Genomic DNA, 112421 nt, shown 5'->3' with positions numbered 1-112421 from the left:
CGAGGGACTCTTCGACGTGCCGCCGCAGGCCTTCGATCCGCCGCCGCGGGTCGATTCGGCGATCGTGCGGATGGTGCCGCTGTCGGCGCCGGCCGCGATCGACGAGGCGTTGCTGAGCGAGCTGGTGGCGTCCGCGTTCTCGCAGCGCCGCAAGCTGCTGCGGCACTCGCTGGGCAAGTGGCTCGAAGCTCGTGGCTTCCAGGGCGAGTTCGACCTGCAGCGCCGCGCGGAGGAGGTGCCCGTGGCCGAGTTCGTGGCGCTCGCGCAATCGCTCTGAATGCCGCTCTGAATTCCGCTCAGAGAAAAACCCAAAGCAAAAGGCCTTCCGTCGCCGGAAGGCCTTCTCTCGAGAACCCGGAGTTCAGCGGATCAACGATCGATCAAGCGGCGCTGAGCCACATCGACGTGTCGAACGCGCTGCACATCATCGGCATGTTCATGCCGAAGTTGGGGTTCGGATTGGTCTTGGTGCTCTTGAGCACCGGTTGCTTCGCTTCGGGGGCCACCTCAGTCGCCCGCTCCCATGACCCTGATTCTTGGGAGCGGGCTACTGAAAAGAATAGAAACACCGGAATGAGACCTTGCGCTCGGCCCAGAAGTCGGCCGCTTCGCGGAACACGTCGAGCAACTGCTCGCGCGCCTCGCGATCGAACTTCGCATGGTCCGGCAACTGGTCCAGCACCACGACGAAGCCCGGTTGCGCGCCCGACTTGTGGACCAGATTGGTCATGCAGTCGTACAGCGCATCCATGTTCTTGCCGAAGTGCGCCGGGAACAGGAAGCTGCTGGCGATCAATTCGAGCACGTCCTGTTTCGTGTCCGCAGACACCAGGTTGGCGTACAGGAAATGTTGGCCGGCGTCCTGCGCGGCCTGCATCAAGTCCTCGACCCGGTAGGCTCTGATCGCCTGCACGATGTTGGGACGGACTGTCTGCAAAAGCATTGTCGCGTTCCTCCTAGATGGGGTATCCGAGCTCAGGCTGGGTGAGGCCGCAGCACCGGACAGTGCCCGCTGCGGGGCCTGCGATCGTCGGTGGGGGAGGGCTGCCAGCGAGGGTTAACCCTGAACTCTGAAACCAAGATGGTACAGAAACGGCCCCGAATGCTCAAGCCGGGGTCTGCCACAATGCCTTAAAAAGCGGCATTGTTAGCATGTGCCTACATTCACTGGAGGACCAGCAGATTCGAGTAGTCATCCAGCCGAAATCGGCTGGTGAGCCGCTACAAACTTTTTATATAGGCCGTCTTCCGGGTCGGGATTTGCGGCGATGGAATGACCCCGAAAGGGGACTGGAGCGGCCCGGGAAGGGGCGGCCGCCCCTTCCGGATCAGCGTGCCGCGTTGGCGTCCGCGACCGTCAGCGCGGTCATGTTGACGATGCGGCGGACGGTGGCCGAGGGCGTCAGCACATGCACCGGCTTGGCCGCGCCGAGCAGCACCGGCCCGATCGCGATGCCGCCGCCCGCGGCGGTCTTCAGCAGGTTGTAGGCGATGTTCGCGGCGTCGATGTTGGGCATGACCAGCAGGTTGGCTTCGCCGGTCAGCGGGCTGTTGGACACCAGTTCGCCGCGGTACTTCGGGTCGAGCGCGGCATCGCCGTGCATCTCGCCGTCGACTTCCAGCCAGGGCGCGATCTCGCCGAGCAGGCGCAGCGCCTCGCGCATCTTGATGGCGGAGGGCTGGTTGCTCGAGCCGAAATTGCTGTGCGACAGCAGGGCCGCCTTCGGGCGCAGGCCGAAGCGCATCATCTCCTCGGCCGCCATCATCGTGATCTCGGCGATCTGTTCGGCGGTCGGGTCGTAGTTGACGTGGGTGTCGACCAGCATGACCTGGCGGCCCGGCAGGATCAGGCCGTTCATGCAGGCGAAGTTCTTGACGCCGGGGCGCTTGCCGATGACCTGGTCGATGTACTGCAAGTGCATCGCGGTGTTGCTCCAGGTGCCGCAGAGCATCCCGTCGACCTCGCCCTTGTGCAGCATCATCGCGCCGATCAGCGTGAGGCGGCGGCGCATCTCGATCTTGGCGAGCTGCTGCGTGACGCCCTTGCGCTCGGTCATCGCGAGGTAGGTCTGCCAGTAGTCGCGATAACGGTGGTCGAACTCGGTGTTCACCACGTCGTAGTCGCGGCCCTCCTGCAGGCGCAGGCCGAAGCGCTCGCAGCGCTGGGCGATGACTTGCGGGCGGCCGATCAGCGTCGGGCGGGCGATGCCCTCGTCGACGACCACCTGCACCGCGCGCAGCACGCGCTCCTCCTCGCCTTCGGCGTAGGCGACGCGCTTGTGCTGCGCCTTCTTCGCGATCTGGAAGATCGGCTTCATCGTCGTGCCGGAGGCGTAGACGAAGCTCTGCAGCTTCTCCAGGTAGGCCGGCATGTCCTGGATCGGACGCAGCGCCACGCCGGAGGCCTCGGCCGCCTTCGCGACGGCCGGGGCGATCTTCATCATCAGGCGCGGGTCGAAGGGCTTGGGGATCAGGTACTCGGGGCCGAAGCTGAGGTTGGCGCCGGCGTAGGCGGCGGCGACGACCTCGCTCTGCTCGGCCTGCGCCAGCTCGGCGATCGCGTGGACGGCGGCGATCTCCATCTCGTCATTGATCGTCGTCGCGCCGCAGTCCAGGGCCCCGCGGAAGATGTAGGGGAAGCACAGGACGTTGTTGACCTGGTTCGGATAGTCGGTGCGGCCGGTGGCCATCAGCGCGTCGTCGCGGATCGCGTGCACGTCCTCGGGCTGGATCTCCGGATTCGGATTGGCCAGCGCGAAGATGATGGGCTTGGCCGCCATCGACGCGACCATGTCCTGCTTGAGCACGCCGCCGGCCGACAGGCCGAGGAACACGTCCGCGCCGGCGATGACCTCGCGCAGGCTGCGCAGTTCGGTTTTCTGCGCGTAGACGGCCTTGTCGGGGTCCATCAGTTCGGCGCGGCCTTCGTAGACGACGCCGGCCAGGTCGGTCACCCAGATGTTCTCGCGCGGCAGGCCGAGCTTGACCAGCAGGTTCAGGCAGGCGAGGGCGGCGGCGCCGGCGCCCGAGGTGACCAGCTTGACCGAGCGGATGTCCTTGCCCGCGACCTTCAGGCCGTTGAGCAGGCCGGCGGCCACGACGATGGCGGTGCCGTGCTGGTCGTCGTGGAAGACGGGGATCTTCATCCGCTTGCGCAGTTCGCGCTCGACGTAGAAGCAGTCCGGCGCCTTGATGTCCTCGAGGTTGATGCCGCCGAAGGTCGGCTCGAGCGCGGCGATCACGTCGACCAGCTTGTCCAGGTCGTGCTTCTCGTCGATCTCGAGGTCGAAGACGTCGATGCCGGCGAATTTCTTGAACAGGACGCCCTTGCCTTCCATCACCGGCTTGGAGGCCAGCGGGCCGATGTCGCCCAGGCCGAGCACGGCGGTGCCGTTGGAGATCACGGCCACCAGGTTGCCGCGCGAGGTGTAGCGGAAGGCGTTGGCCGGGTCGGCGACGATTTCCTCGCACGCGGCGGCCACGCCCGGGGAGTAGGCCAGCGCCAGGTCGCGCTGGTTGATCAGCTGCTTGGTCGCGGCGATCGCGATCTTGCCCGGGGTCGGAAACTCGTGATATTCGAGAGCGGCCTGGCGCAGCTGGGCGCGTTTTTCTTCGGACGTCGGCATGAGGGGCTCTTCTGGTTGAAACCGGTCCGCCGTCGCGGGCCGGGTCGGCGATTGTAGGAGTCCGACCCGGCGGCGACAGTGCGGACTATGCGTATGCTGCATGTCGGCCGCGCCGCGGGGGCATACGCGAAACTGCGCATCGGCAGGGCCTGGCGCGGCGCCATACTGCCTGCCCCGCCCGCGCGGGCCCGCACGATCTCCGGACGAGCCTTTCAAGCGCCTTTCAAGCCTTCTTGAAGCCTCCTTCAAGCCTTCCTCAAGCGCCCTTCACGCCGCGTTCACGTCCGCTTTCCGCCGCCATGCCCATCGTCTCCACTCCTTCCCTGGCGCCGCGCGCGCGGCCGCGGCGCTGGCGGCGTGCGCTGCTGTGGGGCACGCTGGTCGGGCTGCTGCTGGTCGCGCAATCGCTGCTGCTGTCGCTGACGCTGAGCCATGAGGCCGCCCGCGCGCAGGAGGCTTCCGACCTGGCGGCCACCGAGGTCACCGCGCGCGCCAAGCAGCTGATCGGCCGCGATCTGCAGGGCCTGCAGGGCCTGATGTGGGCGCAGGACGACGACTGGCGCGGCAATGCCGCGGCGCTGCTGCGCCAGACGCGGGTGCTGCTGCGCATCGAGCTGCGCGACGCCGAGCGCCAGGTGCGCCGCGCGGTCGACACGCCCTACGCGCCGCCGCTGTTCTCGACGCTGTCGCGCGGGCAGCTGCAGATCGAGACCGAGCTCGCCTGCATCGCCGCGCTGCGCCAGGGCACGCCGCTGTTCTCGCGCTCGTACTTCGTGCCGGGGCCGGGCGGCGATGGCCTGGAGGTCGCCGACCTGTGCCTGCCGCGGGTGCGCGCCGGCGAGCCGCGTTCCTACGTCGTGGCGACGATGGGCCTGCGGCCGCTGCTCGAGGAATCGGTGTCGCAGGAGCAGGCGCGGCGCTTCGAGCTGTCCTTCGTCGAGGGCGACGGCACGCGCCTGGCGCGCACCGGGCTGACGCGCGGCAGCGGCTTCTACCTGACCGAGCGGCTGCTCGACCTGCCGGGCCTGAGCCTGCAGCTGCGCGTGGACAACGCGACCGGCCGGCCGCAGTTGATCCCGAACCTGGCGACCGCGCTGGTGATCGGCTTGTCGCTGGCGCTGTTCGCGCTGGTCATCGTGCTGGCGCGCGACACGCGCAAGCGCGCGCAGGCCGAGCATGCGCTGGCCGAGGCGCTCGCCTTCCGCCAGGCGATGGAGAACTCGCTGATCACCGGGCTGCGCGCGCGCGACCTGGACGGCAACATCAGCTACGTGAATCCGGCGTTCTGCGCGATGGTGGGCTTTCCGGCGGAGGAGGTGGTCGGCACGGGCCGTCCGCCGCATTCGCCGCCGTACTGGCCGCCCGAGTTCGTCGACGAATACTGGCGCCGCCACCATGACCGCGAAGCCCGATGGGAAGCGGGCCTGCCGCCGCGCGAGGGTTTCGAGACGGTCTTCGTGCGCAGCACCGGCGAGCGCTTCCCGGTGATGATCTACGAGGCGCCGCTGCTCAACGCCGAAGGCCAGCAGACCGGCTGGATGAGCGCGGTGCTGGACCTGAGCGCGCAGCGCAAGGTCGAGGAGCTGTCGCGCCAGCAGTCGGACCGGCTGCAGGCGACCGCGCGGCTGGCCACGGTGGGCGAGATGGCCTCGCTGCTGAGCCACGAGCTGAACCAGCCGCTGGCGGCGATCGCGAGCTACGCGACCGCGTCGATCAACCTGATGGTGCGCGAGGCCGACGACCCGCAGACGCCGGCGATGGTGCGCCAGGCCGTCACGCGCATCGCCGAGCAGGCCGAGCGCGCCGGCCGCGTGATCAAGAGCGTGCATGACTTCGTGCGCCGGCGCGAGGCGGCGCGCGAGTGGGTCAAGGTCGAGCAGTTGCTGGAAGCGGTGCTGCCGCTGGTGCGCCTGCAGGCGCGCAAGAGCGGCGCGCGCATCGAGATGGACCTGCCCGCGGGGCTGCCGCGGGTGCGCTGCGACCGCACGATGGTCGAGCAGGTGCTGCTGAACCTGACCCGCAACGCGATCCAGGCGATGGATGGCCCGACGCCGCTGGCCGATCGCGCGCTGGTGCTGCGCGTGCGGCGGCTGCAGCCCAAGTGGCTGAGCTTCGCGGTGGTCGACCATGGACCCGGCATCCCGCCCGAGGTCGCGCGCCAGCTCTTCACGCCCTTCTTCACGACGCGCACCGAGGGCATGGGCCTGGGCCTGAGCCTGTGCCGCACGGTGGTCGAGCAGCACGGCGGCGCGATGGATTTCGACAGCCGCGTCGCGCCCGCGTCGCCCACCGGCACCGAGTTCCGCTTCAGCCTGCCGTGCGAGGATGCGCCCGGCGCCTCGATGAAGCCCGAGGCCGACCGCTTCCCCATCACCGGATCTGGAGAGTCCTCCGCATGAAGCCGCAGTCCCTGCCGATGGTCTACCTTGTCGACGACGAGGACGTGGTGCGCGATGCGCTCGCCTGGCTGCTGCGCTCGCGGCGGCTGTTGTCGGAGGGCTTCGGCAGCGCCGAGTCCTTCGAGTCGATGCTGGACGCGCTGCCGCGCAGCGGGCGCGACTGGCCCTCGGCGCCGAGCTGCCTGCTGCTGGACGTGCGCATGCCCGGCATGAGCGGGCTGGCGCTGTTCGAGCGGCTGATCGAGCGCGGCCTGCTGCAGACGCTGCCGGTGATCTTCCTGACCGGCCATGGCGACGTGCCGACGGCGGTGGCGGCGGTGAAGCAGGGCGCCTACGACTTCGTCGAGAAGCCGTTTTCCGACAACGCGCTGGTGGACCGCGTCGAGCAGGCGCTGGCGCGCAGCGCCGAGGCCATCGAAGCGCGCGACTCGAAGGCGGCGCTTGGGCACCGCGTCGGCGAGCTCACCGAGCGCGAGCGCGAGGTGATGCAGCTGGTCGTGCAGGGGCTGCCCAACAAGCTGATCGCGGACCAGCTCAACATCAGCGTGCGCACGGTGGAGGTGCACCGGGCGCGGGTGTTCGAGAAGATGGACGTCAAGTCCGCGGTCGAGCTCTCCAACCTGCTGCGCGGCGACAATGCCGCCCATGGGTGAATCTTCTGAATCGCGCGGGAGCGGGGACGGACGGCCGCTGGGCGAGTTCGACCTGATCGACCGCTTCTTCGGCCGCGCGGCGCGCGCCGGCCGAACCGAGGGCGGCGCGGTGGCGCTGGGCATCGGTGACGACTGCGCGGTGCTGACGCCGTCGGCGGGCCATCAGTGGCTGGTGACGGCGGACATGCTGGTCGAGGGCCGGCACTTCCTGTCGACGGTCTCGCCGCGCCGGCTCGGCCACAAGGCGCTGGCGGTGAACCTCAGCGACCTGGCCGCCTGCGGCGCGGCGCCGCGCGCCTTCTTCCTGTCGCTGGCGCTGCCGCGCGTGGACGCGGACTTCCTGGCCGGCTTCGCGCAGGGGCTGTTCGAGCTCGCCGATGCGCATCGCATCGTGCTCGCCGGTGGCGACACGACGGCCGGGCCGCTCAACATCAACATCACCGCGATGGGCGAGGTCCCGCAGGGCCAGGCGCTGCTGCGCTCGGGCGCGCGCGTGGACGACGACATCTGGGTCAGCGGCACGCTGGGCGACGCGCGGCTGGCGCTGGAGGTGTTCCGCGGCACGCTGTCGCTGGGCGCGGCGCAGTTCGAGGAAGCGCGCCGGCGCATGGAGCTGCCCGAGCCGCGCGTGGCGCTGGGCCGCGCGCTGCGCGGCATCGCGAGCAGCGCGATCGATGTCTCCGACGGGCTGGCGGGCGACCTGGGGCATGTGCTCAAGCGCTCGAACGTCGGCGCGACGCTGCGGCTGGCGGAGCTGCCGCGCTCGGCGGTGCTGGGCGCGATGCCCGAGGACGTGCAGCAGCTGTGCCTGCTCACGGGCGGGGACGATTACGAGCTCGTGTTCACCGCGCCCGAAGCGGCGCGCGAGCGCGTGCTGCAGGCGGGCCGCGAGTCCGGCACGCCGGTCTACCGCGTCGGCCGCATCGAGGAGGCGCCCGGGCTGCGCGTCATCGATGGGGCGGGGCGTCCGCTGCAGGGCACGCTGCAGAGCTTCGACCACTTCAAATCATGAGCGCGGTGCGTCCGACCTTCGGCTTCATGGCGCGGCATCCGGCGCACTGGATCGCGATGGGCTTTGGCAGCGGACTGTCGCCGCGGGCGCCGGGCACGGTGGGCACGCTGTGGGGTTGGGCCGCGTTCGCGGTGCTCAATGTCTGGCTGACGCCGCTGCAATGGGCGCTGGTGATCGGGGCGAGCCTGCCGCTGGGATGGTGGGCCTCGACAGTGACGGCGCGGCATCTGCGGACCTGCGATCCGGGCGCGGTGGTGTGGGACGAGATCGTCGCGATCTGGATCGTGCTGTGGCTGCTGATGCCGGCGGGCTTCTGGTGGCAACTGGCGGCGTTCGGCGTGTTCCGCTATTTCGACGCGGCCAAGCCGGGGCCGGTGCGCTGGGCCGACGGGCTGTTCAAGATCGAGCCGGGCCAGCCGGTGACGGCGTGGCAAGGCCTGGGCATCCTGATCGACGACCTGGTCGCGGCCGGATGTACGCTCGTGGTGCTGGCTGGCGCGCGGGCCCTGCTGCACTGAGCGCCGGCCGGCGGCCGTTCCGGTCCACCGATCCATCGACGAGGAGATCCCCATGCTGTTTCCCGACGAGTCCGAACTGATCGAACGCATCGCCCTGGCGCTGATCCAGCGCAAGGAACGCATGGGCACCGCGGAGTCCTGCACCGGCGGGCTGATCGCGGCGGCGTGCACCAGCCTGGCCGGCTCGAGCCAATGGTTCGAGCGCGGCGTGGTGAGCTACAGCAACGAGGCCAAGACCGAGCTGCTGGGCGTGCCGGCGGCGCTGATCGGGCTGCATGGCGCGGTCAGCGGCGAGGTGGCCGAGCAGATGGCGCGCGGGCTGCTGGCGCATGCGCCGGTGGACTGGGCGATCGCGGTGACCGGCGTGGCCGGGCCGGGCGGCGGCACCGAATCCAAGCCGGTGGGCACCGTGTGGCTGGCGTTGCTGCACGGCCGGCAGCGGGTGCGGGTGTGGAAGGAGCTGTTCAGCGGCGACCGGCATTCGGTGCGCGCGCAGACGGTGCGCGCGGGGCTCGAGGCGCTGTGCGACGCGCTCGAGGATCGCGACTCCTGATCGTCAGCGCACGCGCAGGTCGGTGTCGGCGAGGCCGTCGAGACGGCGCCGGTGCGCGAGTTGGAGGCCGGCTTCGAGGTGGCGCGTGAAGGCCGGCGCGTCGAAGAGGCGTCCCGTCGCCACCGCTTCGGCGACGTCGCGCCGGATGCGATGGTGGAGTTCCGCATCCATCGCCATGGCGATGGCCTTCGCCGTGTAGTCGCCGGCATCGCGTGCGATCAAGGCATCGACGCCGAGCGCCGTGAGCACGCTCGCCGCGACACGCGCGGCGATGCTTCGTCCCGGGAGCGTGAGCACCGGCAGGCCCATCCAGAGCGCGTCGCTGGCGGTGGTGCCGGCGTTGTAGGGCAGCGTGTCCAGGAACAGATCGGCGAGCGAGAGACGCTCCAGGTACTGCTCGCGCGAGCACCTCGGCGAGAACACGATCCGCGACGCCGCGATGCCCTGGGACTCCGCGTGGGCGCGCAGGTTGGCGGCGGCCTTCGCGTCCTCCTCCAGCGCCCACAGCACCGAGTGCGGCGCGGCGCGCAGGATCTGCGCCCAGCGCGAGAACTGATCCGGGAGGATCTTGCAGGGGTTGTTGAAGCAGCAGAACACGAAGGCCTCGGCGGGCAGGCCGACGTCGGCGCGCGAGAGGCCGGTGGATGGGCGCGGACGCTGGCGGTCGTTGGCCTGATACCAAGGGAGGGAGAGCAGGTGCTCGTCGAGGAAGGGGCGCGATTCGGCGGTGACGAGCGTGTCGTCGACGACGAGGTAGTCGTAGACCGTCGAGCCGGAGGTGCCCAGCGTGCCGAGATAGAGCAGCTGGATCGGCGCCAGCCGCGCCGCGAAGAGCCCGCTGCGCGCGCCCTGCGTGAAGCCGGTGAGGTCGATGGCGACGTCGATCTCCAGGCTGCGGCACAGGGCGACGATCTGGTCGTCGCGCAGATGCTCCACGTCGAGGAAGGCGTCGAAGGCCGCGCGCAGGCGATGCTGCATTGGATCGTCCTTCGCCGCGCCGAGGTTGATCGCGATGACCTCGAAGCGCTCGCGATCGTGCAGTTCGATGACCTCGGCGATGAGGTACGAGACCGGATGCGACTTGAAGTCCTTCGAGACATACGCGAGCTTGAGCTTGGCGGTCTGCCGCGACGGGAGCGGCTCCAGCGCGTCGCGCGCGCCGAGGCTGTCCATCCAGACGCGCGCGGCGGCCTGCTGCGCGGCGGGGTCGTCGCGCAAGGTCTGCAGCACGAGCGGCTGCATCACGCGCCGGCCTCGCTCGACATCCGCCACGAGCGCGTCCATCTGCGTCTCGAAGCCGGACCAGTCGAAGAGATGCATCGCCGTGTACTGGCGCGTGCCGGGCAGCCAATCGAGGCCGGGCGCGATCGCGAGCACGCGATCGAAGTCGGACAGCGCTTCGGAGAAGCGATGGTTGAGCAGCAGCAGGTTGCCGCGGTTGTTCAGCGCGTCGACATGGCGCGGGTCGATCGCGATGGCCGCGTTGAAGGCGGCGAAGGCGTCATCGGCGCGGCCGATCTCCTTGAGCAGAAGGCCGCGCTGGGTGTGGAGATCGGGGCTGTCGGGGAATCGGACGGCGAGGTCCTGAAGGCTGAGCCAGGCGTCGTTTTTCCGTCCGGCATCGATGAGGGTCCGGATGCGTTCCAGCAAGGGGCGCGCATCGCCAGGCAGGGCATCGTCCGCGCAGCCGAAGGCGACGAGCGCGGCGTCCGTGGCGCCGAGCAGCCGGTAGGTGAGGCCGAGCCCGAGAAACGCCATGCCATGGGCGGCGTTCAACGCGAGCGCGCGTTCGAAGGCGCTGACGGCCTCGTCGAGCTGGCCGGACTCGCGCAGCGCGGTGGCGTGGTTGACGTGGAGGTCGGGCTGACCGGGATTCAACTGGGCGGCGATCGAGAAGCACGACGCCGCCGCCTGCCAATCGTGCCGAACCGCCATCAGCCCGCCGAGTCGCAGATAGGGGCGCCAATCATTGGGAAAGCGCTGCGTGGCCTCGTAGAGCGTCTCCATCGCGCCGGCGAAGTCGCCTTGCCGTTGCCGCGCGGCGCCTGCTTCAAGCAGGGCCTCCACGCCCTGGGCGGGCGGCTGTCCGGGTCTCGGAATCTGCGGCTTCATGAGAGGCGAGGCGATGTGACGGATTCGCGGGACGTTACCGCATTGGCGCGCTCGAGAGGACAGCCCCCTCTCCCCTGCCCTCTCCCCCCGAGGGGGCGAGGGAGTTCATGCGAGTGGCGCTCGCTGTTTCTGAAGAATGTCGTGGTCAGAATGCTCAGCGCCGGCAAGAACTCCCTCGCCCGCTTGCGGGAGAGGGCAGGGGAGAGGGCCAGCGAAGGCCGCAATTGGCCGAGAGTCATTTGCGCGGGTGCGGGCGAGCGGGCAGGATGGCATGGAGATCGAAGGCGGGCGTGGCCCGCCTCGCCTGTTGATGGAGGGTTGCCATGGCCCCTGCCTTGATTCCTGGGCCGCTCGGGATGGATACGCGCCAGACGCGCTCTGACGCGGGCACCTCGCTGCTGAGCCCGACGCCGCGCCCCGGCCCGGTCGGCATGGACGTGCCGTCGAGCGAGGACTGGACGCTCGACGCGCCTGACGTGCCGCAGGAGCGGCGCCCGTTCTCTCCGGCCAAGCCGTCGGTGCCTGCGGTGACCCCCAAGGGCGAAGCCCGTCCCCTGACGACGGGAGAGATCGCGATGGCGCGGCAGCTGTTCAAGGACTCGCTGGACTACAGCGAAGTCCGCGTCCACAACGGCGAGTACCTGCCTTTCGGCCTCCAACCGGACGACACGGCGATGACGCCCAATGGCGAGATCTACTTCAATCCGGCGTATTTCCTGGAGGACTTCTCCCAGGCGAAGCGGCTCGAGGACAGGCGCTGGTTCATGCACGAGATGGTGCACGTGTGGCAACACCAGCTCGGCTACTGGGTGCGGCTGCGCGGCGCCATCCGCATCGGTCTGAGCTACGAGTACGAGTTGAAATCTGGCAAGACGCTCTGCGACTACAACATGGAAGCGCAGGGTGACCTGCTCGCGGATTACTTCATGCTCAAGTTCATGAATGCGCCGGCGCAGATGGTCCAGACGCAATACATGAACAGCCTCCCACTTTTCGAAGAGGTCCTGGATGCCTTCCTCAAGAATCCTTCCGACACTGCGAACCTGCCTTAGATCCCTGCTCTCGGCAGGCTTGTGCGCGGGGCTCGGCGCGGCCTGCGCCAATTCCCGCATGGGAGCGGCGGAGGTGCGCTTGCAGGACGGTCAGCCGTGTTTCACGCTCACTGCCAAGGAAGGCGCGCGGAGTGATTCGATCCGTCTGAAGGCGGTGGTGGTCTCCGACGACGCGACGAATCCAGCGGCACCGGTCTGGTCGGTGGTCTTCGATCCCGCGAGGCCGCAGCCGATCTCTGCGGCGAGTTGCGTCGCGTATGGACGAGTCCCCGATGGGGCCACGATCATCCAGTCCGCCAAGCCGCTGACGCCCAACAAGGTCTATGACGTGTACCTGAATGGACGCTCGACGGACCCTTCTGATTCCACGCAAGGCTATGCGGCGAAGTTCTGCCTCGTTGCGGATGCTGCAGGGGTGCAGCGCGTGATGCCGGTGGAGCGAGGTTCACGCGCCTGGGATGAGGGAGTCTGCCGCTGATGGTGTTCCAGCCCTTGAGCAGGCTTCGCCTGAGCCAGCGCGCGTTCTCCGCTGTCGTGATGGCTGCGGCCGTGTGGGCCGCGCCGGGCCTTGCCGGAGCCATGTCGCGGATGGGCGAGGCCGAGGTGCTTCGCAAGGACGGCAGGCCGTGCTTCGCACTGAGCGCCAAGGAAGTGGCGCGAGCGCCGGGCGTGCGCGTGCATGCGGTGATGGTGTCCGACGAGTCGTTGAAGCCTGTCGCCAACGTGTGGGAGGCGAGCATCGATCCGGCGCGCACGCCGACGACGCTGGCGAACTGCATCGTGTATGGCATCGCGCCGGTCGGCGCCGACGCCACGCGTCCCGTCGAGTTGAAGACGGGCCATGTGTACGAGGTTTATCTCAATGGCCGGTCCTCGGAGCCGGACGATTCGACGCAGGGCTACGTCGCGAGGTTCTGCTTCCTGATCGACGCGCGAGGCGGCAAGAACCTGCTCGCGGTGAAGCCAGGCTCGCGCGCCTGGCGCGAGGGGGTCTGCAAGTGAACGCGCGTACGCCGCAGCGAAAAGGGCGTCTTTGCCGGGGCGATTCGCCTCAGTAGCGACCCCCGCCGAATCCGCCGGTCCCGTATCCGGTGTCGGAACGCTTGGCCGCGCGGAATTCTCCCCGCGAGGACGGCTCGGCACGCTTGTCCGCGTCGCGAGGGCGTGCCAGGCTGACCACGATCGAGCGTCCCTGCACCGACATGCCGTGCAACCCCGAGATCGCCGCCTCGGCACCTTCGGCGGACTCCATTTCCACGAACCCGAAGCCCTTCGAGATGCCGGTGTCACGGTCCATCATCACCCTGGCCGAGGAAACCTTGCCGAATTCAGAGAAGTTGCTGCGAAGGGCGGAATCGGTCACCGAATAGGGCAGGTTGCCCACGTAGATCTTGCTGCTCATGCAAAGAGCCTTTCCTTGTTTTTGATGGGCTCACCGCTGGGATCTGTTCCCATCGTGCCGGTGAGATGCGGGAAGCCGGCCCGGCGATCCAGCCGAGCGCACGGGCTCAGTGCGAAGCCGGGTGGCGTATGAAGAAGCACAGCATTTGCTCGGAGGCCGCGGGGCCCTGCCAGTCGGCTTGCAGACCTTGCGGATCCCCGCCCGACCAGGCGTGGCCGGCGCCTTCGATCAGCCACAGCTCGGCGTTGGTGCGGCCGTCGGGAGCGACGTGCGTGCGGCGCGTGTAGGCGCGTCCGCCCTCGCGGCCATTCTCGAAGCGATGCTCGCCTGGCTGTCCTGCAACGGCGTTCTCGTAGATGCGCACGCCGTTGCTCGGGTGGACGGTCATGTCTCTCATGCCGTGAAAGACGATGGTGGGCGGAGTGCCGTGCGTGGGCGAGCGTTCGACGCGTGGCTGCTGATCCGCGTGGCCATACCGCTGGAGCGAGGACGCGCCGCTGGCGTCGTCGACGGCGCCGTACGGAAGCCCCGAGTGAACGCCGACGGAGGCGAACAAATCCGGATACGTCTGGCCAAGGACCGCAGCCATGGCCCCGCCCGCCGACAGACCGGCGACGTGCACGCGCTGTTCGTCGATCCGATGCTGCGCGATGACGCTGCGCGTGAGGCTGGCGAGCTGGGCGGGCTCGCCGCGGCCCCGCTGCTGATGGCTGTACATGTACCAGCTCCAGCTTGCGGGATCGCCGTTGCGTGTCGGCTTCTCGGGGTACAGCACCATCCAGCCCAGCCGCCCGGCGGCTTCATTCATCTGGCTGCTGAGGACGAAGTCCTCGAGTCCCTGCTTGCCGCCATGCAGCATCACCAGCAGCGGCCGAGCCACGCGGACATCGCCTGGAGGGGTGTACAGCTTGTAATGCATGACGGTCTGTCCATGCACGTGCGTGCCGGAGACGAAGCGCTCCGAGCGCGCCCGCTGCGCGTACTCGCGGCTGACGTGCCGAGGGGCGGGATCGATGTCGGCGGGAAGCGCAGGATCGCGAAGCTCTGCAAGGTCAGCGGCGCGTATGAGTTCTGTGGTCATGAAGTGTCCTTGTGGACTCGCGCCGGCACCGGCGCTGGAGCGGCTCACGGGAGCCAGTCGTCCTGGAGTTGCCGGGGGTCGAGCTCATCACGGATGAATTCGACCAGACCATGCGATGGACAGAGGGGGAGTTCGATGAACAGGGCGCGCCGCGGTGGGGTGTGGCGCCTTCGGAAGATCAGCGTTCCGAGTTCCGAACGATGAGGGCAGATGTAGATCACGTCGAATGACGCGAGGTCGACACCGCGGATATTGGCCAGTTCAGCCTTGACGAACATGTCGCATCCTTCGATCAAGCTCCGCAGGGGAACGTGCGGGCGCCAAAGGCGGCCACAGGTGCTTGCTGACGCGAAGGTCGGACTACCGAGGGGCGCGATGTCAGTGCCCGCCATTGAAGCACGGATCCGAAGGCTGCGCGGTTTATCTTTTCGGCCCGCTGAAGCTAGGGGTTGGGGCGAGGGGAGCTACTGCATCACCGGCTTCTCGGCTGAGGAGGTGCTGGGTGGAGCAACGACATCACGACCGGACGACCGTGTTCATCGGGACGATCGGGCACGAGCGGCGCAATCCGCTGTTGCCGATCGGCATTGCCACAAGGCCGTTCGCTTCGTCGGCTGGCTGCGCGCCATGGACACAGGTCGCTGCGAGTGAACAATGCGGCGCACGCACGAAAGCGCTTCCCAACGCTTGCTGACAAGACCCGTCCCTTTGGGGGGAGGGCGTGCTCTTGGCTCCTACCGAGGAATGGACAGCCCGTTGTCCTTGATGCAGATCAGAAAACGAAGACGTGATCGGGTGGAGCATGGACGCCGATCCGGCGCGGCATGTGGCGAACGTGGTGAAGGAGTCGCTGCGCGAAGGGCTGGGGATGCACGGGGTGGTGGAGCGTGGGGTGGATGAAGGGATAGCACCAACCTTTGTTGACAAGGCAGCTTGACCGAGGTCGGTAAACTAGCTTCTCGGACGGTGGCTCAGCTCCTCCGCCGCAAATCATGTCAGGGTTTAATCCGCAAGTATTTCAGTGGGCGCGAGAAAGTGCCGGCCTAGGGCTGGAGGAAGCCGCGCGCGCAATTCACGTAGTCCCCGCGTCGCTGGAGGCCATCGAGAAGGGGGCCAAGGAGCCATCGCGGACAAATTTGTCCAACATGGCTCGGGCGTATCACCGCTCCCTGTTGAGTCTGTACCTCGCGAAACCGCCTCCAAAGGGCGATCGGGGCCAGGACTTCCGCACGGTCACGGCAGACCGCACCGTCGAAGCCGAGGCCGATATCGATGCCTTGCTGAGGGATATTCGCGTCCGTCAAAGCCTGGTGCGTGAAGTTCTAGCAGAGGAAGAAGATGCGCAGCGCGTGCGATTCATCGGTAGTGCGACGATGCAACAAGGCGCGGCAGCGGTTTGCCGATCTATCGAAGCGGCGCTCGGGGTAACTAGGCAAGAATTTCGCGAGCAGGCGAATACTGAGCAGGGATTTGCACTGCTGCGGAAGAGGGCTGAAGACATTGGCATTTTCGTCCTTTTGGCCGGGAACCTTGGTAGTCACCATTCTGCGATTCCGGTTGAGGCTTTTCGAGGTTTTGCGATTGCTGACGACTTGGCGCCGTTCATCGTGATCAATGACGGCGATGCCAGGCCTGCTTGGTCCTTCACCCTGGTCCATGAGCTAGCGCATCTGTGGCTTGGTTGTACTGGGGTAAGCGGAGGCGCTCCGGAGCGAGACATTGAGAAGTTCTGCAACGATGTTGCGGGCAAGTTTTTCTTGTCCGCTGCGGAACTGGCCGCGGTTGATATCGCTAATCTTGATGTGGACGCTCAGATCGCAGTTATTACTGAACATGCCAGTCGCTGGCGCGTGAGTCGGCCGATGGTGGCCTACGGCTTGCTCAAGGCCGGGAGGATCACTCATGGCAACTGGAATGCAATAAGTACGGAACTGCAAGATCGTTGGCTGGCAGAACGTGAGCGCACGCGCGAAATTGCCCGCGCAAGGAGCGAGGCCGGGCCTTCGTACTACGTTGTCCGGCGCCATAGGCTTGGACGAGCAATACTAGATTTTGCCCACCGGGCTATGGATGCGGGCGCGCTATCGCCAGCTAAGGCGGCCAAGGTGCTTGGCGTAAAGCCGCGCACTGTTTACACCTTGCTCGCCGACGTCAGCTGATTGGGCCAGAATGCTGTATCTGCTCGACGCAAGCGTTCTCATCACTGCCCACCATCATTACTACCCGGTGGATCGCGTGCCCGAGTATTGGGAATGGCTGACGTTCATGGGTCAGCAAGGGAAAGTGAAACTTCCCTTCGAGATCTTTGACGAGATCAAGGAAGGACCAGCGGACGCAGAGAAGGACCTGCTGTTTGCTTGGCTTCAGTTGAAGGCAACCAAAGATTCGCTACTGCTGTCAGATGAGGTTGACCCAACTCTAGTCCAGAAGGTCATTTCAGAAGGCTACGCGTCAGACCTGACCGACGACCAAGTCGAGTACATTGGCCGAGATCCATTTTTGATTGCTCATGCCATGGCGGCAAATGAGCGCTGCGTGGTGACCGTAGAGAACTCGGAGCCCAAGAAGCAGCGCCAGAATCGCAAGATCCCTGACGTCTGCAAGACCTTTAAACAACCTTGCTGCGGTCCTTTCGCATTCAACAAGGCTCTCGGCTTCCGCACGAGTTGGAAGAAGGACTATGGTCTTTAAACAAGGCCGGCGTCGCTATACGGTCCGTCATCGTCGGCTGAAGGACGGCCTTCATATTGCCAATCCTTGATTGGCGCAAGCGATTTACGCCGTAGAGATTGGCAGTCCACTTCAACACGCCGTCTATCTCTTCAGGCATTCACGGCTTCTTGCGATTTGCCAGATACGCATCCACCAACTGCTTGACGGTCGCATTGACTCGCTGAACCACCTCCTCTGGGGTATCGGGTGGCATCGCCGCCAATTGCAAGGCGGTCAGCATCATCTCGTCGATCTCGGCGATACCAACGCCTTCATTTCGTTGAATCCATGTGGCTGCTGCAGTGAAAGCCCATCGCGATTCCGGCGGCAGCTTGTAGCTTTCCCCTTCAATACCGAGCATGATGATGGCGTTTCCGTTGCCCGCACGTGCCTCGGCTTGAATATTTCTCACCGCAATCCCTTTCGCTTCAGGATCGGCGTCGACGATCTCCGCCGATTGGCCGAGATATCGAAGCGCTGCGCCTTGAATACCCCCAGCGTTCGCAATCTTCAGCAGATCGTTTCGGCGTGACTGATGCATCGCCGAGATGCTCTGGCAGCTTCTTTGCTGTCGCAGAAAATCCTCTACGAGGAATGCAAAGGCCGCCCGACGTTTCGGATTCGGCTCCCTGTCACGCTGTTGGAAGGTGCGTTCGGTCAACCCGTCGATGCCGTCGCAGCGTTCCAGGAGATATATCGCCTTCATCGCTGCATGGCCGTCGTTGCCCTCCAGTGCGGCCTCGATCTGTTGGCTATATGACGTCGGCGGCGGGTTTGATTGATGGGTGGGTCCGGTTGAAGGAATGCCCGGATCAACCACCGAAAGTGCGCTCGTCGATGACATGGATTCGGATGCGGGTTCCGCCGCCTTTTCAGAAGAATCCATGGCAGGCGCTCCCGCCAGCTTTATTGCATCGCCGCCATTCGGTGTCGAGAGCAGATATCCGGATACCAGCACTGAAGTTATGGAAAGCGTCAGACCCGCAATCCAGTTGAGCTTCATGCTGCCTTCCAGATATTCCGTGCCAACAGAATCAGCGGCCCGCCCTCACGACGCCAACGGCAACTCCAGCGCGAAGCTGAATTTGCTCCCCGCATCCGGCGAGGTCTCGACGGTGATTTCCCCGCCCATCAGGCGCACCAGCTGCTGGCTGATCGCCAGCCCCAACCCAGTCCCGCCCGCTCTGCGCGACCGGTCCGCCACCTGCTCGAACGGCTGGAACAGCCGTTCCATCTGCTCCGGCGCCATCCCGATCCCGGTATCCGACACCGTGAACCGCAGCATCAGGCTGCTCGGCCCTTGCGCGACCACGTCCACCACCAGCCCGATCCGGCCCCGATCGGTGAACTTCACCGCGTTGGACAGCAGGTTCAGCAGCACCTGCCTGAGCCGCTGACCGTCCGCCCGCACCCGCGTCGGCAGCTGCGGATCCAGCTGCACGCTGAACGCCAGCCCCTTTTCCGCCGCGCGCGGCCGCATCGACTCGCTGCAGATCTCCAGCAGCGCCCGCAGGTCCAGCGGGCTCAGCTGCAGCGTCAGCTTGCCCGCCTCGATGCTCGCCACGTCCAGCAGATCAGTGATCAGCACCAGCAGATGCTCGCCCGACTCCCGCATCAGCCGGATGCGGTGCTTCTGCGCGTCGTTCAGCGACGCATCCATCTGCAGCAACTGCGCGAAGCCCAGGATCGCGTTCAGCGGCGTCCGGAACTCGTGGCTCATCGTCGCCAGGAAACGGCTCTTGGCCTGGTTCGCCGCCTCCGCCCGCTGCTTGGCCTGCGACAACTCCACCGTGCGCTCGGTCACCAGCTCTTCCAGGTGGTCGCGGTGCTGCGTCAGCTCCTGCTCCGCCTGCCGCCTCAGCGTGATGTCACTGACCAGCCCCTCGATGCGCGGCGCGCCATCCAGCACCAGGTGCAGGCTCAGTTCCACCCACAGGTCGCGCCCGTCCCGCGTCGTCACCAGCAGCGGCACTTGCTGCAGCAGCCGGTGCCGCTCCAGCGCGCGCGCCAGCCGGCGGTACTCCGCCGGCTCGATCCGCACCACCCGCTGCAGCGTCACGCCCTGCGCATCCTCCGGCCGGCTCAGCCCCAGCATCTGCGCCAGCGCCTTGTTCACCCGCAGCAGCCGCCCGTGGCCGTCGGCCTGGAAGATGCCCTCCGCGGCGTTCTCGAACAGGCTGCGATAACGCTGCTCGCTGCTGCGCAAACCCTCGGCGAAATCGCGCAGCTTGCCGCTCATCGCATTGAGCTGATCGGTCAGATCCCCGATCTCATCGGCATGCTCGGGCTCGATGTGCGCGCCCAGCTCGCCGCTCGCCACCCGCTGCGCCAGCCCGCGCAGCCGCGACACCGGCCGCTCCACCAGCCGCCTCACCAGGAAGTAGCTCGTCAGCGCGATCGCGATCAGCACCGTCGCCAGCAGACTGGCCACCAGCCGGCGCGTCTCCCCCAGCGTCTGGTCGATGTAGCTGCGCGTGTAGACCAGCGTCGCCCGGCCCAGCGCCCCCGCCGGGCCCTGCGCGCCCGCGCGGTGGCTGAGCTCGAACTCCAGCGTCAGCGGCCGCACCGCCGGCTGCTCGCGCGCGCGCCGCAGCGTCTCCAGCCCCGGCGCCGACAGCGTGATCGACTGCACCTCGGGATCCGCCATCACCGCATCCAGCAGCTCCGACAGCGCCGCGCTGTCCAGGTTCCAGACCGGCTCGGCGAAACCCCGCGCCACCAGCTGCGCCATGCGCTGCTGACGCTCGACCAGCGCCGTGTTGAGTTCGTGCTCGTGACGATCGACCCAATACAGGCCGATCAAGCCGACCAGCACGGTCGCGCTCAGGCTCAGCGCGGCCACCAGCCGCGTCTGGATGCTCAGCGTCGATCCGCCCATGACCGCATGCCCTCTCCTGATTCGCAGAATTGTTTGCGGCCGAGTGTCGCGCAAATGCGGCGCGGCGCCAGAAAACCGCCGCGCCGTCGTGCCCCCAGGATTTCACGGGTTGCTGGGCCGCTCCGCCAGGCGCTCAAGGCGGTCACGCGCGGCATCGAGCGCATCCAGCGCATGCGACCAGGCCGGCGCGTTGTCGGCCTTGAGCACCCGCAGGTAGGTGTGCCAGATGTCGAGCGCCACCGCGAGCAGCGTGGGCGCGTCAGCGGGCGCCGCCCGGACCGCCGCCTCGATGCCGAACTCCAGGGCCTGCTCCCGGATGAGCAAGGGGTTCAACACGCTGGCCGGCAGTCGCTGCAGCAGCGGCACCGAATGCTCGACCGCCGCGGCGGCGAAGCACGCGCGGTTCCAGGCGCTGGCCGCGCGCCGCCGTGTGTCGTCGTCGGACTCGCCCGGCCACGGACGAACCTGCCGCACGCACTGGAACAGTTCATCGACGATCTTCTTGCGGCTGCGGTGCAGCACCCGCCCGGCAATGACATCGCCGGAGGCCGGCTGCAGCGGCGCCGCCGCGGCGCAGGCGTCACTCGCGCCCGCATCGGAGCCGTCCATCAGCGATTGGATCTGGTGGCAGGGACAGGAAGAGATCGGGAATGTCATGAGCCAGGCAGCGACCGGAAGCGAAGTCCCGCTTCAGTCCGCCGCCGCGGCATTGCGTCCCCGCTTCACGCTACGCCGCCGGCTCGAACTGCGGCGCCAGCCGCGCCTCGCTCCAGCGCCAGGGCAGCGCGCCCGGCCGGCGCAGGCCTGCCGTGACCCGCAGGCGCAACTCGCGTTGGGCCTCGGTCCACACGACCTCCGCTTGCGCGGCCACATGCAGCAGCTCGCCGTTCGCGTAATCCGGGATCAGCAGTCCCGCGCTCGGGTGGCTCAGCAGGTTGCCCAGCGTCATGAAGAAGCGATTGCCGGGGAAATCGGGGATGCGCAGTTCCACGCCGCCGTCGAGCCGCCGATGAATGCGCACGAAGCCCGGCGGCCCGCCGCGATGCGACACGTCCACGCCGTCCGCGCGGCCGTCGCCGGGCACCGGCGCCGAAGCGCTCGCGATGAAGACGGTGTCCGCCGCGGCGATGCGCGTCAGCGCGGCCGCGTCGAGCGAGGCCCCCAGCGCATGGGCGAGCGCCGGCGGCGTGTCATCCCAAGCCAGCGGATCGCGCGCCTGGATGTACTTCGGGCAGTTGCCGAAGCTCTGCACGACCTCGACCGTCAGCCCTTCGCCGGACAGCGCGCGCAGCCGCCCGTTCATCCGGTTGCGCCGGCGCGTGTGCGGCTCCAGGCCGAGCAGCCCGACCGGCGCGCCCACGCCGAGCGCGCGCAGCGCTGCAAGCGCAGGATCCTGCCCGTCGAGCGCGGTCGACACCGTCATCGTCCGTGCATCGGGCGTCGCGACGAAGCCCGGCGGCCCGGCCAGCATCGTGGCCCACGGCTGCCCGCTGGCATCGAGCGCGCCGAGCAGCATCGTCGGCAGCTTGTTGAAGAGCTCGCGATGCTGATCGGGCATGTAGTCGCGGATCACCTGCCGGCCGATCTCGGCCATGCGCTCCACCGAGCCGGTGCGCGCGTGCAGCGCCTGTTCGCCGGAATGCCAGGGCATGTCCATGGGGAGCCTCCGGAGTCGTTCAGAGCTTGTCGGGCAGCGGCAGGAAGCCGGGCAGCGCTTCGATGCGCGCGAGCCAGGCGCGCAGGCGCGGGTAGTCGCTCAGCGACACGCCGCCGATCGGCGCCTGCGAGGTGTAGCCGTAGAAGGCCAGGTCGGCCAGCATCGGCCGGTCCGCGACCAGGAAGGGCGTGCGCGAGAGCTGCTCCTCGACCCGCGCGAACAGCGTGTGGCCCAGCGCCTGCGCCGCCGGATCGATGGGCTGTCCCGTCAGCGCCCGGAAGCGCGGACCGGCGGCGCCAGGCCCCAGCAGCGCCACCGACAGGCTGAACCAGCGCTGCTGCGCCGCCGCCTCGATCGCGTCGCGCGGCAGCCAGCCGGCGTCGGGCGCGTAGCGGGTCGCCAGGTAGACCAGGATCGCGTTGCTCTCGGGCAGGACGAGCTCGCCGTCCTCGAGCACCGGCACCTGGCCGAGCGCGTTCAGCGCCAGGAAGGCCGGCTGCTTGTTCTCGCCGCGCGGCAGGTCGACGTCCACCAGCGTGTAGGGCAGGCCGAGCATCGACAGCAGCAGTTCGACGCGGTGGCAATGGCCGGAGGCCGCCAGACGGTGCAGGCGCAGCGGGGCGGTCGGACGGGGGGCGGGGGCGTTCATCGGGCGGCTCCATCGAGGAAGTGATCGAAGGCCTCTACCGTAGCTCTTGCGGCCCGCGCTTGGAATCAGAGCTCCGCATCATTCAGAATTGCAGCACTCGAAACAATCCGGGCGCCTTCCCCTGCGGAAGGCGTCTTCTCCCGCCCATGGACCATCTGGCACGCCTGCGCTGCTTCGTCGCGGTCGCCGACACGCAGAGCTTCGCCGCGGCGGCGCGGCGGCTGGGCTGCTCAGCCTCGGCGGCCACGCGCGCGATCGCGGCGCTGGAGCAGCGCCTGGGCGTGCAACTGTTCCAGCGCAGCACGCGCTCGGTGCGCCTGACCGAGGCCGGCGAGCGCTTCGTCCTCGACTGCCGGCGCATCCTCGGCGACCTCGATGAATCCGAAGCCGCCGCCGCCGGCGCGCAGGCCGAGCCCGCCGGGTTGCTGGCGCTGACCGCGCCGTCGATGTTCGGGCGGCTGTACGTCGCGCCGGCGGCGGCGGAGTTCCTCCATCGCCATCCGCGTGTGCGCATGAAGCTGCTGCTGGTGGACCGCGTGGTGTCGCTGCTGGACGAGGCGCAGGACCTGGCCGTGCGCATCGCCCAGTTGCCCGACTCGGGCTTGACCGCGGTCCCGGTGGGCGCGATGCGGCGCGTGATCGTGGCGTCGCCGGACTACCTGGCGCGGGCGGGCGAGCCGCGCTCGCCGCGCGAGCTCGCCGGGCATCGCGTCATCGCCGGCTACTTCGACGGACAGGGCATGACGCCGTGGCGCTTTCGCGATGGCGCGCAGGCGCTCACGCCCACGCTCATGGTGAACGACACCGCCTCCGCGATCGGCGCCGCCGAGGCGGGCGTGGGCCTGGTGCGCTGCCAGCTGTACCAGGCGGTCGATGCGGTGCTGGCGGGGCGCCTGCGCATCGTGCTGGCGGACCACGAGCTCCCGGCCGCGCCCGTGCACCTCGTGCACGCCGCCGGCCGCCGCGTGCCGCCGACGCTGCGCCTGCTGATCGACTTCATGGCCGAGCGGCTGCGCGCGCAGCCGGTGCTGAGCGGCGACGGCTACCTGCGCTGAGCCGCCAACACGCCAACACGCTGCCGCGCCGCGCCAGGACCGGCGCCGCAGCGCCGGCCTCGAGCGCTCGCGGCGATCGGGCTCAGGACTTGGCGGTGGCCTTCTTGGCCGCGACCTTCTTGGCCGCCGGCTTGGCGCCGGTCTTGGCGGCGCGCGGTTCGAACTCGAACACCACCTTGCCTTCCTTCCTGTCGTAGGTCAGGAAGGCCTTGAACTTGCGGCGCGTCTTGTTGGAGACGAAGTTCTCCAGCAGGTCCGTCTTGCCGGTCGCCAGCAGCTTGCCCATCTGCTCGGGCTCGATGGGCTGCTGCAGGATGATCTTGCCGCTCTTGAAGTCGCAGGTGACCTTGTCGCCGACCGCGTGCTCGCAGACGTAGTTGCTGCCGAAGTCGAAGACGCGGCCGCCGCACTTGGGGCAATGGCCCAGCGAGGTCTGCCCGCTGAAGTCCACCGGTTCGCCGTTCTCCTCGGCCTTCTTCGCGTCCTCGCCGAAGTCGAACTCCAGCTTCCAGTTGTCGATCTCGGCGTCGAAGACCAGCGCCAACTCGGCCGTGAAGGGCCAGCCCGCCTTGGAGCGGAAGCCCTCCAGCGGTCCGACCTTCTTGTCGCGCAGGAAGGCCTCGACCTCGTGCAGCTCGAAGCTGCGGCCGCCCGGGATCTTGGGAATCGAGAAGCCGCAGCCCTCGCCGTCACCGCTCCTGCCGGTGCAGGTGAAGCGGCGGTAGTTCTCCTTGACCACGCCGCCGCACTTCGGACAGGGGGTCTTCAGCGTCGCGTAGTCGCCGGGGATGGTGTCGCGGTCGTACTCCTTGGCCTTGCGCACGACCTTCTCGGTCATCGCGGCGATCTCGGCCATGAAGGCCTCGCGCTTCAGGCGCCCCTTCTCCATCTCGGAGAGCTGGAACTCCCAGTTGCCGGTCAGCTCCGGCTTGGTCAGCTCCTCCACGCCCAGCCCGCGCAGCAGCGTCATCAGCTGGAAGGCCTTGGCGGTGGGGATCAGCTCGCGGCCCTCGCGCAGCATGTACTTCTCGGCCAGCAGGCCTTCGATGATCGCGGCGCGCGTGGCCGGCGTGCCCAGGCCCTTCTCGGCCATGGCCTCGCGCAGCTCGTCGTCGTCGACCAGCTTGCCCGCGCCTTCCATCGCCGACAGCAGCGTCGCTTCGGTGTAGCGCGCCGGCGGCTTGGTCACCAGCGCCTTGACGTCGGTGTCCTCGGTGCGCACCACCTCGCCGGCCTTCACCGGCACCAGCATCGCGCCGCTGGTGCCCGGCTCGGCGTTCTCGTCGGTGGCCTCCTTGCCGTAGACCGCCTGCCAGCCCGGCTTGACCAGCACCTTGCCGTTGGTCTGGAACGCATAGGACTTGGCCGCCGTCTTCACCGTCGAGATCCGGGTCGTGACCTGGAACTCGGCCGGCGGGAAGAACACCGCCAGGAAGCGCTTGACGACCATGTCGTAGAGCTTGGCCTCGGCCTCGGTCAGGCTGCGCGGGGGCTGCAGCGTCGGGATGATGGCGAAGTGGTCCGACACCTTGGCGTTGTCGAAGACCTTCTTCGTCGGCTTGATGTAGCCCTTGTCCAGCGCCGTGCGCGCATGCGGCGCGAGCGCCTGCAGCGGGCCGGGCAGGTCCTCGCTGGCGAGCATCTCGGCGGTCTGCTTCGCCACGCCCAGGTAGTCCTCCGGCAGGTAGCGCGAGTCGGTCCGCGGATAGGTCAGCACCTTGTGCTTCTCATACAGCGCCTGCGCCAGGCCCAGCGTCGTCTTGGCCGAGAAGCCGAAGCGCGAGTTGGCCTCGCGCTGCAGCGTGGTCAGGTCGTACAGGCCCGGGCTGGCGGTGGTGCTGGGCTTGGACTCCTCGGTCACCGTGGCGGGCTGGCCCTTGGCGGCGGCCGCGATGGCCTCGGCCTCGGCCTGCGTCCAGACGCGGTCGGCGCGCTGCTCGGGGTCCTCGGCGTTCTTCTTGAACGCGGGGTCGAACCACTTGCCCTCGTACTGGCCGGCCTCGGCGTCGAAGGTGCCGCGGATCTCCCAGTAGTCGCGGTAGACGTGCTTGCGGATCTTCTCCTCGCGCTCCACGACGATGGACAGCGTCGGCGTCTGCACGCGGCCCACGGTGGTCAGGAAGAAGCCGCCATCGCGCGAGTTGAACGCCGTCATCGCGCGCGTGCCGTTGATGCCCACCAGCCAGTCGGCCTCGGAGCGGCAGCGCGCGGCGTCGGCCAGCGGCAGCATCTGCTGGTCGCTGCGCAGGCGTTCGAAGCCCTCGCGGATCGCCTGCGGCGTCATCGACTGCAGCCACAGCCGGCTCACCGGCTTGGCCACCGGCGCCTTGGCGGTGCCCGCGTACTGGACGATCAGGCGGAAGATCAGTTCCCCTTCACGCCCCGCGTCACAGGCGTTGATCAGCGAAGTCACGTCCTTGCGCTTGATCAGCTTGACCAGCGCGTTGAGCCGGCCCTTGCTCTTGTCGATCGGGTTCAGGTCGAAGTGGGGCGGGATCACCGGCAGATGGGCGAAGCTCCACTTGCCGCGCTTGACGTCGAATTCCTCGGGGGCCTTGATCTCGACCAGGTGGCCGACGGCCGAGCTGACGACGTACTCGTCGTTCTCGAAATACTCGTCGTGCTTCTCGAATTTTCCGGAGAGCGGGGTCAGTGCCTTGACGATGTCCTGCGCCACCGACGGCTTCTCCGCGATCACCAATGCCTTGCTCATTGCGCTTGTTTCTTTCGTCTTCGTTCAGGCGCCCGAAACGGGTCGCACGCCTGCCTACAATCCGGCCTCGCGCGCGCCCACGCACCTACGTACGTGTGTACGCGCGCGCGCACCCATGAATTCAATGTACCGGACTCGCTCCATGCCGCAACAGCGTCCCGCCCGTGACCCCGCGCCCGCCGACCACCCCGCCGCGGGCGGCAAGCCCGATGCCCGTCCCGCCGCGAAGCGGACCGCCCGCATCCAGGTGCGGGCCTCCGGCGTGCATGGCCGCGGCGTGTATGCGCTGATGCCGCTGAAGGCGGGCGAGAAGCTCATCGAGTACAAGGGCGAGCGCATCGACTGGGACGAGGCGCTGCGCCGCCATCCGCACGATCCGTCGCAGCCGGACCATACCTTCTACTTCCACCTCGAAGGCGGAGGGGTCATCGACGCGGCGCACGGCGGCAACAACGCGCGCTGGATCAACCATGCCTGCAGCCCGAACTGCGAGGCGCGCGAGGTCGACGGCCGGGTGTTCATCCACGCGCTGACGGACATCTCCCCGGGCGAGGAGCTGTTCTACGACTACGGCCTGGTGATCGACGAACGCTATACGCCCAAGCTGAAGAAGCGTTTCGAATGCCGCTGCGGCACGCCGGGATGCCGCGGCACCATGCTCGCGCCGAAGGGGCGCTGAGTCCGGGGGGGCCCACCCTGTCAGGGTCTACAGCCACCGATTCACGGTGGCGGCGGGCCGGGTGCCGTCATCTCCCTCTAGACTCCGGCCATTCACCAGCAGCGGGCCCCAGGGGTTCGTGAAGACGTAGATGGGATCGCAGGACACACTCGCGGCGATGCAAGAACATCAGAACTGGGGCGCTGAAGCCCTGTGGCAAGACCTGGAGCCGCTGCTCCCGGGGCTCAGCATCGAGGTGCTGGCGCGGGTCGAATCGACCAACGCGACCCTGGTCGAGCGGGTGCGGCGCGACGAGGGCACGCCGCCCGCCGGCGGCCGCGCGGGCGATCGTCCCTACGGGCGCCGCCAGCACGACCTGCATCCCTGCCTGCTGATCGCCGAGCATCAGACCCACGGCCGCGGCCGCCAGGGGCGCAGCTGGCACAGCACGGCGGGGGCGTCGCTGACCTTCTCGCTGTCGCTGCCGCTGGAGATGTCGGACTGGTCGGGGCTGTCGCTGGTGGTGGGCGCGGCGATCGCCGAGGCGCTCGACCCCGAGGGCCGGCGGCTGCGCCTGAAGTGGCCCAACGACCTGTGGCTGGATGAGCGCAAGCTCGGCGGCATCCTGATCGAGACGGTGCCGGCGGGATCGTCGCGGATGGCGGTGATCGGCGTGGGCCTGAACGTGTCGGACCGGGCGAAGGTCGCGGATTCGCAACTGAACACCGGCTTCGCCTGCCTGCAGGAACTGATCGAGGACATCACCCCGCCGATGGCGCTGGCGCGGCTGGCGCCGACGCTGGTGAAGGCGCTGGCGGCTTTCCCGGCCGAGGGCTTCGGGGCCTGGCGCGAGCGCTTCGCCAGGCGTGATCTGCTGCAGGGGCAGCCGATCACCGCCGGCCTGCTGGAAGGCACGGGCGCGGGGGTCAATGAACGCGGCGAGCTGCTGATCGACACCGCGCGCGGCCGTCAGACCGTCAGCGGCGGCGAGGTCAGCGTGCGTCTGGGCGGTTTGGGCGGTCCGGGCGGCGCGTCCGCTGGCGCCCTGGGGTAAGCGACGATGCTGCGCGCCGCGGTCGTCCTGCTCTTCGTCGTCAACGTGCTGGTGTTCGCGTGGAACAAGGGCTGGATCGCCGGCGGGGCGCCGAACGCGCCGCGGATGGAGCAGCAGCTGCATCCGGAGCGGCTGACGGTGCTCAACCAGAAGGCGGTGACGCAGCTGGCGACGCGCTCCTGCGTGGAGCTGGGGCCGCTGATCGGCGACGAGCTGCTCAAGCGCGCCAACGCGGCGCTGGCGGCGGCAGGGGTGCCGGCGTCGTCGATCGAGGCGCGGTCGCTGGACAGCGGCGGGGTGTGGGCGCTGGCGACGATCAAGATGCCGAGCAAGGACTTCCGCGAGCGCAAGGAAGACACCTATCGCAGCGCCCGGATCGCGTTCGAGCCGCTGCAGGGATTCCCGGAGGAGCAGCCGACGCTGGTGCTGAGCAAGCACGACAGCGAGGCCGCGGCGCAGGCGGCGCTCGAGGCGATGACCCGGCGCAACTACAAGGGGCTGCGCGTGCTGAGACTGCAGGAGCCGCTGCAGCAGACGACGCTGCGGCTGGCGCGGCTCGATGGGGATCAGGTCGCGAAGCTCAATGCGCTGGCCAATCCGCCGTGGGGCGAGAAGCGCAAGGATTGCGCCCTCGAGACACCGGGCGCCGCCAGCGACTCCGGTTCAGGCGCGAGCCGCTGAAATCGCTGAGCCACTGAGCCACTAAACTGCTCTCGCGCATGAACTCCCTCGCCCCGCGTGCGGGGAGAGGGCAGGGGAGAGGGGCGGTGCAAGTACGCCAGTGCTACTTCAACGCTCCCCCTCTCCCCCACCCTCTCCCCCGTAGGGGGCGAGGGAGTTCGTGGTGCTACAGCTCCGCGTAGGGGGCGAGGGAGTTCATGGTGCTACTGCTTCGGGACCGCGTTGGTTGAAGAGGGCCGCATCCGGGCCATCGGCCAGCGCAGCGCCACGATGGCCAGCGCCAGGGCGGCCAGCCACAGGCCGCTCATTGCGCCGCCGCCGCCCGACGAGGGCGCCGGCGTGGTGGGATCGGTGGGCGTGGTCGGCGTCGTGGGAGTCGTCGGCGTCGTCGGCGTCGTGACCACCGGCGTCACCGCCGCGACGGCCGCATTCGCATCGAGCATCCCCGCGCCGCAAGTGCTGGTCGTGCAATTGCATTCCAGCTGAGGCTGCGCGCTGTTGCCTGCGACGCATTGCGCGACGCCGCTCACCGTCGGGAAAGGGCGCGCCGACGACTGCAGCGCGGCCTTGATCTGCGCCGGCGTCAGCGACGAATTGATCGACAGCATCAGCGCCACCGTGCCGCTGACCAGCGGCGTCGAGAAGCTGGTCCCCGTGCCCGTGTAGTTGTACGCCGCGCTGCCCGCCACCGGCGCGGTCGAGCCGCTGTTGCTCGTCGACAGGATGGGATAGAGGCAAGGGCTGCCCGCCGTCGTGTTGACGCAGTTGCCGCCCGGCGCGCTGATCGTGATCTGCGGCCCGAGATTGGAGAAGCCCACCTTCGAACCCACGTGCCGCAGCCCCGCGACCGCGATGACGTTGCTGCAGTTCGCCGGGATGCCGACCTCGATGCCTCCCGACTTGGTCTCGTCGGTGTTGTCGACGCCATTGCCGGCGGCGGCCACCACGGTCGAGCCCGCCGCCACGGCGTCATTGATCGCCAGCTGGTAGACCGAATTCGACGCGCACGCGCCGTCCCCGCCCAGGCTCATGTTGATCACCTTGGCCACGTTGGGATTGGCCGGCAGTCCCGGCACCGGCACGCCCGCCGCCCAGCGGATGCCGGCCGCGATGTCGGACGCCCAGCCGCCGCACTTGCCGAGCACGCGCACCGGCAGGATCTTCGCGTTGAACGCCACGCCTGCCATGCCCTGGCCGTTGTTCGTGAGCGCCGCGATCAGCCCCGAGACCCGCGTGCCGTGCCAGGAGCTCGACCCGATGTCATCCGTCGTGCAACTGCTCCCCAGCCGGCCGCTGTCGATGTCGGACTGGCTGACCCAGTCGCCGGGATCGCTGGGGTCGTTGTCGGCGCCATCGCCGTCATTGGCGGTGGCGATCTGGTTGGCCGTCGGCGTCGCGCCATTGTTGAAGCCGACCAGGTCATAGCCCGCGACGAACTGATTGAGCAAGTCCGGATGGTCCATCCGCACCCCGGTGTCCAGCACCGCGACGACCACAGCCTTGCCCGTTGCCCGGTCCCACGCCGCCGGCGCGTCGATGGACGAGACCACCGTCGTGTCCGGCGTCTTGAGGTACCACTGCCCCGCCGTGACCCCCGCCTGCGAGGCGGTGGTGTAGAGCGGGTCATTGGGCGTCATGAAGTGCTTCCACCAGCGGTCGACCTCGACGGACTCGACCTCGCTGTCGCCAGCGAGCCGCCGGGCGAGTTCCGCCGAACTCATCCCGCTGGCCGTGTAGACATGGGTGCGGTCGTCCAGGCTGATGCGCGCATGCAGCGTCGCCGCGTGCCGCAGCCCGAGCGTGGTGCCGCGCACCTGCGCGATGTCGCGGGTCTCCCCCGCCGTGGCCCGCAGCGCCAGCGGCCTGGCCTTGACCGCGTCCGCCTGCGGCTTGAAGCGCACGATGACCCGCGCGAAGTCGGGTTGCTGATCCGGTCTGAGCGCCGTGGTCGCCGCGCCGGCACTGCCGGCTCCCAACACACCCATGACGGCGGCGGCAGCAGCCAGACGCGCCATGACCCTGGGCAGGAACCTGGGCTTGGACAGCTCAAACATGTGGGGGCTCTCCACAAAACTGGGCTAATCAGTTTAGGGGTGTGCTCACCAAGAAGTTGCTAATCCCCTGACACATTCACATCGGCGCGTCACCCAGAAGAGGGGATTCCTCACACAAGGGCGAACTGGTTGGCGATGACGGGGGGGGGCCGTTCGCCGCCGGCCGGCCGCCGGGGCAGGCGGAGAAAGATCGCGGGCAAGAAAAAACCCCGCCTGGGCGGGGTTTCGCATGAGGAGGGAAGGCCGCTTACTTGGCGACGACCTTGACCATCTCCAGCACCTTGTTCGAGTAGCCCCACTCGTTGTCGTACCAGGACACCAGCTTGACGAAGGTGCCGTCCAGGGCGATGCCGGCGTCGGCGTCGAAGATCGAGGTGCGCGGGTCGCCGCGGAAGTCGGTGGCGACGACCTTCTCCTCGGTGTAGCCCAGCACGCCCTTGAGCGCGCCTTCGCTCTGGGCCTTCATTTCGGCGCAGATCTCGGCGTAGGTGGCGTTGTTGTTCAGCTCGACGGTCAGGTCGACGACGGACACGTCGGAGGTCGGCACGCGGAAGGACATGCCGGTCAGCTTCTTGTTGAGCTCGGGGATCACCACGCCCACGGCCTTGGCGGCGCCGGTGGAGGACGGGATGATGTTCTCGAGGATGCCGCGGCCGCCGCGCCAGTCCTTGTTGGACGGGCCGTCGACGGTCTTCTGCGTGGCGGTGGTGGCGTGGACGGTGGTCATCAGGCCGCGCTTGATGCCCCACTTGTCGTTCAGCACCTTGGCCAGCGGGGCCAGGCAGTTGGTGGTGCAGCTGGCGTTGGAGATGATGGCCTGGCCGGCGTAGGTCGTGTGGTTGACGCCGTAGACGAACATCGGCGTGTCGTCCTTGGACGGGGCCGACATGATGACCTTCTTGGCGCCGGCGGCCAGGTGCTTCTCGCCGGTTTCCTTGGTCAGGAACAGGCCGGTGGCTTCGACGACGATGTCGGCGCCGACCTCGTTCCACTTCAGCTCGGCGGGATCCTTGACCTGGGTCAGGCGGATGCGCTGGCCGTTGACGATCAGGGTGTTGCCGTCGACCGCCACATCGCCGTCGAAGCGGCCGTGCACGCTGTCGTACTTCAGCATGTAGGCCAGGTAGTCCGGCTCCAGCAGATCGTTGATGCCGACGATCTGGATGTCCTTGAAGTTCGCCACGGCGGCGCGGAACACCATGCGGCCGATGCGACCGAAGCCGTTGATACCGATCTTGATGGTCATGAGGAAAGTCTCCTGCGAGTGAAATGAAATCGATGACGGGGCGTCGATCGCCCGATTATTTCAGCCGGGCCTTGCCCAGGACGACCTTGACGGTATCCACGACGTTCTCCGGCGTGAAGCCGAAGTGCTTGAACAGCACGCTGGCGGGGGCCGACTCGCCGTAGGTGTCCAGGCCGACCACGGCCTGGACGCCGTACTTCCACCACAGGTCGGTGACGCCGGCCTCGATGGCCACGCGCGGCAGGCCGTCGGGGAGCACGCTCTGCTTGTACTTGGCGTCCTGGCGGTCGAACAGGCTGGTGCAGGGCATGGAGACCACGCGCACCGCGATGCCGGCCACGGCCAGCTGCTGCTGCGCCGCGATGGCCAGTTGCACTTCCGAGCCGGTGGCGATCAGCACCGCCTGCGCCTTCTTCTTCAGACCGATGTCGGCCGGCTCGCTGAGCACGTAGCCGCCGCTGGTGATGGCGTCGACGGCCTCGCCCGACTTCTTCAGATAGGGCAGGTTCTGGCGGCTCAGGGCCAGCACGCTCGGGCGCTGGCCGTTGGCCAGGGCCATGGTCCAGGCGACGGCGGTTTCGGCCGTGTCGGCCGGACGCCAGACGTCCAGGCCGGGGATCAGGCGCAGGCTGGACACATGCTCGACGGACTGGTGCGTCGGGCCGTCCTCGCCCAGGCCGATGGAGTCGTGCGTGAAGACGTGGATCACGCGCTGCTTCATCAGCGCGGCCATGCGGATGGCGTTGCGGCTGTAGTCGCTGAAGGTCAGGAAGGTGCCGCCGTAGGGGATGAAGCCGCCATGCAGCGCGACGCCGTTCATGATCGCGGCCATGCCGAACTCGCGCACGCCGTAGTTGATGTGGCGGCCGCCGTTGGAGCTGCCATCGGCTTCCAGGCGGAAGGCGGGCGTGCTCTTGGTGTTGGTGAGGTTGGAGCCGGTCAGATCGGCCGAGCCGCCCAGCAGCTCGGGCATCGCGGCGGTGAAGGCTTCCAGCGCGAGCTGGCTGGCCTTGCGGGTGGCGACGGTCTCGGCCTTGTCATGCGCGCCGATGACGGTCTGCGCGGCGATGTCGGCGAAGTTGGCCGGCAGCACGCCGGCGATGCGGCGCGAGAACTCGGCGGCGAGCTCGGGGAAGGCGGTCGCGTAGGCGTCGAACTTCTCGTCCCAGGCCTGCTCGAAGCCTTCGCCGGCGGCCTTGCCGTCCCAGTCGGCATAGACCTCTGCGGGCAGCGCGAAGGGCTCGTGCGACCAGCCCAGCGCCTCGCGGGTCAGCTTGATTTCTTCAGCGCCGAGCGGCTCGCCGTGGGCCTTGGAGGTGTTGGCGCGGTTCGGGCTGCCCTTGCCGATGTGGGTCTTGGCGATGATCAGCGAGGGCTTGTCCTTGCTGGTCTTGGCCAGCGCGATGGCGGCGTCGACGGCGTCCACGTCATGGCCGTCGACCGGGCCGACGACGTTCCAGCCATAGGCCTCGAAGCGCTTGGCGGTGTCGTCGCCGAACCAGGGGCCGACCTGGCCGTCGATGGAGATGCCGTTGTCGTCGTAGATCGCGATCAGCTTGTTCAGCTTCCACGAGCCGGCCAGCGAGCAGGCCTCGTGGCTGATGCCCTCCATCAGGCAGCCGTCGCCCATGAAGACATAGGTGTGGTGGTCGACGATGGCGTGGCCATCGCGATTGAATTCCTTGGCGAGCTGCTTCTCCGCCAGCGCCAGGCCGACGGCGTTGGTGATGCCCTGGCCGAGCGGGCCGGTGGTGGTCTCGATGCCGGGGGTGATGCCGACCTCCGGGTGGCCCGGGGTCTTGGAGTGCATCTGGCGGAAGGCCTTGAGCTCGGAGATCGGCAGGTCGTAGCCGGTCAGGTGGAGCAGGGCGTAGATCAGCATGGAGCCGTGGCCGTTGGACAGCACGAAGCGGTCGCGGTCGGCCCATTGCGGGTTGGCCGGGTTATGGCGCAGGTGGCGCTTCCACAGCGCGACGGCAATCTCGGCCATGCCCATCGGGGCGCCCGGGTGGCCGGAGTTGGCCTGCTGGACGGCGTCCATCGCCAGGGCACGGATGGCATTGGCCATCTGGGTGGTGTTGGGAGCAGAAGCGGCAGCTGCGGCGGTGTCGGCCATGGTGATCTGGGCAGGAGTGAGCCAAACCCCACATTCTAGTGACCCGCCGCGAAGCCGCTTTGGGCGCTCCGCGTTGTTGCGAATCCTCGCCATAGCTGGGCTATGGCTCCGGTTCGCGCCTAGCGGAGCATCCCAAAGCGGCTTCGCGCCGGGTCACTAGAGGGCGCGCTTTAAACTCACCGGCTAATTTTTTCTGGTGAATCGATGCGAGCCATGATCCTCGCGGCCGGGCGCGGCGAGCGCATGCGGCCGTTGACCAACCACACACCCAAACCGCTGCTGAAAGTGCGCGGGAAGCCGCTGATCGCGTGGCACATCGAAGCCTTCGCGCGCGCAGGCATCCGGGACCTCGTGATCAACACCGCATGGCTCGCGGAGCAGTTCGAAGCGACCCTCGGCGACGGCGCGCGCTTCGGCGTGACGCTGCATTACAGCCATGAAGGCGAACGCTATGGGCGGGCGCTTGAGACAGGTGGCGGCATCGCGACCGCACTCGACCTGCTGTGCGCCGACGGCGACGAGGCGTTCTGGGCGGTGTCGGCAGATATCTTCATTCCGGAGTTCGTGTTCGACACGCAGAAGGCTGCGGCATTCGCGGCGAGTCCCCTGCTGGCGCATCTGTGGTTCGTGCCCAAGCAGGAACGGCATCCGAAAGGCGACTTCGGCATCGACGCGGACGGCCTCGCGACCATGGACGGAGACCTCGAGGTCTACAGCAACATCGGCCTGTACAAGCGCGCGTTCTTCGACGGCGTGAAGCCCGGGGAGCACCAGCGCATCCGCTTCAGCCTGGATCGCGCGATCCAGGCGAAGGCCGTGACGGCCGAGCTCTACACCGGCCCATGGGCCAATGTGGGATCGCCGGAGCAGCTCGACGAGCTCAACGCGCCAGCGTGAATCAACCCGCTTCACTTCCAGCTTCACTTTCGCCTGCTTCGTAGCAGCGGCCTCGCATTCGGGTCCTGACGGCGTCGTGCAAGCGAGCCGCCTACTGTCGCTCCGTCAAGGAGCAACCCATGCCTGAATGGCTCACCGCGCGCCCGCTGAGCGCCACCCTCGTCGTGCCGGGGACCGAGCGCACACGCGAGCATCCCGAGCAGCCCTCGGCCCCGAAACTGCTGGGCGATGCCAGCCATCCGCTGCGCCCGCGCACCCAGCGCGAACCCGATCAGGCCGAGGTGCTCAAGGTGTCAGGACGTGCGATGGCCAATGCGCCGTCCAACATGGACCGGCCGGGGACCTCCCAATTGCGCCGCCGCGCGGCCGCGCTGTCGCCGCCGGGCGTGATGCCTTCGGTGTTCCCGGCGCCGATGTCCAGCCTGCTCACCGGCGAGAAGAGCGGCGCCGTGGTGCCGCTGGGTGCGACCCAGCCGCGCGGCGGCATGCATCCGATCCATCACAGCCTGGCGGCCGAGGTGCTGCGCACGCCGGTCGACCCCGGTTTCAGCGAACGGCTCGACGCCGCCAAGGAGGCCTTCGATGCCGCGGCGCGCCAGCACCGCGCCACGCCGGGCGAGGACGCGCACGCGGCGCTGCGCGCGGCGGCGGCCGATTTCGATGCGGTGCTGTCATCGGCGCAACTGCGCAATCTCGCGGCCGCGGCCCGCATGCACACGGCGACGCGCGTGCGGCTGGATTTCTCGGCGGGTGAGCTCGACCGCATCGACCGGCGGCTCGGCGCGGCCGGGCCAGGACATCCCGCGCTCGGCGAGGTGAACCGCCAGCGGCCGGCGGTGCAGGCCGCCGCCGATGGCGCCCGGCAGATCCAGCAGCGTCACGACGAGGCGCTCAACGCGGCCGAACATCGCCTGGTGGCGCTGATGCTGGCCCATCCGCCTGGCTTCAAGGCCACCGAGCCGGCCCCCGCGCTCACCGACCAGCTGCAGGCGCTGGCGCATCGCCTGCCCGATCAGCCGCTGAAGGAGGCGATGTCGCGGTCCTCGATGGTGGAGGCCGCCTCCCGCATGCTGGCGCATGTGACGGCAGGCGACACCACGCGCGCTGCCGATGCGCTGCGGGCATTGGTGAGCAGGCCCACGTTGACCTGGATGTCGGCCCATGCCGGCGATGGGCCTGAACAGGCCGAGTCCGACGTGAAGGCCCTGTTCCGCCTGATGAGCGGCGTGCACCGCGGCACCGAGGTGCTGATGCTCGCGGCACGCGACCAGGCCACGATCGCCGAGGTGACGCCGCAGTCGCTCGATGTGCGGGCCTTCTGGCGCGCGGACCGGGCGCAGCAGCAGGAATCCTCCGCGCCCGTGCGAGCCTGGCTCGACGGCGCCAAGCGCGCGGCCATGGCCAGCGCCGAATCGGGCACCGACGCCGTGACCAGCCAGCGTGACCTCGCGGCACTGCGCGCGGTGCGCATGGGCTTCGTCTCCAATGCGCCGGAGTCGCACTACGGCCGCGTCAACAAGCGCCTGACCAAGCTGGTCACGCAATGGATCGATCGCGCGCAGGCCCCCGAGGCCGGCTTCGCGAGCCGGGTGCAGCAGATGCTGGGTCTGGGCGGTGCGCCCGCGCCAGACGTCGAGCAGGGCGTGACGCGGCGGCAAGGCCTGGATCCTCCCAGCCTGAATCCCCTGGGCAAGAAGACGCCGCTGCGGGCCGGCGTGCTGGAGCGGCTCGACACGGTGGGCGCGTCCGTCGGCGTGCGCACGCCCTCCGTGCAGGTGCGCGAGCATCTGGGCGCTGCCGCCGACATGCTGGAACAGGCTGGAGCTCAGCTCATCGACCAGGCCCTCGCGCGGCAGGAAGCGCCGGCGCCTGAAGCGGCCATCGGCCACGCGTTCGGGGCCTTCATGAAGGCGAACCCCGGCCTGTCCCCGGCTCATACGCCGACCAGCGCGGAGATGGCGTCGATCCGGGCGCTGGCGCGGGCGCGGGCGGGCGAGGCGCCGCAGGGCGCGCCACTGCCCATGCCGCCCGCCGAGCCGTTGCTGGCCATGGCCGCGCGCGCCGCGTCCGCGCTGCAGGACGTCGCCGCCCGTTCGCCTCAGTCCGCGGCGCGGGACGAGACGCAGACGGACGCCTTGGTGGCCGGGGCCAGCGAGCGTCTGTCCGCGGCCCGCCAACTGCTGTCTCCCGCGGCCGACGGCCGGCAGCGCTTCGTCGACGACCTGTGCGCCAAGCTCGACGGCTGGGACCTGCGCACCCGGCTGCGCGCGGCGGACGGTGCCGTGGCCGGCGCCGGGTTGCTGTCGAACATGTCGATCTCCACGCCGTCGGCGGGCCACCCGCTGATCACGCCCGTAGCCAGCGCGCAGGTGAGGCGCGAAGCCTTCCTCGACATCTTTCACCCGATGCAAGGCCTGCAGATCACCGCCGGCTCGATCCGTCAGGCCGGCGGCGAGCTGGGGCTGAGCGCGGGGCCGACCTTCAAGCTCGCCGAGGACGTGCTGGGATTGCGCCTCTCCGGCGGGCTCAAGGGCGGGTACAGCAGCACGCAGGTCGATGGCGCCATCATGCGCATCCGCCGCGAGCCGGGCCGCCTGCCCGAGATGATCGAGAACCTGAAGAACGTGGTGCGCGACCTCGCCCGATGGGAGACGCTGCGCGACGAACGCGGACAGCCCTTCGACGACGCGGTCTCCGCGCTGCTGGCGCGCAACGGGAAGCTCATCATTTCCGACATGACGCAGGACAGCTCGAGCAGCGTGCTGGAGATGTCCGCGTCGGCCGGCCTCAGCGTGGGTGACCCGCGGCCGGGGCGGCGCAATGCCACCTTCGGCCCGAACGCCTCGGTACAGCTGTCGACCGAGCGCCAGCAGCAGCTCTATGCGGACCATTCGGGCAGCGTGCGCGTGCTCAATGAGCAGGTGTCGATCGCGCACCACAAGTTCCGCGCCTCGGCCAGCCTCACAGCCAACGTGGGCGATCCCAACAACTACCCGCGACCGCCGCATGCACAACACGCGGAACCGGCCCATGCACCATCGCATGCACCGGCGCCATCTCCCGCGGCTGCGCCGCAGGGTGGCACCGAGATCACCGGGGTGAAGGGGCCGATGCTGTTGTCCGGCACGCGCGAGTTCGGCCAGTCCTACGAGAAGGTGTCGGTGACGGTGCTCGATTTCGCCGGCACCATCGACGCCGACCACGACCGCTTCTACAACTCGCCGCAGCCGCTGATGGCCGAGGTCGAGCTCAATCGCGAGCAGTGGATCCAGCGCTATCTCGAGACGCTGAGCGGCTGGACCGAGGAGCAGAAGCAGACGCAGGGCCGGGACCTGGCTCACCGCGACCTCGACCGTTTCCTCGAGCAGGCGCAGGGGCTGCAGGGCAGCAACTTCGCGCACTACAACATCCACGACACGATGATGCCGCAGGCCTCGGGCCACTTCGAGACGCTGTACATGCTTCAGGACGTCGCGAGCGCGACGGGGAACGACGCGATGGCGCAGTCGGTGAAGGCGGACCGCGATCAGCTGTTGAGCGAGCCCTCCACATGGCGGCGGTCGACGATGAACCTCTTCGAGCGCGGCAGGTCGTCGGCCATCGATGGGATCAATGTCGTCGTCAAGGCAGGGCGCACGCAAGGAGCGGACGCCCAACTGCAGATCGCCGAATACCCGTCGAGGAATCCAGCGCCGCCGCCTGGGGCTTGAGCGGAACTGCTGGAGTCAGTCCGGAGAGGTCGCGGCCATCGACGTGGCGTCCGCGCGCTCTTGCACGGCGGATCGCTGCGGATGTCTGCAGAGTCCCTTTAACGGCAATTGCCTCGTCGCTCCGCATGACGTTGGTCAGCGCATTGGCCAAGTGTTCCGTCCATAGAGTCGACGGAACATTCACTCAGTGAGCACACAGCGATGATTGCGCCGGAAGACATCTACATCCTCAACGTCGCCGAACTGACCAAGGATCTTTATCGAATGGGCAATGCGACATGGTCCGCATTCACGGAGCAGCGGCTCCGTATCGATGTGAAGATCGAGGTGCACAACGGTGTTGAAGTGGTTATTGCCAACGGAAACGGCTTCTCCGCTTATGACCACTTGACGCAGGTCATGAAGGTGCCAGGCAACAAGATCTGGAGGATCAAGAAGGGGGCATCGCTCGGGGACGATCTCGTCATCGCGCAAGACTGCCGTCCAGGCCAAGATGGCCGCCACTACTTCGTCGCGCCGAAGCGGACAATGCCGCTCAAGAAGTTCCTCGGAGCCTTGGAGGAACTCGGAATGGACCGCAGCCGAGTCGAGCTGGTAACCGTGGGGATCTAAATGGCCGTCAAATTTGTGATCGGTGAGTATCGAGTGCTGTGGGAGGCGCTGAAGCGCCATCAGGTCGAGTTGGAGCGGGAGTCGGCAGCGACTGAGGACGAAGACGCTCAGCTCTTGGTGGACGACAAGCTCCAGAAGATTGACGACATGCTGCGAAGCATCGCGCTGGCAGCGAAAGCCGACTGGGACATCGATCTGGCTTGATGGTCCAAATAGAAAACCCGCCTTTTGCACGTCTGCTTGCGCAGAACCCTGGCCGAAACCAGGACGTGTGGCGGGTGTGTTGGAACGCAGTCTATGCGGAGACTCGCCCCACAAGCAAGCGCGTTTTGAAGCGCTGACGACCCGCTGGCAAGGCCTGGCACCTCGGGACGAAGTGCCAGCCCCCCGGTATCCCCCATGACACCCCGCGAAGGTGGGGTCACCGGCCTTTGATCCAGATCAGAGGTCGAAGCCGGAGGGGCTCCCCTCCAAAGACCTCCTGGCCTGACCAGAAGTTCAGGATTCCTTCAGGCGAGCTTTCGTACTCTGCCGCCCGTCACCTCATCTCCGGTGACCCGTTCAATCCTCAACCCCGGAGCGTTCATGGATCCCGACCCCAGTTGTCGACGTCTCGCGGCACGCGCCGCCTCGACCTGTACCTCGCATTCATCGCGAGCAACGGCCGTCCGGATCCTCCACGCCTGATCGCGCGAGGGGCCGCGGCCGTTGCCGCCGGAGCCCCTCATGCTGCACTTCCTCGCTCGCCTGTCCCTGCGCGACCTCCTCCGCGATCTGCCCTTCGGCCGCTCCCATGAGCGCCGTCACCCGCCGCTGCGCCGGCCGCTCCAGGGGCTGCTCGTGCGCCTCGACGCCTGATTCCGTGATCGGCCCGGCGCCGGCCCACGCCGCGCCGGTCGCCATTTCCGCCTTCCCGCCTTCCCCCTGTTCTGGAGAACCCCTCATGTGGACTTCCCTCAGGTCCCGCGCCGCGCGAGCCTGTCCGCTCATGCTCGCCTTGCTGCCGCTGCTGCTCGTCTCCGGCTGCGACGGTGAGGCGCGCGCCGATGCCTCCGCCGCGCAGGCCGCGCTGCGGCGTGAAGGCGCCGAGGTCCTCGTCCCCGAGCGCTCGCCGCTGCGCGGCCGCATCGTCGTGGCCGAGGTGCAGCGCCGCGCCGTCGAGCAACCCATCACCGCGCCGGGCTCGATCGAGGCCCTGCCCGATCACCTCGCGCGCATCACGCCGCCGGTCAGCGGCCGCATCGATCGCCTGCATCGCGCGCTCGGCGATGCGGTCCGCGCGGGCGACGTGCTGTTCACGCTCGACTCCTCCGACCTGAGCGCCGCCCGCGGCGAGGCCGCCAAGGCGCGCGACGCCGCCGCCCAGGCACGCCGCGACCTCGACCGCCAGCAACTGCTCTTCGACGCCGACATCGCCGCCCGCAAGGACCTGGAGGCCGCCCAGCTCGCGCGGTCGCAGGCTGACAGCGACGTGCGCACCACGCAGGCCAAGCTCGCGCAGCTCGGCGCCAGCGACACCACCGGCCGCCGCCTGGTCGTGCGCGCGCCGCTCGCCGGCCGCGTCATCGAGATGAGCGCCGCGCAGGGCGGCTACTGGAACGACATCAATGCGCCGCTGATGACCATCGCCGATCTCAGCCAGGTCTCGCTCACCGCCGCCGTGCCGGAGAAGGACCTCGCGCAGGTCTTCGTCGGCCAGCGCGCCCGCGTGCGCCTGAACGCCTATCCCGACGCGCCGCGCGAGGGCACCGTCCGCTACCTCGGCGAGGTGCTCGACCCCGACACCCGCACCGTCAAGGTTCGCCTGATCCTGGATAACGCCGACGGCCGCTTGCGCCCCGGCATGTTCGCGAAGGTGCTCTTCGCCGGCCCCTCGCACGAGGCCCCGGTCGTCCCCGCCTCCGCGCTGCTGCAGAGCGGCCTGTTCACGCGCGTCTTCGTCGAGCGCGCGCCCGGCCGCTATGCCGCGCGCGATGTCACCGTCGGCGCCTCGCTTGGCGACGCGGTGGAGATCGTCTCCGGCCTGAAGCCGGGCGAGCGCGTCGTCGTGCGCGAGGGAGTGCTGCTCAATGATTGAACGCCTCGTCAGCCTCTGCTTCGACCGGCGCGGCATCGTCTGGCTGGTGTTCGTGTTCGCCGCGCTCTACGGCGTGCACAGCTTCCGCCAGCTGCCCATCGAGGCCTATCCCGACATCGCCGACGTCACCTCCCAGATCGTCACCCAGGTCAACGGCCTGGCCGCCGAGGAGGTCGAGCAGCAGATCACCATCCCCATCGAGCGCGCGCTGCTGGGCACACCCGGCATGCAGGTGCTGCGCACGCGCAGCCTGTTCGGCCTGTCGCTGGTGACCGTCGTGTTCCAGGACGGCGTCGAGGGCTACTGGTCGCGCGAGCGCCTGCAGGAGCGCCTGGCCGAGCTCACGCTGCCCTACGGCGCCAAGCCCGGCCTCGATCCCTACACCTCGCCCACCGGCGAGATCTACCGCTACACGCTCGAAAGCCCGAGCCGCAGCCTGCGCGAACTCTCCGACCTGCAGTTCTGGACCGTCATCCCGCGCCTGAAGAAGGTCGCGGGGGTCGTGGACGTGACCAACTTCGGCGGCCTGACCACGCAGTTCATGCTGGAACTCGACCCCGCCTGCCTGACCCAGTACGGCCTGACGCTCACCCAGGTGGTCGACGCCATCAACGCCAACAACAGCAGCGGCGGCGGCAGCGTCGTCGATCGCGGCGAGCAGTCCTATGTCGTGCGCGGCGTCGGCCTGCTGCACTCGCTCGAGGACATGGGCAACGTGGTCGTGAAGAGCGTCGGCGGCGTGCCGGTGCTGGTGCGCGACCTGGGCCAGCTGCGCTACGGCAACGTCGAGCGCCGCGGCATCCTCGGCAAGGACCGCAACGGCGACACGCTCGAAGGCATCGTGCTGCTGCTCAAGGAGACCAATCCGTCGCGCACGCTCGACGGCCTGCATGCCGCCGTCGACGAGCTCAACACCAAGCTGCTGCCCGGCGACGTGAAGGTCGTGCCCTACCTGGACCGCTCGACGCTGATCGAGAAGACCGCGCACACCGTCAGCCACACGATGATCGAAGGCATGGTCGTGGTGACGCTGGTGCTGCTGCTGTTCCTGGGCAGCCCGCGCGCCGCGCTCGTCGTGGCCGCGACGATCCCGCTGGCGCTGCTGTTCGCCTTCATCTTCATGCACCACGCGAAGGTGCCGGCCAACCTGCTGTCGCTCGGCGCGATCGACTTCGGCATCCTGGTCGACGGCGCGGTCGTGGTGGTCGAGAACATCCTGCGCCGCCGCGAGCGCGAGGCCGATCGCCTGCTCACCCCGCGCGACGCCATCACCGCGACGCTGCAGGTGGCGCGGCCGATCTTCTTCGGCATGGCCGTGATCGCGGCTGCCTACCTGCCGCTGTTCGCGCTCGAGCGCATCGAGTACAAGCTCTTCAGCCCGATGGCCTACGCCGTCGGCGCAGCGCTGGTGGGCGCGCTGCTGGTGGCGCTGATGCTGACGCCGTCGCTGGCCTGGCTGGCCTTCCGCCGGCCGCGCAGGATCTTCCACAACCGGCCGCTGGATGCGCTGCAGCGCCGCTACGCCGCCTTCCTGACGCGGGCCGTCGGCGCGCGCCGCGGACTCGCGGCGGCGGTGGCCGGCGCGGCGCTGGCGCTGGTGGCGCTCGCGGGCACGATCGGGCGGGACTTCCTGCCCTATCTGGACGAGGGCTCGATCTGGCTGCAGGTGCAGATGCCGCCCGGCATGACGCTGGAGAAGGCCGCGCAGATGGCCGACGAGCTGCGCCGCGCGACGCTGGAGTTCCCCGAGATCTCCTACATCGTCACGCAGACCGGCCGCAACGACGACGGCACCGACTACTGGACGCCTTCGCACATCGAGGCCAGCGTCGGCCTCAAGCCCTACGACACCTGGACCTCGCCCGGCGGCAAGCAGGCCCTGATCCAGCGCCTGAGCGAGCGCTACGCGCGCATGCCCGGCTACGCGGTGTCCTTCATGCAGCCGATGATCGACGGCGTGCAGGACAAGCTGTCCGGCGCGCACAGCGACCTGGTGGTGAAGGTCTTCGGCGACGACCTCGACGAGGGCCGCCGCATCGCCGGCCACGTCGCGCAGGTGCTGCGCGGCATCCCCGGCGCGGCCGACGTGGCGGTGGACGTCGAGCCGCCGCTGCCCAACCTGCGCATCGACCTGGACCGCGCCGCCGCCGCCCGGCTGGGCATCAACGCGGCCGATGTCGCCAACCTGATCTCGACCGGCATCGGCGGCGCCTCGATCGGGCAGGTCTACGTCGGCGAGAAGAGCTACGACATGACGGTCCGCTTCACCGCGGAATCGCGCGCCAGCCCGCAGGCCATCGGCGATCTGCGCCTCACCGGCGCGAACGGCGCGCAGGTGCCGCTGGCGGACGTCGCGCGCATCCGCACCACGGTCGGCGAGAGCGTCATCGTCCGCGAGATGGGCGAGCGCCACATCATCGTGCGGCTGAACACGCGCGGCCGCGATCTGTCCAGCTTCCTGGCCGAAGCCGAGCCCGCGCTCGAGCGCGACGTGCACTTCGACCGCCAGCGCTTCCACCTCGAGTGGGGCGGCCAGTTCGAGAACCTGCAGCGCGCGCAGCAGCGCCTGGCGGTGATCCTGCCGGCCACGCTGGGCGTGATGCTGCTGCTGCTCTTCGCCGAGTTCCGCAACCTGCGCCAGCCGCTGCTGGTGCTGGGCGTGGTGCCGCTGGCGATGATCGGCGGCTTCGCCGCGCTGCACCTGCGCGGCATGACGCTGAACGTGTCGAGCGCAGTGGGCTTCATCGCGCTGTTCGGCGTGGCGGTGCTCGGCGGCGTGCTGATGGTGGCGCAGATCAACCGGCTGCGGAAGGAGGACCGGATGCCGCTGCGCGAGGCCGTGCTCGAGGGCGCCGCCAGCCGCATGCGGCCCGTGCTGATGACCGCGACGGTCGCCGCCTTCGGCCTGACGCCCGCGATGCTGGCGACCGGCCTGGGCAGCGACGTGCAGCGGCCGCTGGCGACGGTTGTCGTCGGCGGCCTGGCGACCGCGACGCTGCTCACGCTGCTGCTCCTGCCGGCCCTCTATCACTGGATCGAGCAACGCGCCGAGCAGGCCGCCGGGAAGCGGGCCGAACGCGCGTCCCTCGACGATCACCCTTCGGAGACCCCCGCATGAACCGGCTGGTCCTGCATCGCTCCGCCGTGCGCGCCGCCCGCCTCGCGCGCTTCGTCCGGCAGGTCGGCCCGGCGGCCATCGCCGCGCTGGCCACCGTGATCGCCGCCATCACGACCGGCGTGCCGGAGGTCCGCGCCGAGCCGGCTGCCGCTGACGCCGCCACCGGCGCTCCGGGCGCTTCGGGCGCTTCGGGCGCTTCGGGCGACGTCGCCTTCCAGGCCTATCTGGAAGCCGTTCTCCGCGCCAGCAACGATCTGGCCGCGCAGCGCGAGGCGCTGGTGTCGGCGCGGGCCGGCGTCGGGATCGCCGGCCTGCGGCCCGATCCCTCGCTGGCGCTCGGCGCCGGCCCGAACGAGCTCAGCAGCGCGGTGAATCCCAAACCGCGCGTGGCCAAGACCATCGGCCTGACCTACACCGTCGAGATGGGCGGCAAGCGCGAGCGCCGTGTCGACCTGGCGCGCAGCCAGGTGAAGGCGAGCGAGACCGCCCTGAACGCCGCCCAGCGCCAGGCCTCCGCCGACGCGGCCGCCGCCTTCATCGAGGCCTGCCGGGCGCGCGAGGCGCTGACGCGCCAGGAGGGCTCGCTGCGCGCGCTGTCCGAGATCGTCCGCATGAACGAGCTGCGGCATCGCGCTGGCGACCTCGGCGGCCTGGAGCTGCTGCAATCGCGCAATGGCCGTGACCAGTTCCTGGCCACCGTCGTGAAGGCGCGCGCGGACGCGGTGGCGGCGATGGAAGGGCTGGCGGTGCCGCTCGGCCACCGCTGGAACGAGGAGTTCGGCGAGCGCCTGCCCCGCTGCGTGTTCAGCGATGCGCGCCTGCCCGGCGACGCCGAAGCGCTCGTGTCGCAGGCGCTCGACGCCCGCGACGACGTGCAAGCCGCGCGTGCCGCGCTCGACACCGCTCGCGCCGCGGCCGGGCTGACGCGTGCCAATCGCGCGGTCGATCCCGCCATCGGCGTGAGCTACGGCTACACGGCGCAAGGGCGGCCGGTCTTCGGGCCGGATGGCTCGCCGGCCGCACCGTCGCCACGTTCCAACGCGCTGACCTTGTCGCTGACGGTGCCGATTCCGCTGTCGCGGCTGGACCGCGGCGATCTGGTCCAGGCCGAGTCCGCCGTGACGCAGGCGATGCTGGGCCTGCGCCAGACCGAGCTGAAAGCGCAGGCCGACGTGCGCGTCACGTTCGCGCAGTACGAGGCGGCCCTCGAGAACCTGGCGCGCTATCGCGATGCCACGCTGGTCGACGCCGACCGCGTGCTGGAAGGGATGCGGACGTCCTACCGGCACGGCTCGGCCTCGCTGCTGGAGCTGCTGTCCGCGCAGCGCGCCGCGGACGACACCTGGCTGGCCTATCTCCAGGCCCGCAGCGACCTGGCGGCGGCGACGGTCCGGCTGCAGCAGAGCGTGGGCCGGCCGCCGGCGCCATGAGCGCGCGCCGCACGCGGCCGGGCCCGCGCCGCCATGCGAGACTGCTCGCGCACGAGAGGAGGGCGCGATGAGGATTCTGCTGGTCGAGGACGATCGCAAGGCGGCCGGGCTGCTGGCGCGCGGCCTGCGCGAGGAGGGCTTCGTCGTGGACCTGGCCGCGACCCTGGCGGAAGGGGACGAGGCGGCCTTCGTCACGACCTACGACCTCGTCGTGCTGGACTGGATGCTGCCCGATGGTGACGGCATCGCGCTGTGCCGCACGCTGCGCGCGCGCGGACAGCAGGTGCCGGTGCTGATGCTCACCGCGCGCGATGCGCTGTCGGAGCGCGTGACCGGCCTGAACGCCGGCGCGGACGACTACCTGACCAAGCCGTTCGAGTTCGAGGAACTGCTGGCGCGGCTGCGCGCCTTGCTGCGGCGCTCGGAGATGACGCGGCCGCCGGTGCTCAAGGCGGGCGACCTGACGCTCGATCCCGCGTCGCAGCAGGTGACGCGCGGCGGCAAGGCGATCCCGCTGACGCCCAAGGAGTTCGCGCTGCTGCAGGCGCTGATGCGCCAGCCCGGCGTGGCCGTCGCGCGCCAGCGGCTGGCCGAGCAGATCTGGCAGGACGATCCGCTCGCCATCGACAACCTGATCGATGCCCACATCAGCAAGCTGCGCCGCAAGGTCGATCCGGCGGGCAGCGCGCCGCTGATCGAGACCGTGCGCGGCCACGGCTTCCGCATCCGGGGAGGCGGCGATGCTTAGCTTCCGCCGGCGGCTGGCGCTGGTGCATGTCGTGGTCGTCACGGCGGTGCTGGCGGTGGCGGCCTCGCTGACCTACCTGAGCCTGGTCGCCTCGCTGCGCGAGCAGCTCGATGGGGCGCTGCTCGCGCTGGCCGAGCAGGAGGCCAGCATGCTGGCCGCGAGTTCGTCCCTGCCGGTGGCGGTGCACGAGTCAGCGAGCGCGGCATCGGCGCCGCCGTCGTACGCGCGGCTGGACCGGCTGGTGCAGGTCATCGGTCCGGGCGGGACGGTGCTCGCGCGCAGCGCCAACCTTGGCGCGGCGACGCTGCCCAACGATCGCGCGCTGCTGGAGCGGCTGGCGAGAGGCGAGACCGTCTTCGAGAACCTCGATTTCGGCGACGAGCCGACGCGGCGCGTCTCCGTGCCGGTGCCGGGCGGGCGTGCGCTGGCGGTGCAGGTGGCGGGCTCGCTCGATGACGTCGATCACGCGGTGGTGTCGGCGGGCTGGATGTTCCTGATCATGGGCGTGGTGCTGGTGGTGGTGCTGACGCTGGCGGGGGCGCACCTCACGGGGCGGGTGTTCGGCGCCATCGACGACGTCGTGCGGCAGGCCAGGCGCATCGGCGATCAGACGCTGTCCGACCGCCTGCCCCATCCCGGCCCGCGCGACGAGATCGGCCGGCTGATCGACACGCTCAACGACATGCTGGCGCGGCTGGAGCAGGCCTTCGAGGGGCAGCGGCGTTTCACCGCGGACGCGTCGCATGAATTGCGATCACCGTTGTCGCGGCTTCGGACGGAGCTCGAGATCACGCTGCGGCGCCCGCGGGAGACCGCGGAGTACGTGGAGGCGCTGCGGTCCTGCCTCGACGAGGTCGTGAGGCTGACGATGATGGTGGAGGAGCTGCTGACGCTGGCGCGGATCGACTCGGGCCAGGAATCGGCGCAGGCGGCGCCGGTGGCGATCGCGCCGCTGCTCGAGGAGGTGGTGCGGCGGGCGGCGCCCGCGGCGCAGCGGCGGCGCGTGGACCTGCGCGTGGCGTTCGACGCGTCGCATCCGGCGCGGGTTGAGCTCTCGCGTGAGCTGCTGATGCTGGTGGCGAGCAATCTGATCGACAACGCGCTCAAGTTCGGGGAGATGGGCGGCTCGGTGCTGGTGTCGCTGACGGCGGGGGAGGGATGGACGGAATGGGCGGTCGAGGACGACGGTCCCGGGATTCCGGAAGAGGAGCGGCCGAGGCTGTTCGAGCGCTTCTACCGCGGCGCAGGCGCACGGGCGGCGGAGATCCAGGGCACGGGGCTGGGCCTGGCGCTGTGCGATTCGATCGTGCGCGCGGCGGGCGGGCGCATCGAGGTCGGCAGCTCGCGCTGGGGCGGCGGCCGCTTCGCCGTGCGCCTGCCGGCGAAGACCTAGAAGCTGCCTTGCTGCGCAAGGCAGGAAGGTTTCCGCACTTCCGCCGCCGCTGGCCTACCTCCACCTCAATCGCAAGAACTCCCTCGCCCCCCGCGAGGGGGGAGAGGGCAGGGGAGAGGGGGTGCTTCGAAGGGCAGCAGCGCTGTGGCACGAGCCCCCTCTCCCCGCAAAGCGGGGCGAGGGAGTTGACAGGGAGAGGTGTGCCCCGTGCTCAGGCGGCCAGCGATTCCTCCATCACGCCGGCGCCCTGAACCGGCTCGTTCAGGAAGGCCGGGTGAGGCCCATGGAACCGGATCCGTCCCTTGCCCGCTCGTTTGGCCGCGTACATCGCTGAGTCCGCGTTCCGCGTGAGCTCCGACGTCGGCTGCCCGCCTTGCGCGATCACCACGCCGATGCTCGCGCTGACGTTCACCACCTGCCCGTCATCCAGCTCGATCGGCCGCTCGATCTCGCCGAGGCAGCGTTGCAGCACCGCCCGGGCCGCCGCCACCGTGCCGCTGGCCGGCAGCACCAGCGCGAACTCATCGCCGCCGAGCCGGGCCACCACATCCCCGCCGCGCACCACGCTCTGCAGACGCCGCGCCACTTCCTGCAGCACGCGGTCACCCGCCTCGTGCCCGTGGAGATCATTGACCGGCTTGAACCCGTCCAGATCCAGGTAGGCGACCGAGACGGCCGCGTCGCCTCGCGCGGAGGCCGCCTGCGCCGCGGCCAACTGCTCCTCGAACAGCCGCCGGTTGGGCAGGCCCGTCAGCGCATCGCGGAAGGCCATGCTGTCGGCGGCCAGCCGCGCGGCGCGTTCGCGCACCTGCCGCCGGTACAGATGCACCGAGATCGCCATGATCGTCAGGATCAGCACCGCCACCAGGCACCACAGCTCCGCCGCCTGACGCCGCCACGGCACCAGGTACTCGCTGGTGCTCAAGCCGGCGAAGACGATGAGCGGATATCCCCGGACACGGTGATAGGCGGTGAAGCGCTCGACGCGGTCCAGCGCCGTCGGCGTGATGTAGGCGCCGCGCTCCTCGTCCGCGGCCAGGCTGGCGCGCAAGGCCTCGGAGACGGTCGTCTCGCCGAGTCCCTTGCTGGAGCGCGGCTCGAACACCGAATGCCGCGCGACCAGCCGCAGGCGCTGCGAGGTGCGCATCGCGATGGCGCCGGACTGCCCCAGTTCCATGCCGCTGAACAGATCCGCGAAGTGCTCCGAAGACACGCACGCGAGCATCGCGCCCGCGAACCGGCCGTCGGCGCGGTACAGGCTGCGGGCCACGCTGATCACCCAGCGCCCGGACACCTTGCTGAAGAAGGGCTCGGACAGAATGGTCTCGTGGGTTGCGCTCGCCTGGATGAAATCGTCCCGATCCGACACGTCCGGCGAGATCCCGCGCTCGACGCCGTGCACGAGCCGGCCGTGCTCGTCGGCGACGCGCAGGGCCCAGACGTGATCGAGCAGCTCGCGCTGGGTGGCCAGCATCTCGGTCAGCACGGCCTCGCGCGCCGCGTCATCGGCGGCGCGGCTGTAGCGCTCGGCGATGGTGGTCAGCGCGTTGTCGATGAGCCGCAGTTCCGACCCGACCTCGGCGCTCAGGCTGGAGGCCAGGTTCTCGGCGGTCTGCCGCGCGGCGTCTTGGTCGCCCCGGCGCGCGTTGTCCAGGCTGACCCAGGCGGCACTGGCCACGATGAGGGCGACCAGCAGGTTGCCCAACACCAGCCAGCGCCTGAGCGAGCTCAGCGACGGCAGGGGACGGAGGGAACGGTGCGGCATGGCGGTGGGCGGCGGACGTTGCGGATGTCGCAGTTGTACGCGCCGGCTCTCGCGCCTTCCATCGGCGATCCGCCAAATGCCGTGTAGGGACATCGCGGACAGCCACCGTGTCCGGGCGGCTGACTCGGCGCCATCGGCGCCATCGGCGCCGCCGAAGGTCACCCCGCCCGCCTTACAACCCCGCCAGGATCGTGTTCGCCCGCGCGTCGCCGAGGTCCGGCGGCCGCCAGTCGCGCAGCCATTGCGCGAACTGCTCCGCCGGCATCGGCCGCGACAGGATGTAGCCCTGCCCCTGGTCGCAGCCCAGCGTCTGCAGCAGCGTCCACTGCTTGGCCGTCTCCAGCCCCTCCGCCACCACCGACAAGCCCAGGTTGTGCGCCAGCTCGATCGTCGAGCGCACGATCTTCGCGTCGTCGATGTCGCGCTCCATGTTCATCACGAAGCTGCGGTCGATCTTGAGTTCATCCACCGACAGCTGCTTCAGATACGCCAGCGACGAGTAGCCCGTCCCGAAGTCGTCGATCGACAGCTTGAAGCCCAGCGCATGCAACTGCTCCAGCGTCTGCAGCGCCCGCTGCGGGTCGTCCATGATCGCGGACTCGGTGATCTCCAGGCACAGCGACGGCGGCGGCACGCCCGCCACCAGGTCCGCCACCTTGATCGGCAGGTCCTGATCCATCAGGTCGCGCGTCGACAGGTTGACGCTGATCGGCACCGCCAGCCCGTCCTTCTGCAAGGCCATCCACGCCACCGACGACGCCTGCAGCACCCAGGCCGTGATCTGCCGGATGAAGCCCGTCTGCTCCGCGAACGGGATGAAGGCCATCGGCGGCACCAGCCCGCGCACCGGATGCTGCCAGCGCACCAGCGCCTCCGCGCCCGAGATCCGCTGCCCGTGCAGGTCCACCTTGGGCTGCAGATACAGCCGAAGTTCCCCGGCGTCGATCGCGTGCCGCAGCTCGCTCAGCAGCGACAGCGATTCCTGGCTCAGCGCATCCATGCTCGGCGCGTAGACCTCGCAACCGCTCTGGCCGCGCTTGGCCGCATGCATCGCGAGCTCGGCCCGCGCCAGCAGCAGCATCGGGTCGCGCCCGTGCTGCGGATACAGCGCCACTCCCATCCCCGCCGACAGGTCCACCGTCTGGTCGTCGATGCTCAGCGTCCGTTCGAAGTCGCGCTGGATGCGCTTGCAGATCGCCTCGGCCCGCGTCGCACCAGCCCCCTCGATCAGCAGCAGGAACTCGTCGCCCCCGACCCGCGCGATCATGCTGACCTCGTCCTTGAGCAGGCCCCGCAGCCGTTCCGCCACCGCGCGCAGCAGCCGGTCGCCGAAGGCCCGCCCCAGCACGTCGTTGACATGCTTGAAGCGGTCCAGGTTCAGCATCAGCAGCGAGAAGCGCACGTCGCTCTCCGCCATCCGCCGCGCCAGCGCCTGATGGAACTGCTCCCGGTTGGGCAGGTCCGTCAGCGGATCCCAGAACGCGAGCCGGTGCACCTCCTCCTCGCGCGAACGGATGCCCTGGCGCATCGCCTCGAAGGCTTCGGCCAGATCGCCGATCTCGTCGCTCGAGGGTCTGGCCACCGGGCGCGCGTAGTCGCCTTGACCCAGGCGGTGCGCCTCGCTCGCCAGCGCCTTCACCGGGCCGCTGATGCGCCGTGCCGTCAGCACCGCGCCGACCGCGAACAGCAGCACGCCCGCGCCGCTCAAGCCCAGCAGCATCCATTGCAGGCGCCGGTACGGGGCCAGCGCCTCGTCCACCGAGCGCAGCAGCAGCACCGCCACCGCCCGGTCGGCGTCGCCGCCATGCGGCAGCGGCTGCAGCCGGGCTTGGAACTGCTCGCCTTCCAGCTCCAGGTGAAAGGTCTGCGCCGAGCCGCGCTCGGCCGGCCCCAGCGCCGGCAGCGCCTGGACGGCGCGTGCCGTCGCCTCCGGGTCCAGCACCGTGGCCAGCACCTGCCACTGCCCGGACGGGGACTGCGCCAGCAGCACCGCCTCGATGTGCACGATGCGCTTGAGCTCCCGCAGCTGGTCGCCCTTCATCTCGAAGCCGGTGAAGATCCAGCCGCCCAGGCCCGCCGCCCGCATGCGCGCGACCACGACCTGGTAGGCCTTGCCGTCGAGCAGCAGCAGCTGGCTCTGCGTGCGGCCCTGCTGCTGGCGCGTCACCCCGCGCAGCAGCGGCGCGACCTTCGCCGCGACCTCGCCGGTGGCCGTCACCAGCTTGAAGGTGTCGTCCGCGTAGCCGATGAAGGAGGCATCGCCCCGGGCGCTGAGGTTGGTGAAGACCTCCTGCATCATCGCCCGCAGCTCCTGACCCTGGATGCCCTCGGCGACCAGTTGGCGCAGCCCGTAATCCGATTGCAGCAGGTCGGCCACCAGGCCGCGCTGCTCGTTGTCCTCGTCGATCAGCTGGAGCAGGATGCGCTCGCCGGCTTCCAGTTCCTCGGCCACCGAGGCCCGCGCGTTGCGGGCGATGCCCTGGTTGATCAGCGTCAGGTTCAACAGCTGGACGACCAGCAGCAGCGCCAGGAACAACGCGACGATGCGCCCCTCCAGCCGCCGCAGGTTGAGGAAGTCCGGCCAGCGCATCGGCGGTTCAGTCCTTGAGTTCGACCTTGAGCACGCCCGGCGCGCCCGTGCCCACCGTGAGCGGCTGCGCCGTCGGCGCGGTGTTGCCCATCCGCGCCTCCCACAGGCGCAGGCGGTGACTGCCCGGCGGCAGGTCCAGCCGGACCTCGCCCCTGGCGTCGGAGATGCCGAACAGCGGCGTGTCGACCACGACGATGTGGGCGCTCATCCGGTCGTGGATGTTGCAGCCGAGCTGGGCCACGCCGGCCTTGTCGAAGACCACCGGCTCCGCCGGGGTGCCGGAGTACAGCTTCAGCTCGAACTTCTTCGTCGGCGAGAACGAATAGACGTGGTGCCGCACGGTGTCGAAGTTGGGGAAGCTCACCGCCGTGCCGGTCTGGACGGCCAGCAACTGCGGCTGGAACTGCCGGTCGCGCTGACCCATGGCGGCGGTCGCGCCGCTGGCGGGCGGAGCGGGCTGTCCCTTGGGTTCGACGGCGACCACCGCGCCCGGCACGGGCGCGCCATGGCGGTCGACCACTTGCAGCGTCCAGTCCGCCGCGCGCGCCTGCCCGGGGCTCAGCCCGGCCAGGGTTGCCAGCGCGGCGGCCAGCAGCGGCGCGGCGTGGAAGACGCGGGCCGCGAGGCGGTTGCCGGGCCGGGCGGCAAAAGAGGCGGCAGGGGCAGGAAGGGCGGGAGCAGCAATGATGCGGATCAGGCTCATCGGCAACGCCAAGTGGACGTCAAGGCGTCAACCATAGCGGTTTTTCTGGGCTGGCGGGCGCAGGGCTTGCTCCAGCATGAGCGCCAATCTCCCCAGCGCCTCCCACGGATCGGTGGGCCAGTCAGGATGGCGCAAGCCCTTGACGATGCCATCGCACACCTGGGCGGCCACGACCAGCCGCGTCAGCGCCGCGCCTTGCAGCTGCGGGACGATGCGCTCGAACAACCGCTCCTTCGGGCCCCAGATGCGCGACTCGCGCAGCGCCATCGGCAGCGGTTTTCCCGCCGCCACCGCGTCATGGACGCGCTTCAGACCGCGGATGTCCTCGGCCATGGTCCAGTGCACCAGCACCGCGGCCTCGCCCTCGGCCTTCAGACCGTCGAGCATCCGCAGCACCCGGGCCACCTTGCCGCTCAGCAGCGCTTCGCTGAGCTTGAACACGTCGAAGCGCGCCACATCCAACACGGCCGCCTCGATCTGCGCCAGGCCGAGCTCCCCCGGCGGGTGCAGCAAGGCCAGCTTCTGCAACTCCTGATGGGCGGCGAGCAGGTTGCCCTCGACGCGATCGGCGAAGAACTCCAGCGCCTGCTGGCCTTCCGCGCCGGCCGCCACCGGCTGGCCCTGCTGCTGCAGCCGGCGCGCGATCCACGCCGGCAGCTCGCGCCGCTCGACCGGATCGACCTTCACCGACACGCCAGCCGCGTCCAGCGCAGTGAACCAGGCGCTGCTCAGCTGCGTCTTGTCCAGCCGCGGCAGCGTCACCAGCGTCAGCACGTCGGGCGGCAAGCCCTCGACGTAGCGCTGCAGTGCCTCCGAGCCGTCCTTGCCCGGCTTGCCGCCAGGGATGCGGATCTCGATCAACTGCTTGTCCGAGAACAGGCTCATCGCCTGCGACGCCGCGATCACCGGCGCCCAGTCGAAATAGGCGCCGCTGACGATGAAGACCTGGCGTTCGCTGTAGCCCTGTCTTCGGGCCTCGGCGCGCAGCGCGTCGGCCGCCTCCTGCGCGAGCAGCGGCTCGTCGCCATGCACGACGTAGACCGGCTTCAGGCCCTTGGACAGGTGGGCCGCCAGGGCCTCGGCTTTGATCTGCATCGGGGGGATGGAACGCGGAACTCGATGACGCGGTGAACGCGGCTCAGGCGGGGAGATGCACCGCCGCCAGGCGGCGCAGCAGCAGGCCGACGGCCTCCACCTGCATCGCCTTCTGGAGCGAGGCCTCTTCCTGTTCCTTCGCGAGCGCCGCGCTTTCGCTGTAGGTCATGTCGCGGGTCAGGCGCAGCTCGGTGCGCGGCAGCAGGATCTCTCCGCCTGCCGTGCGCAGCGAGTAGTCCAGCGACAGTCTCAGCTGCCATTCCGTGATCTGCCCTGCGGCCGTCGTCGCCACCGAGGTCTTGTCGCGCGTCTCGCGCTCGATCTCGATGATCACGTCGGCGCGGTTCGGATCCTCGACCAGGCGCACCGTGCTGCGCTGCACCTGGCGGCGCAGCTCTTGCGCCAGCGGCGAGTGCGGCACGAAGCCCTTCAGCGCCAGCGTCTTGAAGTGATAGACCGGCTCCTTGCGCAGCTCGAAGCCGCAGCCCGACAGCAGGACCGTGGCACCGAGCGCGCCGAGCGCACCGAGCGAGAGCAGATCGCGGCGCTTCATGGCGTCAGACCACCACGTTGACGAGGCGGCCCGGCACGATGACGACCTTCTTGGGCGCCTTGCCTTCCGCGAACTTCTCGAAGTCCGGGCTGGCCAGCGCCGCCGCCTCGATGGCCGCCTTGTCGGCCGAAGCCGCGACCTTGATCGCGCCGCGCAGCTTGCCGTTGACCTGCAGCATCAGCTCGACCTGGTCCTGCACCAGCGCCGCTTCGTCGACCTGCGGCCAGGGCGCGTCCAGCAGCTCGCCGAGTTCGGCCGCGAAGCCCAGCTCGGTCCACAGCGCGTGCGCGATGTGCGGGCAGGCCGGATAGATCACCCGCAGCAGCACCGAGAAGCCTTCGCGGATGGCGGCCGACTGACCCTCCGCCTTGAAGCCTTCCAGCGCGTTCAGCAGCTTCATCGCGCCCGAGACCACGGTGTTGTACTGCATGCGCTCGTAGTCGTACGAGACCTGCTTCAGCACCAGGTGCACCTCGCGGCGCAACGCCTTGCCCTCGTCGTTCAGCGCCGCGAAGTCGGCGCCGCCGCCCTTGATCGCGTCGGCCTGCTTCGCGCCGAAGCCCCACACCCGCTTCAGGAAGCGGTGCGCGCCCTCGACGCCGGCGTCGTTCCACTCCAGCGTCTGCTCGGGCGGGGACGCGAACATCACGAACAGGCGGGCCGTGTCGGCGCCATATTCGTTGATCAACTCCTGCGGGTCGACGCCGTTGTTCTTGGACTTGGACATCGTGCCCACGCCCTCGTAGTCCACCGGCGAGCCGTCGCTCTTGCGCTTGGCGCCGATGATCTTGCCGGAGGCGTCGAACTGGTTCTCGACCTCGTGCGGCCAGAAGTACTCGATGCCGCCCTTCTCGCCGCGGCGCGAGTAGATGTGGTTCAGCACCATGCCTTGTGTGAGGAGCTTGGTGAAGGGTTCGTCGATCTTCACCAGCTTCAGGTCGCGCATCACCTTGGTCCAGAAGCGCGCGTACAGCAGGTGCAGGATCGCGTGCTCGATGCCGCCGATGTACTGGTCCATCGGCATCCAGTAGTCGGTGCCGCCGGCGACCATCTGCTCCGGATTGGTCGCGTCGCAATAGCGCATGAAGTACCACGAGCTGTCCACGAAGGTGTCCATCGTGTCCGTCTCGCGCTTGGCCGCGGCGCCGCACTTCGGGCAGCTGCAGTTCAGGAAGTCCGCGCGCTTGTTCAGCGGATTGCCGCTGCCGTCCGGGATGCAGTCCTCCGGCAGCACGACCGGCAGGTCCTTCTCCGGCACCGGCACCGGGCCGCAGTGGTCGCAATGGATGATGGGGATCGGCGTGCCCCAGTAGCGCTGGCGGCTGACGCCCCAGTCGCGCAGGCGCCAGGTCGTCTTCTTCTCGCCCAGGCCCTTGGTGCCGAGCAGCTCGGCCACCTTGTCCACCGCCTGCTTGTGCGTCAGGCCGTCCAGCGCGCCCGAGTTCATGCAGATGCCGCGCTGCTTGTCGCCGTACCACTCGGCCCAGGCATCCGTCGAGTAGGTCTCCCCTTCGACGCCGACGACCTGCTTGATCGCGATGCCGTACTTCTTCGCGAACGCGAAATCGCGCTCGTCATGCGCCGGCACGCCCATCACGGCGCCGTCGCCGTAGCTCATCAGCACGTAGTTGCCGACCCAGACCTCGACCTGCTCGCCGGTCAGCGGGTGCGTCACGAAGAGGCCGGTCGCCAGGCCCTTCTTGTCCTGCGTGGCCAGTTCGGCCTCGGTGGTGCCGCCCTGCTTGCATTCCTCGATGAACGCGGCCAGCGCCGGGTTCGTCTTCGCGGCGTGCGCGGCCAGCGGATGCTCCGGCGCGACGGCGCAGAAGGTCACGCCCATGATGGTGTCGGCGCGCGTCGTGAACACGTACAGCAGGCCGCCCTGGATGGGCTGGCCATCGTCGCCGGCGATCGCGTGCGGGAAGGCGAAGCGCACGCCCTCGCTCTTGCCGATCCAGTTCTCCTGCATCAGGCGCACGCGTTCCGGCCAGCCGGCCAGGAAGTTCTTGTCCGAAGGATCGGCGACCGCGGCCAGCAGCTCTTCCGCGTAATCGGTGATCTTGAGGTAGTAGCCGGGGATCTCGCGCTTCTCGACCGTCGCGCCCGAGCGCCAGCCCTTGCCGTCGATGACCTGCTCGTTGGCCAGCACGGTCTGGTCGACCGGGTCCCAGTTCACGACCTGCGTGCGGCGCTCGGCGATGCCCGCTTCCAGCATCTTCAGGAACAGCCACTGGTTCCAGCGGTAGTAGTCGGGCTTGCAGGTGGCGATCTCGCGCGACCAGTCGATCGCCAGGCCCATCGCCTGCATCTGCGACTTCATGTAGGCGATGTTGTCGTAGGTCCAGGCGGCAGGAGGCACCTTGTTCTTCATCGCCGCGTTCTCGGCCGGCAGGCCGAAGGCGTCCCAGCCCATCGGCATCAGCACGTTGTAGCCCTTCATGCGCAGCTGACGCGTCAACATGTCGTTGATCGTGTAGTTGCGGACATGGCCCATGTGCAGCTTGCCGCTCGGGTAGGGCAGCATGGAGCAGGCGTAGAACTTGGGCTTGGACGCGTCCTCGACGACGCGGTAGGCGTCGCGGGCGTTCCAGTGATCGCGGGCGGCCTGTTCGACCTCGGAGGGGGCGTATTTCTCGTTCATGGTGGCTCGGGCAACGTAGCCGCCGATTGTAGGAGGCGGCGCGCGGCCGCCCATCCTCCTGGCGAGGGCCGCCCTCCGGGGGTGAACGATCAGCGCTTCGCCGCCGGCGCGGGCTCGGCCGCCTCGCCCGGTTCAGCCACGAACGCGATCCGGTTCAGGCCCGCCTGCTGCGCCCAGCCGATCAACTGCGCGACCTTGCCGTAAGGGACGGACTGGTCGGCGCTCAGCCGCAGCTCGGCGTCGGGCTGGCGGCTGGCGAGCTGGGTCAGGCGCTCGCGCAGCGTCTTCGCGTCGAGCTTGTCCTCGCCCAGGACGTACTCCCCTTGGGGGGTGACGGCCAGCGCGATGAAGCGCGCGCCCGGACCGGGCGCGGCGGCATCGCTCTTGGGCAGGTCCAGCTTGAGCGCGCTGCCCATCAGCGGCGCCGCGATGATGAAGATCACCAGCAGCACCAGCATGACGTCGATCAGCGGCGTCATGTTGATCTCGCCCATGGGCTTGGGCGCTTCGCGGCGTTCGAGTCGGCCGAACTTCATCGCTTCAGGCGGCGCGGGCCGGGTGATCGGGGCTCAGGCGCCGCCGGCGAGCTCGCGCAGATCGTGCGCGAAGCCCTCGAGTTCGGCCTCGCACGCGGCGACCCACTTGCCGAACAGGTTGTAGGCCAGCACCGCCGGGATCGCCACGGCCAGGCCGGCGGCGGTCATGATCAGCGCCTCGCCGACCGGGCCGGCGACCTTGTCCAGGCTGAAATTGCCGGCCGAGGAGATGCTCAGCAGCGCGTGGTAGATGCCCCAGACGGTGCCGAACAGGCCGACGAAGGGCGCGGTGGCGCCGATCGTCGCCAGCACGACCTGGCCCCGGTTCAAGCCGCCGAGCACGCCATGCAGCGCGTCGCGCAGGCGGCGCGTCAGCTGCGAGCTCTTCTGCGCCGAGGCCGCCAGCGTGCCGGCCGGGCTGTCCTGCATCGCCGCGTCGATCAGCGGCAGCATCAGCGCGCCGCGGTCGAGCCGGGCGAGTTGTTCGCGCCCCTGGCCGACGTCGGCGGCGGCCCAGAACACCGGCAGGCCGCGGCCGAGATCGGTGCGCGCCCGCGCCAGCGTCCAGCCGCGCCAGAAGATCAGCACCCAGCAGCTCACCGACATGGCCAGCAGCAGCAGGGAAACGAAACGGGCGACCCCGTCGCCCGCTTGCCAGAGGTGGATCAGTTCGGTCATCGCGTCGCGGGAGGGGCGCCGATCAGGAGAGGACGCGGGCTCAGGCGATGCCCAGCACGTCGTTCATGTCGAACAGGCCGGTCGCGCGGCCGCCCAGGAATCGCGCGGCGCGCACGCTGCCCTGCGCGAAGGTGGCGCGGCTCGAGGCCTTGTGGCTGATCTCGATGCGCTCGCCGATGCCCAGGTACATCACGGTGTGGTCACCGATGACGTCGCCGCCGCGCACGGTGGCGAAGCCGATCGTCGACGGGTCGCGCTCGCCGGTGACGCCCTCGCGGCCATAGACCGCGCAGGCTTTCAGATCTCGGCCCAGCGCCTGGGCCACGACCTCGCCCATCTTCAGCGCGGTGCCGCTGGGGGCGTCGACCTTGTGGCGGTGGTGGGCCTCGACGATCTCGATGTCGTAGCCGTGCGCAAGCGCCTTCGACGCCTGCGCCAGCAGCTTCAGCACGACGTTGACGCCGATGCTCATGTTGGGCGCCATCATCACGGCGGCGCGTTGCGCGAACTCGCCGATCCTGGCCTTTTCGTCGGGGCTGAAGCCGGTGGTGCCGATGACGGTGCGCACGCCCAGGTCGGCGCACAGCGCCAGATGGGCCATCGTGCCCTCGGGCCGGGTGAAATCGATCAGGACATCGGCCTTGGACAGGCCCGCCTTCACGTCGCTGGTGATCGCCACGCCGGTCGTGCGGCCGAGGAAGGCGCCAGCGTCCTCGCCCAGTGCCGGGCTGCCTTCGCGGACCAGCGCTGCGGTGAGCTCCAGGTCATCGGCAGCGAGCACCGCCTCGATCAGCATCCGGCCCATGCGGCCGGACGCGCCCGTGATCGCGATCCGCAGACGGCTCACCGGCGCGCCTCCAGCGGCGGATAGTCGCGCACCGCGCCCATCGGCTCCGGCGCGGAGGCCGCGGCCGTGCGCACCGGCGGCGGCAGCGCCTTGCGCTCCTCTTCCGTCAGCTCGAGCTTGGGCTCCTTGCCACGCAGCTTCAGCGTGTTGATCGACGCGATGAATTCCTTCTCCGTCGGCAGGTCGTCCGGGGCGTCGATCTTCGTCAGCTTGTCGCCGTCGAAGGTCAGCAGGATGTGGCGGTTCTGCGGCGCGGCGCCCTGGCGCCGGATCGTGAAGACGTAATCCCAGCGGTTCTCGTGGAACAGGTCGGTCAGCAGCGGGGAGCCGAGCAGGTCCTTGACCTGGGCGCGGGGCATGCCGGGCTTGATCGCGGCCAGCTGTTCCTTGGTGACGACGTTGCCCTGGACGATCTCGACGCGGTAGGGGGGCACCAGGCCCAGCACCTTGTCGCCGCTGACGGACAGCGCGTCGAACTTGGGCATCTGCGAGCAACCGCCCAGGGCCAGGAGACCAACAACCAGGCCGGCCATCGCGCTGCCGGACAGCTTCCGGCGGGCAATGGGGGCGATACGGGAATTCAATGACATGGCGCGGATCGGCCTAGGCGCTAGGGCTATGATCCGCAGATTCTAGCGGCACGCTCCCACGCTCCCCCGCAGGCGCAAACCCCATGAACCGGTCAGACGAAATCAAGAACAGCGGGCTCAAGGCCACGCTGCCCCGCATCAAGATCCTCGAGATCTTCCAGACCGCCCAGCAGCGGCACATGACCGCGGAGGACGTTTACAAAGCTTTGCTCGACGAACGGGCCGACATCGGCCTGGCGACGGTCTACCGCGTGCTCACGCAGTTCGAGCAGGCGGGGCTGCTGTCTCGCAATCACTTCGAGTCGGGCAAGGCGGTGTTCGAGCTCAACGAGGGTCATCACCACGATCACCTCGTATGCCTGACCTGCGGCTTCGTCGAAGAGTTCTACGACCCGCAGATCGAGGAGCGCCAGCACGCGATCGCGCTGGAGCGGGGCTTCCAATTGCAGGAGCACTCGCTCGCGCTGTACGCGAACTGCGTCAAGAAGGACTGTCCGCACAAGCTGGCGCGCTGAACGGCGCGAAGCGCAGCGGCAAGGGGCTCCCGCGGAGCCCCTTTTTCACCGTTGCACGGAGCCGGCGGCGGCTCAGCTCCCGTCGTTGAGCCCCTGTTCGATGGCGCGCTGATGGCGTTCGACGAACTCGCGGTATGTGTCGATGCCGCGCAGTTGCAGGATGGTGTTGCGCACCGCGGCTTCCACCAGCACCGCCAGGTTGCGGCCGGCATCCACCGCGATCACGACCTTGCGCACCGGCATGCCCAGCACGTCCTCGTAGAGCGGCTCGTAGGGCAGGCGCTCGAAGTCGCGCTCCATCGTCTCCTTGCGGACCAGGTGCACGATCAGCTTGAGCCGCATCTTCCGGCGCACCGCCGTCTCGCCGAAGATCGCCTTGATGTCCAGCAGGCCGATGCCGCGGACCTCCAGCAGATTCATCAGCAACTCGGGGCAGCGGCCCTCGATCGCCGTCTGGGCGATGCGGAAGAAATCGACCGCATCGTCCGCGACCAGGCCGTGGCCGCGGCTGATCAACTCCAGACCCAGTTCGCTCTTGCCCAGGCCGGACTCGCCGGTGAGCAGCACGCCCAGGCCGAGGATGTCCATGAACACGCCATGGCGCGTCGTGCGGTTCGCGCAGACGTGCGCCAGGTAGGCGCGCACCAGATCGATGACATGGCCGGCGCTCTCGGCGGTGGTGAACAGCGGGATCTCCGCGCGATCGCACATCGCGACCAGCCGGTCCGGCGCCACCTGGCCATCCGCGACGATGATCACCGGCGGCTCCAGCGTCACGATGCGCGCGATGCGGCGGTCCAGCACGTCGCCCGAGGCCTGGCTCAGGTAGCCGACTTCGCGCCGGCCCACGATCTGGACGCGGTAGGGATGGATGTAATTCAGGTAGCCGACCAGGTCGGCGGCCGACTGCGCGTCGCGCAAGGCGGCTTCGTCGAAGCGGCGCTCGGGATGCGCGTGCCCGGCGATCCATTCCCAGCGCAAGGCCTCCCGGTGTTCCTCGAACAGCCGGTCCGCGCTGATGGAAGTGGCTTTCAAGTGGGGCGGGCGATGGAAGTGGAGGGGGCTCGGTCGGCGGCCGCGACGGTCAGGCGACCGACTTCAGCGGCTCCCAGTCGGCGATCAGGCGATGCACGGTGGCGGCTTCGGCCTCGGTCTTGAGACGCTCGCGCAGTTCGCGGTCGGACAGCATTTCGGCGATCTCGGACAGGATCTCCAGGTGTCTCTGCGTCGCGGCCTCGGGCACCAGCAGGAAGATCAGCAGCGTCACCGGCTCGTCGTCCGGCGCGTCGAAGCCAATGGGTTGCTGCACACGCAGCACGGCGGCCAGCGGATTCTTCAGGCCCTTGATCCGGCCATGCGGGATCGCGACGCCATGGCCCAGGCCGGTGGAGCCCAGACGCTCGCGGGCGAACAGGTTGTCCGTCACCGCGGCGCGGGAAATCGAATGGTTGTTCTCGAAGAGCAGCCCGGCGTGCTCGAAGACCCGCTTTTTGCTGGAAGCGTCCACATCGACCAGCACGTTGCTGGCGGGAAGGATGGCGGCGAGACGATTCATCGGGCAATGACCGGTCACGAAGGCCGGTTGGCTGGGGAAGCAGCCTGCGCCAGCGGGCGCAGATTCGAGGGTTGAGGGATCGGATTATAGGAATCCCGCTGGCCGCGGGGGGGTGACGGATGCGACGCTCCTGTGAAAACGTCGCCCTTGGTGTTGCATTGCAACAATCCCTGGCAAAAAGGCGGCCCGATGGGCCGCCTTGCGGGCAGGACCTCGGGAAATCCCCAAGGTCCGGAAGGACGTCGCCGCCTGGCGCGTGGCCGCGGGCGGCGTCCTGTGGCCGGTCAACCGGCGCTCAGATCCATCCGCTTCACCGATTCGTGGTGATGGTTCTGCACGCGGTCCTTGTGGCGGCAGACCTGGCGGTCCAGCTTGTCCATCAGTTCGTCGATGGCGGCGTAAAGGTCCTCGTGCGAGTGCTCGCAGAAGATTTCGCGTCCCTTCACATGCAGCGTGACTTCAGCGCGTTGACGTCGTTCCTTCTCCTTTTGCTTCTCCACGGTCAGCAGGACGTTGACGTCCACGACCTGGTCAAAGTGGCGGAGCACCCGGCTGAGCTTGTTCAGCACGTATTCGCGCAGAGCCTGTGTCACTTCGAGATGGTGGCCGCTGATGGTCAGGTTCATAAAGCCTCCTTTCACAAGGGTTGGGTCGGAAACAGAGTCGGAGTCGGCGGCGGATGCCGCGGGAAAAGAGCGAGGCTGAGTCTGGGTTGGGGGAGTTTCCAGAGGGTCGAAGGGCACACCGACGGCTGGACGGCCGGTGGTGTGGAGGAAGCGGATGGAGGAACAGGAATTGCCTGGAAGTGGGCGGTCCGCGAGGGACCCGGAAGGCCGCGAGGGCCGATGGCATGCGGGTTCTGAGCCGGAATCAGTGAAGAAGACGGGCCCAGTCTGCTCCCGTTCACCGGGTCCGGCAAGTGATCAAAAGCAAGGTTTGGGGGCGAATATTCCCGCCTTGCAGCATGGCGGGGTCCGTGCTGGAATGCTGGATGTTGCGCGGCGGACCTGTTCCTGGGGCCGCGTGTTGCTGCCCTCGTTGCCGCCGTCGGAAGCGCGATGTGATAATCCCGCGTCCCGATTACTGGAGTCCTCCTTGGACAGCGACCACCCTCTGTGGCCGTCCACTCCAGCGTCCAGCCGCCGCGGCTTCTGAGCGTTCCGCCCCAGCGCATCCAACGCCGCCGCGACGTCTGTCCGGAGTGAGACGGGCCCCCTCGACCCCCTGGCGCGCGCCACAGGCCCGCGCCGTCCGCTCCCCGACAATCTCGCGCCGCGGCGATCCCAGCGATCCGTCAACGCGCACTCCGGCTTGCGCGTTCGCCTCAGCGCGCCATCGCCGACGAAGGATCCGCATGCTCAATGTGTTCACGCTGGATAACGGCCGCCTCAAGGGCGGCATGGTCCAGGAAGAGATCTCGACCGCCACCGACCTGCGTTCGGTGGAAGGCGCCGACCGGCAGCCGGTCTGGGTCGACCTGCAGTCGCCCTCCGCCGAGGAGAAGGACTGGATCCGCGAACGCTTCGGCCTGGTGATTCCCGAGGACATCGTCGACGAAGACCTGGAAGAGTCCGCCCGCTTCTACGAGGAGGACAACGGCGAGCTGCACATTCGCTCCGACTTCCTGATCGACGACATGGAGGCGCCCCGCAACGTGCGGGTGGCCTTCATCCTGGTCAACAACGTGCTGTTCTCGGTCCACAACGAGGACCTGCCGGTGTTCCGCCTGCTGCGGCTGCGCGCGCGCCGCATTCCGGCGCTGATCGAGGACGCCAAGGACGTGCTGCTCAAGCTCTACGACGCGGACGCGGAATACTCGGCCGACGTGCTCGAGGGCATCTACGACAACCTCGAGAAGGTCAGCGCCCGCGTGCTGAAGAAGGACGTCAACGACACCGAGGCCGGCGAGGTGCTGTCCGCGATCGCGCGCGAGGAGGACTTGAACGGCCGCATCCGGCGCAACGTGATGGACACCCGCCGCGCGGTCAGTTTCATGATGCGCAGCCGCATGCTCAACGCGGAGCAGTTCGAGGAATCGCGTCAGATCCTGCGCGACATCGACTCGCTGGATTCGCACACGGCCTTCCTGTTCGACAAGATCAACTTCCTGATGGACGCCACGGTCGGCTTCATCAACATCAACCAGAACAAGATCATCAAGATCTTCTCGGTGGCGAGCGTCGCGCTGCTGCCGCCGACGTTGATCGCCAGCGTCTACGGCATGAACTTCGCGTCCATGCCGGAGCTGCAGTGGAAGTACGGCTATTTCTTCGCGCTGGGGCTGATGGTGGCCTCGGTGGCCGCGCCCTTCATCTATTTCCGGCGCAAGGGCTGGCTCGCCTGAGCGGCCCCGTTCTTCTCCCCGTCCTCGCTTTTCTGCCGTTTCCGGCGTTTTCCCGCGCCCAAATGCAAAGGGCTTCCGCGAATGCGGAAGCCCTGGGAAGAAAAGTAGCCTCAAGACGCCCCTGGCCAACGAGGGAGGGAGGGAGGAGGAGGAGAAAGGCCTCGGGATTTCAGCTTCACGAGGAAGCAGGTCTTGCGGCTGAAAGAGATGTCTGCACTGTACCGCCATCGCTCGCGGCACTGGTGGAAACCCCCGAATGCCCTCGAACGCTGCTGCCCCTTCCACCCCGTTTAAGCGTCGTCAAAGCGAGCGCTGGTACGGACGGCGGGTGCTGCGGTTTGTCGTCAGCGAAATGTTGATCGAGTCGCTATGGTGCAGCCGCTCGCCGCCGATGTCACCCCGCCGCGCGACGAAAAAGTGAGCAACTGTCACTGGTGTCCCGGCTAGCCGGGACAGTTTTCAGCCCGATGACGACCCCTCGCGACAGGCGTGCCGATTGCCTCCTCCCGCGCCCGACATTCAGGTTTTACAAGCGGGCGCGAATGGGTTTGATCAGGTTTTTCAAAATCGCCATTCAGCGGCGCCAAATGCCGCTCATTGCGGCTGCGCGAGCAGCTTCTCGAGCGCCTGCGTGAACGGCGCGCTGTCCGGACTGACGCCGGATGCGAAGCTCATGACCTGCTTGCCGTCGCGCGAGATCAAGTACTTGTGGAAGTTCCACTTCGGCGTCTGCCCGGTGCGCTTGGCCAGGTCGGCGAAGAGCGGATTCAGATCGGCTTTTCCCGCCGCGACGCTGCTCTTGCTGAACATGGGGAATTTCACGTTGAAGGTGTTCTCGCAGAACTCCGCGATCTCCTTGTTGGAGCCGTACTCTTGGTTGCCGAAATCACCGGACGGAAAACCCAGCACCACCAGCCCCTTGTCCGCATAGCGCGCGGAGATGGCTTCGAGCGCCTTGTACTGCGGTGTGTAGCCGCAGAACGAAGCGGTATTCACGACGAGGACCACCTTGCCGGCGTACTGGCACAGCGCCTGCGGCTTCTCGTCCTGCAGGCGCGGCATCGAGCGATTGAGCAGGTCGGGGCAGGACGCGCTGGCGGCCGCTTCGGCCGCCGGTGTCGCGTGAGCGCTCGTGGTCGCGAACGGGGCGATCAGCGCTGCGCCGATGAAGGCGGCGCGCCGCAGGAAGGAAGCGAAGGAACGATTCATGCCGAGTCTCCTGGAATTCGTTGAACGCACGATTAAGCCAGATTGCCCCACAGGCCGATGCCGTAAGGGAATGTCATGGTGCGACCGGTAGAATCCGCCGCGCTTAACAGGACGCAGACGATGCTTTATCCCGAACTTTTCAAGCAGCTCGAGGCCGTGCGCTGGAACATGGACACGGATATCCCGTGGGACAAGTTCGACGCATCGAAGCTGACTGACGATCAGGCGCGCACGATCAAGATGAACGCGATCACCGAGTGGTCCGCGCTGCCCGCCACCGAGATGTTCCTGCGCGACAACAAGGACGACAGCGATTTCTCGGCCTTCATGAGCGTCTGGTTTTTCGAGGAGCAGAAGCACTCGCTGGTGCTGATGGAGTACCTGCGCCGCTTCCGTCCCGACATGGTGCCGACCGAGGCCGAGCTGCACGAGGTGCGCTTCGAGTTCGACCCGGCCCCGGCGCTGGAGACGCTGATGCTGCACTTCTGCGGCGAGATCCGCCTGAACCACTGGTACCGCCGCGCCGCCGAATGGCACACGGAGCCGGTCATCAAGGCGATCTACGAGACCCTGTCGCGCGACGAGGCCCGCCATGGCGGTGCCTATCTGCGCTACATGAAGCGCGCGATGTCCAAGTTCGGCGACGAGGCCAAGGCCGCGTTCGCGAAGGTGGGCGTGCTGATGGCCAGCGCGCGCCGCACCGCGCAGGCGCTGCATCCGACCAATCTGCATGTGAACGCCAAGCTGTTCCCCCGCGACACCATCCAGAGCCGCCTGCCCGATCCGGAATGGCTGGAGCGCTGGCTGGACAAGCAGATCCAGTTCGACAGCGTCTGGGAGAACAAGGTCGTCGAGCGCATCCTGCACAACATGAGCCTGCTGATGGAGCGCAGCTTCGCCAGCGTCCAGGAGCTGAACCGCTTCCGCAAGGAGCTGACGCAGCGCCTGGGCCAGGCGGCGCAGCAGGCGCAGGGCGGCGACGCCACGCCGCAGGCCAGCTGAGCGCCCGTCGCGGCCTCGCCCCATTGAATGAAGGCCCGCACATGCGGGCCTTCTTCATTTCCGGCGCCGGGCCGCCGGTATGGCACAGTCGGGCGACTTTCCAGACCGCCCATGCCGCCAAACAAACCCGCCACCATCATCGACGTCGCGCGTGAAGCCGGCGTGTCCATCAAGACGGTCTCCCGGGTGCTGAACCAGGAGCCGGGCGTCCACTCCGAAACGCGCGAGGCCGTGCTCAAGGTCGTGGCCGAGTTGAAGTACCGGCCCAAGCAGTCCGCGCGCAGCCTGGCGGGCGGGCGCTCCTTCCTGATCGGCCTGCTGTACTACGACCCGTCGGCCGCTTTCGTCGGCGGCGTGCAGCAGGGTGCGACGCTGCGCTGCCGCGAGGCCGGCTACCACCTCGTGGTGGAGTCGCTTCACAACGATGCGCCGGACCTGGCGTCGCAGGTCGATCGCATGGTGTCGGCGCTGCGGCCCGACGGCATGATCCTGACCCCGCCGCTGTGCGACAACCCTCAGGTGCTGGACGCGCTGCGCGAGAGCCAGACGCCCTGCGTGCTGATCTCCCCGGCCGCCGACGACCCCGACCATCCCAGCGTGCGCATGGACGACATCCACGCCGCGGAGGAGATCACCAATCTGCTGATCAGCCTGGGGCACACGCGGATCGCGATCATCAAGGGCGCGAAGGAGCAGGTCGCCTCCAAGCGCCGCTACCAGGGCTACCTCGCGGCGCTGAAGGCGCACCGGATCGCGCTGGACAAGGACCTGGTGGTGCAAGGCGCGTTCACCTTCGAGAGCGGTGTCGAGGCGGCCTATCAGCTGCTGAGCCGCCGCCAGCGCCCGACGGCGGTCTTCGCCAGCAACGACGAGATGGCGCTGGGCGTGCTGGCCGCGGCGCAGCGGCTGGGCCTGTCGGTGCCAGGCGACCTGTCGATCGCGGGCTTCGACGACACACCCGCCGCCGCGCGTGTGTGGCCGCCGCTGACGACGGTGCGCCAGCCGATGGACGACATGGCGCGCGCCGCGGTGGACCTGCTCATCGGCGCGCCGCGTGACGCGGAACCGGGCCCCACGTCCAGGCTGCGCCACCGCGTGCTGCCGCACGAGCTGGTCGTGCGCGACTCCACCGCCGCGCTGGGCGCGAAGGCGTCGCCCCGCATGAAGAAGGCCTGAGGGCCGCCGCGTTCATGCGGCGCGCTGGTCGTGCCCGCCGCGCGCCAGCAACTGCTCGATGAGCGCGCGATGCGGCGGCAGGTCGCGCAGCGCATGCGCGCCGAGTTGCGCGATGGTGGCGAACTCGCGCCGGGCCTCCTCGCCGCGCGTCAGCGCCGCGGCGCCCGCGCCGAGCGCCGTCTTGAATTCCATCCCGTAGAGCACGTACTGCCAGCTGGCGGGCAGGTACATCTCGACGTCGGTGATGAAGTCCAGCCGCTGCGGCGGCCGCGAGCGCCACATCGCGAGCTGGTCGCGCAGCGTCGGCGTGAACGAGGCCGGATCCGCGTTGTCGCGCCAGAACGCGGAGTCGGTGCGCTGGGTCAGTCCGTAGTGCAGCTTGATGAAGTCGACGACACGGGCATAGCGCGCGGACATGAACGCATTGAAGTGCCTGGCCACCGGCGCCATCTCGCCATTGAACGGAAAGAGCTGGCCGATCAGATAGGCCGCCGTTTCGATCAGGCCGATGCCCGAGGACTCCAGCGGCTCGAGGAAGCCGCCCGCGAGCCCCACCGCCACGCAGTTCTTCACCCACTGCGTCTCGCGATAGCCGATGTCCAGCGTCAAACGGCGCGGCGTCAGGCCGTCCGAAGCCGGACCGATGTAGCGGCGCAGCGTGCGCTCGGCCTCCTCATCGTCGCAGTGCCGGCTGCTGTAGACATGGCCCACGCCGCGGCGTTCCTGCAGGCCGATGTCCCAGATCCAGCCATGCTGCTGCGCGCTCGCGATGGTGCAGGACGCGATCGGCGCGTCGGGCCGCGCATAGGGCACCTGCATCGCCATCGCGCGATCGACGAAGAGCACGTCCCGCATCGACCGGAACGGCGCGCCCAGCGCCTCGCCGATCAATCGCGCGCGAAAGCCGCTGCAATCGATGTACAGCCCGGCCGACAGCGTGCCGGCCTCGCGTGTGTGCACCGCCGCGATCGCGCCCTGTTCATCGAGGTCCACGCGGTCGACGGTCGCGATCACGCGCTTCACGCCGAGCGCCTGGCCGTGATCCGCGAGCAGCGCCGCGAAGCGGCCCGCGTCGAAGTGGTACGCGTAATTCAACGGGCCGAGGTAGTCGCCATCGCCGGCGCGCTTGGGGCCATGCCGCGCGTCGACGACCGCCTTCTGCAGCGTCACCGCCTCGGCGAAGGCGCGGCCGCTGCCGGCCTCGCCCAGCAGCCAGTAGGGCAGCAGTTCCGGCGCGCCGGCGCGCTGGCTGGGCTGACTGAACGGATGGAAGTAGTGCTCGGCGCCGGGCGATCCGGGCGGCCTCACCCAGTGGTCGAAACGCACCCCCTGCTTGAAGGTTGCCGAGCAGGCCTCGAGGAAACGCCCCTCCGGGATGCCGATCGCTGACAGCGTGCCGCGGATCGACGGGAAGGTGCCTTCACCGACGCCGATGATGCCGATGTCGCTGGACTCCACCAGTGTGATGCGCACCCCGCCGCGCGCCGTGCCGAGCTGCCGCGCGAGGAAGGCGGCGGTGAGCCAGCCGGCGGTGCCGCCGCCGACGATGAGGACGTCCTGGATCGCTTGCATGCCGCTGTCTCCTGAGGCCTGTTCCGGCCCTCGATGAAGGGAAATCCCGTGGGCATCGATGCCGCGGGACTACGGGTAAATGATAGTGACCAACATGACAACGATGTCAACCGGGGCGTTGACAACGTTGTCATGCATTGCCTACGATCCTGCAAAACATCACCAGAAGATCACGAATCCCTCACCGGGAAAGAGCTTTCATCGAAGAGCCCATCAGGAGACAACATGACTGACCGCCTTACCCGCCGGCCGCGCCTTGGCCTGTCCACGCCCATCCAGATCGCCGTGCTCACCCTGCTGGCCGGCGCCGCGCACGCTCAATCGACACCGGCGGGCGATGCTCCCGCGCCCGCCGCGCAGGCTGACACCTCCGGCGCCGCGGCGCCCGCGGCCGACAGCCGCGACAACAAGGCGCTGCCGCAGGTCGTGGTGACCGCGACCAAGCGCGCGACCTCGCTGCAGAAGACCCCGGTCGCGGTGACCGCGATCAGCTCGTCGACGCTGGACGACGCTCACGTCAAGAGCCTGCTGGACGTCTTCAACCTGGTGCCCAGCATGCAGGGCACGGGGCAGGGCGACCACGGCATCGTCAGCATCACGCTGCGCGGCATCGGCAACGACTCGGCCAAGACCGAGTACGCCGACCCCGAGGTCGCGCTGTTCGTCGACGGCGTCTTCGCGCCGCGCCCCGAAGGCGCCGCGACCATGCTGTTCGACCTCGATGGCGTCGAGGTGCTGCGCGGTCCGCAGGGCACGCTGTGGGGCCGCAACTCCACCGTCGGCACCATCAACATGAAGACGGCCAAGCCGGTGCTGAAGGACAACTCCGGCTATGTCGAGGCCGGCGTCGGCAGCTACAACCGGCTGGGCGCCAAGGGCGCGATCAACATCCCGCTGGGCGACACGCTGGCGATGCGCGTGGCCTTCATGCATGAGCAGCATGACGGCTACGTCGATTACCAGAAGCCGGCGCAGCTTTCGCTGGCGCAGCAGCAGGCCGCCTACAACGCGGCCAACACGGCGGGCAACCTGCCGGCCTTCCAGCCGATCAACTACAACCTGTTCGTCACCGGCGGGCCGAAGTACAACGCGCAGGACCAGACCGCCGCGCGGCTGAGCTTCCTGTGGCAGCCGGTCAAGCAGTTCCGCTGGGACCTGTCGGTGGAGCAGTTCGCCGATCGCGGCACGCCGTCGATGAGCCTGATGCAGACGCCGCGCGCCGGCGAGAAGCTGTGGTCCGCGCTGATCGACACCGCGCCCACGCTCAAGCGCGATTCGACGTCGATCCGCAGCCGCATGGAGTACGACCTGGGCGGCATGGCGCTGGCCTACGTCGCGGGCTACACGCACTTCAAGGGCTCGGGCACCTTCGACCAGGACTTCGGCGTGATCGCGCCAACCAGCTTCACCACCGGCGGTCCGCACCAGGAGGACAACACCGTCTGGACCCGCTACCGCAGCCAGAGCCACGAAGTCACGCTGCAGAGCACGCAGAAGCAGGCGGTCGACTGGGTGCTGGGTCTCTACTACGCGGCCGAGGACAACGGCATCCGCTTCGACATCCCGATCATGAACGGCACCCAGCAGGGCACCGTGAACTGGCAGGGCTCGTTCATCCAGCCCAAGGAGACGGTCGATTCCAAGGCCGCCTTCGGCCAGGCGACCTGGAACCTGGGCGAGTCCTTCCACCTGACCGGCGGCCTGCGCTACACGCATGACGACCGCAAGAACGTCGGCGGCCGCGGCTGGTTCTGGGCCGGCAACCCGGCCGCGCCGCAGATCCCGCTGAACCCGACGATCGATCCGTCCGATCCGGCCAACGGCTACTCCGCCGGCAACATCAACGACGCGCACTACAAGGGCAGCAAGACGACCTGGCTGGCGCGCGCGGCCTATGACATCGACAAGCGCTCGATGGCCTACGCCAGCGTGTCCACCGGCTACAAGTCCGGCGGCACCGGCGACGGCGGCCTGCCCTACGGCCCGGAGACGCTGACCAACTACGAGCTCGGCTACAAGACCTCGCTGCTGGATGGCCGCATGACGTTCAACGTCAGCGCGTATCACATGAAGTTCAAGGACTTTCAGTTCAGCGCGCCGGTGATCGTCAACGGCAACCGGCAGTTCGCGTACTCCAACGCGGAGGGCGCGAAGGTGTCGGGCCTGGAGGTCGAGACCGCCTGGATGATCACCAACGACGACAAGCTGCAGCTGTCGGCCTCGTACACCAAGACCAAGCTGGGCCAGCTGGTGGCCGCGTCCAACGACTACCAATTGCCGGCCTGCACCGAGCCCAACCTGACCGGCGCCTGCCTGAACGTCACCGGCAATGAGCTGCCGCACGCGCCCAAATTCGCGCTGCAGCTGCTGTACGAGCATGTCTTCCCGCTGTCCAACGGCGACCAGGTCGCGCCGCGCATCAGCTACCACTACCAGACGGCCAACTGGCTGTCGGTGTTCAACCTGGGCGACGGCGACCGCCAGAAGGCCTACTCCACGGCCGACATCAGCGTGCGCTACACCTCGAGGAAGAACTGGTACGTCGATGCCTTCGTGCGCAACGTCTCGGACGAGAAGATCAAGACCAGCGCCGGCAGCTCGGGCAGCTTCGCCAATCCGATCTGGACCGCGCAGTACGCGCCGCCGCGCACCTTCGGCCTGAACGCGGGCTACAACTTCTGATGCCGGCGCCCTCCGTCCCGGCCGCCACCCTCACCACCATGCACGCGAACGACGCCCACCCCGCCGCCGACACGGCCACGCTCCAATCGCTGATCCGGTCGCTGCCGGCGGACTTCCAGTGGGGCTCGGCGACGAGCGCCGCGCAGATCGAGGGCGCCGGCCGGGAGGACGGCAAGGGCGAGTCCATCTGGGACCGCTTCTGCGCCCAGCCGGGCCGGATCAAGGATGGCTCCGACATCCAGGTGGCCTGCGACCACTACCACCGCTATCCGCAGGACGTGCAGCTGATGCGGTGGCTGGGGCTGGAGGCCTACCGGTTCTCGTTCTCGTGGCCGCGGGTGCAGCCCTCGGGGCGAGGCGCGTGGAACGAAGCCGGCTTCGCGTTCTACGACCGGCTGATCGACGAACTGCTCGCCGCCGGCATCAAGCCCAATGCGACGCTGTACCACTGGGACCTGCCGCAGGCGCTCGACGATTCGATCGGCGGGCTGCTGTCGCGGGACGTTGTGCCGCTGTTCGCCGAGTACGCGGCGGAGATCGCGCGCCGCTTCGGCGACCGGCTCGCGACCATCGCGACGCTGAACGAGCCGTGGTGCTCGGCGACGCTGGGCTACGAGACGGCGCAGTTCGCGCCCGGACACACCAGCCGGGCCGAGGCCTACCAGGTCTCGCACCATCTGCTGATGATGCATGGCGCGGCGATGCAGGCGATGCGCGCGGTGGGACCGAAGGCGCAGCTGGGCATCGTGCTCAACCACACGCCCTCGTTCCCGGCCGATCCGCTCAGCGAGGCGGACCGCCGCGCCGCGCGCATCGACGACGGCACCAACGTGCGCTGGTACATGGACCCGGTGTTCCGCGGGCAGTACCCGGCCGACATCGTCGAGCACCTGGGCGCCGACGCGCCGAAGCTGCTGGACGGGGACCTGGCGCTGATCCAGCAGCCGCTGGACTTCCTGGGCATCAACTTCTACACGCGCAGCGTGCTCAACGCGCAGCAGCAGTTCGTGACACCGCCGGGGGAACTGGGCTTCACCGACATGGGCTGGGAAATCTATCCGCAGGCGCTCACGCAGCATCTGCTGCGGATCACGCGCGAGTACACGCCGCCCCCGATCGTCATCACCGAGAACGGCATGGCCAATGCGGACCAGGTCGTCGATGGCCGGGTCGGCGACGCGGCGCGGATCGCGTATCTGCGCGGTCATCTGGAGGCGCTGGCGCAGGCGGTGGCGTTGGGGGCCGATGTGCGCGGGTATTTCTACTGGAGCCTGCTGGACAACTTCGAGTGGAACTCGGGCTATCAGAAGCGCTTCGGACTGTTCCATGTCGACTACGCGACGCAGCAGCGTCTGGCCAAGGACAGCGCGCATTGGTATCGCGATCTGATCGCCGCGTTCAGGGCGGCGCCGCGTTGAGCGGAGCGCGCTGAGTGCCGGCCACGTCAAGCTGGAATCCGCAGCGGACTGTGGCAGCATCCAGGCCTTTCGCGCGCGGGCATCCCGTCTGCCGCACGAGGTCCGGGAGCACCGGTGAAGGAGGACGAGGGATGAGGCAGCGCGGACCGGCACCGGCTCGGCTGCTGGCGGACGTGGGCGCGACGCAGGTGCGCTTTGCCAGCCAGGGGGGCGCGATGGAGCCGCTCCAGCATTTGGCCAGCTATGTCTGCCAGGACTTCGAGACGCTGACGGACGCGATCTTCTATCACCTGCATCGCGAGGGCCTGCCGCGGCCGCGCAGCTGCGCGATCGGCATCGCGACGGCGGTCACCGGCGATCACGTGCGGATGACCAACCACCACTGGAGCTTCTCGACGCGCGCGCTGCAATCGGCGCTGGGCGCGGAGCGGCTGCTGGTGATCAACGACTTCACCGCGCTCGCGCTCGCGCTGCCGGCGCTCGGACCGCAGGCGACGCGCAAGGTCGGCGGCGGCGAGGCGGTGGAGGGCGCGGTGAAGGCGCTGGTGGGGCCGGGGACCGGGCTCGGCGTATCGGCGCTGCTGCCGTCGCAGGAGGGCGGGCCGATGACGGCGGTCAGCGGGGAGGGCGGGCATGCGACGCTGTCCTCGTACGAGCCCGAGGAGCGGGCCGTGCTGGATCTGCTGCATCGGCGCTTCGGACACGTCTCGGCGGAACGCGCGCTGTCCGGGCCGGGCTTGGAGAACCTGTACACGGCGATGGCGGCGTTGCGCGGGCTCAAGCTCGAGCCGGGTGAAGGGCGCAGCGCGCCGGCGATCACGGCGGCGGCGCTGGCCGGGGAGCCGTTCAGCAGCGAGGTCGTGACGCTGTTCTGCGCACTGCTCGGGGACGTCGCGGGACAGGTCGCGCTCACGCTGGGCGCGCGAGGCGGGATGTACATCGGCGGTGGCATCGTGCCGCGGCTCGGCGAGTGGTTCGACCGAAGTCCGTTCCGGACGCGATTCGAGTCCTGCGGACGCCTGACGTCCTATCTGCGGGCGATTCCGACCTTCGTCGTTCAGGAGGTGGATCAGGCCCCGCTGCTCGGCGCCAGCCGGGCGCTCGATCGGGAGGCACTGACCCATTGAGGCTGGCTGCTGCCCTTCGAAGCGCCCCCTCTCCCCTGCCCTCTCCCCCGGGGGGGCGAGGGAGTTCATGCGGAGTGCGGCGCCATTCATGAACGCTTGAACGCTTGAACGCTTGAACCGCGCGACTCCCAAGAACTCCCTCGCCCCGCTATGCGGGGAGAGGGTGGGGGAGAGGGGTCTCCCCGGCGATCCGCCACGCCGCCGCGCAAACAAAAACGGCCGGGTATCCCGGCCGTTCGTTCCTCTGAGCTGTACTGCCCCGATCACCAGATCCGGATGCGATCCTCGCTGGCCTTGAACATCTTGTCGCCCGGCTTGGTCTTGAACGCCTCGTGGAAGCCATCGTGGTTGATCGCCGCGCCGTTGGCGCGGAACTCCGGCGGCGAGTGCGGATCCACCGTCAGCAGCTGCAGCCGGCGCTCCTCGCGCGCCTTCTCGCGCCAGGCCTGCGACCAGCCCATGAAGAAGCGCTGTTCCCCCGTGAAGCCGTCGATGACCGGCGCCGGCTTGCCGCCCAGCGAGCGCTGGTAGGCCTTGAACGCGATCTGCAGCCCCGACAGGTCGGCGATGTTCTCGCCCAGCGTCAGCTTGCCGTTGAGGTGCTTGCCCGGGATCGGCTCATAGCCTTCGTACTGCGCGACCAGCTTCGCGCCGATCGCCTCGAAGGCCTTGCGGTCCTCGTCGGTCCACCAGTTGCGCAGCGCGCCATTGCCGTCGAACTGGCTGCCCTGGTCGTCGAAGCCGTGGCTGATCTCATGCCCGATGACCGCGCCGATCGCGCCGTAGTTCGTCGCGTCGTCCGCCTTCGTGTTGTAGAAGGGCGGCTGCAGGATCGCGGCCGGGAAGACGATCTCGTTGAGCGTCGGGTTGTAGTACGCGTTGACGGTCTGCGGCGTCATCAGCCACTCGCGCCGATCGACCGGCTTGCTGGCCTTGGCGGCCTGGCGCTGCCATTCGAAGTTGGCCGCGCGCAGGCTGTTGCCCACCGGATCGCCGGGCCGCACTTCCAGCTTGCTGTAATCGCGCCAGACGTCGGGGTAGCCGATCTTCACCATGTACTTGGACAGCTTGTCCTGGGCCTGCGCCTTGGTGGCCGGCGTCATCCAGCTCAGCTTGTCGATCGACTCCTTGTACGAGGCCAGCAGGTTGTTGACCAGCTCCAGCATCCGCGCCTTGTCGGCGGCCGGGAAGTAGCGCGTCACGTAGACCTCGCCCACCGCTTCGCCGAGCGCGCCGTTGACGTTCTCCACCGCCTGCTGCCAGCGCGGCTTCTCGCTCTTGGCCCCCGTCAGCGCCGTGCCATGGAAGGCGAAGTGCGCGTCGCGATAGGCCTTGGGCAGCGTGTCCGCCGCGCCGTCCAGCACGCGGATGGTCAGGTAGGTCTTGATGTCGTCCAGCGGGACTTCGTTCAGCAGCTTGGCCGCGCCGGTCAGATAGCTCGGCTGCGAGGCCGACAGCTTGTCCAGGCCCGGCAGCGAGGCTGCCTCGAAGAACGCCGCCCAGTCGAAGCCCGGCGCCTTCTGCGCCAGCTCGGCCGGCGTCATCGGGTTGTAGAGCTTGACCGGGTCGCGGTTCTCGACCTTGTCCCACTGCACTTCCGCCAGGCTGTGCTCGAAGGCCAGGACGCGGTCAGCGACCGCCGCCGGATCCTTCAGGCCGGCCGCCTTGGCCAGCGTCTGGACATAGGTCTTGTAGGCGTCGCGCGCCTTGGACAGGCGCTCGTCGTCCTTCTTCAAGTAGTAGTCGCGGTCGGGCAGGCCGATGCCGCCCTGCCAGGTCAGCAGGCGGTTGATGGTCGGCTCCTTGAAGTCGGCCTCGATGCCCAGCGGCACTGGCGTGTTGACCACGCCCATCTGCTTGCCCATCCATGCGGCCAGTTGCTGGCGCGTCTGGATCGCGGCGATGCTGTCCAGCAGCGGCTGCACCGGCGCCAGGCCGGCCTTGTCGATGGCCGCCGTGTTCATGTAGGACGCGTAGTAGTCGCCGATCTTCTGCTCGACGCTGCCCGCCTTGCCCTTCTTCTTCGCCAGTTCCTCGATGATCCCGCGCGCGCGCTTGTCGGAGAGGTCGCGCAGCTGCACGAAGGCGCCGTACGAGGCCTTGTCGGACGGAATCTCGGTGGTGTCCAGCCAGTGGCCGTTGGCGGCGCGGAACAGGTCGTCCTGCGGGCGCACCGACTTGTCGAAGCTCTTGAGCTCGAGGCCCGATTGCGGCTGGGCCGCCATCGCGAGACCGCCCAGCTGCATCAGCAGGGCCAGGGTGGTGAGGCGGAGTGCATTCTTCATCGCGTCATGTGTCTGGAGTGCGGGCGCGGCCCGGCGAGGGCGCCAGCCTATGTCAAAAGACAGCCCCATGACAAAAGGCATGAACCCGCGTCCGCGCGCGCTCCCCGGCCTCTCAGGGAACACCCTGAGCGCGCTTCTCGCACATTGCAGTCGGTGCACGGCCTGCGCGCACTTGGCGCCGGATCTTGGGGGATCGCTCTAACTTAGGGGCAAATACCGATGCGCGCTTCATTGCCTGCATGAGCGATTGCCATCTTTGCATGGCAGTTAAAGCTGAATTCATCGCATCGCGGGACCGGGAGGATTAAGCTCGGCGCCCCCCGGGCACCGTTACCGGCCGATTACAGACGCGCCCCCGGCAGACGCCGCGGGGCTCGATTCCACGCACAGCGACGGAGATTTGCATGACCGACAAGAACGACGGCCTCGGCCTGAGCCCCGCCGAAGCCGCCCTGCGCGAAGCGGCGCTGGACTATCACCGCACCCCGACGCGCGGCAAGATCGCCGTCACGCCGACCAAGCCGCTGGCCAACCAGCGCGACCTGTCGCTCGCCTACTCCCCGGGCGTGGCCTATCCCTGCCTGGACATCGAGAAGGACCCGTCGCTGGCCGCCGAGTACACCTCGCGCGGCAACCTGGTCGGCGTGGTCACCAACGGCACCGCGGTGCTGGGCCTGGGCGACATCGGCCCGCTGGCCGCCAAGCCGGTGATGGAAGGCAAGGGCTGCCTGTTCAAGAAGTTCGCCGGCATCGACGTCTTCGACATCGAGCTCGCCGAGCGCGATCCCGACAAGCTGGTCGAGATCATCGCGGCGATGGAGCCCACGCTGGGCGGCGTGAACCTCGAGGACATCAAGGCGCCCGAGTGCTTCTACATCGAGAAGCAACTCAGCGCGCGGATGAACATCCCCGTCTTCCACGACGACCAGCACGGCACCGCGATCATCTCCAGCTCGGCGCTGCTCAACGGCCTGGAGCTGGTCGGCAAGGACATCGGTGCGGTGAAGGTGGCCGTGTCGGGCGCCGGCGCCGCCGCCATCGCCTGCCTGGACGTGATGGTCGGCCTGGGCGTGAAGCGCGAGAACGTCTTCGTCGTCGACTCCAAGGGCGTGATCCACAGCGAGCGCGCCGACGCCGCCAAGCTCGACGAATCCAAGCGCCGCTACTGCCAGATCACCCCGGCCCGCACGCTGGCCGACGTGGTCAAGGACGCGGACGTGTTCCTGGGCTGCTCCGCCGCCGGCGTGCTGACCGCCGAGATGGTCAAGACCATGGCGCGCCAGCCCATCATCCTGGCGCTGGCCAATCCGGAGCCGGAGATCCGCCCCGAGCTCGCCAAGGAGGCGCGCCCGGACTGCATCGTCGCCACCGGCCGCTCGGACTATCCGAACCAGGTCAACAACGTCCTGTGCTTCCCCTACATCTTCCGCGGCGCGCTGGACTGCGGCGCCACCAAGATCACCGAGGCGATGAAGCTGGCCTGCGTGCGCGAGATCGCCGCGCTGGCCAAGGCCGAGACGCCGCCGGAAGTCGCCGCGGCCTATCCGGGCCAGGACCTGGCCTTCGGCGCCGACTACCTGATCCCCAAGCCCTTCGACAGCCGGCTGATCCTGCGCATCGCGCCGGCCGTGGCCAAGGCGGCCGAGGAATCCGGCGTCGCCACCCGTCCGATCCAGGACATGGCCGCCTACCGCGAGCAACTCTCGCGCTTCGTCTACCAGACCGGCATGTTCATGCGCCCGGTCTTCGCCGAGGCCAAGGCCCATCCCGCCCGCGTGATCTACGCCGAGGGCGAGGACGAGCGCGTGCTGCGCGCGGTGCAGGTCGCGCTCGATGAAGGCCTGGCCAAGCCCACGCTGATCGGCCGCCCCGAAGTGATCGCGATGCGCGTCAAGCGCGCTGGCCTGCGCCTGAAGCTGGGCGAGGACGTGGCGCTCATCGATCCCGAGAACGACCACCGCTTCCGCCAGTACTGGGAGGCCTACCACCACGCGATGGGCCGCAACGGCTTCACGCCGGAGATGGCCAAGGCCGCGGTGCGCCGCTCCAACACGACCATCGGCGCGCTGGCCATCCAGCTCGGCGACGCGGACGCGATGATCTGCGGCCTGGTCGGCCGCTTCGACTCGCACCTGGAGCACGTCAAGGACCTGATCGGCCTGAAGGCCGAGGTGTCCAACTTCGCGACGATGAACGCGCTGATGCTGGAGCAGCGCACGCTGTTCATCGCCGACACCTTCGTCAACGAGGACCCCAGCGCCGAGCAGCTCGCCGACATCGCCAGCCAGGCCGCCGAGGAGCTGCAGCGCTTCGGCCTGCCGCCGAAGGTGGCCTTCCTGTCGCACTCGATGTTCGGCAGCAGCAAGCGGCCGTCGGCGCTGAAGATGCGGCGCGCGCGCGACCTGTTCGCCGCCCGCCACCCCGACATCGAATGCGACGGCGAGATGCACGGCGACGCCGCGCTGTCCGAGGACATCCGCGGCAACTTCCTGCCGGACTCGACGCTGTCGGGCTCGGCCAACCTGCTGGTGCTGCCGACGCTGGACGCGGCCAACATCCTGTTCAACGTGCTCAAGGTCGTCGGCGGCCAGGGTGTCACCGTCGGCCCGATCCTGCTGGGCGCGAAGCGGCCGGTGCACATCCTGACCCCGTCGGCCACGGTGCGGCGCATCGTCAACATGACGGCGCTGGCCGCCGCGGACGTGCGGGCCGCCAAGGCCTGAGCGGCACCCGCGTTGGAAACTCAGCCGTAACTTGTCGAAACCGGTTGGAGCGGCCTGGTCCGCTCCATAATCAACGGCTGTAACTAAATTTCAGACAGAGACAAGCCATGTCCCGTGCCACCAAGATCGTCGCCACCCTCGGTCCCGCGTCCTCGTCTCCGGAGGTGCTGGAGCGGATGATCCAGGCGGGGGTCGACGTGGTGCGGCTGAACTTCTCGCACGGCAAGGCGCAGGACCACATCGACCGCGCCCGCATGGTGCGCGAGGCCGCGGCCCGCGCCGGCAAGCAGGTCGCGATCATGGCCGACCTGCAGGGTCCCAAGATCCGGGTCGGCAAGTTCGAGAACGGCAAGATCGAGCTGATCAACGGCACGCCCTTCGTGCTCGACGCCGACCGCACCGAGCCCGGCAACGAGATGGTCGTGGGCCTGGACTACAAGGAACTTCCGCGCGACGTGAAGCCCGGCGACACGCTGCTGCTCAACGACGGCCTGCTGGTGCTGACGGTCGAGGCGGTGCGCGGTTCGCAGGTCCACACGATCGTCAAGCAGGGCGGCGAGCTGTCCAACAACAAGGGCATCAACAAGCAGGGCGGCGGGCTCACCGCCCCCGCGCTGACCGGCAAGGACATGGAGGACATCAAGACCGCGATGTCCTTCCAGTGCGAATACCTGGCGGTGAGCTTCCCCAAGAACGCCACCGACATGGAAATGGCCCGCCAACTGGCCAACGTCGCCGGCGAGCCCTACCGCCACAAGCCGGGGATGATCGCCAAGATCGAGCGCTACGAGGCCATCCCCCACCTGGAGGCGATCCTCAAGGCCTCCGACGGCATCATGGTCGCCCGCGGCGACCTCGCGGTGGAGGTCGGCAACGCGGCGGTGCCCGCGCTGCAGAAGCGCATGATCAAGATGGCGCTGGAGCTCGACAAGGTCTGCATCACCGCGACGCAGATGATGGAGTCGATGATCGTGAACCCGGTGCCGACCCGTGCCGAGGTGTCGGACGTCGCCAACGCGGTGCTCGACGGCACCGACGCGGTGATGCTGAGCGCCGAGACCGCCGCCGGCCGCTTCCCGGTCGAGACCATCCAGCAGATGGCCGCGATCGCGCTGGAAGCCGAGAACGCCGAGTTCGTGACACTGGATACCGATTTCGCCAACCGCCAGTTCGGCCGCATCGACCAGTCGATCGCGATGGGCGCGCTGTTCACCGCGCACCACCTGGGCTGCAAGGCCATCGTCGCGCTGACCGAATCCGGCTCCACCGCGCTGTGGATGAGCCGCCACCGCATCCACGTGCCGATCTTCGCGCTGACCTCGCAGACGCTGACGCACCGCAAGATGGCGCTGTACCGCAACGTCACGCCGCTGCTGATGCCCAACTTCGAGGACCGCGACCAGGCGCTCAAGGCTGCCGAGGACCTGCTGATCGAGCGCGGCGTGCTGATGCCGGGCGACACCTACGCGATCACCTGCGGCGAGCCGATGGGCTACCCGGGCGGCACCAACATGCTGAAGGTCTGCCGGGTGGCCTGACCCCCGGACCGCGCACGATGCCATGCCGCCGCCGTGACCTGCTGATCGGCGGCGCGGCCGCGGCGGGCTCGGCCTGCGTGCCTGCCCAGCCGGGCGCGGCGCCCGAACCGGAGCGCATCCGCCTGGCCATCGGCGATCAGACGCACAAGCCCTTCGTGCTGCCGCTGCTCAAGCTCATCGGCGACGCGGCGGGCCTGGAGTGGGAGCTGCAGCTGCTGCCGTGGCCTCGCGCGCTGCTGGGCGCGGAGCTCGGCCAGCACCTGGTCTTCGGCCTCTCGCGCAGCCCGGCGCGCGACAAGCGCTTCAGCTACAGCCAGCCGGCGTTCATCAGCCGCGGCTGGCTCGCCGTGCCGGCCTCCCGGCCGATCACCTTCGAGCGCCTCGAGGACCTGCGCGGCCTGGCCCTGTGCACGCAGCGTGGCGCCAGCTATGGGGAGGCCTTCGAGGACGGCCGCCGCACGCTGTTCCGCGTCGAGAGCGGCGGCAGCGATCTCGAGAGCCGCGCCCGCATGCTGATGGCGGGCCGCTGCGACGCGATGATCGCCACCCATCGCGGCAGCGCCGCGGCGCTGGAGCGCCGGCTGCACCGGCTGCGCTCCGGCGCCCAACTGCGCGTGCTGCCCAGGCCGCTGGTGGAGGAGGGGATCCTCTTCGGTGCCGCGCAGGGCAGCGCGCTGGCGGCGCTGCTGCCGCGCCTGGACGGCGCGATCCACAAGAGCCGCGCGGCGATCCAGGCGCTGGTCGACAGCGATCTCTGAGGCGCCGCAGGCCCCAGCGACTCAGGCGCCGCGCGCCGCCTGCACCAGCGCGGCGATGCGCGGTGTCATGTTCAGGGGCACCAGCTCCACGTCCTGGTGCGCCCGCGCGAACACACGGAACAGCTCGTCCGCGAAGGCGTGGCCGACATCCTCGACGCCGGCGAAATCCACCTCCGCGCGCTTGAACTGCGGCAGGCGCGCCGCCACGCGCCGTGCCTGCGCGCGCGAGTCCAGCATCTGCCCCTCGCTCACGACCAGGTTCAGCATCACCCGGGTCTGGTCGAAGGCGATGCCGCTGCCGTCCACGCTCCACTGGCCCAGCACCTGTTCCAGCGTGCGCGTGCTTTCGAGCGAGATCGCCATGTAGATCGAACTGCCCTGGCGCGGCAGGCCCTTGGCGTCCTTCCAGGCGTTGCCTTCCCAGGCGCGGCGCTGGAACGCGCGGCCGTTGGCGTGGATGTCGAACACGTCCGCCAGTTGCGAGCTGAAGAACAGCCCGCGCCCGGTATGCGCCTGCGGCTGCGTGGTGAGCCGGCCCTTGCTGAGCTCCAGCATCGCGTGGCGGGCGTCGGTCAGCTCGTAGGTGTCGCGGATGCGCTCGAAGACGCCGCAGCCGTCGTCGGAAATCAGCAGCTGCGCATGCGTCGGCGTCTGCCGCAGCGAGACCGTGACGCTGGTGCCGCCGCTGTGGTCGATGGCGTTGTTCACCAGTTCGGTGAAACCGTGCTGGATCATCCGGGCGATCGGGCGCGGCAGCGCGAAGTGGGGCGCGAAGTCGCGCTGCCAGACCACGTCCTCCATCAGCCCATGCAGCGTGTAGCTGCGCGCCACCTGCCGCAGCGCGCCCGGGCCGTAGACCGGCCGCCGGGCGGTGCCCGAGCGGGTCAGCCAGTGCGCGTCGACCAGCCGGCGCAGCGCGGCCAGCGTCGCGCGGTGGCTGGCGCCGGTGCGCTCCTCGACATGGGCGGGCAGGTCCAGCGAATGCTCGTTGGCGGCGGCGGTGATCCACAGCGTCAGCTGATCGATCGCGAGACGGGTCATGAATGTCCTGGCAGGGGAGCGGCGGGCGGTCCTCGGCGGCCGGGGCGGGGCAAGGCACGAGGCTTGCTCCGACGGGAGCGGGCCGCCCGGGCGAGAGCCTACCGGCCGCGTCCGCCGCCGCGCAAGCGCGCAGACCCCCGTCCGGGGGGATGCCGGGGGAACCCGAGCTTCGTTACAGAGCCGGTCATGACGGCTGGCTAGAATCCCGCCCAGTTACGGCGCGGTTACGGCGAAGGCTCGGTGCCGTCCGCGGCCCAAGGATTTTTCACTTCCCCGGAGAACTCTCATGGCACTCGTCTCGATGCGCCAGCTGCTGGACCACGCGGCCGAACACGGCTACGGCATTCCGGCGTTCAACGTCAACAACCTGGAGCAGGTGCAGGCCGTGATGGCCGCTGCCGACGAGGTCGGCGCTCCGGTGATCCTGCAGGCCAGCGCCGGCGCCCGCAAGTACGCCGGCGAGCCCTTCATCAAGCACCTGATCCAGGCCGCGGTCGAGGCCTATCCGCACATCCCGCTGGTGATGCACCAGGACCACGGCACCAGCCCCAAGGTCTGCGAGGGCGCGATCAACCTGGGCTTCGGCTCGGTGATGATGGACGGCTCGCTGATGGACGACGGCAAGACGCCGGCCAGCTTCGACTACAACGTGGACGTCACGCGCCGCGTCGTCGAGATGGCGCACAAGGTCGGTGTGACCGTCGAGGGCGAACTGGGCTGCCTGGGCAACCTGGAAACCGGTGACGCGGGCGAGGAAGACGGCATCGGCGCCGCGGGCAAGCTGGACCACAGCCAGATGCTGACCGACCCGGAAGAAGCCGCCGTTTTCGTCAAGGCCACGCAGCTGGACGCGCTGGCCATCGCCATCGGCACCAGCCATGGCGCCTACAAGTTCTCGCGCAAGCCCACCGGCGACATCCTGGCGATCTCGCGCGTGAAGGAGATCCACAAGCGCATCCCCAACACCCACCTGGTGATGCATGGCTCGTCGAGCGTGCCGCAGGAACTGCTGGCGATCATCAACCAGTACGGCGGCCAGATGAAGGAGACCTTCGGCGTGCCGGTCGAGGAGATCCAGGAAGCCATCAAGCATGGCGTGCGCAAGATCAACATCGACACCGACATCCGCCTGGCGATGACCGGCGCGGTGCGCAAGTTCCTGGCCGAGAACCCGGACAAGTTCGACGCGCGCGAGTGGCTCAAGCCGGCGCGTGAAGCGGCCAAGCTGGTCTGCAAGGCGCGTTATCTGGAGTTCGGCTGCGAAGGCCAGGCGTCCAGGATCAAGCCCCGCCCGCTGACTGAAATCGCCGCCGCCTATGCCCGCGGCGAGCTGGCGCAAGTGGTCCAGTAAGACCGTCCCGGAACCGGCCTCGCGCCGGTTCTTTCGTTTTGGCCCTGTACGTTCCATTCCGTCCATGGCGCATGTCTTCACCTACGGCACGCTGATGTGGCCGGACATCATGGCCCGCGTCTGCGGCGTCACCGCCCCGTTCGCGCCGCCGCACGCCGCCACGCTGGCCGACCACGCGCGCCATCCGGTGCGCGGACACGACTATCCAGCGATGGTGCCGTCGCCCGGTCACCAGGTCGTCGGCCGGCTCTACCTGGACGTGCCAGAGCCCGCCTGGGCGCGGCTGGACCGCTTCGAGGGCGGCGACTACGAGCGCCACGAGGTCCTGGTGACGCTCGCCGACGGCAACTGGCAGCGGGCCTGGACCTACCTGTTCACGGCCGGCGCTGCCCTGCTCGACGAGGGCGATTGGGACGAGGCCCGTTTCGAGCGCGAAGGCAAGGCGCGCTTCATCGCCCGCTACACCGGCTTCGACGCGCTGTGACCCCGATCGGCGGGGCGCGCGGGCGGCGGCGATTCATGCGCCGCCTCTAGAATCCCCGCTTTCCCTCCGGTTCCGTCCGACCGAACGCCATGACCGCCGCCCTGCACACTTCCTCGCTGACCTCCCTTCCCCTCATCGCGCGCGGCAAGGTGCGCGAGAACTACGCGGTGGGCAGCGACCGCATCCTGATGATCGCGTCGGACCGCATCTCGGCCTTCGACGTCATCATGAGCGAGCCGATTCCCGGCAAGGGCGCCCTGCTGACGAAGATGGCGCTGTTCTGGTTCGACAAGCTGGCGGGCATCGTCCCCAACCACCTGACCGGCGACGATCCGCTGTCGGTGGTCACCGAGGCCGAGCAGGACCAGGTCCGCGACCGCGCGATGCTGGTCAAGCGCCTGAAGCCGCTGCCCATCGAGGCGGTGGTGCGCGGCTACCTGGCCGGCAGCGGCTGGTCCGAGTACAAGGCCAGCGGCAAGGTCTGCGGCGTCGCGCTGCCGGCCGGCCTGCAGAACGCCAGCAAGCTGCCGCAGCCGATCTTCACGCCCGCCACCAAGGCCGAGATGGGTGACCACGACGAGAACATCGATTTCGAGCGCTGCTCCGAGATCATCGGCCGCGAGATGGCCGAGCAGGTGCGCGACATCGCGATCCAGCTGTACCAGCGCGCCGCGGACTACGCGCTGACCAAGGGCATCATCATCGCGGACACCAAGTTCGAGTTCGGCCTGGACGCCGACGGCACGCTGACGCTGATGGACGAGGTGCTGACGCCGGATTCCTCGCGCTACTGGCCGGCGGAAAGCTACGCGGTCGGCAGCAATCCGCCGAGCTACGACAAGCAGTTCCTGCGCGACTGGCTGGAGCAGGCGACGGTCGGCGGCCAGCCCTGGGGCAAGGTCGCGCCACCGCCGGCGCTGCCCGCGGACGTCATCGCCAACACGGCCGCCAAGTACCAGGAAGCGCTCGAACGGCTGACGCGCTGAGGCCGGCATGTCAGACGCCCCGCCCGACTCCTCCTTCCCGCAGGTGATCAAGTCCCGGCTGCTCAAGCAGCTGGAAAAGCAGATCGCCGCCGCCTCGTCGCCGATGGCGTCGGCCGCGGCGCGGGCCAAGCGCGCGATGCTGCTGGCGCGGCATGGCGCGGTGTCCGAGGCGCGCGAGGCGCTCACCGCGCTGCATCAGCTGTCGTTCCAGCATCCGCATCCCGAGATCGGGGCCTGGCTGCACATGGCCGAGGGCCTGATGAGCTACTACAACGGCTTTGTCGCGCAGCAGGCCTGGGACCGCATCCAGCGGGCGCATGCGATCGCCAGCACCGCGCCGTCGCTGATCGAGGTACGCGTGCTGGCCTCGGCCTGGCTGGCGCAGCTGGCCTTCATCCGCCACGACCCGGCGCAGCTGGTCGCGCATGCGAAGCGCTGCCTGGACGAAGCGCGTCCCGAGGACAACGTCGCGCTGGCGCGCCTGGCGATGGCGATGGGCGTGGGCTGGCACTACGCCGGCGACATCGAGATGGCGCAGCGCTGGTACATCCGCGCCCGCCGCCATGCCGCGATGGAGGGCGACGATGCGTCGCTGTCGGCGTTGATGTTCAACATGTCGGGCATGCGCGCGTCGCAGCTGCGCCGCGAGAGCCTGTCGGGCCAGGTGGCGCGCGGGTCCGAACTGCTGCTGACGGTCGACTCGATGCATCACTTCGACGAGGCGGTCGGCGCGGTGTTCATGGTCGACCTGACGCCGGTCCTGCGCGCGCAGGTGCTGACGGTGCAGGGCGAGTTCGATGAAGCGCGCCGCCTGTATGAGGAGCATCTGCCGCAGGCGATGTCGCTGGGCCTGGAGCGGCTGGGCAGCAGCCTGCTGTCGGACCTGGCCTGGTGCCGCGCCAACCTGGGCCAGCGCGAGCTGGCGCTGCACCAGGCGCGTGAGGCCGAGATCGAGCTCGATCCCGACTGCGAGCTGGACGACCGCGCGATCACGCACAGCCGCCTGACGCAGACCTTCCGCCTGCTGGGCGCGGCGGCCGACGCCGAGCGCCATCAAGCGCTGGCCGAGGAGGCGTGGCGCCAGTTCGGCGAGCAGCAGCGCGAGTGGCGCGAGCTGTTCAGCGCGAGCGGGCTCACGCCCTGAAGCGCTTCGCGACGAAGCGCCAGATCATTGCCGTCGCGTCCGGGCCTTCCGGATCGCTGAACGGGGCCTTGGCGGTCCCGCCGCTCCATGCATGGCCGAGACCCTCGATGACGACGAGCGTCGCGGCGATGTTGCGGCCGCGTTTGAAGTCCGTCACGATCATCGGCCGGCGGCGCCCGCGCTGCACGGTGCGCGACTCCTGCGTCGAGACGCCGTGTGCCTGCGACCACTGCCGCACGGCCTCCACGCCGTTCGTGGCCGCCACGACCTTGTCCTGCGTGCCCTGGATCACGAGCAGCGGCGGCCACTGATCACTGGCGGGAAGGGGCGCGGTCTCCGCGGGCATCGCCCTGCCGCGCATCGCGCGCAGCGCGGTGGTGGCTGAACTCGCCAGGCCGGGCGCGACGCCCGAATGCATCGCCACGGCCTTGAAGCGCGCCGGATGGAGCGTCGCGAGCAGCGCCGCCATGCCGGCGCCCGCGGACAGCCCCGCGAGGGCGACGCGTTCGCGATCGGCGGGGTAGAGCAGGCAGACCTGATCGATGGCGGCGAGGATCAACGCCGCCTCGGCCTGGGCGCGTCCGGACTCGGTGTCGAACCAGTTCCAGCAGCGCTGCGGATTGGCCAGGCGGCTCTGCTCCGGGTAGAGCACCAGGAAGCCCTCGCGCGCGGCCAGGCGGTTCATCCGCGTGCTGCGGGCGAAGCCGGCGGGATCCTGCCCGCAGCCATGCAGCATGACGAGCAGCGGCACCCGCGCCCCGGGCGCGAGCCCCCTGGGCCGGAAGAGCCGGTAACGCCGCATTCCCGCGCGTCCGGATGCCACGCCGGCGATCCAGTCGCCCAGCCCGGGCGACGGATGGGAAGGGGTCTTCTGCAGGCTGGGGACAGCCTCGCGGGCGACGGTGTCCGCCGCGCTCCGGGCGGCGCGCAAGACCTGGCCCGTGACGGCGTTCAGGCCTTGCTGCCAGGCCTTGCGCAGGGCGGCGGGGGAGGAGCGTTTAGGCATCGGGGCAGGAAGCGGAGGGGCCGGGCCATTCTGCGCGCCGCGCGGCCCGCGCGGCCCAAAGCCCCCGCATGCCGATTGCCCGCCCTTCAGGCATGATCGCCCCCATGTCCTCGACCCACTGGTCCCTGGCCGACCTGGCGCTGTCCCGCGTCGACACCGGCCTCGTGCGCGACCACGACGCGCTGTTCCTGCTGGTGTGCAGCGCCTCCTTCATCGAGAGCGGCAGCGACACCTACACCCGCAACCTGATCGAGCACTTCGACGACGACCCCGCCGTCGCGGGCTGGCTGCGCGACCACTGGGAGCCTGAGGAGCTGCAGCACGGCGCCGCGCTGAAGGCCTATGTGCGGCAGGTGTGGCCGGGCTTCGATTGGGAGACGGCGTATGCCGGCTTCTTCGAGGAGTACGCGCGGCTGTGCACGATGGACGAGCTCGAGCCCACGCGCGGGCAGGAGATGGTGGCGCGCTGCATCGTCGAGATGGGCACGACCACCTACTACCAGGCGCTCTACGAAGCCTGCGACGAGCCGGTGCTGCGCGACCTCTTCTGGCGCATCCGCTGCGACGAGGTGCGGCATTACAAGAACTTCTATTCCTTCTTCCTGAAGTACCGCGAGATCGAAGGGCTGCATCGCGGCCAGGTGATCGCGGCGCTGGTGCGCCGGGCACTGGAGCTGCGCCGCGAGGACGCCACCATCGCGCTGCGTCACGCGGTCAACGCGCGGCTGCGCACCGGCGCGCCCGATGGCGGTCCCGCGCCGATCGCCAATGCGGACGCGCTCGCGCAAGAGGCCATCCAACTGGTCAGCGCCAATCTGCCGATGGATCTGGCGGTGCGCATGATGCTCAAGCCGCTGCTGCTCAAGCCTGGCCTGCAGCGCGCGGTGGCGCGTCCGCTGGCGGCGCTGGGACGCCGCGTGCTGCTGAACTGAGCGCGCTCAGATCTGCGATTCCCACGGACGCGAGAGCCGCATCGCGCCGTTGATGATGCCCACCATCGAATAGGTCTGCGGGAAGTTGCCCCAGAGCTCGCCGGTGACCGGATGCGTGTCCTCGGACAGCAGGCCGAGGTGGTTGCGCGCCGCCAGCAGCGCCTCGAAGATCTCGCGCGCCTCGTCGACGCGGCCAATGCGGGCCAGCGCATCGATGCGCCAGAACGCGCAGATGTTGAACGAGGTCTCGGGCTTGCCGAAGTCGTCGGGCGCCTCGTAGCGGCGCATGTAGGGGCCGTCGCACAGCGAGGCCTCGAGCGCGTCCACGGTGCTGATGAAGCGCGGATCGCGCGGATCGATGAAGCCGACCTCCGTCATCAGCAGCACGCTGGCATCGAGGTCCTTGCCGCCGAAGCTCTCGACGAAGGCCTTGCGGTGGTCGCTCCAGGCGTTGTCCAGGATCTTGCGCTTGATGAGGTCGGCGCGATCCTGCCAGAGCGCGGCGCGCTGCGGCAGCGCGAGCACGCGCGCGATCTTGGCGAGCCGGTCGCAGGCGGCCCAGTTCATCAGCACCGACGAGGTGTGGACGCGGGCGCGCGTGCGCAGCTCCCACATGCTGGCATCGGGTTTGTCGTGGATCGCGAAGGCCTGCTCGCCGGCGCGCTCCAGCAGCGCGAACTCGTCGATGCCGGCGCGCTGGTGCAGGCGGTGATCGAAGAAGGCCTGCGCGGAGCCCAGCACGATGTTGCCGTAGACGTCGTGCTGGAAGTGCTCGAAGGCCTGGTTGCCCGCGCGCACCGGCCCCATGCCGCGATAGCCGCGCAGATGCGGGACGAGGTGCTCGGTGAGCTTGGCCTCCAGCCCGATGCCGTAGAGCGGCTGCACGTGGCCGTCCTTGGACTGGCCGATGATGTTGCGCATCCAGCGCAGGTAGTCCTCCATCGTGCCGGTCTCGGACAGGCTGTTGAGCGCGCGCACGACGAAGAACGCGTCGCGCAGCCAGCAATAGCGGTAGTCCCAGTTGCGCTGGGTGTGGGGGGCTTCGGGCACGCTGGTGGTCATCGCGGCGACGATGGCGCCGGTCTCCTCGTAGAGGCAGAGCTTGAGCGTGATGGCGGCGCGGATCACGGCTTCCTGCCACTCGAGCGGGATCGCCAGGCGCCGCGTCCAGTCGCGCCAGTAGGCGATGGTCTTTTCCTCGAGCACGCGGGCGATGTCCTCGACGCCGCGATCCAGCGTCTCGTCGGGGCCGAAGACGAAGCTCATCGGCATGTCGAGCGAAAAGGCGGTCTCCTCCTGCACGTAGGTCAGCGGCGCATTGGTGGTCAGGCGGATGGTGCCTTCCGGGCCGACGAAGCGCAGGTGGTTGCTGCCGCGGGTGCGGGCGGGGTGGGCGGAGCCCCACTGGATGACCGGGCGCAGGATGACGCGGATGCGGGGATGGCCCTGGATGGGGCGCATGCGGCGCACCAGCATCATCGGGCGATAGGGGCGGTCGTTGAGGAAGAAGCGCGGCATGAAATCGGTGATCTCGATCGCGTTGCCGTGCCGGTCGTGGAGGCGGGTGCGCAACACGGCGGTGCCGTGGTCGTAGGACTGCTCGCTATGGGAGAAATCTTCCAGCAAGACCTGGAACGTGCCGTCGGGGCCGATGCCTTCGGGGGAGTCGATGAGCGCGTGGAAGACCGGATCGCCGTCGAAGCGGGGTGCGCAGCACCAGACCACGCGGGCGCGGTCGTCGATCAGCGCACTGACCGCGCAGTTGCCGACGAGTCCGAGTTTCAGGGATGCGGCTTCCATCGAGTCCTCCTTGTTCGTCGTTCTGGCGATGTTGCGCGGGACGGGGTCCGGGCTCAAGGCAAAACCCGTTCCCGAGGCGGGGTGCTCGCGGGGGCGAGCCGCTTCGCCGCGAGGGGACGAGATGGCAACAGAATGTCGGTCCGCTCACTTCAATGCTTTGCCGCTCCATGACCGCTTCGGACCTGCGCGCTCACGCGCTCGATCAACTGAACCGCTACCTGGAGGCGCATCCGCGGGAGCGTGAGGAGCTCGGCGCGCTGATGGCGCAATTGCTGGAAGATCCTGCCGACGTCTTCGCCCGCGCCAACATGCGCGGGCACGTGACCACGAGCGGCATCGTCTACGACGCGCGGGCCGACATGGTGCTGATGATTCACCACAAGGTGCTCGACCGCTGGCTGCAGCCGGGCGGCCATCACGAAGGCGCCGATCGACTGGACGTGTCAGCGGCGCGCGAGGTCCGGGAGGAAACCGGCGTGGAGCGCTTTGCGCCGTGGCCGGCGGGCGCAGGGGGCGCGCTCCCCTTCGATGTCGAGTCGCACGCAATCCGGGCCAACCCCGCGAAGGGCGAGGGCGACCACCTGCACCATGACTTCATCTATCTCTTCGCGGCCGACTCCACGCAGCCGGTGCAGCCGCAATGGGCGGAGGTGAAGGGCGTGCGCTGGATGCCGCGTGCGGACTTCGCGGCGCTGCCGAGTCCGCGCTTCGCGAGGATGAACGAGAAGCTCGTGGCGCTTCGCGAGTCGTCCGCGCCGGCCTGATTGATGTGCAGAGGCGGGCCGCTGGAAGCGACCCGCGCCGCGCTCACTTGAACTTCAACTCCTGCAGCAGCATCGAGCTGCCGATGTCGCGGAACTCGAGCCGGTTGCCGCTCTCCTTCTGCATCTGCGCCTCGGTCTTCTTGCGCCAGGCGAGGTACTCGTCGTTGCGCTTCTCGCCCTCGGCGCCGGTGGGCAGGCGCTCGGTTCTCACCACGAGGTAGAGATCGGGCTCGCCCTTCCTGGGGTAGGCGTTGGCCATGATCATGTAGTCCTTGATCCAGCCCTTGGACTTGGCGAACTCCTGATCCGCCTTCCAGTCCTTCGCCAGGAACTGCGCATAGGACAGCGCGCCGCCATCCTTCAGATGCACGCCGGTGACTTCCCAGAAATCGCCCTGCGTCATGGGCCAGTCACCTGCACGCACCGGCGCCATCGCCATCACGCCGCAGAAACCGATCGCCAACAACGCCTTCACTACGATGTTCTTCATGACATCCTCCGTTCAAGCCTCGAATCGAGGGCCAGGAAAGTTAGGCGACCAACAGGTCAAGCGATCCCCCTAACTTGGAAGGTGACAACCCTCTTCGAGCCGGTGTGTCTTGGATAGTTAGACAGTCGGGAAAGTATTGGTTAAACTTTCCTCATCCGGAAACTATCGAGGTGCTCCGATGTCCCTGAGCCTGTACTTCCATCCGCTTTCCTCTTATTGCCACAAGGTGATGATCGCCTTGGACGAAATGGGCATCGAGGTCGAGCGGCGCTTCCTGGACCTGGGCGACCGAGCCCAGCGCGAGGCCTTCCTGGCGCGCTGGCCGACGGGAAAGATGCCGCTGCTGATCGACGGCGACCGCGTGGTCCCCGAGACCAGCGTGATCATTGAGTACCTCGCTCGCCATCACGCGAGCGCTGATCAGCGCCTGCTGCCCGACGACATGGATGCGGCGCTTGAGGTCCGGCTGATGGATCGCCTGCTCGATGCCTACGTGATGACGCCGATGCAGGCCATCGTCGGAGACCGGATGCGCCCTGAGCCGCAACGCGATCCGACGGGCGTCGCCAAGGCGCGCGACACGCTGGCGATGGCCTACGGTCTGCTGGATGAGCGCCTCGCTGGCCGCGCGTGGATCGCGGGTGACCACTTCAGCATGGCCGACTGCGCAGCGGCGCCGTCGCTGTTCTACGCGACCACGCTGGTGCCGATCGACGCTTCGCGGCAGCGTCTTGCCGGCTACATCGGCCGGTTGATGCAGCGTCCCTCCGTGCTGCGCGCGCTGGAGGAAGCGAGGCCGTTCTTCAAGCTCTACCCGTATCGCGAAGCGCTGCCCGAACGCTATCGCCCCGCGGAGGAAGTCTGAGATGGCGCGCGTGACGGCCCTCCCGGCGGGACCGAAGTCCCCGCCGCCTCCACCCGACCCGGATCTGCTGGATCGACAGTTCTTCGCGTTGTCCGACGCGACGCGGCGGCGCATGCTCGATCAGCTCGGCGCCGGTCCGGCTTCGGTGTCGGCGCTCGTGGAGCCGCTGGGCATCGCGATGCCCTCGGCGGTCAAGCACTTGGCCGTGCTCGAGGGAGGCGGCCTCGTGGCGTCGGAGAAGGCCGGCCGCGTGCGCACCTATCGCATCGTGCCTGCCGCCTTCGCGGCGATGGAGCAATGGGTCGCCCAGCGCAAGGCCGGTCTGAATGCACAGTTCGATCGGCTGGAGGCCTATCTGGCCGCTGAAGCCGCCGAACCCGCAGACCCGCCGCCACCAGCGCCGTCCAGGAAATCAGGCAAGGCCAAGAGGAAATGAGATGACACCCATTCCCGCGCTGCACACCAGCTTCGTCATCGAGCGCGACTTCCGCGCGAGCCCCGCCGCGGTGTTCCGCGCCTGGGCCGATCCCGATGCGAAGCGCCAATGGTCCGATTGCCATCCCGAGAACGTCGTTCACTACAGCCTGGACTTCCGTCCGCTGGGCCGAGAGTCATACCACGCGCGCCATGCGGATCTCGGCGACCAGTTCGTCGAGAAGGTGTTCTTCGACATCGTCGACGGCCGCCGCATCGTCTTCGCCTATGACATGGTCATGGGCGGGCGCAAGCTGTCCGCGTCGCTGGTCACCGTCGAGTTCGAGCCGATGGCCACCGGCACGCACATGGTCTACACCGAGCAGCTCGCCTACTTCGACGGCCACCGCGACCTGGAGCAGCGCATGCGGGGGACGCAAGAGGGACTGGATCGCCTTCGGCTGATCGTCGAGGGCGGCGCTGGAGCGATGCAGTAGCAGGGCCGTCTCAGTCCTCGATCCACCGCATTGCGGGCTCCGCGATCATGAGTTCCACCATGCTGCCCGCGGCCAGTTCGGCGTCCTCGTGCCGCCGCCACAACGTGAGCGTCTGACCGCCCGGACCTTCGAACTCGCAAGCCACGCGTTGCTGGCCGGGATAGCTGGCGCGCAGCGTCGCCGGGAAGCGCAGCGCGGGCGCGCCCTGCGTGTCTGGCGAGTCACCGGCCAACATCAGCGCCTCCACCGGCGCGATCCAGTGGCCGCTCTCGCGCCGCCACGTGCCCTCCAGCGTGCGCGCGTCCAGCCGGTTGAACATGCCGAGGAAATCGGCGACGCGCCGGTTGGCCGGCGCCCGGCGCAGCTCGCGCGGCGACGCGCATTGCGCGATGACGCCGTCGAACATGACCGCGACGCGGTCGGCAACCTCGAAGGCTTCCTCGCGATCGTGCGTGACGATCACACAGCTCTGACCCAGCTCGCGCTGCAGCTGCCGGAACTGGCGCCGCAGCGGCAGGCGGAAATGCTCGTCGAGCGCGGAGAAAGGCTCGTCCATCAGCAGCAGCATCGGCCGCGTCGCCAGCGCGCGAGCGAGCGCCACGCGCTGGCGTTGGCCACCCGACAAAGCCTGCGGCAGCCGGTCGGCCATGGCCTGCAGATCGATGAGCGCAAGCAACTCATCGGCGCGCGCGTCGGCCTGGGCCGCGTCTTCGCCGCGAGCGAGCGGGCCGAAGCGGATGTTCTCGCGCACCGACAGATTCGGGAACAGCGCGTAATGCTGAAACACCATGCCGATGTCACGCCGCTGCGGCGGCAGCGACTGCACGAACCGTCCGCCCATCGCGATCGATCCCTCGTCCAGCCGCTGCAGTCCCGCGATGGAGCGCAGCAGCGTCGTCTTGCCGCAGCCGGACGCGCCGAGCAGCGCCACCACTTCGCCGCGCGCCAGCGTGAGGTCGATGCCGCGCAGCACCGGCCGGCCGCCGAGCGCGAGCCGGGCATCGCGCACCGCCAAGTGCGGCGCGTCCGCCGTCGCGGCGGCACCGCCATCAAGAGTCGGAGAAGCGATCGAGCTCATCGTCCAGTCATCGAGGTTGATCCACAGCCGTCCAGCGCCGCGTCAGCGCGGCCACCCCCGCGACGACTGCACCGACGCCAGCGAAAGCCAGCACCATCAGCGCGGCAGCCTGATGGCCGTTGGCATTGCGCAGGCTGTTCATCAGCGGCTGCAGCAGTTCGAGTTGCCCGCCGAGCAGCAGATTGGCGATGGCGAACTCCATCGCCGCCGTCACCCAGGCGAGCAGGAAGGCCGCCAGCAGCGCAGGCGCCAGCATCGGCAGCAGCACGCGGCGGATCGTCAGCCCGTCGCTGGCGCCCAGCGTGCGGCCGGCCTCGATCAGCGCGGCGGCGTTCAGTTGGGCGAGCGCCGATTGCAGCGTCTTGTGGATCAGCGGGAACAGCGTCGGCGCGACCACCGCCACGTAGACCAGCGGCAAGGGCAGCCAGCCGCCCCAGCGCCCGACGAAGAGCTCCAGCGCGCTGATCGCGATCACCACCGGCGCGATCGCGAAAGGCAGCAGCGCGATCAGGTCGAGCGCGCGGCGCAGCGCGGCGGCTTTCGGATGCGGGTCCAGCTGCGCAGCGATCGCGGCCGGGATCGTTGCCAGCGCGCCGCAGATCAGCGCGAGCGTGGCGCTGGCCAGGGCGAGCGCCGTGGTCCGCAGCACCGCGCCCTGCACGCGCGGGTCGCGCACGGCCTCGCCGAGCCAGCGCAGCGTCGGCGCTTCCGGCCACCAGTGACGGTCCCAGCGGCCGCTCAGTCCGTAGAGCAGCAGCGCCGCCATTGGCACCAGCACGGCGATCAGCAGCGCGGCCAGCGCGAACGCCGAGAAGACCGGGGGCCTATGCGCGGCGCTCATGCGATCCCTTTCCGCAACCGCGCGGCCAGCCAGCGCGTCAGGCCGAGCACCGCCGCGAGCATCGCGAACAGGATCAGCGCCAGCAGCGCCGAGAGCTCCGGCTGCGCGAAGATGTCGCCGCTCACCAGCGACGCGATGCGCACCGCCAGCACGTGGGCCGCTGTGCCGCTGAGCGCGAACGGCGTCGCGAACGCCGCCGCCGCGTTGGCGAAGAGCAGGCCGACCACCTCGACCAGACTCGGCAGCAGGAGCGGCAGGCCGACGCGCCGCCAGTACAGCGCGGGTCCCGCGCCCAGCGTCGCTGCCGCGTCTTGCAGCGAGGCATCGAGCATCCTCGCTGGCGCGATGAGCAACAGCGCCGCCAGCGGCGCCTGGAAGCACACATAGGCGAGCAGCAGCCCACCCAGGCCCTGCAGGTCAATCCACGGCGGCAGGCCCATCGATTGCAGCGAGACCGTCACCACGCCCTGCGCCCCGAACAGCAACAGCAGCGCCACCGCGAGCGGCACGCCGGAGAAGTTGGCCCCCAGGCTCGCGAGCAGCGTCACCGGGCGCTCCATGCGGGGCAGCCGCAACAGCGCGATCGCCGCGCCCAGGCCGATGAGCAGGCCGATCAGCGCCGACAGCGCGCTCAGCCACAGCGTGTTCCAGGCCGCTTCGAGGTAGTAGCCATCGGCGGTGAGCTCGCCGATCGCGCAGCCGTCGCCATGGCCGATGCAGTCGCCGAAGATCGTCGCCGCGCGCCAGCCAAAGGGCAGCACCAGCGCAACGCCGGTGAGCAGCAGCAAGGGCCAGGCGCAGCGCCCTGCGCTGCCCGCGTTCAGCGCCATGCGGCGGCGTCCTCGCGATCGGCGTGGCCCTCGAGTCCGCCCAGGCCGAGCCGCTCGAGGATCCAGCCGGCGACATCGGTCTGCCGCTCGGGCAGCGCCAGGCCGGTGGCGCCGTCATGCGGCGCCCAGACCAGCGGCACTTCGCGCTCGACGGGCAGCGGCCCGCCATGCATGCGGTCCGCGTGCATGCCGTGATCGCTGGTCAGCAGCAGGTCGAATCCCGCCGCGTGCCAGCGCGGCAGCAACTGCGCGAGCAGCATGTCGAGCTTGCGCGCGCTCATTGCGTACTGCGTGGACTCGCCGCCGTGCAGATGGCCCGCGAGGTCGGGTCCCATCGGATGAACGAACAGCAGCGACGGGCCGTCCAGCGGCAGATGCGCGCGGCGCAGCGCCTCGGCGTCGGCGAGCAGGTGGCTGTCGGGATAGTCGTCCTCCCAGTACCAGCGCGCCGCGGCGATGCCGCAGCCCGCGGGCACCGCGTCGCGATGGCGCAGCGGGTCGAAGACCTCGCCGGCCAGCAGCTCGTAGAACCAGTGATAGGCCGCCACCGCCGCCGGCACGCCCCGCGCGTCCAGCGCCTGGAACAGGTGGCGCGCCAGCCGCTGACCCGCCTGGCCATTGCCCAGGATGCCGTGCGTCAGCGGCGTCTGGCCATTGATCACCGTCGCGTAAAGCGGGCGCGACAGGCTGGGCAACTCGCAGCGCAGCGAGCGCCACTGCGCGCGGCCGGCTTCGTTGAGCGCCTGCAGATAGCCCATGTAGTCGCGCGCGGTGTCGGCGCGAAGGCCATCGGCCAGCAGCACGACGAGCCGCCGCCGAGCGGCGGCAGGCGCCTGCTCCTGGCCCTGGCCCTGGCCCTGGCCCGCTTCGCTCATCGCGCCGCTCCCAGCACCTCGCGCTGCCACGCGCGCGGCAGCTTCTTCACTTCCTCGGTCCACACGGCCGGCTTGAGCGCGCGCGCCTTCGCGTACTGGGCCTCCGGCACCAGCAGCGCCTTCAGATCCGGCGGCAGCTTCAGATGCGCGACGCGGATCGGCCGCGCATGGCCGCGCGCCAGGTTCATCTGACCGGCGTCGCTGAAGATGTACTCGCGCGCCAGCATCGCCGCGTTGGGGTGCGGCGCCCAGCGGTTGATGATCGTCGTGTAGCCGCTGGTCACCGAGCCGTCCGAGGGGATCAGCACCTCGTAGTCCGCCGCGTTGGGCAGCTTGGCCCGGTAGGACAGCGCGTTGAAGTCCCACAGCAGGAAGACATCAGCCTCCGCCCGCTCCATCAGCGCCGGCGTGGCGTTGGTGCCGATCAGGCGCCGCTCCTTCGCCAGTTGCGCGAAGGCGGCCAGCGCCGGCTGAAGGCGGGTCTCGTCCCCGCCCAGCGCCAGCGCCGCCGCCAGCACCGCCGCGTTGGACTGCGCCGCGCGGCCGACCTCGCCGATCATCACGCGCGCCTTCGACGCGAACAGTGCCTGCCAGCTGCGCGGCACGTCCTTGAGCCGCCGGCGGTTCACCGCGAACGCGATCGTGCCGGTGTAGGCCAGCGCCCAATGGCCTTCGGGATCCTTGGCCCAGTCCGGCACCTGCGCCCAGGTCGTCGGCTGGTAGGCCTGCGTGATGCCGCGCGCCTTCGCGATCGCGCCGAACTCGAAGCCCACGTCGCCCAGGTCGGCGCTCGCATTGCCCTTCTCGGCCTCGATCTTGGCGATCTCCTCGGCGCTGCTCATGTCGGTGTCGACGTGGGCGATCGCGTAAAGCCGCTGCAGGTCCGCCCACGTGGCGCGCCAGTTGGCCCAGTCGTCGGGCATGCCCAGGCTGTGCACGCGGCCCTCCTTGCGCGCCGCGGTCATCAGCGCATCCAGCGCCGGCGTCGCCGGCATGCCGCCCTGGGCCAGGGCGTTCAGGGCAAAAGGCCCGCACAGGGCGGGCAGGGTCCGGAGCAGGGCGCGTCGGGACAGGGTCATGCGGTCTTCTCCTTGGCGTGGCGACGCAGGTCCGACAGCAGCAGGTCCTTCGTCACCTTGGCCTTTCCATTCACGTCGCACAGCGCGAGGCGAAGTCGCAGATCATCCTCTCCTTCGGTGACAGGCTCGATGTCCACGATGCCGAAGTTCACTTCCGCCATCACCGCCGAGCGGCGGTTGCGGTTGGGCGTGGGAATGTCCCAGACCTCGGTCAGGCCGCTCGAGGTCGCGTCCCATAGCGGGTAGCCGCCTTCGACCTCGACGCTGGACAGCTCCGCGTAATGCATGTCGCCGCTGAGGAACACCACGCCCTGGGCGCCGGTCGTGCGGATCAGCTCGATGAGACGCGCCCGCTCGCGCGGGAAGTTGGCCCAGCATTCCCAGCCGCTGCCCTCGGCCGCGAACTGCACGCTGGACCCGATCAGCCGCACGTCCGCCGGCACGCGCAGCTGCGCTTGCAGCCATTGCCATTGCGCCTCCCCGAGGATGGTCGCCTCCGGCCGCGGATCGGGCACGTACCAGCCCGTCATCGGCTGGCCGCTGAGCTTGGCCCGCAACACCATCGCGGCGTAGCTCGATTTCAGCGCTGGATCCGCCGTCAGCATCGTGCGGTTGAAGCGCAGGTCCGGCAGGATCACCTGGATGCGGCGGCCGAAGGCCTCGAACACCTGGCTCGTGTAGACGCCGTCCGCGCGGCGGCGCGGCGAGTCCGCCGGCTCGCCCCAGGCATCGCAGAACAGCTGCTGCGACAGCTGCTTGAGCGGGTAATCCGCGCCCTCGTCGTCATCGCCGAAGTCGTGGTCGTCCCAGATCGCCAGGTGCGGCGTCGCGCGGCGGAAGGCCTGCAGCGGCTCCACCGCCATGAACTCGGCATAGCGCTGGCGCAGCGTGGCCTCGTCGCGCGCATCGGCATACAGGTTGTCGCCGAGGAACAGGAAGAGATCCGGCTTGGCCGCACCGATGGCGCGCCAGATCGGCTGCGGCTTGGACTGCTTCGCGCAGGAGCCGAACGCGACACGGAAGCGCCGCGCCGCGGCCGTGCCGGGCGGGACGTCCGCGGAGGACGGTCCCTCCGCGGCCGGCGCCGCGCAGCCCGCCAGCGGAACCGCCAGCGGCGTGGCCAGCGATCCCGCCAGGAGCAGTTGGCGGCGCGTCAGCGCGGGCTCGCGTGTCGCTCGGCCGCGCTGGCGGTCGTTCGTGCGGTCGTTCTCGCGGTCGGCCATGGCGTCAGAACTTGCCGGTCAGCGTGACGTAGAACTGGCGCGGCGCGCCCGGCAGCAGCGTGGCGTAGGTGCCGTCCTTGTCGCTGTTGGTGAAGCCGTTGGAGCCGATCGTCGAGATGTAGTGCTTGTCGAACAGGTTGCTCACGCTGGCCTGCAGGCTCAGCTCGCGCAGCATCGACACGTTCTTCATCTTGTAGCCGGCGCTGACGTTGACCAGCGTGCGGTCCGGCACCGAGGCGTCGTTGGTGTACGAGTAGTAGCGCTTGGACATGTAGTCCACGCCGATGCTGCCGAACAGCGCGCCGTCGTCGTAGCCGAGCTGCGACTTGACCATGGTGTCGGGCGCGTCGGTCACGCGCTTGCCGCGGATCGCCACCGGCGTGCCGCCGCTGACGACGTCGTCGCGGTAGGTCGACTTGGACAGGCTCACGCTGTTGTACCAGGTGAGCGTCGGCGCCAGGCGGAAGGACAGCGCGCCTTCCACCCCGGTGGCGCGCACGTCGCCGACGTTGGACAGCACCACCGGATTGCCCTGGATGCCGCTGCCTTGCTGGATGCTCAGCAGGCGGTCCTTGAAGTTCACGAGATAGGCGCTGACCGAGCCCTCGTAGCCGCGGCCGCTGGTGCGCCAGCCGGCTTCGACGGTGTCGGAGGTCTCCGGCTTGAGAGTGCCCTTGATCGCGTCGAAGCCCGCCGCCGTGGTCGCGAACGGCGAGGTGCCGGTCGCCGCGCCCTGATAGGCGCGCATGTTGCGGGCGATGGTGCCGTAGAGCTCATTGCTCGCCGACAGGCGGTAGTTGATGCCCAGCTGCGGCAGGAAGTTCTTCTGCGCGGTGATCGAGCCCGACGGGCCGGTGCCGGCCTCGAGCTGGCCGTCGATCTTGACCTTCAGCGATTTGAAGCCCGCGCCCACGGTCAACTCCTTGGTCACCGACCAGGTGTCGGACAGCGAGAACTGCGTGGTCTTGGTATTGAACCCGTACTGCCACTGCGTGGACATCGGGTTGCTCGGGAACTGGTAGACGCTGGGCAGCGCGTTCGGGCGCACTGCGTAGAAGCGGCGCGCCTGATCGAAGTCGTTGTCCTCGAACCAGACGCCGGCCTTGAGCAGGTGCTCGCCCAGGTCCATCTCGGCGTTGGAGACCACGCCCCAGCGGTGGATGCCGTACTCGGTGGTGCGCTCGGCGATCGGGGAGCCGGTGCCCGCGATGTCGTTGCCCGTCGCGTCCTTCAGCGCCGGCGTCGCGGTGTACGGCGTGAACCACAGGCCCATGCCCTTGTTGTGGTGGTAGTACGCGGTGGTCTTCCACGTCGTGTTCGTGGCCAGGCGCAGGTCGGCGGTGGCGCCGGCCAGCTCGTCGTTGCGCAGGCCGGCGCCGGCGTAGTACTGGTCATCGCAGGCGGCGACGTAGTTGCTCGGCTGGCACAGCGTGTTGGCGGCGTTCACCGCGGCCGTGAAGTCCGGATAGAAGTTGTCCAGCGTGTCGCCGCGGCGCTTGATCAGGTCCAGCGACAGATCCTGATAGTCGACCTCGCGGCGGCGCGAGGTGTTGGCGAAGGCAGACAAGCGGCTGTCGCCCACGGTCTTGACCCACTTGAAATTCCACTGCTCCAGCTTCTGCTGACCGGAGCCCTTCCACTTGTCGGCGTCCTGGTTCGTGTAGCTCAGGTAGACCTGGCCCAGCGAGGACGCGCCGCTGTCCACGCGCAGGAAGGTGCGGGTGGCCGAGTCGCTGCCCAGCGTCTGCGAGGCCCTGAAGCCGAACTGGCCGGCCGGGTCGTTCGAATAGAACTGCAGCGTGCCGCCCAGGTTGCTCGAAGACGCCGCCTCCAGCGCGCCCGCGCCCTGCGACAGCGAGGCGCGGCCGACGTTCTCGCTCGAGATCGCGCGGCTGATGTGCAGGCCGTTGAAGTTGCCGTAGGACATGTCGCCCAGCGGCACGTCGTCGAGGGTGAAGCCGAGCTGGTTCTGCGAGAAGCCGCGCACGGTGAAGCGCGTCGACCACTCGTAGTTGCCCAGGCCGTCGGCGGCCTGGAAGTTCACGCCCGGCAGGCGCGCGACCGTCGCCAGCGGGCTGGTGCCGGCGGGCGCGTTGTCGAACTCCGCCTGGTTCAGGCTCTGCACCGAACGCAGCTGGCCGCGGCCGACGGAGACGGTGACGCGCTCCAGTTCGGCGCGGTCGGAGGCGTCCGTGGACGGTGCGGTCGATTGGGCGGAGGCGGGGAGGGCGTACGCCAGGCTCAGGGCGAGCGCCAGGGCGCAGGGCATCGGGTGCTTCATGGGTGGACTCGGTGCGGTGAAGGGGGCGGTTTGAGGATCGAACGCCTCGCACTGTCACAACCGTCCACGACAAGACAACGACAAACACGAGAAACCACAGCTCTGCCCGCTTCTGCCGCTGTAAATCCACAACATCACAAATGAATCCTCAAACTGTCACGACATTGAGGCTCGGGTCTGGATGAATGCGGGAGCCGCCAGGCGAGGCAGGTGTCGCCGGCGGCAGTCATCGGGGAGAACAACCGAGCCATGTGGTCTCAGGAACGACACGACAAGATCCTCTTGCTGCTGCGCGAGCGGCACCGGCTGACGACGGACGAGGCGGCGCGCGAACTCGGCGTATCGCGCGAGACGGTGCGCCGCGACCTGATCGAGCTGGAGCAGGGCGGCAAGCTCGCGCGGGTGCACGGCGGCGCGGTGCCGTCCGAGATGCCGGCCGAGGCCAGCTACGCGGAGCGGGTGCAGTCGCGCCGGCGGCAGAAGCAGGCGATCGCGCGCCAGGCGCTGACGCTGGTGAAGCCGGGCATGAGCCTGTTCATCGACGCCGGGTCGACGACCCACGCGCTGGCGCAGGCGCTGGCCCAGGAGCCGGCGCTGCGGGTGATCACGAACTCGGTCGCGGTGTGCGACGCGATGGCGGGCCGGCAGGGGCACGAGGTGCTGATGCTCGGCGGCGAGTTCGTGCCGGAGACCTCGGCCACCTTCGGAGAGTTCACCGTGGCCGAGATCGCGCGGCATCGCGTGGACCTCGCATTGGTGTCGCCGACCGCGCTCGACGCGCGCCAGGGCGCGATGAGCTATCTGTGGGCCGAGGTCGCGGTGGCGCAGGCGATGCTGGCGCGCGCGCGCCAGCGGGTGCTGCTGGCCGATGCCAGCAAGCTCGGCCAGGGCAGCCGCATGCAGGTCTGCGACTGCGCCGGCATCGACGTGCTGGTCACCGACAACGAGGCCGATCCGCAGGAACTGGACCGGCTGACCCGCGCCGGCGTGGGGCGGATCCTCTTCTGATCAGGAACTGCTGATCGGTGATCAGAACAGCGCCATGCTGAGCTTGCGGCGGTACTGGTCGACCAGCGGATCGGCCGGGGCCACGGTGCTCGGGCCGGAGAGCTGCAGCCCGCCGCCCGCCTGCGGCGCCGCGGCGCCATGTGCCGGCGGGGCCGGCTTGGTCATCAGCTCCAGGATCGAGACATAGGTCTTGCGCGCGAGCTGGTCGTTCCAGGTCTTGTCGCGCATGATGATTTCGAGCAACTCCTCCATCGCGCCGGTGAAGTCGCGGCCGGCGAACAGGCCCTGCGCCAGCGCGAAGCGGGCGTCGAAGTCGCGCTTGTTGGCGCTGATCGCCGCCTGCAGCGCGGCGGGATCGAGGCCCTGCTCGGCGCGCTCCGCCGCGGCGATCCACGCGGCCAGCGCCTGGAAGCGCGGATGCGGCGTGATCGTGTCCGCGGCCAGATGCGCCACCGGCGCGAAGGCCGCCTTGGCGTGCTCCAGCTGATCGTCCTCCAGCAGCGCGCGGATCAGGTCGAAGCGTGCCGTCTCGTTGGCCGGGTCGGCCTGCACCGCCGCCTGCAGCTTCTGCAGCGCGCCGTCGCTGTCGCCTTCCTCCATCAGCGCCTGCGCCTCGGCCAGGTCCTCCTCGGCCTCGAGCGCCTCGCCGGTGGGCACGTGGCGGTCCAGGAACTCGCGGATCTGCGCCTCGGGGATCGCGCCCACGAAGCCGTCCACCGGCTGGCCGCCGACGAACATCACGCAGAACGGGATCGAGCGCACGCCGAAGGCCTGGCTCAGCTGGGTCGCGATTTCCGGCTGGTCGTCGCTGTTGAGCTTGGCCAGCTTCCAGCGGCCGGCGTAGGCGACCTCCAGTTTCTCCAGCATCGGACCCAGCGTGCGGCACGGACCGCACCACGGCGCCCAGATGTCCAGCAGCACCGGCTGCTGCATGGAGGCCTGCAAGAGGTCGGCTTCGAAGTTCTGGAGGGTGATGTCGGTCATGGTGGGGAGATCAGCGGGGGCGGGGGGTGTTCGCCAAGCGGCAAGAACGGCACCTGAGGCTGCCCGCCTACAATTCAAGGTTTCACGATTGACAGATCGAGGACCGACCCGTGAGCAGCGCCACCACTCCCGCCATCGCCCCCGTCATCGGCGTGGTGATGGGCTCCAGCAGTGACTGGGAGACCATGAAGCACGCCGCCGACATTCTCACCGAGTTCGGCGTGCCGTTCGAGGCGCGGGTCGTTTCCGCGCACCGCATGCCCGACGAGATGTTCGCCTACGCCGAGCAGGCCGAGGGCCGGGGCCTGAAGGCGATCATCGCCGGGGCCGGCGGCGCCGCCCATCTGCCCGGCATGCTGGCCGCCAAGACGCTGGTGCCGGTGCTGGGCGTGCCGGTGGCCAGCCGCCATCTGCAGGGCGTGGATTCGCTGCACTCGATCGTGCAGATGCCCAAGGGCATCCCGGTGGCGACCTTCGCGATCGGCACCGCCGGCGCGGGCAACGCGGCGCTGTTCGCCGTGGCCGTGCTGGCGCGCGACAACGCGGACCTGCGCGCCAGGCTCGACGCGTTCCGCAAGCGCCAGACCGCCGCCGCGACCGCGATGAGCGAGGAGCTGCGCTGATGCCGCTGCTGCCGCTGTTGCCGGGCCATGCGACGCTGGGCGTGCTGGGAGGCGGCCAGCTCGGCCGCATGTTCGTCCATGCGGCACAGGCGCTGGGCTACCGCTGCGTGGTGCTCGATCCCGATGCCTCGAGCCCGGCCGGCGCGGTCGCGCAGGATCATCTGAAGGCGGACTACCTGGATGCCGCGGCGCTCGAGGAGCTCGCCCGCCGCTGCGACGCCGTCACCACCGAATTCGAGAACGTGCCCGCGCGCGCGCTGGAGCAACTGGCACGCACGCGCGTCGTCGCGCCGGGCGCGGCGGCGGTGGCGATCTGCCAGGACCGCGCCCGCGAGAAAGCCCATTTCGACGCCAGCGGCGTCCCGTGCGCGCCGTACGCGGTGCTGCGTTCTTCGGCCGATCTGGCGGCCGTGCCGGACACGCTGCTGCCCGGCATCCTGAAGACCGCCCGGCTGGGCTACGACGGCAAGGGGCAGCGCCGCGTCGCCGATCGCGCGCAACTCGCGGCGGCCTTCGACGAACTGGGCCGCGTCGACTGCGTGCTCGAGCAGATGCTGCCGCTCGCGCTGGAGCTGAGCGTGCTGGTCGTGCGCGGCGCCGGCGGCGAGGTCGTCACTTACCCGGTCCAGCAGAACCTGCACCGCGACGGCATCCTGGCCGTCACCGAGGTGCCCGCGCCCGATGTCGACGCCGCGCTGCAGGCGCAGGCGCGCCGCTCGGCCGCCGCGATCGCGGCCGGCATGGGCTACGTCGGCGTGCTGTGCGTCGAGTTCTTCGTGCTGAAGGACGGCCGTCTGGTCGTCAACGAGATGGCGCCGCGCCCGCACAACTCGGGCCATTACACGATGAACGCCTGCGATCTCTCGCAGTTCGAGATGCAGGTCCGCGCGATGGCCGGCCTGCCGCTGCGCGAGCCGCGCCTGCATTCGCCGGTGGTGATGCTGAACCTGCTGGGCGACCTGTGGTTCGACGCCGAGGGCCGCGAGCGCGCGCCCGACTGGGCCGGGGTGCTGGCCTTGCCCGGCGCGGAGCTGCACCTGTACGGCAAGGCGCAGGCGCGCCAGGGCCGCAAGATGGGTCACTTGAACGTGATCGGCGCCACGGCCGAGGACGCCCGCGCGAACGCGCGCCGCGCCTGCGCGCTGCTGGGCCTGCCGGACACGTGGTGACGGAGGGCGGCGCGATGGTGCTCGACGGACAGTCGCCTGCCGCGGTGCGCGAGACCGCACGCGTGCTCGCCTCGGGCGAGCTGGCCGGCGTGCCGACCGAGACCGTCTACGGCCTGGCGGCGCGCGCCGACCAGGACGGCGCGGTCGCGAAGATCTTTGCCGCCAAGGGCCGGCCCAGCGACCATCCGCTGATCGTCCATGTGCTGGACGAGCAGGGCGCTCGCGTCTTCGCGCAGGACCTGCCCCCGGTGGCCCACCGCCTGATGGAGGCCTTCTGGCCCGGCCCGCTGACCTTGATCGTGCGCCGCGTGCCCGGCATCGCGGCCGCTGCCGCCGGCGGACAGGACACGGTCGGCCTGCGTTGCCCTTCGCACCCGGTCTTCCGCGCGCTGATGGCCGAGTGCCGCGCGCTCGGCGTCGAGGGCTTGGCGGCGCCGAGCGCCAACCGCTTCGGCCGCGTCAGCCCGACCACCGCGCAGCACGTCGCCACCGAGTTCGAGCCCGGCCTGGCGGTGCTGGACGGCGGCGCCTGCGACGTCGGCATCGAGTCGACCATCGTCGACGTCAGCCGCGGCGGGTTGACGCTGCTGCGCCCCGGCGTGCTGACGCCGGAGCAGCTCGAGGCCGCGGCCGGCCTCCCTTTACAAGCTCCCGACGCGCGCGCGCCGCGCGCGTCGGGCACACTCGCTGCCCATTACGCGCCCCGGGCCACGGTCCGGCTGCTGTCCACCGAGGCGCTGCGGGACGCGTTGTCAGGCGAACGCCCGGCGGGGCTGGCGGTATATTCCCGCACGTCCTTCGCCGAGCCGGCGCCGGCGCTGCATCGGGCCATGCCGGCCCAGGCGCGCGCGGCGGCGCGGCAACTGTTCGCCGTCCTGCGTGAGCTGGACGCGGCCGGCGCCGCGGAGATCTGGATCGAGGCGCCTCCACAGGAGGCCGCCTGGGATGGGGTACGGGACCGCTTGTCCCGCGCGGCGGCGGCATTCGCGCCCCGCTGAGTTTTCGAGATTTGGAGAGTTCATGAAGAGTCTGAAGCGCCACCTGGCCGTGCTGCTGGGTGCGACCGCGATGCTGGCGGCCTGTGGTGGCGGCGGCCAGCAGATCGATCCCTTTGCGCCCAAGCGCATGATCGCCTTCGGTGACGAGACCAGCACCATCCGCACCGACGGCACCAAGTACACGATCAACGGCACCGACACGACCACCAAGGCCGTGGTCTGCACGTCCAACGCGATCTGGGTGCAGCAACTGGCCAGCCGCTTCGGCCTGGTCTTCGCCGAGTGCAACGTCGACAAGCTGGCCACGCCCACCGCGCGCATGTACGCGGCCGCCGGCGCCAAGGTCGCCGACGTGACCGCGCAGATCGACCGCCAGTTCGCGCTGGACGGCTTCAACAACAAGGACCTGGTCACGGTGCTGGCCGGCGCCAATGACGTGATGGAGCTCTACGCCCAGTTCCCGGCGCAGGACGCCGGCACGCTGGGCAATGCCGCGCAGGCCCGGGGCGAGCAGCTGGCCGCCCAGGTCAACCGCATCGCCGACGCCGACGGCCGCATCATCCTGTCCACCGTGCAGGACATGGGCCTGTCGCCGTTCGCGTTCAAGGAAAAGGCCGCCCATGCCGACGCCGATCGCGCCGCGCTGCTGTCCGAGTTGTCGCGCCGCTTCAACGTCGGCCTGCGCCTGAAGATCCGCAACGACGGCCACTACATCGGCCTCATCCTCACGGATGAGCTGATGGGCACGATGAGCCGCTTCCCGACCGCCTACGGCGCGACGAACTCGGCCGACGCCGCGTGCCTGGCGACCTCGCTGCCGCCGGTGTGCACCGACCTGACGCTGGTCACCAGCGCCACGTCCACCAGCCACATGTGGGCCTCGGACCTGCTGGTCGGCCCGATCATGCACAACAACATGGCCCTGCAGGCCTCGAACCGCGCCACCAACAACCCGTTCTGACGGCGCCCGCGACGGCGCGGGATCGCACGATCCTGCGTTGTTCGCCTATCGATGACCCCAGTGTTGCAACCGCGCCTCGAAGGGGTCAGGTTGTGCGTCACGTGACTCCCGGACCCTGGCATGCTGCGGTGTGTCAGGGTTTTCCTTTTGGAGCGTCCACCTGACGACCGCTTACAGTGATCCCTGAGAAAAACGAACGACCGTTCGATTTAATGCCGACCGCACTCGCCGGGACGGCGTGAACGACGGAGACAACCCCTGGAGAAGTCCGAATGAACAGCCAATTCAAACTGGCCAGCCTGACGCTGGTCGCGGCCGCCATGCTGAGCGCCTGCGGTGGCGGCAGCAACCCGTCGAGCGACGATCCCCCGCCCGCGCGCGGCACGCTGGAGCTGGGCCTGCTGGCCGGCGCCGCCACGGCCGACCAGATCGACGCGGGCACGCAGGCCAAGGGCGTGCAGGCGCTGTCCGGCAAGGCCGCCTGCGGCGTGGACGTGCGCTATGTCTACTACTGGACCCGCGATCCTCAGGGGAACCCGGCCACGGCCTCGGCCGCGGTGCTGGTGCCGTCCGGCACGGCCGCGGTGTGCACGGGCAACCGCCCGGTGCTGCTCTACGCGCACGGCACGACGACCGACCAGGCCTTCAACATGGCCCAGCTCTCGACCAACGCCGAAGGCTCGCTGGTTGCCGCGTTCTACGCCGCGCAGGGCTTCATCGTCGTGGCTCCGAACTACATGGGCTATGACCGCTCGGGCCTGCAGTACACCCCGTACCTGAACGCCGAGAACTCCGCCATCGACATGATCGACGGTCTGCGCGCCGCCAAGACGCACCTGAACGCCGAGAGCGCGGTCAAGCCGTCGGCCAAGCTGCTGATCGCCGGCTACTCGCAGGGCGGCCACGTCGCGATGGCCACGCAGAAGGTCATCGAGCGCGACTATGCGTCCGAGTTCACCGTCACCGCCGCGGCGCCGATGTCCGGCCCGTACAACCTGGTGAAGCTGGGTGACACCATCACCAGCGGCACGGTCAATGCCGGCGCGACGCTGTTCCTGCCGCTGATGCTGACGAGCTACCAGAAGGCCTACGGCAACATCTACTCGGCCCCGTCCGACGTCTACCAGTCGCAGTTCGCCGCGACGGCCGAGACGCTGTTCCCGTCCAAGGAGTCGATCACCCAGCTGATCCAGGAAGGCAAGCTGCCGGCCGACCCGACCTTCACCAAGCTGTTCGGCACTGGCGGCCTGCTGACGGACACCTTCCGCACCGGCTACCCGACCTCGAACTTCCGCAAGGCGCTGCAGACCAACACGCTGCTGGGCTGGACGCCGAAGGCGCCGGTCGCGCTGTGCGGCGGCGCGAACGACCCGACGGTGTTCTTCTTCAACACCACGGACGCGCAGGCCGACTTCGGCTCGCGCGGCAAGGCGGTGCCGGCGTCCAACCTGGAAAGCGCGGCGTCGATGTCCTGGGCCGGCGCGACGACGGCGGCCACCATCGCGGGCGGCTTCGCCCAGGCCAAGGCGGCCACGTCCGCCGCGGCGGGCGGCGGCGCGGCCGGCGCGGCGGCGGTGCAGGGCGCGTATCACGGCACGCTGGTGCCGCCGTTCTGCAACGCGCTGGCGCGTGGCTTCTTCCAATCGGTGCTGGCTTCCCAGCCGTAATTCCCGGCGACCAGAACGGAGACACCATCCATGAAAAAGAACATCCCCCTCATCCTGGCCGCCTCGCTGATGGCACTGGCGGGCGCCGCGCGCGCCGAGGAACCCGCGGTGGGCACGCACACCGTCTACGTGGGCCTGGCCCACATCGACGTGAACAGCAAGGCCGCGCCGCTGGCCGGCGGCAGCAAGCAGTTCCCGGATCCGGGCCCGCAGATCCGCGTCGGCAACGCGACCACGGTGGGCTTCGGCTACACCTACCGCTTCGCCGAGCGCTGGAGCGGCGAGATCGTGCTGGGCGTGCCGCCCTCGCACAAGATCTACGGCAACGGCGTGCTGGCCAATGCCGGTCAGATCGCGGTCGTGCGCCAGATGCCGCCGACGGTGTTCGTCAACTACCACCTGGGCGAGTGGCTGCCGAAGTTCCACCCGTTCGTGGGCCTGGGCGTGAACTACACCTACTTCGAGAAGAAGCGCAGCACGCCGACCGGTGACGCCATCAGCGGCGGCCCGACGCGCATCACGCTGACCAACTCGTGGGGCGCTGCGGCGCACGCGGGCTTCACGGTGCAGTACTCGAAGAACTGGTCGCTGACCGGCACGGCCGCCTACGCGGACGTGCGCAGCACGATGCGCTCGTACACGACCACCAAGGACGGCGTGGAAGAGCTGCACACGAAGATCAACTTCCGCCCGATCGTCTACACGATGTCGCTGGGCTACTCGTTCTGAACGACGCGTGACCCGGATGGACGGGGCTTGCCCCCGCCCCGGGCGTCCCGGGCCACTACACTTGCGGCATGAGCGTGTTGCTGGCCCTGGATAGCTCGACCGAACACATGGCTCTGGCCCTTCTGGGTCAGGGCCATGCTGCTTTTCTGGACGCCGATGGCGGGGCCCAGGCCTCGCAGCGGATGGTTCCGGACGCGATGGCGCTGCTCAAGCAGTGCGGCGTGGCGCTGTCCGATGTCCAGGCCATCGGCTTCGGCCGCGGCCCGGGCGCCTTCACCGGGCTGCGCACGGCCTGCTCGGTGGCGCAGGGCCTGGCGCTGGGCGCCGGCAAGCCGGTGCTGGCGCTCGACAGCCTGATGCTGGTGGCCGAGGACGCGCGCCGCCAACTGCTCGACGAAGGCGCGGACGGGATGACGCCGTTCGACGTGTGGGTGGCGATGGATGCCCGCATGAACCAGGTCTATCTCGGCCGCTATCGCTGGCGCGGCGCGCGCTGGGAGACCCTGCTGGAGCCGGCGCTGACCGACCTCGACCCGCTGCGCGCGCTGTGGCGCGACACGCCGCCGGCGATCGTCGCCGGCACCGCGCTGGCCGCGTTCGAGCTCGACACCGGCGCCGCCCGCAGAATTCCCGCGACCGCCTCGCGCGCCCGCGCGCTGGGCGCGCTCGCGCAGCAGGCCTTCGAGGCCGGTTTGGCTGAGGACGCCGCCAACGCGCTGCCGCTGTACGTGCGCGACAAGGTCGCGCTGACGACCGCCGAGCGGGAGGCCGCGAAGGCCGCGCCCGCGCAAGCCACGGCCACCGCGGCGTCCGCCGCCGCCACGCCCGGAGCGGCCCCGCGATGAGCGCCCAGCCCAAGGATCTGGCCTGGCCACCGTCGCTGCAATCGCTGCAGCCGCTGCGGACGATGGACCTCGACGAGGTGATGGCGATCGAGTCCGTCTCCTACAGCCATCCGTGGACGCGCGGCAATTTCATCGATTCGATGGCCGCGGGCTATGCCGGCTTCGTCATGCGTGACGAGCAGGCCCGGCTGTGCGGCTACTTCCTCGCGATGCAGGTCATCGACGAGATGCACCTGCTCAACATCACGGTCGAGCCCGCCCGGCAGGGCCAGGGGCTGGCGCGGCGCATGCTCGACGCCCTGGGCCTGCTGGCGCGCGCCCGCGGCTGCCATCAGGTCTGGCTGGAGGTCCGCGAGAGCAACCTGCGCGCGCGCCGGCTCTACGAGCGCTACGGCTTCGTGCAGAGCGGTCTGCGGCGCGGCTACTACCCGGGCGCCGAGGGCCGCGAGGACGCGGTGCTGATGACGCTGCGCCTGACGGAGCCCGCCGCATGAGCTGGACCGACCGCCAACGCGCGATGCTCGAGGCCATGGGCCTCAAGCTGTGGACGCCGCCCGCGGCCAGCGATGCCGCGCCGGCGCTGCCGATCGCGCCCATGCCCGCCGCCGCGCCGGCGCCGCGCGCCGCTCCCGCCGTGCCGATGGCCGCGCCGGTCAGGCGCGGGGAGGTGCCTGTAGAGCTGCCGGCGGAGGTGGCCGTCGCCGAGCCGCCCGCGCCGCGCCGCGTGGCCGAGGTGCTGGCGAAAGCTTTGCCGTCCGCCACGCCTGCGGCACCGCCGCCTGCTTCGACATCGGGCCCGTCGCGCGAGGCGATCGCCCGGCTCGACTGGCCCGCCCTGCGCGACGAGGTCGCCGCCTGCCGCGCCTGCTCGCTCTGCGAGTCGCGCAAGAACACCGTCTTCGGCGTCGGCAACGAGCGCGCGCACTGGATGGTCGTCGGCGAGGCGCCCGGCGAGCAGGAGGACCTCAAGGGCGAGCCCTTCGTCGGCGCGGCCGGCAAGCTGCTGGACAGCATGCTGCGCGCGCTGGGTCTGAGCCGCGAGGAGGCGCCGCCGCAGCGGCAGGTCTACATCGCCAACACGCTGAAGTGCCGGCCGCCGCGCAACCGCAATCCGGACCCGGCCGAGCTGGCGCAGTGCGAGCCCTTCCTGCAGCGTCAGATCGAGCTCATCCAGCCGCGCATCATCCTGGCGATGGGGCGTTTCGCGGTGCAGCAACTGCTGCGCAGCCAGGAGCCGATCGGGCGTCTGCGCGGCCGCGTGCACCGCTACCAGGGCGTCCCGCTGATCGTCACCTACCACCCGGCCTACCTGCTGCGCAACCTGCCCGACAAGGCACGCGCCTGGGAAGACCTGTGCCTGGCGCTGAAGACGCTCGATGAGACGCCGGCCCGCGCCGGGGACCAGGACGGCAGCGTCTGAATGAACGCGCCGGTGCCGCCCCTGCCGCCGGCCCGGCCGGCGCCCTCCGCCGAAGACCAGGCGGCGCAGTTCCGGCTGCTCGCCGACAACGTGCCGGTGCTGATCGCGGTCTTCGACGCGGCGACGCGCACCTGCCGCTTCGCCAACCGCCAGTACGCGCGCAGCTTCGGCCTGGACGAGATCAGCGCGCTGGGCCGCACCTTCGCCGAGATCATCGGCGAGGAGGCCGCCGCCGAGATCGAGCCCCATGTGCAGCGCGTGCTCAACG

99 protein-coding genes (2 of these 99 cut by a window edge) are annotated in these 112421 nt (G+C 69.2%); 56 read left to right on the top strand and 43 right to left on the bottom strand.

What is annotated here, in order from left to right; translation table 11 throughout:
- Window positions 1–277 carry the 3' portion of a 16S rRNA (adenine(1518)-N(6)/adenine(1519)-N(6))-dimethyltransferase RsmA gene (gene rsmA / locus ABDW61_RS09285; protein ID WP_343638166.1) on the top strand. It extends 491 nt beyond the left edge of the window, so the window shows 277 of its 768 coding nt (coding positions 492–768); the start codon falls outside the window, past its left edge; the stop codon is at window positions 275–277.
- Between the two features lie 270 nt (window positions 278–547).
- Here the strand turns inward: rsmA and ABDW61_RS09280 are convergent, their stop codons facing one another.
- Together ABDW61_RS09280 and ABDW61_RS09275 are read right to left on the bottom strand one after the other, a co-directional pair.
- Window positions 548–979: a barstar family protein gene (locus tag ABDW61_RS09280; RefSeq protein WP_343638221.1), complete on the bottom strand. Its 432-nt coding sequence runs from the start codon at window positions 977–979 to the stop codon at window positions 548–550.
- Window positions 980–1328: 349 nt separating this feature from the next.
- The gene (locus ABDW61_RS09275; protein ID WP_343638165.1) at window positions 1329–3626 is read right to left on the bottom strand and encodes an NADP-dependent malic enzyme; all 2298 of its coding nucleotides are present in this window, start codon (window positions 3624–3626) and stop codon (window positions 1329–1331) included.
- Between the two features lie 299 nt (window positions 3627–3925).
- Here ABDW61_RS09275 and ABDW61_RS09270 point away from each other — a divergent pair, with 299 nt between their 5' ends.
- The 5 genes from ABDW61_RS09270 to ABDW61_RS09250 are packed head-to-tail and all read left to right on the top strand — an operon-like array spanning window position 3926 to window position 8761.
- Window positions 3926–6025, top strand: a complete 2100-nt coding sequence (locus ABDW61_RS09270; protein ID WP_343638164.1) for an ATP-binding protein — start codon at window positions 3926–3928, stop codon at window positions 6023–6025.
- Window positions 6022–6678, top strand: a complete 657-nt coding sequence (locus ABDW61_RS09265) for a response regulator (RefSeq protein ID WP_343638163.1) — start codon at window positions 6022–6024, stop codon at window positions 6676–6678. Before ABDW61_RS09270 ends, ABDW61_RS09265 begins: the two co-directional genes overlap by 4 nt.
- Window positions 6679–6715: 37 nt before the next feature.
- On the top strand, window positions 6716–7690 hold the full coding sequence (gene thiL / locus ABDW61_RS09260) for a thiamine-phosphate kinase (protein WP_343638220.1): 975 nt from the start codon (window positions 6716–6718) through the stop codon (window positions 7688–7690).
- On the top strand, window positions 7687–8208 hold the full coding sequence (locus tag ABDW61_RS09255; RefSeq protein WP_343638162.1) for a phosphatidylglycerophosphatase A: 522 nt from the start codon (window positions 7687–7689) through the stop codon (window positions 8206–8208). Before thiL ends, ABDW61_RS09255 begins: the two co-directional genes overlap by 4 nt.
- Before the next feature lie 52 nt (window positions 8209–8260).
- Entirely contained in the window at window positions 8261–8761 is a 501-nt protein-coding gene (locus ABDW61_RS09250; protein WP_343638161.1) for a CinA family protein, read from the top strand.
- Between the two features lie 3 nt (window positions 8762–8764).
- Here the strand turns inward: ABDW61_RS09250 and ABDW61_RS09245 are convergent, their stop codons facing one another.
- Entirely contained in the window at window positions 8765–10873 is a 2109-nt protein-coding gene (locus tag ABDW61_RS09245; protein WP_343638160.1) for a tetratricopeptide repeat protein, read from the bottom strand.
- Between the two features lie 323 nt (window positions 10874–11196).
- Here ABDW61_RS09245 and ABDW61_RS09240 point away from each other — a divergent pair, with 323 nt between their 5' ends.
- The 3 genes from ABDW61_RS09240 (at window position 11197) to ABDW61_RS09230 (ending at window position 12927) form a co-directional block, all read left to right on the top strand.
- Window positions 11197–11925: a Rhs element Vgr protein gene (locus ABDW61_RS09240; protein WP_343638159.1), complete on the top strand. Its 729-nt coding sequence runs from the start codon at window positions 11197–11199 to the stop codon at window positions 11923–11925.
- Between the two features lie 79 nt (window positions 11926–12004).
- On the top strand, window positions 12005–12403 hold the full coding sequence (locus ABDW61_RS09235; RefSeq protein ID WP_343638158.1) for a hypothetical protein: 399 nt from the start codon (window positions 12005–12007) through the stop codon (window positions 12401–12403).
- Window positions 12404–12417: 14 nt separating this feature from the next.
- Window positions 12418–12927 carry a hypothetical protein gene (locus ABDW61_RS09230; RefSeq protein ID WP_343638157.1) on the top strand — a complete coding sequence of 170 codons (510 nt, stop codon included), beginning with the start codon at window positions 12418–12420 and terminating at the stop codon, window positions 12925–12927.
- Between the two features lie 49 nt (window positions 12928–12976).
- Here the strand turns inward: ABDW61_RS09230 and ABDW61_RS09225 are convergent, their stop codons facing one another.
- The 3 genes from ABDW61_RS09225 to ABDW61_RS09215 form a co-directional block, all read right to left on the bottom strand.
- Entirely contained in the window at window positions 12977–13327 is a 351-nt protein-coding gene (locus ABDW61_RS09225; RefSeq protein ID WP_343638156.1) for an RNA-binding protein, read from the bottom strand.
- 106 nt (window positions 13328–13433) lie between these two features.
- Window positions 13434–14408 (bottom strand): PHB depolymerase family esterase, encoded by a 975-nt coding sequence (locus ABDW61_RS09220; RefSeq protein ID WP_343638155.1) that lies wholly within the window; start codon window positions 14406–14408, stop codon window positions 13434–13436.
- 44 nt (window positions 14409–14452) lie between these two features.
- Complete coding sequence (locus tag ABDW61_RS09215) at window positions 14453–14686, bottom strand: hypothetical protein (protein WP_343638154.1); 234 nt, start codon at window positions 14684–14686, stop codon at window positions 14453–14455.
- Between the two features lie 524 nt (window positions 14687–15210).
- Between ABDW61_RS09215 and ABDW61_RS09210 the strand changes: the two genes are divergently transcribed.
- From ABDW61_RS09210 to ABDW61_RS09200, 3 genes are read left to right on the top strand one after another with little or no spacing between them, the layout of a single operon-like run.
- Complete coding sequence (locus ABDW61_RS09210; protein WP_343638153.1) at window positions 15211–15345, top strand: hypothetical protein; 135 nt, start codon at window positions 15211–15213, stop codon at window positions 15343–15345.
- 55 nt (window positions 15346–15400) lie between these two features.
- On the top strand, window positions 15401–16567 hold the full coding sequence (locus tag ABDW61_RS09205; protein ID WP_343638152.1) for an XRE family transcriptional regulator: 1167 nt from the start codon (window positions 15401–15403) through the stop codon (window positions 16565–16567).
- 10 nt (window positions 16568–16577) lie between these two features.
- Complete coding sequence (locus ABDW61_RS09200) at window positions 16578–17099, top strand: DUF4411 family protein (protein ID WP_343638151.1); 522 nt, start codon at window positions 16578–16580, stop codon at window positions 17097–17099.
- Between the two features lie 139 nt (window positions 17100–17238).
- Here ABDW61_RS09200 and ABDW61_RS09195 read toward each other — a convergent pair whose 3' ends face one another.
- From ABDW61_RS09195 to ABDW61_RS09175, 5 genes are all read right to left on the bottom strand, one after another.
- The gene (locus tag ABDW61_RS09195) at window positions 17239–18123 is read right to left on the bottom strand and encodes a hypothetical protein (protein ID WP_343638150.1); all 885 of its coding nucleotides are present in this window, start codon (window positions 18121–18123) and stop codon (window positions 17239–17241) included.
- A gap of 45 nt (window positions 18124–18168) precedes the next feature.
- Entirely contained in the window at window positions 18169–19998 is a 1830-nt protein-coding gene (locus ABDW61_RS09190) for an ATP-binding protein (protein WP_343638149.1), read from the bottom strand.
- A 102-nt stretch (window positions 19999–20100) separates the two neighbouring features.
- A complete protein-coding gene (locus ABDW61_RS09185) occupies window positions 20101–20655 on the bottom strand; it encodes a hypothetical protein (protein ID WP_343638148.1) in 555 nt (184 codons plus the stop codon).
- Window positions 20656–20725: 70 nt separating this feature from the next.
- Entirely contained in the window at window positions 20726–21655 is a 930-nt protein-coding gene (locus ABDW61_RS09180; protein ID WP_343638147.1) for a pyridoxamine 5'-phosphate oxidase family protein, read from the bottom strand.
- 19 nt (window positions 21656–21674) lie between these two features.
- On the bottom strand, window positions 21675–22304 hold the full coding sequence (locus ABDW61_RS09175) for a glutathione S-transferase family protein (RefSeq protein ID WP_343638146.1): 630 nt from the start codon (window positions 22302–22304) through the stop codon (window positions 21675–21677).
- 146 nt (window positions 22305–22450) lie between these two features.
- Between ABDW61_RS09175 and ABDW61_RS09170 the strand changes: the two genes are divergently transcribed.
- The gene (locus tag ABDW61_RS09170) at window positions 22451–23359 is read left to right on the top strand and encodes a LysR substrate-binding domain-containing protein (RefSeq protein WP_343638145.1); all 909 of its coding nucleotides are present in this window, start codon (window positions 22451–22453) and stop codon (window positions 23357–23359) included.
- An 82-nt stretch (window positions 23360–23441) separates the two neighbouring features.
- Here the strand turns inward: ABDW61_RS09170 and ABDW61_RS09165 are convergent, their stop codons facing one another.
- Window positions 23442–26072: a DNA topoisomerase III gene (locus ABDW61_RS09165; RefSeq protein ID WP_343638144.1), complete on the bottom strand. Its 2631-nt coding sequence runs from the start codon at window positions 26070–26072 to the stop codon at window positions 23442–23444.
- A 142-nt stretch (window positions 26073–26214) separates the two neighbouring features.
- Here ABDW61_RS09165 and ABDW61_RS09160 point away from each other — a divergent pair, with 142 nt between their 5' ends.
- From ABDW61_RS09160 to ABDW61_RS09150, 3 genes are all read left to right on the top strand, one after another.
- A complete protein-coding gene (locus tag ABDW61_RS09160; RefSeq protein WP_343638143.1) occupies window positions 26215–26751 on the top strand; it encodes an SET domain-containing protein-lysine N-methyltransferase in 537 nt (178 codons plus the stop codon).
- Between the two features lie 157 nt (window positions 26752–26908).
- On the top strand, window positions 26909–27784 hold the full coding sequence (locus ABDW61_RS09155) for a biotin--[acetyl-CoA-carboxylase] ligase (RefSeq protein WP_343638142.1): 876 nt from the start codon (window positions 26909–26911) through the stop codon (window positions 27782–27784).
- A 6-nt stretch (window positions 27785–27790) separates the two neighbouring features.
- Window positions 27791–28465 (top strand): hypothetical protein, encoded by a 675-nt coding sequence (locus ABDW61_RS09150; protein ID WP_343638141.1) that lies wholly within the window; start codon window positions 27791–27793, stop codon window positions 28463–28465.
- Window positions 28466–28668: 203 nt separating this feature from the next.
- On the opposite strand, the gene ABDW61_RS09145 is transcribed toward ABDW61_RS09150, so the two are convergent.
- The 3 genes from ABDW61_RS09145 to tkt form a co-directional block, all read right to left on the bottom strand.
- A complete protein-coding gene (locus ABDW61_RS09145) occupies window positions 28669–30519 on the bottom strand; it encodes a S8 family peptidase (RefSeq protein ID WP_343638140.1) in 1851 nt (616 codons plus the stop codon).
- Between the two features lie 247 nt (window positions 30520–30766).
- The gene (gene gap, locus ABDW61_RS09140) at window positions 30767–31765 is read right to left on the bottom strand and encodes a type I glyceraldehyde-3-phosphate dehydrogenase (protein WP_343638139.1); all 999 of its coding nucleotides are present in this window, start codon (window positions 31763–31765) and stop codon (window positions 30767–30769) included.
- A gap of 55 nt (window positions 31766–31820) precedes the next feature.
- Window positions 31821–33881: a transketolase gene (tkt, locus tag ABDW61_RS09135; RefSeq protein WP_343638138.1), complete on the bottom strand. Its 2061-nt coding sequence runs from the start codon at window positions 33879–33881 to the stop codon at window positions 31821–31823.
- A gap of 204 nt (window positions 33882–34085) precedes the next feature.
- On the opposite strand from tkt, the gene murU reads away from it, so the two are divergent.
- From murU to ABDW61_RS09085, 10 genes are all read left to right on the top strand, one after another.
- Window positions 34086–34778: an N-acetylmuramate alpha-1-phosphate uridylyltransferase MurU gene (gene murU, locus ABDW61_RS09130; RefSeq protein ID WP_343638137.1), complete on the top strand. Its 693-nt coding sequence runs from the start codon at window positions 34086–34088 to the stop codon at window positions 34776–34778.
- 119 nt (window positions 34779–34897) lie between these two features.
- Window positions 34898–38488: a hypothetical protein gene (locus ABDW61_RS09125; protein ID WP_343638136.1), complete on the top strand. Its 3591-nt coding sequence runs from the start codon at window positions 34898–34900 to the stop codon at window positions 38486–38488.
- A 201-nt stretch (window positions 38489–38689) separates the two neighbouring features.
- On the top strand, window positions 38690–39100 hold the full coding sequence (locus tag ABDW61_RS09120; protein ID WP_343638135.1) for a hypothetical protein: 411 nt from the start codon (window positions 38690–38692) through the stop codon (window positions 39098–39100).
- A complete protein-coding gene (locus ABDW61_RS09115; RefSeq protein WP_343638134.1) occupies window positions 39101–39304 on the top strand; it encodes a hypothetical protein in 204 nt (67 codons plus the stop codon). It begins immediately after the preceding gene.
- A gap of 522 nt (window positions 39305–39826) precedes the next feature.
- A complete protein-coding gene (locus tag ABDW61_RS09110) occupies window positions 39827–39958 on the top strand; it encodes a hypothetical protein (protein WP_343638133.1) in 132 nt (43 codons plus the stop codon).
- Between the two features lie 130 nt (window positions 39959–40088).
- Window positions 40089–41177, top strand: a complete 1089-nt coding sequence (locus ABDW61_RS09105) for an efflux RND transporter periplasmic adaptor subunit (RefSeq protein ID WP_343638132.1) — start codon at window positions 40089–40091, stop codon at window positions 41175–41177.
- Window positions 41170–44295 carry a CusA/CzcA family heavy metal efflux RND transporter gene (locus tag ABDW61_RS09100; protein WP_343638131.1) on the top strand — a complete coding sequence of 1042 codons (3126 nt, stop codon included), beginning with the start codon at window positions 41170–41172 and terminating at the stop codon, window positions 44293–44295. Before ABDW61_RS09105 ends, ABDW61_RS09100 begins: the two co-directional genes overlap by 8 nt.
- Window positions 44292–45725, top strand: a complete 1434-nt coding sequence (locus tag ABDW61_RS09095) for a TolC family protein (RefSeq protein ID WP_343638130.1) — start codon at window positions 44292–44294, stop codon at window positions 45723–45725. The genes ABDW61_RS09100 and ABDW61_RS09095 overlap by 4 nt, the downstream gene beginning before the upstream one ends.
- A gap of 67 nt (window positions 45726–45792) precedes the next feature.
- Window positions 45793–46473 (top strand): response regulator transcription factor, encoded by a 681-nt coding sequence (locus ABDW61_RS09090; protein ID WP_343638129.1) that lies wholly within the window; start codon window positions 45793–45795, stop codon window positions 46471–46473.
- The gene (locus tag ABDW61_RS09085; RefSeq protein WP_343638128.1) at window positions 46466–47866 is read left to right on the top strand and encodes an ATP-binding protein; all 1401 of its coding nucleotides are present in this window, start codon (window positions 46466–46468) and stop codon (window positions 47864–47866) included. The genes ABDW61_RS09090 and ABDW61_RS09085 overlap by 8 nt, the downstream gene beginning before the upstream one ends.
- Window positions 47867–48077: 211 nt before the next feature.
- Here the strand turns inward: ABDW61_RS09085 and ABDW61_RS09080 are convergent, their stop codons facing one another.
- The 10 genes from ABDW61_RS09080 to bamE all read right to left on the bottom strand — a co-directional run bounded on the left by ABDW61_RS09080 (window position 48078) and on the right by bamE (window position 59864).
- The gene (locus ABDW61_RS09080) at window positions 48078–49631 is read right to left on the bottom strand and encodes a sensor domain-containing diguanylate cyclase (protein WP_343638127.1); all 1554 of its coding nucleotides are present in this window, start codon (window positions 49629–49631) and stop codon (window positions 48078–48080) included.
- Between the two features lie 172 nt (window positions 49632–49803).
- Window positions 49804–52221, bottom strand: coding sequence for an EAL domain-containing protein (locus tag ABDW61_RS09075; protein WP_343638126.1), 2418 nt, complete (start codon window positions 52219–52221; stop codon window positions 49804–49806).
- A gap of 7 nt (window positions 52222–52228) precedes the next feature.
- Window positions 52229–52924 carry a methylamine utilization protein gene (locus ABDW61_RS09070; RefSeq protein ID WP_343638125.1) on the bottom strand — a complete coding sequence of 232 codons (696 nt, stop codon included), beginning with the start codon at window positions 52922–52924 and terminating at the stop codon, window positions 52229–52231.
- A 27-nt stretch (window positions 52925–52951) separates the two neighbouring features.
- Window positions 52952–54019 (bottom strand): DNA polymerase III subunit delta, encoded by a 1068-nt coding sequence (gene holA / locus ABDW61_RS09065; RefSeq protein ID WP_343638124.1) that lies wholly within the window; start codon window positions 54017–54019, stop codon window positions 52952–52954.
- 43 nt (window positions 54020–54062) lie between these two features.
- Window positions 54063–54572 carry an LPS assembly lipoprotein LptE gene (gene lptE / locus ABDW61_RS09060; RefSeq protein WP_343638123.1) on the bottom strand — a complete coding sequence of 170 codons (510 nt, stop codon included), beginning with the start codon at window positions 54570–54572 and terminating at the stop codon, window positions 54063–54065.
- Between the two features lie 4 nt (window positions 54573–54576).
- Window positions 54577–57213, bottom strand: coding sequence for a leucine--tRNA ligase (gene leuS / locus ABDW61_RS09055; protein ID WP_343638122.1), 2637 nt, complete (start codon window positions 57211–57213; stop codon window positions 54577–54579).
- 89 nt (window positions 57214–57302) lie between these two features.
- Window positions 57303–57749 (bottom strand): biopolymer transporter ExbD, encoded by a 447-nt coding sequence (locus ABDW61_RS09050; RefSeq protein ID WP_343638121.1) that lies wholly within the window; start codon window positions 57747–57749, stop codon window positions 57303–57305.
- A 33-nt stretch (window positions 57750–57782) separates the two neighbouring features.
- Window positions 57783–58427, bottom strand: a complete 645-nt coding sequence (locus ABDW61_RS09045; protein WP_343638120.1) for a MotA/TolQ/ExbB proton channel family protein — start codon at window positions 58425–58427, stop codon at window positions 57783–57785.
- Between the two features lie 40 nt (window positions 58428–58467).
- Window positions 58468–59274 (bottom strand): 4-hydroxy-tetrahydrodipicolinate reductase, encoded by an 807-nt coding sequence (gene dapB / locus ABDW61_RS09040; protein ID WP_343638119.1) that lies wholly within the window; start codon window positions 59272–59274, stop codon window positions 58468–58470.
- Entirely contained in the window at window positions 59271–59864 is a 594-nt protein-coding gene (gene bamE, locus ABDW61_RS09035) for an outer membrane protein assembly factor BamE (RefSeq protein ID WP_343638118.1), read from the bottom strand. The genes dapB and bamE overlap by 4 nt, the downstream gene beginning before the upstream one ends.
- Before the next feature lie 83 nt (window positions 59865–59947).
- Between bamE and fur the strand changes: the two genes are divergently transcribed.
- Window positions 59948–60379, top strand: a complete 432-nt coding sequence (gene fur / locus ABDW61_RS09030) for a ferric iron uptake transcriptional regulator (protein ID WP_343638117.1) — start codon at window positions 59948–59950, stop codon at window positions 60377–60379.
- 72 nt (window positions 60380–60451) lie between these two features.
- Here fur and hprK read toward each other — a convergent pair whose 3' ends face one another.
- The 3 genes from hprK to raiA all read right to left on the bottom strand — a co-directional run bounded on the left by hprK (window position 60452) and on the right by raiA (window position 62560).
- Entirely contained in the window at window positions 60452–61414 is a 963-nt protein-coding gene (hprK, locus tag ABDW61_RS09025) for an HPr(Ser) kinase/phosphatase (RefSeq protein WP_343638116.1), read from the bottom strand.
- A gap of 49 nt (window positions 61415–61463) precedes the next feature.
- Entirely contained in the window at window positions 61464–61934 is a 471-nt protein-coding gene (gene ptsN / locus ABDW61_RS09020; protein WP_343638115.1) for a PTS IIA-like nitrogen regulatory protein PtsN, read from the bottom strand.
- Window positions 61935–62218: 284 nt separating this feature from the next.
- Complete coding sequence (gene raiA / locus ABDW61_RS09015) at window positions 62219–62560, bottom strand: ribosome-associated translation inhibitor RaiA (RefSeq protein ID WP_343638114.1); 342 nt, start codon at window positions 62558–62560, stop codon at window positions 62219–62221.
- Between the two features lie 728 nt (window positions 62561–63288).
- On the opposite strand from raiA, the gene corA reads away from it, so the two are divergent.
- Window positions 63289–64278, top strand: coding sequence for a magnesium/cobalt transporter CorA (corA, locus tag ABDW61_RS09010; RefSeq protein ID WP_343638113.1), 990 nt, complete (start codon window positions 63289–63291; stop codon window positions 64276–64278).
- Between the two features lie 594 nt (window positions 64279–64872).
- Here corA and ABDW61_RS09005 read toward each other — a convergent pair.
- Entirely contained in the window at window positions 64873–65487 is a 615-nt protein-coding gene (locus tag ABDW61_RS09005; protein ID WP_343638112.1) for a glutathione peroxidase, read from the bottom strand.
- A 120-nt stretch (window positions 65488–65607) separates the two neighbouring features.
- On the opposite strand from ABDW61_RS09005, the gene ABDW61_RS09000 reads away from it, so the two are divergent.
- Together ABDW61_RS09000 and ABDW61_RS08995 are read left to right on the top strand one after the other, a co-directional pair.
- Window positions 65608–66489 (top strand): ferritin-like domain-containing protein, encoded by an 882-nt coding sequence (locus ABDW61_RS09000; protein WP_343638111.1) that lies wholly within the window; start codon window positions 65608–65610, stop codon window positions 66487–66489.
- A 111-nt stretch (window positions 66490–66600) separates the two neighbouring features.
- Entirely contained in the window at window positions 66601–67665 is a 1065-nt protein-coding gene (locus ABDW61_RS08995; RefSeq protein ID WP_343638110.1) for a LacI family DNA-binding transcriptional regulator, read from the top strand.
- Between the two features lie 12 nt (window positions 67666–67677).
- Here ABDW61_RS08995 and ABDW61_RS08990 read toward each other — a convergent pair whose 3' ends face one another.
- The gene (locus tag ABDW61_RS08990; protein ID WP_343638109.1) at window positions 67678–69237 is read right to left on the bottom strand and encodes a tryptophan halogenase family protein; all 1560 of its coding nucleotides are present in this window, start codon (window positions 69235–69237) and stop codon (window positions 67678–67680) included.
- 225 nt (window positions 69238–69462) lie between these two features.
- Between ABDW61_RS08990 and ABDW61_RS08985 the strand changes: the two genes are divergently transcribed.
- From ABDW61_RS08985 to glk, 3 genes are all read left to right on the top strand, one after another.
- Complete coding sequence (locus tag ABDW61_RS08985) at window positions 69463–71919, top strand: TonB-dependent receptor (RefSeq protein WP_343638108.1); 2457 nt, start codon at window positions 69463–69465, stop codon at window positions 71917–71919.
- Window positions 71919–73337 (top strand): GH1 family beta-glucosidase, encoded by a 1419-nt coding sequence (locus tag ABDW61_RS08980; RefSeq protein WP_343638107.1) that lies wholly within the window; start codon window positions 71919–71921, stop codon window positions 73335–73337. The genes ABDW61_RS08985 and ABDW61_RS08980 overlap by 1 nt, the downstream gene beginning before the upstream one ends.
- Before the next feature lie 131 nt (window positions 73338–73468).
- Window positions 73469–74464, top strand: a complete 996-nt coding sequence (glk, locus tag ABDW61_RS08975; RefSeq protein WP_343638106.1) for a glucokinase — start codon at window positions 73469–73471, stop codon at window positions 74462–74464.
- A 263-nt stretch (window positions 74465–74727) separates the two neighbouring features.
- On the opposite strand, the gene ABDW61_RS08970 is transcribed toward glk, so the two are convergent.
- On the bottom strand, window positions 74728–76749 hold the full coding sequence (locus ABDW61_RS08970) for a M13 family metallopeptidase (RefSeq protein ID WP_343638105.1): 2022 nt from the start codon (window positions 76747–76749) through the stop codon (window positions 74728–74730).
- Window positions 76750–77153: 404 nt separating this feature from the next.
- On the opposite strand from ABDW61_RS08970, the gene ABDW61_RS08965 reads away from it, so the two are divergent.
- The 3 genes from ABDW61_RS08965 (at window position 77154) to ABDW61_RS08955 (ending at window position 81768) form a co-directional block, all read left to right on the top strand.
- Entirely contained in the window at window positions 77154–79472 is a 2319-nt protein-coding gene (locus tag ABDW61_RS08965) for an NADP-dependent malic enzyme (protein WP_343638104.1), read from the top strand.
- 107 nt (window positions 79473–79579) lie between these two features.
- Entirely contained in the window at window positions 79580–81010 is a 1431-nt protein-coding gene (gene pyk / locus ABDW61_RS08960; protein WP_343638103.1) for a pyruvate kinase, read from the top strand.
- Window positions 81011–81027: 17 nt separating this feature from the next.
- Window positions 81028–81768: a transporter substrate-binding domain-containing protein gene (locus ABDW61_RS08955; protein ID WP_343638102.1), complete on the top strand. Its 741-nt coding sequence runs from the start codon at window positions 81028–81030 to the stop codon at window positions 81766–81768.
- 21 nt (window positions 81769–81789) lie between these two features.
- Here ABDW61_RS08955 and ABDW61_RS08950 read toward each other — a convergent pair whose 3' ends face one another.
- Window positions 81790–82809: a DUF4325 domain-containing protein gene (locus ABDW61_RS08950; RefSeq protein WP_343638101.1), complete on the bottom strand. Its 1020-nt coding sequence runs from the start codon at window positions 82807–82809 to the stop codon at window positions 81790–81792.
- A gap of 286 nt (window positions 82810–83095) precedes the next feature.
- On the opposite strand from ABDW61_RS08950, the gene fba reads away from it, so the two are divergent.
- From fba to ABDW61_RS08930, 4 genes are all read left to right on the top strand, one after another.
- Window positions 83096–84160, top strand: coding sequence for a class II fructose-bisphosphate aldolase (fba, locus tag ABDW61_RS08945; RefSeq protein ID WP_343638100.1), 1065 nt, complete (start codon window positions 83096–83098; stop codon window positions 84158–84160).
- Between the two features lie 64 nt (window positions 84161–84224).
- Complete coding sequence (locus ABDW61_RS08940) at window positions 84225–84644, top strand: gamma-glutamylcyclotransferase family protein (RefSeq protein WP_343638099.1); 420 nt, start codon at window positions 84225–84227, stop codon at window positions 84642–84644.
- An 89-nt stretch (window positions 84645–84733) separates the two neighbouring features.
- A complete protein-coding gene (locus tag ABDW61_RS08935) occupies window positions 84734–85630 on the top strand; it encodes a phosphoribosylaminoimidazolesuccinocarboxamide synthase (protein ID WP_343638098.1) in 897 nt (298 codons plus the stop codon).
- Window positions 85631–85637: 7 nt separating this feature from the next.
- Window positions 85638–86774 (top strand): hypothetical protein, encoded by a 1137-nt coding sequence (locus ABDW61_RS08930; protein WP_343638097.1) that lies wholly within the window; start codon window positions 85638–85640, stop codon window positions 86772–86774.
- Here the strand turns inward: ABDW61_RS08930 and ABDW61_RS08925 are convergent.
- Complete coding sequence (locus tag ABDW61_RS08925; RefSeq protein ID WP_343638096.1) at window positions 86764–87780, bottom strand: PHB depolymerase family esterase; 1017 nt, start codon at window positions 87778–87780, stop codon at window positions 86764–86766. The two genes, ABDW61_RS08930 and ABDW61_RS08925, sit on opposite strands and share 11 nt — an antisense overlap.
- Before the next feature lie 104 nt (window positions 87781–87884).
- Here ABDW61_RS08925 and ABDW61_RS08920 point away from each other — a divergent pair, with 104 nt between their 5' ends.
- Complete coding sequence (locus ABDW61_RS08920) at window positions 87885–88712, top strand: ferritin-like domain-containing protein (protein ID WP_343638095.1); 828 nt, start codon at window positions 87885–87887, stop codon at window positions 88710–88712.
- Between the two features lie 6 nt (window positions 88713–88718).
- Here the strand turns inward: ABDW61_RS08920 and ABDW61_RS08915 are convergent, their stop codons facing one another.
- A complete protein-coding gene (locus ABDW61_RS08915) occupies window positions 88719–90512 on the bottom strand; it encodes a glycoside hydrolase family 15 protein (protein ID WP_343638094.1) in 1794 nt (597 codons plus the stop codon).
- A gap of 167 nt (window positions 90513–90679) precedes the next feature.
- Between ABDW61_RS08915 and ABDW61_RS08910 the strand changes: the two genes are divergently transcribed.
- Entirely contained in the window at window positions 90680–91276 is a 597-nt protein-coding gene (locus ABDW61_RS08910) for an NUDIX domain-containing protein (RefSeq protein ID WP_343638093.1), read from the top strand.
- Window positions 91277–91319: 43 nt separating this feature from the next.
- On the opposite strand, the gene ABDW61_RS08905 is transcribed toward ABDW61_RS08910, so the two are convergent.
- Entirely contained in the window at window positions 91320–91766 is a 447-nt protein-coding gene (locus ABDW61_RS08905; RefSeq protein ID WP_343638092.1) for a hypothetical protein, read from the bottom strand.
- Between the two features lie 178 nt (window positions 91767–91944).
- Here ABDW61_RS08905 and ABDW61_RS08900 point away from each other — a divergent pair, with 178 nt between their 5' ends.
- Genes ABDW61_RS08900 through ABDW61_RS08890 form a run of 3 tightly spaced genes read left to right on the top strand, consistent with a single transcriptional unit; the run spans window position 91945 to window position 93542 of the window.
- Window positions 91945–92631: a glutathione S-transferase family protein gene (locus ABDW61_RS08900; protein ID WP_343638091.1), complete on the top strand. Its 687-nt coding sequence runs from the start codon at window positions 91945–91947 to the stop codon at window positions 92629–92631.
- 10 nt (window positions 92632–92641) lie between these two features.
- Window positions 92642–93067, top strand: a complete 426-nt coding sequence (locus ABDW61_RS08895; protein WP_343638090.1) for a metalloregulator ArsR/SmtB family transcription factor — start codon at window positions 92642–92644, stop codon at window positions 93065–93067.
- A gap of 1 nt (window position 93068) precedes the next feature.
- Window positions 93069–93542, top strand: coding sequence for an SRPBCC family protein (locus ABDW61_RS08890; RefSeq protein WP_343638089.1), 474 nt, complete (start codon window positions 93069–93071; stop codon window positions 93540–93542).
- Between the two features lie 10 nt (window positions 93543–93552).
- Here ABDW61_RS08890 and ABDW61_RS08885 read toward each other — a convergent pair whose 3' ends face one another.
- From ABDW61_RS08885 to ABDW61_RS08855, 7 genes are read right to left on the bottom strand one after another with little or no spacing between them, the layout of a single operon-like run.
- Window positions 93553–94620, bottom strand: a complete 1068-nt coding sequence (locus ABDW61_RS08885) for an ABC transporter ATP-binding protein (RefSeq protein WP_343638088.1) — start codon at window positions 94618–94620, stop codon at window positions 93553–93555.
- Window positions 94621–94627: 7 nt separating this feature from the next.
- On the bottom strand, window positions 94628–95461 hold the full coding sequence (locus ABDW61_RS08880; RefSeq protein WP_343638087.1) for an ABC transporter permease subunit: 834 nt from the start codon (window positions 95459–95461) through the stop codon (window positions 94628–94630).
- Window positions 95458–96291 carry a hypothetical protein gene (locus ABDW61_RS08875; protein WP_343638086.1) on the bottom strand — a complete coding sequence of 278 codons (834 nt, stop codon included), beginning with the start codon at window positions 96289–96291 and terminating at the stop codon, window positions 95458–95460. Before ABDW61_RS08875 ends, ABDW61_RS08880 begins: the two co-directional genes overlap by 4 nt.
- On the bottom strand, window positions 96282–97166 hold the full coding sequence (locus ABDW61_RS08870; protein ID WP_343638085.1) for an alkaline phosphatase family protein: 885 nt from the start codon (window positions 97164–97166) through the stop codon (window positions 96282–96284). Before ABDW61_RS08870 ends, ABDW61_RS08875 begins: the two co-directional genes overlap by 10 nt.
- Window positions 97163–98245 carry an extracellular solute-binding protein gene (locus tag ABDW61_RS08865; RefSeq protein ID WP_343638084.1) on the bottom strand — a complete coding sequence of 361 codons (1083 nt, stop codon included), beginning with the start codon at window positions 98243–98245 and terminating at the stop codon, window positions 97163–97165. The genes ABDW61_RS08870 and ABDW61_RS08865 overlap by 4 nt, the downstream gene beginning before the upstream one ends.
- Window positions 98242–99468, bottom strand: a complete 1227-nt coding sequence (locus tag ABDW61_RS08860; RefSeq protein WP_343638083.1) for an alkaline phosphatase D family protein — start codon at window positions 99466–99468, stop codon at window positions 98242–98244. The genes ABDW61_RS08865 and ABDW61_RS08860 overlap by 4 nt, the downstream gene beginning before the upstream one ends.
- Window positions 99469–99472: 4 nt before the next feature.
- Window positions 99473–101749 (bottom strand): TonB-dependent receptor, encoded by a 2277-nt coding sequence (locus ABDW61_RS08855; RefSeq protein ID WP_343638082.1) that lies wholly within the window; start codon window positions 101747–101749, stop codon window positions 99473–99475.
- Between the two features lie 249 nt (window positions 101750–101998).
- Here ABDW61_RS08855 and ABDW61_RS08850 point away from each other — a divergent pair, with 249 nt between their 5' ends.
- Window positions 101999–102757: a DeoR/GlpR family DNA-binding transcription regulator gene (locus tag ABDW61_RS08850; protein ID WP_343638081.1), complete on the top strand. Its 759-nt coding sequence runs from the start codon at window positions 101999–102001 to the stop codon at window positions 102755–102757.
- Between the two features lie 21 nt (window positions 102758–102778).
- On the opposite strand, the gene ABDW61_RS08845 is transcribed toward ABDW61_RS08850, so the two are convergent.
- The gene (locus ABDW61_RS08845) at window positions 102779–103741 is read right to left on the bottom strand and encodes a tetratricopeptide repeat protein (RefSeq protein WP_343638080.1); all 963 of its coding nucleotides are present in this window, start codon (window positions 103739–103741) and stop codon (window positions 102779–102781) included.
- A 158-nt stretch (window positions 103742–103899) separates the two neighbouring features.
- Here ABDW61_RS08845 and purE point away from each other — a divergent pair, with 158 nt between their 5' ends.
- From purE to ABDW61_RS08795, 10 genes are all read left to right on the top strand, one after another.
- Entirely contained in the window at window positions 103900–104364 is a 465-nt protein-coding gene (purE, locus tag ABDW61_RS08840; protein ID WP_343638219.1) for a 5-(carboxyamino)imidazole ribonucleotide mutase, read from the top strand.
- Window positions 104364–105533 (top strand): 5-(carboxyamino)imidazole ribonucleotide synthase, encoded by a 1170-nt coding sequence (locus tag ABDW61_RS08835; protein WP_343638079.1) that lies wholly within the window; start codon window positions 104364–104366, stop codon window positions 105531–105533. Before purE ends, ABDW61_RS08835 begins: the two co-directional genes overlap by 1 nt.
- A 14-nt stretch (window positions 105534–105547) precedes the next feature.
- The gene (locus ABDW61_RS08830) at window positions 105548–106531 is read left to right on the top strand and encodes an L-threonylcarbamoyladenylate synthase (protein ID WP_343638078.1); all 984 of its coding nucleotides are present in this window, start codon (window positions 105548–105550) and stop codon (window positions 106529–106531) included.
- Window positions 106532–106553: 22 nt separating this feature from the next.
- Entirely contained in the window at window positions 106554–107492 is a 939-nt protein-coding gene (locus ABDW61_RS08825) for an esterase (RefSeq protein WP_343638077.1), read from the top strand.
- 272 nt (window positions 107493–107764) lie between these two features.
- Window positions 107765–109159: a lipase family protein gene (locus ABDW61_RS08820; protein ID WP_343638076.1), complete on the top strand. Its 1395-nt coding sequence runs from the start codon at window positions 107765–107767 to the stop codon at window positions 109157–109159.
- 30 nt (window positions 109160–109189) lie between these two features.
- Window positions 109190–109888, top strand: coding sequence for an OmpW family outer membrane protein (locus ABDW61_RS08815; RefSeq protein WP_343638075.1), 699 nt, complete (start codon window positions 109190–109192; stop codon window positions 109886–109888).
- A gap of 68 nt (window positions 109889–109956) precedes the next feature.
- Window positions 109957–110733 carry a tRNA (adenosine(37)-N6)-threonylcarbamoyltransferase complex dimerization subunit type 1 TsaB gene (gene tsaB, locus ABDW61_RS08810; RefSeq protein ID WP_343638074.1) on the top strand — a complete coding sequence of 259 codons (777 nt, stop codon included), beginning with the start codon at window positions 109957–109959 and terminating at the stop codon, window positions 110731–110733.
- On the top strand, window positions 110730–111227 hold the full coding sequence (rimI, locus tag ABDW61_RS08805) for a ribosomal protein S18-alanine N-acetyltransferase (RefSeq protein WP_343638073.1): 498 nt from the start codon (window positions 110730–110732) through the stop codon (window positions 111225–111227). The genes tsaB and rimI overlap by 4 nt, the downstream gene beginning before the upstream one ends.
- On the top strand, window positions 111224–112153 hold the full coding sequence (locus tag ABDW61_RS08800) for a uracil-DNA glycosylase (RefSeq protein ID WP_343638072.1): 930 nt from the start codon (window positions 111224–111226) through the stop codon (window positions 112151–112153). Before rimI ends, ABDW61_RS08800 begins: the two co-directional genes overlap by 4 nt.
- Window positions 112154–112421, top strand: the 5' end (the start) of a protein-coding gene (locus tag ABDW61_RS08795) for an EAL domain-containing protein (protein ID WP_343638071.1). 1838 nt of this gene lie beyond the right edge of the window; the window shows 268 of its 2106 coding nt (coding positions 1–268); the start codon lies at window positions 112154–112156; its stop codon lies beyond the right edge, outside the window. It begins immediately after the preceding gene.

The organism is Roseateles sp., assembly GCF_039595595.1.
Classification (GTDB): domain Bacteria; phylum Pseudomonadota; class Gammaproteobacteria; order Burkholderiales; family Burkholderiaceae_C; genus Roseateles.
This window is presented reverse-complemented; position numbering and strand designations above follow the sequence as displayed.

What these genes read in the sequence shown, in the direction of transcription:
- ABDW61_RS09275 (WP_343638165.1), bottom strand. Translation starts at nt 3,626, where the DNA reads ATGCCGACGTCCGAAGAAAAACGCGCCCAGCTGCGCCAGGCCGCTCTC.
- ABDW61_RS09270 (WP_343638164.1), top strand. Translation starts at nt 3,926, where the DNA reads ATGCCCATCGTCTCCACTCCTTCCCTGGCGCCGCGCGCGCGGCCGCGG.
- ABDW61_RS09265 (WP_343638163.1), top strand. Translation starts at nt 6,022, where the DNA reads ATGAAGCCGCAGTCCCTGCCGATGGTCTACCTTGTCGACGACGAGGAC.
- ABDW61_RS09255 (WP_343638162.1), top strand. Translation starts at nt 7,687, where the DNA reads ATGAGCGCGGTGCGTCCGACCTTCGGCTTCATGGCGCGGCATCCGGCG.
- ABDW61_RS09250 (WP_343638161.1), top strand. Translation starts at nt 8,261, where the DNA reads ATGCTGTTTCCCGACGAGTCCGAACTGATCGAACGCATCGCCCTGGCG.
- ABDW61_RS09245 (WP_343638160.1), bottom strand. Translation starts at nt 10,873, where the DNA reads ATGAAGCCGCAGATTCCGAGACCCGGACAGCCGCCCGCCCAGGGCGTG.
- ABDW61_RS09240 (WP_343638159.1), top strand. Translation starts at nt 11,197, where the DNA reads ATGGCCCCTGCCTTGATTCCTGGGCCGCTCGGGATGGATACGCGCCAG.
- ABDW61_RS09225 (WP_343638156.1), bottom strand. Translation starts at nt 13,327, where the DNA reads ATGAGCAGCAAGATCTACGTGGGCAACCTGCCCTATTCGGTGACCGAT.
- ABDW61_RS09220 (WP_343638155.1), bottom strand. Translation starts at nt 14,408, where the DNA reads ATGACCACAGAACTCATACGCGCCGCTGACCTTGCAGAGCTTCGCGAT.
- ABDW61_RS09215 (WP_343638154.1), bottom strand. Translation starts at nt 14,686, where the DNA reads ATGTTCGTCAAGGCTGAACTGGCCAATATCCGCGGTGTCGACCTCGCG.
- ABDW61_RS09210 (WP_343638153.1), top strand. Translation starts at nt 15,211, where the DNA reads ATGGACGCCGATCCGGCGCGGCATGTGGCGAACGTGGTGAAGGAGTCG.
- ABDW61_RS09205 (WP_343638152.1), top strand. Translation starts at nt 15,401, where the DNA reads ATGTCAGGGTTTAATCCGCAAGTATTTCAGTGGGCGCGAGAAAGTGCC.
- ABDW61_RS09200 (WP_343638151.1), top strand. Translation starts at nt 16,578, where the DNA reads ATGCTGTATCTGCTCGACGCAAGCGTTCTCATCACTGCCCACCATCAT.
- ABDW61_RS09195 (WP_343638150.1), bottom strand. Translation starts at nt 18,123, where the DNA reads ATGAAGCTCAACTGGATTGCGGGTCTGACGCTTTCCATAACTTCAGTG.
- ABDW61_RS09190 (WP_343638149.1), bottom strand. Translation starts at nt 19,998, where the DNA reads ATGGGCGGATCGACGCTGAGCATCCAGACGCGGCTGGTGGCCGCGCTG.
- ABDW61_RS09185 (WP_343638148.1), bottom strand. Translation starts at nt 20,655, where the DNA reads ATGACATTCCCGATCTCTTCCTGTCCCTGCCACCAGATCCAATCGCTG.
- ABDW61_RS09180 (WP_343638147.1), bottom strand. Translation starts at nt 21,655, where the DNA reads ATGGACATGCCCTGGCATTCCGGCGAACAGGCGCTGCACGCGCGCACC.
- ABDW61_RS09175 (WP_343638146.1), bottom strand. Translation starts at nt 22,304, where the DNA reads ATGAACGCCCCCGCCCCCCGTCCGACCGCCCCGCTGCGCCTGCACCGT.
- ABDW61_RS09170 (WP_343638145.1), top strand. Translation starts at nt 22,451, where the DNA reads ATGGACCATCTGGCACGCCTGCGCTGCTTCGTCGCGGTCGCCGACACG.
- ABDW61_RS09165 (WP_343638144.1), bottom strand. Translation starts at nt 26,072, where the DNA reads ATGAGCAAGGCATTGGTGATCGCGGAGAAGCCGTCGGTGGCGCAGGAC.
- ABDW61_RS09160 (WP_343638143.1), top strand. Translation starts at nt 26,215, where the DNA reads ATGCCGCAACAGCGTCCCGCCCGTGACCCCGCGCCCGCCGACCACCCC.
- ABDW61_RS09155 (WP_343638142.1), top strand. Translation starts at nt 26,909, where the DNA reads ATGCAAGAACATCAGAACTGGGGCGCTGAAGCCCTGTGGCAAGACCTG.
- ABDW61_RS09150 (WP_343638141.1), top strand. Translation starts at nt 27,791, where the DNA reads ATGCTGCGCGCCGCGGTCGTCCTGCTCTTCGTCGTCAACGTGCTGGTG.
- ABDW61_RS09145 (WP_343638140.1), bottom strand. Translation starts at nt 30,519, where the DNA reads ATGTTTGAGCTGTCCAAGCCCAGGTTCCTGCCCAGGGTCATGGCGCGT.
- gap (WP_343638139.1), bottom strand. Translation starts at nt 31,765, where the DNA reads ATGACCATCAAGATCGGTATCAACGGCTTCGGTCGCATCGGCCGCATG.
- tkt (WP_343638138.1), bottom strand. Translation starts at nt 33,881, where the DNA reads ATGGCCGACACCGCCGCAGCTGCCGCTTCTGCTCCCAACACCACCCAG.
- murU (WP_343638137.1), top strand. Translation starts at nt 34,086, where the DNA reads ATGCGAGCCATGATCCTCGCGGCCGGGCGCGGCGAGCGCATGCGGCCG.
- ABDW61_RS09125 (WP_343638136.1), top strand. Translation starts at nt 34,898, where the DNA reads ATGCCTGAATGGCTCACCGCGCGCCCGCTGAGCGCCACCCTCGTCGTG.
- ABDW61_RS09120 (WP_343638135.1), top strand. Translation starts at nt 38,690, where the DNA reads ATGATTGCGCCGGAAGACATCTACATCCTCAACGTCGCCGAACTGACC.
- ABDW61_RS09115 (WP_343638134.1), top strand. Translation starts at nt 39,101, where the DNA reads ATGGCCGTCAAATTTGTGATCGGTGAGTATCGAGTGCTGTGGGAGGCG.
- ABDW61_RS09110 (WP_343638133.1), top strand. Translation starts at nt 39,827, where the DNA reads ATGCTGCACTTCCTCGCTCGCCTGTCCCTGCGCGACCTCCTCCGCGAT.
- ABDW61_RS09105 (WP_343638132.1), top strand. Translation starts at nt 40,089, where the DNA reads ATGCTCGCCTTGCTGCCGCTGCTGCTCGTCTCCGGCTGCGACGGTGAG.
- ABDW61_RS09100 (WP_343638131.1), top strand. Translation starts at nt 41,170, where the DNA reads ATGATTGAACGCCTCGTCAGCCTCTGCTTCGACCGGCGCGGCATCGTC.
- ABDW61_RS09095 (WP_343638130.1), top strand. Translation starts at nt 44,292, where the DNA reads ATGAACCGGCTGGTCCTGCATCGCTCCGCCGTGCGCGCCGCCCGCCTC.
- ABDW61_RS09090 (WP_343638129.1), top strand. Translation starts at nt 45,793, where the DNA reads ATGAGGATTCTGCTGGTCGAGGACGATCGCAAGGCGGCCGGGCTGCTG.
- ABDW61_RS09085 (WP_343638128.1), top strand. Translation starts at nt 46,466, where the DNA reads ATGCTTAGCTTCCGCCGGCGGCTGGCGCTGGTGCATGTCGTGGTCGTC.
- ABDW61_RS09080 (WP_343638127.1), bottom strand. Translation starts at nt 49,631, where the DNA reads ATGCCGCACCGTTCCCTCCGTCCCCTGCCGTCGCTGAGCTCGCTCAGG.
- ABDW61_RS09075 (WP_343638126.1), bottom strand. Translation starts at nt 52,221, where the DNA reads ATGCGCTGGCCGGACTTCCTCAACCTGCGGCGGCTGGAGGGGCGCATC.
- ABDW61_RS09070 (WP_343638125.1), bottom strand. Translation starts at nt 52,924, where the DNA reads ATGAGCCTGATCCGCATCATTGCTGCTCCCGCCCTTCCTGCCCCTGCC.
- holA (WP_343638124.1), bottom strand. Translation starts at nt 54,019, where the DNA reads ATGCAGATCAAAGCCGAGGCCCTGGCGGCCCACCTGTCCAAGGGCCTG.
- lptE (WP_343638123.1), bottom strand. Translation starts at nt 54,572, where the DNA reads ATGAAGCGCCGCGATCTGCTCTCGCTCGGTGCGCTCGGCGCGCTCGGT.
- leuS (WP_343638122.1), bottom strand. Translation starts at nt 57,213, where the DNA reads ATGAACGAGAAATACGCCCCCTCCGAGGTCGAACAGGCCGCCCGCGAT.
- ABDW61_RS09050 (WP_343638121.1), bottom strand. Translation starts at nt 57,749, where the DNA reads ATGAAGTTCGGCCGACTCGAACGCCGCGAAGCGCCCAAGCCCATGGGC.
- ABDW61_RS09045 (WP_343638120.1), bottom strand. Translation starts at nt 58,427, where the DNA reads ATGACCGAACTGATCCACCTCTGGCAAGCGGGCGACGGGGTCGCCCGT.
- bamE (WP_343638118.1), bottom strand. Translation starts at nt 59,864, where the DNA reads ATGTCATTGAATTCCCGTATCGCCCCCATTGCCCGCCGGAAGCTGTCC.
- fur (WP_343638117.1), top strand. Translation starts at nt 59,948, where the DNA reads ATGAACCGGTCAGACGAAATCAAGAACAGCGGGCTCAAGGCCACGCTG.
- ptsN (WP_343638115.1), bottom strand. Translation starts at nt 61,934, where the DNA reads ATGAATCGTCTCGCCGCCATCCTTCCCGCCAGCAACGTGCTGGTCGAT.
- raiA (WP_343638114.1), bottom strand. Translation starts at nt 62,560, where the DNA reads ATGAACCTGACCATCAGCGGCCACCATCTCGAAGTGACACAGGCTCTG.
- corA (WP_343638113.1), top strand. Translation starts at nt 63,289, where the DNA reads ATGCTCAATGTGTTCACGCTGGATAACGGCCGCCTCAAGGGCGGCATG.
- ABDW61_RS09005 (WP_343638112.1), bottom strand. Translation starts at nt 65,487, where the DNA reads ATGAATCGTTCCTTCGCTTCCTTCCTGCGGCGCGCCGCCTTCATCGGC.
- ABDW61_RS09000 (WP_343638111.1), top strand. Translation starts at nt 65,608, where the DNA reads ATGCTTTATCCCGAACTTTTCAAGCAGCTCGAGGCCGTGCGCTGGAAC.
- ABDW61_RS08995 (WP_343638110.1), top strand. Translation starts at nt 66,601, where the DNA reads ATGCCGCCAAACAAACCCGCCACCATCATCGACGTCGCGCGTGAAGCC.
- ABDW61_RS08990 (WP_343638109.1), bottom strand. Translation starts at nt 69,237, where the DNA reads ATGCAAGCGATCCAGGACGTCCTCATCGTCGGCGGCGGCACCGCCGGC.
- ABDW61_RS08985 (WP_343638108.1), top strand. Translation starts at nt 69,463, where the DNA reads ATGACTGACCGCCTTACCCGCCGGCCGCGCCTTGGCCTGTCCACGCCC.
- ABDW61_RS08980 (WP_343638107.1), top strand. Translation starts at nt 71,919, where the DNA reads ATGCCGGCGCCCTCCGTCCCGGCCGCCACCCTCACCACCATGCACGCG.
- glk (WP_343638106.1), top strand. Translation starts at nt 73,469, where the DNA reads ATGAGGCAGCGCGGACCGGCACCGGCTCGGCTGCTGGCGGACGTGGGC.
- ABDW61_RS08970 (WP_343638105.1), bottom strand. Translation starts at nt 76,749, where the DNA reads ATGAAGAATGCACTCCGCCTCACCACCCTGGCCCTGCTGATGCAGCTG.
- ABDW61_RS08965 (WP_343638104.1), top strand. Translation starts at nt 77,154, where the DNA reads ATGACCGACAAGAACGACGGCCTCGGCCTGAGCCCCGCCGAAGCCGCC.
- pyk (WP_343638103.1), top strand. Translation starts at nt 79,580, where the DNA reads ATGTCCCGTGCCACCAAGATCGTCGCCACCCTCGGTCCCGCGTCCTCG.
- ABDW61_RS08955 (WP_343638102.1), top strand. Translation starts at nt 81,028, where the DNA reads ATGCCATGCCGCCGCCGTGACCTGCTGATCGGCGGCGCGGCCGCGGCG.
- ABDW61_RS08950 (WP_343638101.1), bottom strand. Translation starts at nt 82,809, where the DNA reads ATGACCCGTCTCGCGATCGATCAGCTGACGCTGTGGATCACCGCCGCC.
- fba (WP_343638100.1), top strand. Translation starts at nt 83,096, where the DNA reads ATGGCACTCGTCTCGATGCGCCAGCTGCTGGACCACGCGGCCGAACAC.
- ABDW61_RS08940 (WP_343638099.1), top strand. Translation starts at nt 84,225, where the DNA reads ATGGCGCATGTCTTCACCTACGGCACGCTGATGTGGCCGGACATCATG.
- ABDW61_RS08935 (WP_343638098.1), top strand. Translation starts at nt 84,734, where the DNA reads ATGACCGCCGCCCTGCACACTTCCTCGCTGACCTCCCTTCCCCTCATC.
- ABDW61_RS08930 (WP_343638097.1), top strand. Translation starts at nt 85,638, where the DNA reads ATGTCAGACGCCCCGCCCGACTCCTCCTTCCCGCAGGTGATCAAGTCC.
- ABDW61_RS08925 (WP_343638096.1), bottom strand. Translation starts at nt 87,780, where the DNA reads ATGCCTAAACGCTCCTCCCCCGCCGCCCTGCGCAAGGCCTGGCAGCAA.
- ABDW61_RS08920 (WP_343638095.1), top strand. Translation starts at nt 87,885, where the DNA reads ATGTCCTCGACCCACTGGTCCCTGGCCGACCTGGCGCTGTCCCGCGTC.
- ABDW61_RS08915 (WP_343638094.1), bottom strand. Translation starts at nt 90,512, where the DNA reads ATGGAAGCCGCATCCCTGAAACTCGGACTCGTCGGCAACTGCGCGGTC.
- ABDW61_RS08910 (WP_343638093.1), top strand. Translation starts at nt 90,680, where the DNA reads ATGACCGCTTCGGACCTGCGCGCTCACGCGCTCGATCAACTGAACCGC.
- ABDW61_RS08905 (WP_343638092.1), bottom strand. Translation starts at nt 91,766, where the DNA reads ATGAAGAACATCGTAGTGAAGGCGTTGTTGGCGATCGGTTTCTGCGGC.
- ABDW61_RS08900 (WP_343638091.1), top strand. Translation starts at nt 91,945, where the DNA reads ATGTCCCTGAGCCTGTACTTCCATCCGCTTTCCTCTTATTGCCACAAG.
- ABDW61_RS08890 (WP_343638089.1), top strand. Translation starts at nt 93,069, where the DNA reads ATGACACCCATTCCCGCGCTGCACACCAGCTTCGTCATCGAGCGCGAC.
- ABDW61_RS08885 (WP_343638088.1), bottom strand. Translation starts at nt 94,620, where the DNA reads ATGAGCTCGATCGCTTCTCCGACTCTTGATGGCGGTGCCGCCGCGACG.
- ABDW61_RS08880 (WP_343638087.1), bottom strand. Translation starts at nt 95,461, where the DNA reads ATGAGCGCCGCGCATAGGCCCCCGGTCTTCTCGGCGTTCGCGCTGGCC.
- ABDW61_RS08875 (WP_343638086.1), bottom strand. Translation starts at nt 96,291, where the DNA reads ATGGCGCTGAACGCGGGCAGCGCAGGGCGCTGCGCCTGGCCCTTGCTG.
- ABDW61_RS08870 (WP_343638085.1), bottom strand. Translation starts at nt 97,166, where the DNA reads ATGAGCGAAGCGGGCCAGGGCCAGGGCCAGGGCCAGGAGCAGGCGCCT.
- ABDW61_RS08865 (WP_343638084.1), bottom strand. Translation starts at nt 98,245, where the DNA reads ATGACCCTGTCCCGACGCGCCCTGCTCCGGACCCTGCCCGCCCTGTGC.
- ABDW61_RS08860 (WP_343638083.1), bottom strand. Translation starts at nt 99,468, where the DNA reads ATGGCCGACCGCGAGAACGACCGCACGAACGACCGCCAGCGCGGCCGA.
- ABDW61_RS08855 (WP_343638082.1), bottom strand. Translation starts at nt 101,749, where the DNA reads ATGAAGCACCCGATGCCCTGCGCCCTGGCGCTCGCCCTGAGCCTGGCG.
- ABDW61_RS08850 (WP_343638081.1), top strand. Translation starts at nt 101,999, where the DNA reads ATGTGGTCTCAGGAACGACACGACAAGATCCTCTTGCTGCTGCGCGAG.
- ABDW61_RS08845 (WP_343638080.1), bottom strand. Translation starts at nt 103,741, where the DNA reads ATGACCGACATCACCCTCCAGAACTTCGAAGCCGACCTCTTGCAGGCC.
- purE (WP_343638219.1), top strand. Translation starts at nt 103,900, where the DNA reads ATGGGCTCCAGCAGTGACTGGGAGACCATGAAGCACGCCGCCGACATT.
- ABDW61_RS08835 (WP_343638079.1), top strand. Translation starts at nt 104,364, where the DNA reads ATGCCGCTGCTGCCGCTGTTGCCGGGCCATGCGACGCTGGGCGTGCTG.
- ABDW61_RS08830 (WP_343638078.1), top strand. Translation starts at nt 105,548, where the DNA reads ATGGTGCTCGACGGACAGTCGCCTGCCGCGGTGCGCGAGACCGCACGC.
- ABDW61_RS08825 (WP_343638077.1), top strand. Translation starts at nt 106,554, where the DNA reads ATGAAGAGTCTGAAGCGCCACCTGGCCGTGCTGCTGGGTGCGACCGCG.
- ABDW61_RS08820 (WP_343638076.1), top strand. Translation starts at nt 107,765, where the DNA reads ATGAACAGCCAATTCAAACTGGCCAGCCTGACGCTGGTCGCGGCCGCC.
- ABDW61_RS08815 (WP_343638075.1), top strand. Translation starts at nt 109,190, where the DNA reads ATGAAAAAGAACATCCCCCTCATCCTGGCCGCCTCGCTGATGGCACTG.
- tsaB (WP_343638074.1), top strand. Translation starts at nt 109,957, where the DNA reads ATGAGCGTGTTGCTGGCCCTGGATAGCTCGACCGAACACATGGCTCTG.
- rimI (WP_343638073.1), top strand. Translation starts at nt 110,730, where the DNA reads ATGAGCGCCCAGCCCAAGGATCTGGCCTGGCCACCGTCGCTGCAATCG.
- ABDW61_RS08800 (WP_343638072.1), top strand. Translation starts at nt 111,224, where the DNA reads ATGAGCTGGACCGACCGCCAACGCGCGATGCTCGAGGCCATGGGCCTC.